We start from the raw sequence: 109702 nt of genomic DNA on the forward strand, positions 1-109702 counted from the left end.
AGAGCAAATTTGTCGACGGCAATTGCAAAGTTACCTGACGGAATTTTCAAACGCGGCAAACGTAGCCTTCTGGTTGTTGTGCTACCGCCGCGATGCCGCGCTATTTGCGTGCCGCGGCGCTCTGGTCGCGGATCGCCTTGAACTCGCTGCCCGCTTTCCAGTCGGGCCAGCGCGCCGAGCGCGCCAGCTCGTCGCCGATGGTGTAGAACAGCGAAATATCCTGCACCGCGCCGTCGAGGTTCCAGTCCGGGCTCCAGGCGTCGCACGCCTGATGATAGCATTTGCCGGTATAGGCATCGACCCACGCTTGCCCGGCGGGTTTGCCGCCGCTGACGAGGTCGGAGGCGCCGGCGATGCCCATCATGAGGAGGACGGGGACGCCGCGCTTGGCCATGCTGAAATGGTCGGCGCGATAGAAGAGGCCACGTTCGGGGAGGCTCTCCACCGAGACGGTGCGGCCTTGAGTCGCAGCAACGCGCGCTAGGTCGTCTTCGAGACTGCCCTGTCCCTTGCCGACGAGGACGACGTCCTTTGCCTTGCCCGCGGTTTGCAGGATGTCGAGGCCGAAGTTGGCGACGGTTTTTTCGACCGGAAAGATCGGGTTCGCGGCATAGGCTTCCGAACCGAGCAGCCCACGTTCCTCGGCGGTCCAGAAGGCAAAGACGATGCTGCGGTCGGGCGGCGGTGCGGCTTTGAAGCCGCGCGCAATTTCGAACAATCCCGCGACGCCGAGCGCATCGTCATTGGCACCGGCGCGATAGATACGGCCTGCGTCATCGGGCGCACCTTCGCCATAGGCGTCCCAATGGGCGCCATACATCACGACCTCGTCGGGGCGTTTCGCCCCGGAGATTTTCGCAAGGACGTTCTGGCTTTGCACGACCGCCTGCGTCACCGGGATCGCAGCGTTGAAGCCGGTGCCGAGGTCGAAGGGTTTGAAATCCTTGCGCCGCGCGGCGATGCGCAGCTTGGCGAGATCCTGTCCGGCGTCGGTGAACAATTTTGTCGCGGTTTCGCCCGAGATCCAGCCTTGCAGCGCGAGGCTCGTCACCTTTTCGGGCGGTACGACAAGGCCGTAATTTTCGCCGCCGGGGCTTTTGACGACGTTCCAGCCATAGCCGACGCCGTCGGTATCGTGGACAATCAGCGCCGCTATCGCGCCGCGCCGCGCTGCCTCTTCGAACTTGTAGGTCCAGCGGCCATAATAGGTCATGGTGCGCCCGCCGAACTTGCCGAAAGCATCCTCACCCTTGGCCGCGACGAAATCGGGATCGTTGATCAGAAAGACCGCGACCTTGCCCTTCAGATCCTGACCCTTGAAGTCGTCCCAGCCGCGTTCGGGTGCGGTGACGCCATAGCCGACGAAAACCAGCGGGGCGTTCGCAACAACCGCCTGATCCTTTGGCTGGAGCGTCGAGACATAGATGTCGGTGCCAAAGGTGAGCGGCGTAACCGCACCCTTGCGGTCAAACGCGAGCGTCGTCGCGGTGCCGAGGCGGGTGTGCAGCAACGGCACTGGCTGGGTCCAGCCGCCGTCCACGCCCGCGGGTTCGAGCCCGAGCGCCTGCAAACGCCCGATCAGATAGCCGATCGTGCGCTCTTCACCAATCGTCCCGGGCGCGCGGCCCTGAAACTGGTCGGAGGCGAGGGTGCGGACGGTTTCGGTGAGGTTGGCGGCGTCGATGGCGGGGGCGGGTTGCGCTGTCGCAGGGACTGAAGCGGCGGCGAGGAGTGCGGCGGCGGCGAGGCGAAAGGTCATGAGGTTGGGGTTTCCCGGTTGATGGACGGCAAGCGTAGGCGGTTTCGCGGTGACATTGAAGTGCGCAGACCCAAAACACCGAAGCCGCTGTTTGACCGCAAGAAACGGAGCGCGGGACGGGCGGCGGGGTGGCAGGTCGGCCGCATGACAGAGATGATCGACCCCGCCCCCGACGCGGCCCCCGACGCGGCCCCCGCCGCCGCCCCAGACGCCGCCATTGCCGCCCGCATCGCCGCGCTGGACTGGCCCGCCGTCGTCGCGTTGCTCGACGGCGCCGGGTGGGCGGTGCTGCCCAAGCTGCTGTCGGCCACCGAATGCGACGCCACTGCGGCGCTCTATCCTCAGGACGTGCTGTTTCGCAGCCACGTTCATATGGCGCGGCACGGGTTCGGGCGCGGCGAATATCGCTATTTCGCCTATCCGCTGCCGCGGCTGGTCGCGGACCTGCGCGGTGCGCTCTATCCGCGGCTCGCGCCGGTCGCCAATCGCTGGCACGAGCGGATGGGGCGCGAGGAACGCTTTCCCGCCGATCATGCCGACTATCTAGAGCGATGTCATGCGGCGGGGCAGGCGCGGCCCACGCCATTGTTGCTGCAATATGGGGCGGGCGATTATAATTGTCTGCACCGCGACCTTTATGGAGCGGAGGTTTTTCCGTTGCAAGTCGCGGTGTTGCTGTCGGCGCCCGGGACCGATTTTGACGGCGGCGAATTTGTGCTGGCCGAACAGCGGCCGCGGATGCAGTCGCGGGCTGCGGTGGTGCCGCTGGGCAAGGGCGATGCGGTGGTGTTCGCGGTGAACGAGCGACCGGTGGTCGGCAGCCGCGGCGATTACCGGGTAGCGATGCGCCATGGGGTCAGTGAAATCCGATCGGGACGGCGCCACACGCTGGGGGTCATCTTTCACGACGCTGCCTAATCCCGCCTGCTGGGTGGACATGGCGGCTGCGGCGGTTAAGCCGGTGCTTCTTCAACGGTATCAGCGAGGACAGCGGTGATGGATTTCTCCCGGCTTCAGGCAAGCAGCAAGATCGGCGACGACTGGGTCTATCCGCAGCCGCCGTGCCTGAATTTCGGTTGGCTGGAGGTCGACCTGGACCCCGCGCACCGCATCTATTGGGAGGAATATGGCAACCCCGACGGCGAGCCGGTGATGTTCCTGCACGGCGGGCCCGGCGGCGCGTGCGCCCCGGCAATGGCGCGCTTTTTCGATCCGCAGCGGTATCGCGTCATCCTGTTCGATCAGCGCGGGTGCGGCAAGAGCGAGCCGACGGTGGCGTCGGCGGGACCGGCGGTGGCGCTGGCCAAGAACACCACCGCCGACCTGATCGGCGACATCGAGAAACTGCGCGATCATCTGGCGATTGCCGGGCCGATGCATGTGTTCGGTGGCAGCTGGGGCAGCACGCTGGCGATGGCCTATGCGATCGCGCACCCTGCGCATTGCGCCAGCCTGATCCTGCGCGGCATCTTTCTCGGGTCTGCGGAGGATCTGGATTATCTGTATCAGGGCAATGCCACGACGTGGGAGGCCGACCCCTATGGCCTGACCGCGCCGGGGGCGTATATCAAATATCCCGATGAGTGGGCGGCGCTGCTGAATGTGCTGACCCCCGCCGAGCGGCGCGACGTGATGGCGTCGTACAAGGCGATTTTCGATATGGTGCCAACCACCGCGGCCCAGAAAGCGCGGCAGCTGGAGGCCGCGGTGACCTGGTCGCTGTGGGAGGGGGTAATTTCGAACATGATCCCCGAGGCGGCCGACACCGGCAAATTCGGCGAGGCCGACTTCGCACTGTGCTTCGCGCAGATCGAGGCACATTATTTCGCGAACAACCTGTTCCTGCCCGCGGGGCATTTTTTCGACCATATCGCCACGCTCGCCGCAATCCCCATCCATATCGTCCACGGCCGGTTCGACGAGGTATGCCCGCTGACCCAGGCATCGCGGCTGGTCGCGGCACTGCGCGCGGCGGGGGCGGAGCCGGTGAACTATGTCGTCACGAACGCCGGACACAGTGCGATGGAACGCCAAAATGCGCTGGCGCTGACCGCAGTGATGGACGGGCTGGCACCGATCGCGGACTGAGCCGAACGAGCGGATTCGAGCCGGACGCGCCCGAATATCGGCGCGGCCGCAGCTGAAGCGCGCGGTCAGGCGCGTGAGGGCGGTATGACCTCGTCATCCCCATCGAGCTGCTCGACCTGCTCGCGCCACCGCTGCTTCGCGCGCGAACGCTCGCGCTCGTGCCGCCGCCGCGGGCTGTTGTGGCGCAGATAGGCGATACCGACGGTGGCGGCCACGATCATCAAGGCGATGATGCCATAAGCAATGATGATCCTGGGTTCCATGCACTTCACTCCGCGAGGCGGCGGTGCCTCGTCGCCTAATTACCCCGCCCGGCGGGGATGGTTGCGCGCATGACCCCCATCGCGCCTCGGTTCGCCGCATTCCGCAATCGCTTAAATTGTGCCATATCGGTTAAAAATGATTGACATCGTCACGCTGATATGGCACAAGTATCCCATCATGAAGAATTGCGAGTCGGGCCGGCGTCCTTTCCATCTGGGGAAGGATGAACCGGCCTGACTGCGTTTGGGCGAGGCGATATGGACGAGCGGAACCTGATCAATGAAGCGGGCGAGGAGGGTGGCGGCGACGATGTCGGCGGGCGCCGCGAGCCGCAATTCAAGACGATTACCGATCATCAAATCGAGGTTTTTCTGGCGACGCTGGCCGATAGCTGTAATGTTCGCCGGGCCGCGGCGGTGGCCGGTTTTGCCTATTCGGCGGCCTACCAACGGCGGCGGCGCGACCCCGATTTTGCCGATGCGTGGCAGGCGGCGCTGGACAGCGGCTATGCCCGGCTGGAAATGGCGCTGGTCGAGCGGGCGATCCTGACGATCGAGACCGTCCGCGACGGCGATAGCGATGCCGATGCCATGGTTGTCCCGGTGGTGGGGGCGATGACGGTGGCGCAAGCGATCGACCTGATGGGCAAGCATCGCGCCAGCATCGAAGGCGGGCGGGCCAAGCGGGTTCGCCCGAACAGCCGCAAGCGGCCCACGGCGGACGAAACCGACGCCGAAATATTGCGGCGGATCGATATTATCGCGCGGCAGCGCGCAGGAGAGGGACGGGATGCGCCATGACCGCGCGGTGGATCGACGGGCTGGCGTTGGACGACGGCGAAACGATTCTGGACCGGTTGCTGTCGCTAACGCCCGCCGAACGGGAACGCCTGCTCCGCGAAATACCGCGCAAATATGTGCATGAGCTGGAGGAACGCTGGTATCAATGGGCGCATCACGGGCAGTGCGCGCCGCCCGGCGACTGGCCGGTGTGGCTGATCCGCGCCGGCCGCGGTTTCGGCAAGACGCGCGCCGGATCCGAATGGATCAGCGACATGGCGCGGCGCATGCCGGGCGCCCGCATCGCGTTGGTCGCCGCGAACGAGAAGGACGGGATGCGCGTGATGATCGAAGGGCCGAGCGGCCTGATCGCGGTCGCGCGCGCCGACGAAAAGCCGAAATGGCGACAGCAGCTGCGCGAACTATATTTCGACAGCGGCGCGGTGGCGACGCTGTTTTCGGCCGGGGCGCCCGAGAATCTGCGTGGCCCGGAACATCATGTTGCGTGGTGCGACGAACTGGCGAAATGGCCGCAGGGCGGCGCCGCGGCGTGGGACAATCTGATGCTCGGCATGCGGCTGGGCGATATGCCGCGCGTGCTGGTGACGACGACGCCGCGCCCGGTGCCGCTGATGACGACGGTCGTGGCGGTGCCGGGATGCATTACGACACTGGGCCGGACGGCCGAAAATCCGCACCTGCCGCGGAGTTTCGTGACCCATATGGTCGCGCAATATGGCGGCACCCGGCTGGGACGGCAGGAGTTGGACGGCGAATTGCTGGAGGATGTCGAAGGCGCGCTGTGGACGCGGGCGCTGATCGAGCGGTGCCGGGTCGATGCGGGTGCGCTGGGCAAGCCCGTGCGGGTGGTGATCGGGGTCGATCCGCCGGCGACGTCGCATGGCGATGCGTGCGGGATCGTCGTCGCCGCACTGCTGCGCGACGGTCGGCTGGCGGTGCTCGAGGATGCCAGCGTCGCGCGCGCCGCGCCGGGGATGTGGGCGCAGGCGGTGGCCGCCGCGGCGGCGCGGTGGGGTGCCGAGCGGGTGGTCGCGGAAAGCAATATGGGCGGCGAAATGGTGACCGAAGTGCTGGCGCAGGCCGACGCCGGGCTGCCGGTGCGCGCGGTCCACGCGAGCGTCGGCAAGGCGCGGCGGGCGGAGCCGGTGGCGCTGGCCTATGAACGCGGGCGGGTCGTCCATGCGGGGGCGTTCGCCGACCTGGAGGATCAACTGTGCGGGTTGCAGATCGGCGGGGGTTATGCGGGGCCGGGGCGCTCGCCGGATCGGGCGGATGCGTGTGTGTGGGCGCTGGCGGAATTGTTGGAGGGGGTGCAACGGGGGCGGGTTGTGGGGGTTAGGCGGGTTTGAGATTATCCTGACGGGATAATTTCACTTGCAGCTAACATCGGCGTATGCGAATCCGCATACACGGAACTTATTCCGTGGGGTGGCAGCCGCCCTACCGTTCACTCCGTCCTAGAAGTCGAACGAATACTGGCAAGGCCAGCGCCGAGTGTGAGCACGCACATGCTCCACTCGGCCAAGCCGCCAGCGCCTATAAGCACGTACAAATACGCGACCCATAAGCCACCGCCTTTCTGAATGCGGGGGCAAGCCCGCGCTCCGGAAGGCCCACGCCTCCGCCGCTATCAGAGACGACGGTTCCGGTCAGAAAGCCGAATAGGACGGCTGCCGAAAACAGGCATAATCGAGTGAGAACAAATAGCCAACCATGAACAGCGGCCATTTCCACCCGTTGGTCTCTTGGCTTGGGGATAAGTGCGGATAACTCGGGTTCGCTAGCTCACGCGAATCCATGTCGAAATCGGAGAACATCATGAACTGGTTTGGCCGGAAGGCTGCGCAGAGTGCTGCGCGGCCTGCTTTGTCGCGGGTGTATGGGACGTATGGGATGATGGGCTCGGCGCCTGCGCCCTTGTCTTTTGAGGCGCAGTTGCGTGCGGGGTATCTGAGCAATGCGATTGTTCAGCGCAGCGTGCGGTTGGTGGCGGAGGCCGCGGGCAGCGCGCCGGTGGTGGCGAGCGATCCGGGGTTGGCGGCGCTGGTTGCGGCGAATTCGGGCGGGCAGGGGCTCGTTGAGACGCTCGCCTCGCAATTGCTGCTGCACGGCAATGGTTATGTGCAGATTTTGACCGACGGGGCAGGGGCGCCGGCGGAGCTGTTTGCGCTGCGGCCCGAGCGGGTGACGGTCGAAGCCGATGCGCGCGGGTGGCCGGTGGCCTATCGGTACAAGGCGGGCGGTTCGGTGGTGGTGCTGCCCGCCGAGGATGGCGCGGGGCGGACCGCGGTGGTGCATGTGAAGGCGCTGCATCCGCTGGACGATCATTATGGTGCGGGGTGCCTGGGCGCCGCGAGCGCGGCGATCGCGGCGCATAATGCTGCGGCGGTGTGGAACCGCGCGTTGCTGGACAATGCGGCGCGGCCGTCGGGGGCGCTGGTCCATGATCCGGGCGACAAGGGGATGCCCTTGTCGGCGGAACAAGTGGACCGGCTGCGCGAGGAACTGGCGGAGAGTTTCGCGGGCGGGGCGAACGCGGGGCGGCCGCTGCTGCTGGAGGGCGGCCTCAGGTGGCAGGCGCTGTCGCTGTCGCCCGCCGAGATGGATTTTCTGGCGCTGAAAGATAGCAGCGCGCGCGAGATTGCGATGGCGTTCGGGGTGCCGCCGATGCTGCTGGGGCTGCCGGGAGATGCGACCTATGCCAATTATCGCGAGGCGAACCGGGCGCTGTGGCGGCTGACCGTGCTGCCGCTGGTCGGGAAGATTTTGGGGGCGGTCGCGCAGGGGCTGAGCGGGTGGTTCGAGGGCGCCGAGCTGTGGGTCGATCTGGATAAGGTGCCGGCGCTGGCCGAGGACCGGATGGCGCTGTGGCACGAGGTGTCGGCGGCGGACTGGCTGAGCGCGGACGAAAAGAAGGCGTTGTTGGGGGTGACCTGACTCGCACCGTCACCCCGGCTTTTGAGCCGGGGGGCATGACGCCGGCGCTGCGGTGGATCCCGGATCAAGTCCGGGATGACGAATTGGAGATTATGACATGGACGAGGATGAGGCGCTGGCGCGGTTGATCGCGCTGGCGGGGACAAGTGCGGCCGGAGCTTCCGGTGCGCCCGACGCGGCGTTGCTGCGCGCGGTGGTCGAGGAGGCGAGCGAGCTGGGGGCGCGGCGGGCGTTGGCGCGGCTGGGGCTGGCCGACGAAGCGGCGCGCGAGGATGTCGGTGATCTGCGCCAACTGCTGAGCGCGTGGCGCGATGCCAAGACGAGCGCGTGGAAGGCGGCGGTCGATTGGGCGGTGCGCGGGATGCTGGCGGCGCTGGTGGTGGGCCTGGCGGTGAAGCTGGGGTTGCCGGGATTGTTGCGGTGAGCGCGGCTGGTGCCACTGCCCACCCCCAACCCCTCCCGCAAGCGGGAGGGGGGATCAGGTTCGCGGGCTATGCGGCGGTGTTCGATCGCGTCGATCGGGGCGGGGATGTTGTGCGGGCCGGTGCTTTTGCCGCGAGTTTGCGCGAGCGGCGCGCGGTGCCTTTGCTGTGGCAGCACCGGCCGGGGGCCGTCGTCGGGGTGATCGAGAGATTGGCGGAGGATGAGCGCGGCCTACGCGTCGTGGCGCGGGTGACGCATCCGACCGCGGCGGGGCTGGTGGCGCGCGGGGCGCTCACGGGATTGAGCTTTGGGTATCGGGTGACGGCGGCGCGCGGTGGCAACCCGCGCGAGTTGCTGGCGCTCGACCTGGCCGAAGTGAGTTTGGTGGCGGTGCCGATGCAGGCGCTGGCACGGGTGATTGCGGTGGTGAAGGAGTGAAAAGCATGGACGATATGGAAGTGAAAGCTGACGCGCTGGATGGCGCGTTCGATGCGGTGCTGGCGGCCGAAGCCGTCGATGATCTGAAGGCGTCGGTGGCGGCGTTGAAGGCGCAGGTCGATGCGCAGACGGTGGCGTCATCGCGGTTGCCTCTGGACGGCGCGAAGGCGGCCGATCCGGCGCGCGATGCGTTTGTTGAGCGCTATTTGCGGCGCGGGATCGATGCCGGGGTCGAGATGAAAAGTCTGTCGGGGGCGTCGGGCGGCGACGGCGGCTTTGCGGTGCCGCGCGAGATCGACGGGGCGATCGCGGCGACACTGAAATCGCTGTCGCCGATCCGGTCGATCGCGACGGTCGTCCAGACGGGGACGAGCGGGTATCGCAAGCTGGTCGCAACGGGATCGATGGGCGCGGGCTGGGTCGGCGAGACCGCAGCGCGGCCCGAGACGGCGACGCGCAGCTTTGCGGAAATTGCGCCGCCCTCGGGTGAGCTTTATGCCAATCCGGCGGCGAGCCAGGCGATGCTGGACGATGCGATGTTCAACGTCGAGGACTGGCTGGCCGATCAGATCGCGCGGGAGTTTGCGATCGCCGAGGGCGGGGCGTTCGTGACCGGCAACGGCACCAACCGGCCTAAGGGTTTCCTGACCTATGCCACCACCAACGAGAGTGACGCGGTGCGCGCGTTCGGCACGGTGCAGCATCTGGCGACGGGGACCGCGGGGGCGTTTCCGGCATCGAACCCTCACGACAAGCTGGTCGAGCTGATCCATTCGCTGCGCGCGCCCTATCGCCAGGGCGCGGCGTGGGTGATGAATTCGGACACGCTGGCACGCATCCGCAAGTTCAAGACGACCGACGGGGCGTTCATCTGGCAGCCGGGCATGGTCGAGGGACAATCGGCGACGCTGCTGGGGTATCCGGTGGTCGAGGCCGAGGACATGCCCGACATCGCCGCAAACAGCCTATCGATCGCATTCGGCAATTTCCGCGCCGGCTATCTGGTCGCCGACCGCGGCGAGACGCGGATCCTGCGCGATCCGTTCAGCAACAAGCCGTTCGTGCATTTTTATGCAACCAAAAGGGTCGGCGGTGCGATCATCGATTCGCAGGCGATCAAGGTGATGAAATTCGCCGCCAGCTGATCTGACGCTGGCGCGATCGGCGCCCGGCCCGTGCTTCCTCAACCCCTTTCGGGGCCGGGCCGGGCGCCATTTTTTTTCGGATATCATCAACGAAAGGATGGGCTTGCCATGCCGACCCCCTTTTTCGCCGACCTGGTGCGCGAGCTGTGCCAGGACGGCGGCACCGGCCCGCTGACGCCGACCGGCGCGGTGCCCGGCCATCGCCGCTTTGCCGATGTCGTTCCGGTGGACCTGCAATTTCACTATGCCATCGCCGGCATTGCCCAGCCTGGACAATGGGAGGTCGGGCGGGGCCGGATCGACGGCAGCGGGCGACTGGTGCGCGAGCTGGTCGCGAGCTCTTCAAACAATGGCGCGCTGGTGGATTTTGCGGCGGGACTCAAGACGATCGCGCTGACCGTTGGCGCCGCGTGGTTCGCCGCCCAGGACGGCGCCATGGCCGCGCTGACCGATGCGGTCGGCAGCAAGCAGCCGCTATCGACGACGCATACCGCCGCGGCGACCGGGCTGGCCGACGATCAGGTGACGGTGCGCCGCGCCGGGAGCTGGGTCAACGTGCCGCTGTCGGCGCTGGCATATCGCGATGCCGACGGACGGTTTGCGCTGACCGGTGCCTTGGGGGTGCCCAATGGCACTGCGGCGGCGCCCACCCTGACGTTTTCGGGTGACACCGACAGCGGCATGTTCCGGGCCGCGAGCGATACCATCGCCGTGGTGACGGGTGGCGCCGAACGGCTGCGGGTGACGGCGAACGGGCGGATAACGGTGGGTGGCGGCGCCGCCAACTATCGGTTCAACATTGCCGAAGCCAATCCGGGGCGAGGCATCCTGACGGACTTTGGCAACATCGACGGCGCGCCCAACGGCGCCTTGATCAGCTTTACCCAGAACGGCATTGCCAATTGGTGCATCGGGCAGGTGCCGGCGACGTCGGCGCTGGCCATTTATCGCGACCGCAACGGCGGCAATGATGGCGCCGAACTGTGGCGGTGGGAAGCGAGCGGGGCGGGGCGTCCCGGCGCCGACAATGCCTATTCGCTGGGCACCGCAGCGTATCGCGTGGCGACGGTTTTTGCCGGGACGGGAACGATCAACACGTCCGATAGCCGCGACAAGGCGTGGCGCAGCGCGATGGACGCGGCGGAGCGGCGCGCGGCCATTCGGATCGCCGCCGAGCTGGGGTTTTACCAGTGGCATGACGCGATTGCCGAAAAGGGGGCGTACGGGGCGCGCCAGCATTTCGGGATCCGCGCGCAGCAGGTGTGGGCGATCATGGCGGATGAAGGGCTGGTCGACCCGCTGGACGATGACGGCCGACCGGGGCGCACGCCCTATGCCTTTCTATGTTGGGACGAATGGCAGACCGCAGGCGGCGCAGCGCACACCCGCTTCGGCATCAGGTCCGACCAGCTGGCGCTGTTCATCATGGCCGCGCTGGCGCAGCGGCTGGCGGCGCTGGAGGCGGCGGCATGATGGGCGGCAGCGCCCTGGCATCGCGCGCCATTGGCGATGCGGCGCGGCGCGACCTGGCCAGCGAATGGGGTGGGCCTGAGCCCGCTGCGGCGCAGGCTGCGGTGCCGCCGATCCGTGAGGCCAGCCGCCGCGTGATCATCCGCAAACCATAAGGTCAGAATCCCAAACAAAGGAATGGCGATGACGATGATCGTGAAGGATCCGGACAGCCGGATCGATTTCGAATTCGACTGGGCGGCGGCCTATCCCGGCGGCCAGGCGGTGCTGGCGAGCGTGTGGGCGATCGTCCCGGCCGAGGCCGACGGCGTCGCGGTGGCGGCGGCCGCGCACGACCTGATGCAATCGACGGCGACATTGACGGGCGGGGTTGCCGGCCATGTCTATCGGGTCACCAACCGGGTGACGCTGAGCGACGGGCAAATCGACGAGCGGTCGATGACCGTCCGCGTGGAGGACCGGTGATGACGGCTGGTCTGTTACCGGGCGATGCCCCGGTGAGCCTGAACGAAGCGCGTGGCTGGTTGCGGCTGGGCTCGACGATCGACGATGCCGTAGTTGCCGGACTGGTCCGCGCCGCGACCAATATTTGCGAGGCGTTTATCAGCCATTGGCTGGTCATCCGCGCGACCGAGGAGGTGCTGCCGCTACGCGCCGGGCAGGTGCGGTTGACCGCGCGGCCGGTTGCTATGGTCGAGACCGCGGTGCTGCTGAGCCCGGCTGGCGATGAGACGGTGCTGGAGGCGGGCGGATACCGGCTGCGCCACGGGCGCGATGGCAGCGGGCAGCTGATGATCGCGCAGCCTGGCGATGCCGAGCGGGTGCGGGTAACCTACCGCGCCGGGATCGCCGAAAATCCCAACGGGATTCCCGAAGCCATCCGTCAGGGTATCGTGCGCATGGTTCAGCATCTGCACGATGCCCGCGATACCGCGCCGGTCGCGCCGCCCGCAGCCATTGCGGCGCTGTGGCAACCGTGGCGGCGGATGACGCTGGGCAGCGGACAATGAGCGGCGCAGAGCAGGCGGTGCGCGCCAGGGCGCTGGCGTTGCTGGCGGGCGACGCCGAACTGGCGGGGTTGGTGCATGGCGTTTTCGATGGCACGCCGCAGCGGGCCAGCGCGCCCTATGTTTCGGTTGGCGGCGCGGAGGGGACCGACTGGGGCACCAAGGACTGGGCTGGGCGCGAGGTGCGGTTGACGCTGGTGCTGGTCGGGGTGGGCGCCGCGGTCGACGATGCGGCGACCGGACGGATCGATGCGGTGGTGGCTGCGATGCGCGGGGTGGCGGGCGGGTGGTCGATCGTTGGCGCGCGGGTGGTGCGGACGCGGTTCGGTTTCTTGCGCGAGGGCGGCTGGCGGCACGAGGTGGTCGTGCGGTGCCGGTGTTTGGCGGGGTGAGCGGGCCCCCGCGAGAGAGCGGGGATCGTCTGATGCAGACGAATAGGCGAAATTCCGCATCCCTTCAGGTCGTCATCCCCGCGAAAGCGGGGACCCAGAGCGTGCGTCAGCGGGCCTGTCCCTGGGTTCCCGCTTTCGCGGGAATGACGAGGGTGGGGGATGGCCGTTTTCTACCCCAAAAGCTGACGCCCGCTTCAGGTACGCAAACTATATTGAGGATCAATCGCCGGGCAGCGAGTTGTTCGCTTTGTAATCCTTGAACTTGTCGGTGAAATTGGCGTGGTAATCTTCGACCTGCATGTCGGCGTCTTCGGTCGCGACGGCCGCCGAGTCGCCGCCTGAGCGGCCAAGCGCGATCACCGCCTTGCGGAACGCATCGCGTTCGGTGCTGCAATTGGCTTTCAGCGCCATTTCATATTCGACCTCTTCGACCTTGGCCTCGAGCGCCTTTTTCATGTCGTCGCGCAGGCATTTGGTGAAGGCCGCGCGCGTCGTGTCGACGGTCGGCGACTGGACCATGGCGGCCAAAAGCAATGTCGTGATCAGCATCCTGTGACTCCCCGGTTTCGGATGGTTTTATGATGAGGAGATTAGACGATGGCAATTGAAAATGGGAGCACTTTTCTGCTGAAGGTCGGCAATGGCGCGGCGCCGCCGACCTATCAGACCGTGGCGGGATTACGGACGACGCAGCTGTCGGTGAACGGCGAGGCGGTGAACGTCACGACCAAGGATTCGGGCGGCTGGCGCGCGCTGTTGTCGGGCGCCGGGGTGCGATCGGTTTCGGTGAGCGCAGCAGGGATTTTTACCGGTTCGGCGGCGGAAGTACGGGTGCGCGGTCATGCGCTGGCGGGGACGATCGACGATTATGAGCTGAGTTTCGAAAGCGGCGAGCGGCTGCGCGGGCGGTTCCTGGTGACGCGGCTGGACTATGCCGGCGATTATAACGGCGAGCGCAATTACACACTGAACCTGGAATCGAGCGGCGCGGTGGTGAGCCTGTGAGCGCGGCGGCGAATGCGCTGCGCGGCGAGGCGGAATTGCGGGTTGGCGCCGAGGTGTTTGTGTTGCGCCCGAGCTTTGCCGCGCTGGTCGCGGCGGAGGGCGAGCTGGGGCCGCTGTTCGCGCTGATCGAGCGCGCGGCGGACGGACGGCTGGGACTGGGCGAGCTGGCGGTGCTGTTCTGGCACTGTGTGCGGGATCGGCCCGAGGGGCTGAGCCGTGAGGCGGTAGGTGAGGCGGTTGTCGCGCAGGGGCTGGCGGCGGTGACCCCGGCGCTGCGCGTGTTGCTGGGGCAGATATTGTCGGGGCGGTGAATGGTGTCGAATGATCGAGTGGGTCTGGCCGCGGTCACGCTGGCGGGTGTGATGGCGCGCGTTGCGGGATGGCGGCCGGATGATTTCTGGGCGGCGACGCCTGCCGATGTTCGCGCGGTGCTGGCCGGCTGGGTCGAGGCAGAAGCGGTAGCGACATTCGACGGCGGCGCGCTGGCCGCACTGATGGAGAAATTTCCCGATGGATGAGATCGACGAGATGGTGGTGGCGGTGCGCGCCGACACCAGCGCGTTCCGGCGCGACATTGCGGCGCTGCGTGGTGAGCTGGAGGGGTCGCTGGGGTCTGGCGCCGATGCGGCAGGGCGGGCGATCGAACGCGCGCTGAGCCGCGCGATCGTGGCGGGCAAGCTGGGGTTCGAGGATCTGAAGCGGCTGGCGCTGGCGGTGATGGCCGACATTGCACGCGCCGCGATTTCGAACGGGATCGGGGCGCTGGGCGGCGGCGGATCAGGCGCGAGTCAGGGCGGCGGTGGTCTGCTGGCGCTGGCGCTGTCGCTGTTCGGGGCGCCGGGACGCGCAACGGGCGGCCCGGTGAGCGCCGGGCGCGCCTATCGGGTCGGCGAGCGCGGACCCGAGCTGTTCGTGCCGACCGCGAGCGGGCGGATCGAGGCGGCAGGCGGCGGCGCGCGCAATATCGCGATCACGGTGAATGTGCAGGGGCAGACGGACAGCGAGCCACAACGGCTGGCGCAGACCGGGCGGCAGCTGGCGCGCGCGGTGCGTCGAGCGGTGGCTAGTGGGGAAGATTGAGCCACACTTCTTTGTAGGCCTGACCCCGTCCGCGATTGTCCATTGCAGAAGAAGGATTTGTGCCCCGGCGAACGCCGGGGAACAGCCGGTTGTTGGGCGCTGTGCTGCTCGCCCACCCCACTTCACTGGCGAGCAAGCTCGCGAGTTTCGTTGCCCCTCCCCTGAAGGGGAAGGGATGGTGATGTCACCTGGAAAGGCTGTCGTGATGGGCTGGGCATTGGTGGCGGCGGCCGAGCCGCATCATCGCAAGGGTTGGGTGAAGCGGTTCGATCCGCGCTTTTGGACGGTCGATTTCGCGCGGCCGATGATGGCGAGCGTGAGTGATCCGGCACCGCGAACGCTGCGCGTCGAGGCGGTGTTTTACCGCAAGCAGGATCTGGCGGGGTTGATTTGGGAAAGCGAGGATCGCTGGGATCATCCGCTGCTGGCGTATGAGACGAAGCGCGATTTCCGGCGCACGCAGCTGAGCTTTCGGTGGCGGTCGGGCGGGGTCAAGCCGCTCGATGCGCTGCACGGGCCGACGCTGACCATCGAGGGACGCGATGCGGCGGGGAGCCCGCGTGCCTGGTATGTGCGGTCGTGGAATTATGCGGTCGGGACGGCGGAAGATGCGGTCGTCACGCTGGATTTCGATGCGCTGGACGGCGGGTTCCTGCTGCCCGGCGAGGCCGATCCGGTGTGGGCGGGGGACGTGGACCGGATGTTCATCTCGCTGGTGCCGCCGACCTATGATGGCGCCGATGGGGTGCTGGCGGCGTCGGTCGAGGGCTGGGCCGAGATGAGCGCGATCGCCTGTTCGGGATCGGGATCGGTGCTGGCGATCGGCGATGCGGTGCTGCCCGAAACCGCGCTGGGCATGACCAACGGCTATGACGATTGCTATCACCTGACCCCGGCGCGGGTGGTGCGGCAGATCGCGCAATTGGGCTATCGCGGCGATGTCGTCCATTATGTCGGGATGAGCCATTATATGCGGCTCGAACCCGGCGGCGACGGGTTTTGTGTCAGCCTGGCGGGCGGGGCGCTGAACCGGCCCGCGCGCGAATGGCACCGGGCGCTGGCGGCGGGGTGCGCGGCGGCGGGGCTGGGGCTGATCTGGTCGCTGTCCTATGAGGTGTTCGACGCCTATTGCCCGGCGAGCTGGAAACAGCGCGATGCCGACGGCGCCCCGGCGCTGACCGGGTGGGTGCCGCCATCGACCCTGTTGTCGCCCGCCAATGCGGCGGCGATGGGATATTTGCAGCTGGTCGCGCGGGCGTTTGTCGCGATCGGTCGTGATGCGGGGCTGGCGCCGAAATTCCAGGTCGGCGAGCCGTGGTGGTGGGTCAATCCGGGCGGCAAGATCTGTGGTTATGATGGTGCGACGGGTGCGGCACTGGGCGAGGCGAGCGTCGCGATTGCCGACGTGCGCGGGACGCTGAGCGCGCCGCAGCGGGCGATGCTGGACGCTTTGGGGGCGTTGCTCGCGACATCGACGGCGGCGCTGGTCGCGGCGGCGCGGCATGAGGCGGGGGCGGCAGGGCTTCAGTCCTTTCTGTTGGTGTTTTTGCCGACTGTGCTCGACCCGGCGGCGCCCGAGGTGCGGCGGGCCAATGTGCCGCTGGCGTGGGCGAAGCCGGCTTTCGATGTGTTGCAGCTGGAGGATTATGATTGGGTGACCGCAGGGCGCGGCGCCGAGACCGCGGGGGCGCGGGCGGCGATGGTAGTGCGACTGGGCTATCCGGCTGACGAGCAGCAATATTTTTCGGGCTTTGTGCTGGACGCGGAGGATCGCGGGCAGTGGCGGGCGATCGCCGACGCCGCCGACGCGGCGCGGCGGGCGGGGGTGGCGCGGACGTTCGTGTGGGCGCTGCCGCAAGTGGCGCGCGACGGGTTCGTGGCTTTCGACGGGGAGGATGAGGTGCAGGCTTTTGATGCGGTGGATTTCCCGCTGGCGATCGGGCGCGAGGCGATGGTGGCGACCGAATTTTCGACCCAAATCGTGAGCTCGCCATCGGGGCATGAACAGCGGGCGAGCGAATGGGCCGAGGCGCGGATGGCTTATGATGCTGGGCCGGGGATAAGGTCCGAGGCCGATGTGCGGGTGCTGGCGGATTTTTTCCGCGCGCGGCGCGGGGCGGCGCGGGGGTTCCGCTTTCGCGATCCGTTCGATGCGAGTTCGGCGGCCGATGGCGGATTGCCGACGGCAAGCGACCAGATGCTGGGGGTCGGCGACGGGGTGCGGCGGCAGTTTGCGCTGGTGAAACTTTATGGTGCGGGGGACGCCGAGCAGGTGCGCGCGATCCGGCTGCCGGTGGCGGGGAGCGTGCGGGTGTCGGTCGATGGGATCGAGACGGCGGGGTTTTCGGTGACGGGCGCGGGTGAGGTGCTGCTGGATGTGGCGCCCGCTGCAGGGATCGCGGTGCGCGCCGGATTTCTGTTCGATGTGCCGGTGCGCTTTGCCGAGGATCGGCTGGAGGCGAGCCGCGCGACCTTTCTGGCGGGCGAGATTGCGCGCGTGCCGCTGGTCGAGGTGCGGGCGCCATGGTGATGCTGGCCGCGCCCGACTGGCTGCGCGCCGAAGTCGTGACGCTGGCGTGGTGCTGGCGGCTGGCGCGGCGCGACGGGGTGGTGATCGGGCTGACCTCGCACGACCGCGACCTGCTGGTCGGCGGACTGGTCTATCGCGCCGCGCCGGGGATGAAGCCGTCGGCGCTGGAGACGAGCGACAGCCTGGAGGCGGCGACGATGGACCTCGAGGGCGCAATCGCGAGCGATGCGATTGCGGCGCGCGATCTGGATGCGGGGCGCTGGGACGGCGCCGAACTGGAATTGTTCGTGACCGACTGGACCGAATCGGAAGCGGCGCCGGTGACGGTGGCGCGCGGATCGCTGGGAGCGATCGAGCGGCGCGGGGCGGCGTTCGCGGCGGAGTTGCAGGGGGTGACGCGGTTGCTCGACCGGCCGGTGTGCCCGGCGACGTCGCCGTCGTGCCGCGCGATGCTGGGCGACTGGGCGTGCCGGGTCGATCTGGCGCCGCTGTCTCATGTCCGGCGCGTGGTGGCGGTCGCCGGGCGGGCGGTCACACTGGACAGCGCGGTGGCGGGACTGGCGTTCGGCGAATTGCGGTGGATCGAGGGCGCCAATTGCGGCTTGTCCAGCCCGGTGATCGCGGCCGACGGCGCGGTGTTGCAACTGGCCGAAGGACCGGCGTTTTCGGTGGCGGGCGCGGTGCGGGTGCGGCTGATCGAAGGATGCGACAAGCAGCTGGCGACGTGCCGCGACCGCTTTGCCAATGCGATCAATTTTCGCGGTGAGGCCCATCTGCCGGGCAATGATCTGCTCACCCGTTATCCCGGTGGCTGACGGCGCCAGCCGCGCCTTTGCAGCGGCACAGACGATGGTCGGCGCGCGGTTTCGCCCGCAGGGCCGCGACCCGGCGACGGGCGTCGATTGCGTCGGGCTGGTCTGGGCCGCCTATAGGGCGGTCGGCGAGCGACTGGTAGCGCCATCAAACTATCCGTTGCGCGGCTGGTCGCGGGCACAGGTCGAGGCGGGGTTGACGGCGGCGGGGTTCTCCCCGGTCGAGGACGCCGCACGCGTTGGCGATGTGGCGCTGATTGGATGCCCGGCGAGGCAGTTCCATCTGGGGCTGATCGGGGTGACAACATTTGTCCATGCCCACGCCGGTTTGCGGTGCGTGGTTGAGACGCCGATTGATGCGCTGGCACCCGACGCGGTGCGGTGGCGATTTATAGAGACAGGGGATGACGATGGCGACGTTGGTGCTGACGGTGGTCGGCGGGATCGTTGGGGGACCGGTGGGCGCTGCGATCGGCGCGGCGCTGGGGCAACAGGTCGATGCCCAGATCTTTAAGCCGAAAGGGCGCGAGGGGCCGCGGCTCGCCGATCTGAAGGTCCAGGCATCAACCTATGGCCAGCAAATCCCACAGCTGTTCGGGACGATGCGCGTCGCGGGCAGCGTGGTCTGGGCGACCGACCTGATCGAACGGCGGAGCAAACGCGGCGGCGGCAAGGGGCGGCCGTCGACGACCGAATATAGCTATGCGGTGTCGTTGGCGGTCGCGCTGTCGTCGCGTCCGATCCGCGCGATCCGGCGCATCTGGGCCGACGGCAACCTACTGCGCGGCACCAGCGGGACGTTTCAGGAGCGCTGCACGTTTCGCTGGCATGACGGCGGCGAGGACCAGGCCGTCGACCCGTTGATTGCTTCGGCGACCGGAATGACGTCGGCGAGCGCTTTTCGCGGGCTGGCCTATGCGGTGTTCGAGGGGCTTGAACTGGGCGCCTTTGGCAACCGGATTCCCTCGCTGACCTTTGAAGTAGAGGCCGACACGGGAACGGTCGATGCCGGGATGATCGGCGATCGCCTGTTGGGCGAGACCGGGCGATGTTTCGGGGCGTGGCCGTTCACCGGCTATGCCGCGTCGGGCGACCGGGCGCGCGACGCGCTGGCGCCGTTGTTCGATGTCGATGGTGTGCGGGTGGCGACCGGTTCGGAGCAGTGGCGGCTGGCCCCTGCAGAGTTGACCGGCGCGCCGCTGATGCTGAGCGGTTTTTGCGAGGCGCTGCGGATGGAAATCGAGCACGATGCAATCGAGCGCCAACGCGCGCCATTGTCGTCGTTGCCGGGGTCGATCCGGCTGCGCCACTATGAACCTGAACGCGATTATCAGCTGGGGCAGCAGGCAAGCCAGGTCGCGGGGGGCGGCGTGCGCGAGGAGCGGATCGACCTGCCCGCAGTGTTGCCGGCGCCGTCGGCACGGGCGCTGGCGCAGCGCCTGGCTGCGGCGGCGGCGGATGGGCGCGAGACATTGATCTGGCAGGCCGATCTGGCGGCGCTGGCACTGCCGGTCGGGCATGTCGTGACGCTGGCTGATGGCAGCGCATGGCGCCTCGCGGCGCGGACGGTGCGCGCGAACGAGATATTGATCGAATTGAAGCGGCACCAACCAGTGCCCGCCGCCGACCTGCCCGCCGCGCCGGGGATCCCGGTGCGCGCGCCCGACTGGCCCGATGCGGTCGGGACGGTGCAGCTGTTCGATCTGCCGAATCTGGGAAGCCCGGGCGCCGTGTCGGCGCGGGTTCTGATCGCTGCTGCGGGCAGCAATGATGGCTGGCGCGGTGCCGATTGCTGGTTCGTGCCGGTCGCCGGGGCCGAGCCCATCGCGCTGGGAACGGTGCGGCCGGCGGCGGCGCTGGGGCAGTTGTCAGCGCCGCTGGCGACGGGAAGCGAAATGCTGTTCGACCGCGCCGCGACCCTGATGGTGACGCTGGTCAACCCGGCGATGACGCTGGAATCGGTCGGCGACGCGGCGCTGCTGGGCGGTGCCAATCGGGCGATGGTGGGCAACGAGTTGGTGCAGTTCGGTGTCGCCGAGGCGGTGGGAGCGGGCGCGTGGCGCCTGTCGCATTTGCTGCGTGGCCGCGCCGGGACGGCGCAGGCGTTGGGGCATCCGGCGGGTGCGCCTTTTGTTCTGATCGATGATGGCGCACCGATGCTGTTGCCCGAAACGCTCGCCACGGCGGCGGAAAGCGGCGGCGCACTGCTGCAATGGACACCGCGCGGCGCGACGGCGATGACCGAGATGGCGGTTCCCGCGGCGACCAGCGCGCTGCGGCCGCTGGCGCCGGTGCATGGCCGGGTGGTGCCCGATGGGGCGGGCGGTGTCGTCATTGGCTGGCGCCGCCGCAGCCGCGTCGATACCGGCTGGCGCGACCATACAGACCTGCCGCTGGGCGAAGGACGCGAGGCGTGGCGTATCGCGTTGTCGCCGCCCGTGCCCGGGCGGGCGCCGTGGGAGCGCGACGCACCGACGCTGCATCTTGCGGCGGCGGACCTGGCTGGATTGCCTACCGGCACCGCGATCCTGATTCGCCAGGTCGGCGATTTTGCGCTGTCGCCGCCGCTGTCTTTGCCGCTGACCTGAAGAGGATGATGCCATGACCGACATACCGCTGACCCCGCGCTTTGCCTTGCCATTGCTGGCGTTGGCGCAGGCGCAAAAGGAAATGACGCACAATGAGGCGCTGACCCTGATCGACGCGCTGGTTCATGCCGCGGTTATGGCGGGGCCGCTGAACGACCCGCCGTCGGCGCCGGTGCCGGGGCAATGCTGGCTGGTCGGCGCGGCAGCGACGGGTGCCTGGGCCGGGCAGGCGACCGCCATCGCGCTGTGGACGGTCGGGGGATGGCGTTTTGCCGCCGCGTCGCCGGCGATGCAGGTGACGCGCCTGACCGACGGGGCGCGGCTGCGATTCGAGGCGGGGGAATGGGTGGCGCCGGTGGCGATCAGTGCTCCTTCGGGCGGCTCGACAGCGGACACCGAAGCGCGTAGCACGCTGACCACGCTCATCGCCGCGCTTGAGGCGCAGGGTCTTCTGATCTCAGGCTGAATTTCTGAGCATTGGTTTTTAAAGTGCGACTTTTTGGCAACAGATTGACGATTTGTTCGCTTGCACGGAACCAAAGCGGCGAGTAGGACGTCTGCCGAGACGTATATCTCAATTTGAAAGGGGAATTACTATGAGGAAGCTTGCCGTCGCTATGGCATTGGCCTCCACCGCCCTGGCTTCGCCTGCTCTGGCGCGCGACGACTCCTGGTACGTGGGTGTTGGTGCTGGTGCTATGCTGGTCGAAGACCTTGATCTCGATATTGGCACGTTCAACAATGCCGGTTCGGTCGATCATCGTGCGGGTTATGACTTCGAAGGTACCGTCGGTTATGATTTCGGCGGTTTCCGCGCTGAAGTCGAAGTCGGCTATCGTGAAGCCGACATCAAGTCGGGCCGCTTCACCAACCCCGGGATCCCGAACAGCGCCAATGGCGCTGGCACGTTCACCGGTTCGACCGCGCTGAACGGCGACACCAATGCGCTGAGCTTCATGGTCAACGGCATGCTCGACTTCGGCGACGACGACGGCCTTCAGGGCTTTGTCGGCGGTGGTGCCGGTGTTGCCCGCGTGTCGGTTGAACCCGTGTTCGCCGGCCCGTTCATCGATGACTCGGATACGGGCTTTGCCTGGCAGGCCATCGCCGGCGTTCGCGCGCCGCTGAGCACCAACTGGGATGTTGGCCTGAAGTATCGCTTCTTCAACGCCGACAACATCGACCTGGTCGATCAGGCTGGCCGCGACGTTTCGACGCGCTTCCGTTCGCACTCGATCCTCGGTACGCTGACGTACAACTTCGGTGGTGCACCGGAGCCGGTTGTGGCCCCGCCGCCGCCGCCGCCGCCGCCGCCTCCCCCGCCGCCCCCGCCCCCGCCGCCGCCGCCGGTCGTGCAGTGTGAGCCTGGGCCGTACATCGTGTACTTCGACTGGGATCAGTCGAACATCACGCCGGAAGCCGCTTCGACGCTCGACAACGCGATCAGCGCCTATAACCGTGGTTGCACGGGTACGCAGGTCATGCTCGCCGGTCACGCTGACCGTTCGGGTTCGGCCACCTACAACGTCGGTCTGTCGGAACGCCGCAACACCGCGGTTCGCAGCTACCTGACCGCTCGCGGTATCTCGGATGGCTCGATCAGCGCGCAGGGCTTCGGCGAAAGCCGCCCGGCCGTTGCCACCGCCGATGGCGTCCGCAACGACCAGAACCGTCGCGTGGAAATCACTTACGGTCCGAACTCGGGCATGTAAGATCGGTTTCCGCTCCCGACTGGGACTGGAACGAAAAGAGGGGCGGTGCCGCAAGGCGCCGCCCTTTCTTCATGGGTGCGATGCGCGGCACCCGACTTTGCCGCGCGGTACGCGGTGATGGCGGAGCGATGCCGTTGGCAAATTCCGCTTGCCCCGATCAATTTATGATATACCATCACAATTTGGGCGCGAGACGGTCTTGGGCCCTTGATGATGGGCGAGCGCCCGGCAATCACGGTGCGATCGACCCCGACCGGGAGAGAGACGATGCGCCAACGCCGCAGCCAGTTTCATCGCAGCATTTTTCGCGCCGACCCCAATGGCGATCCCGCCATCAATACGACGCCGCTGATCGACGTCATGCTGGTGATGCTGGTAATGTTCATCATCACCATCCCGCCGCCGACGCATAGCGTCGATGTGACCTTGCCTGCGGACGGCATCGGGATTCCGATTGCCGACGAAAACCGGGTGACCATCGATACCGCCGACGTGATCCGCTGGAATGATGAAGCGGTCGATCTGGCCCAACTGGGCATGCTGGTCAAACAGGCGGCCGACCGCCCCGAGCCCGCGGCAATCCTGCTCGAACCCGATGCGCGGGCGCGCTACCTGCGCGTCGACGAGGCGATCGGCGCGATCCGGCGCAACGGCGGGTCGAAACTCGCCTTTCCGGGGATTCGCGAATATGCCGGGCTGATCTGAACCGATCGCTTCCGCCGTAGTCAGGCGGCGGGCGCGGTGCCGGGGCGCAGATACGCCATCATATAACCGACATAATCGGTCTTGCCGAGCGGTACGCCCATGTGGCGCAGGATCGAATAGGCGGCGACCGCGTGGAAGTAAAACTGCGGTTGTGCCCAATCGCGGACGTAGGTGCGGGCGGTCATGTCGAAGGCCATGCCGTTCGGCAGATCGAAAGCGATCGGGCGATCGGGGGCAGTGTCGAGCGTGGCGGCATCGATCGTATCGAGCCACGCTAGCGTCGTCGCGATCTGCGTCTGGAGGCCTGCGAAGTCGGTTGCGTCATCGGTCAGAGCGGGGGCGCCGACTGCACCAAGGCGGGTCGGCGGCTGGACCGCTTGCGAACAGGTGAACCGCACTTGGGCGGCCAGCGGGAACATGTCGGGCGCGAGGCGCGCGACGATGAATTGCAGTTCGCCGACGCCATTCTGCTCACCCCAGGCGAGTGCCTTGTCGAGCTGGGCGGACAGTGCGTTGAGGCCGTTCCGGTAGGCCGGCACGGTCATGTCGTAAAGCATCGTCATATCCTTCGAAGGGTCATGGGGTCAGGCGGGGGCAAGATTGTCCTGAAATTGCAGGCGCGCGAGGCGGGCATAGAGACCGTCGGCGGCAACGAGCGCGTCATGTTTGCCCTCCTCCACGATCCGGCCGTTGTCCATCACGATGATCCGATCGGCGGCGCGGACGGTAGCGAGCCGGTGCGCGATGACGATCGTTGTCCGATCGTGCATCAATGTTTCCAGCGCGTCCTGCACCAGCTTTTCGGATTCGGCATCGAGCGCCGAGGTCGCCTCGTCGAGCAGCAGCAGCGGCGCGCGGCGGAGCAGGGCCCGGGCGATCGCGACGCGCTGGCGCTGCCCGCCCGACAGCCGGGCTCCACCTTCGCCCATGAAGGTGTCGAGTCCTTGCGGCAGCTTGCGGAGGAATTCTTCGGCATTGGCGGCGCGCGCGGCGTCCCACAATTGTTCGTCGGTCGCGTCCCAATTGCCGTAGCGCAGATTGTCGCGCGCCGAAGCGGCGAAGATGACGGTTTCCTGCGGCACCATCGCGATGCGGGCGCGAATGTCGGCGGGGTCGGCCTCGGTCAGCGGGACGCCGTCGAGCAGGATTTGCCCGCCCTGCGGGTCGTAGAACCGCTCGGCGAGCTGGAACAGGGTTGATTTGCCGGCGCCCGAGGGACCGACGATCGCCACCGTCTCGCGCGGCTGGATCGCGAGGTTGAAATCATGGAGCGCCGGAGCGTCGGGGCGGGTCGGATAATGGAATTCGACCTGCGCGAATTCGAGCGTGCCGAGCGATGGTTCGGGGAAGGCGCGCGGCTGCGCGGGCGGGGCGATGCTGGCTTCCGCGTTGAGCAGTTCGCTCAGCCGTTCGGCGGCCCCCGCGGCGCGCAGAAGATCGCCATAGACTTCTGTCAGTGCGCCGAAAGCGCCCGCGACCAGCCCGCCGGTGAGAACGAATGCGGCGATGGTGCCGCCGGTGATGGTCCCCGCGGCGACCCCTTCGGCGCCGTACCACAGCAGGGTGGTAATCGCGCCGAACAGCAGGCCGATGACGATCGCGGTCATGATCGCACGGAGGCGGATGCGGCGCTTGGCGGTGGCGAAGGTCGCTTCGACCGCGCTGGCGAAGCGCGCGGCTTCGCGATCTTCCTGGCCGAACGCCTGGACGATCTTCATCGCGCCCAATTGTTCGGAGGTGGTGGCGCCGATGTCTGCGACGCGGTCCTGGCTCGACCGCGACACATTCTGCAGGCGGCGGCCAAGCAGGACGATCGGCATGATAATGACCGGGATGCCGAGCAGGATACCGCCGGTGAGCTTTGGCGACAGGGTGAACAGATAGGCGATGCCGCCGATTCCCATCACCATGTTCCGGAGCGCCACCGAGACGGTGGTGCCGACGACTTGTTCGATGATCGTGGTGTCCGATGTCATCCGCGAGGCGATTTCGGACGGACGGTTTTCCTCGAAGAACCCCGGTGCGAGGCGGAGCAGGTTGCGCTGAACCGCCTGGCGGATGTCGGCAACGGTGCGTTCCCCAAGCCAACTGACGAAATAGAAGCGCAGCGCCGTGGCGAGAGCGAGGGTCAGAACGATGCCGTAGAACAGGCGGAAATGCGGCGCGACGTCGCCGCCGCCGGCGACAAAGCCGCTGTCGATCATTTCCTTGAACTGCCAGGGGATCGCCAGCGTCGCGAGCGCCGCGATCCCGAGCGCGACCGCGGCGATCGCCAGTTGCAGCGGATAGGCGCTGGCATAATGCCAAATCATCCTGAGGCTGCCGAGCTTGCGGCGCGGCTGCGCGGGGGTTTTTGCGGCGGAGGGGTCGGGGGTGCTGGCCATCGCATTGGCCCTAGCAGTGGCGCTGGCCGCGCTCAACGGCGCAGAATGACCCTCTGCTTCAAGCGCTTTGAAGCGGTGCTGCACGCCGAAGGATGCAGAAACAGAGCAAAGTTCCGCGTCAAAACCGATTATGATGCATTGCACAATGAGACGGAAGCCCTAGACTGGTGCCGACAAACGGTCGCCCGAAGAGCGCCGGGGCTGCCAAGGAACCATCGCATATGTTGTATCACGCCTTTGAAATGCAGAAAAGCTGGCTGGCGGGCGCAAGTGCGCTGGCGACCGCGGGGGCGCAGGTGATGCAACATCCGGCGAACCCGCTCGGCTATTTCGGCGGCAGTCCGCAGTTCGCCTCGGCGCTGGAAGTGTTCGCGCATGCTGCGGCGCCGCGCGGCAAGCCGGGGTTCGAGCTGTACGAAACCGAGGTCGATGGCGAAACAGTTCGCGTGACCGAAGCGATCGAGGCGCGCAAGCCGTTCGGTCAGCTCAAGCATTTCAAGCATAAGGGCACGACGGACGCGCCGAAGTTGTTGATCGTCGCCCCGATGTCGGGCCATTATGCGACGTTGCTGCGCGGCACGGTCGAAAGGATGCTGCCCGGGCATGACGTGTGGATCACCGACTGGCGTGACGCGCGCAACGTGCCGCTGGAAGCGGGCAAGTTCGACCTCGACGACTATATTGATTATCTGATCGGCTGGATGGAGCATATCGGCCCCGGCGCGCATATGCTGGCGGTGTGCCAGCCGTCGGTCCCGGCGCTGGCCGCCGCCGCGATCATGGCGGCGGACAAGAACAAGTGCCGCCCTGCGACGCTGACGATGATGGGCGGACCGATCGACACGCGCAAGGCGCCGACGGCGGTCAACCAGCATGCGATGACGCGGCCGCATGCGTGGTTTCAGGAAAATGTCATCGCCACGGTCCCCGCTTATTATCCGGGCGCCGGACGCCGCGTTTATCCAGGCTTTTTGCAGCTGGCCGGCTTCATGTCGATGAACCTGGGCAATCACATGATGAGCCACTGGTCGATGTTCAAACATCTGGTCGACGGTGACGGCGAAGAGGCCGACAAGACCAAGGAATTCTATGACGAATATCGCTCGGTGTGCGACATGACCGCCGAATTCTATCTGCAGACCGTCGATGTGGTGTTCCAGCGCCACGCGCTGCCCAAGGGCGAGATGCTGCACCGTGGCCAGCCGGTCGATCTGAATGCGATCGAGGATATTGCGATCCTGGCGATCGAGGGCGAGCGCGACGATATTTCAGGAATCGGTCAGACCAAGGCGGCGCTGACGCTGGCGAAATCGCTGCCGACCGAGAAGAAGAAATACCTGATGGCGAAGACGGTCGGCCATTATGGCATCTTCAACGGCCGCAAATGGCGCGAGGATATTGCGCCGGTGGTCGAAGGGTGGATCCGCAGCAACGGCGGGTGAGGTCGGGTTGCGACCGGTTGCGGACGTTCCGCATTTCTTGACTTCGTCATCCCCGCGAAAGCGGGGACCCAAAGCGTGCGTCGGCGGGCCTGTCCCTGGGTTCCCGCTTTCGCGGGAATGACGAGGGTGGGGTATGGCAGCTCTCCACCCCAAAGCCGACCAGCGCACCACCGGGTTCGCCTCTTTCAATGCATGGGCGACGTCCGCACCGCCCAATAGACCAGATAGAGCAATCCCGCCCATAACAGCAGGATGAACGCCAGGCCGCTACGGCTCGACGGGCGTTCGCTCGCGGCTTCGGCGGCGGCATGGAGTTCCTGCCACAGCGGGGCGGGGATCAGGCGGCGCACCGCCCATAATCCCAGCGGCACAATGAACAGGTCGTCGAGCCACCCCAACACCGGAATGAAATCGGGGATCAGGTCGATTGGCGACAGCGCATAAGCGGCGACGGCGACCGCCAGGAAACGCGCGAGCATCGGCACTCGCGAATCGCGAGCGGCGAACCAGGCGGCGTGCGCCTCGACCGCTAGGCGGTGGCCGAGGTCGCCGATGCGTTCGGAAAGGGATTTGCCGGTCATTGCGATCTACATTAGCCTTCCTGCATGGCTATCCAACTGAAAAGCGCGCGGGTCGAACGTTGGGCGGTTGCGGGATCATTCGTGATCGCGCGCGGCGCCAGCACATTCGTCGATGTCGTCGTCGCTGAGGTCGAGTGTGGCGGCGCGGTCGGACGCGGCGAGGGCACCCCGATCACTTATCTGGGCGAGGATGCGGCAGGGTGCCGCGACCAGTTGCTGCATGTCGCGCCGCATATCGCCGCGCTAGGCGCTGCCGATGCGCGCGCCGCAGTGCAGGAGCTGATGGCGCCCGGCGCCGCGCGCAACGCGCTCGATTGTGCGCTGTGGGATGTGGAGGCGAAGCAGCGCGGACTGCGTCTGTGGCAGCTTGTGGGCTGTGACGGGGCGCCGACCGCGCGAGTCACCGCCTTCACGATCTCGCTAGGGTCGCCGGGGGCGATGGCCGAACAGGCTGCGACTGCCGCCGCTGATGGCTATCGCCTGTTCAAGCTCAAGCTGACCGGCGAGGATGACCGGCTGCGCGTCGCCGCGGTCCGCAAAGGCGCACCCGAAGCGCGGCTGATCGTCGATGCCAACGAAAGCTGGGGCGGGATCGACCTGTTGAGCGAGGCCGAGGCGCTGGCCGACATGGCGGTTGAAATGATCGAGCAGCCGGTGCCGGTCGGAGCCGACGCTTTGCTCGATCCGATTTACGCGCCGATACCCTTTGTTGCCGACGAAAGCTGTCAGACTGCGGCCGATATCGCGCGGATCGGTGCATTTTACGACGGGGTCAATATCAAGCTGGACAAGGCGGGCGGGCTGACCGAGGCGCTGCGGATCGCCGATGCCGCCGACGCGGCGGGGCTGTCGATCATGGTCGGGTGCATGCTATCGACCAGCTTGGCGATCGCGCCTGCGTTCGTGCTGGCGCAGCGCGCGAAATGGGTAGATCTCGACGGTCCCGCGCTGCTGGAGCGCGACCGCGAGGGCGGCTTCGAGTTTCGCGAGGGGCGGATCGGGCCGCGGGTGGGCTAAGCCGTCGCCCGCGCGAAGGCGGGGGCCGCCATCGTTCTACCCTTATAGGGCAGCTTAAGACCGACAGCGGTCCCGGCTTTCGCGGGAACGACGGATAGTTACAGCGCCACTTCGGCGTGTTGGCCCAGTTCGCCTTCCTTCATCGTCATGCCGGTCATCAGTTTGAAGATGCCCTTGATGCCGGGGTCGGCGGTCCAGATTTCGGCGTTGGCCAAGTCGAAGCGGAGCAGGACCAGCTTGGGGTCATCCTTGCCGCCCTCGTACCAGGCCGCGATGCCGTTGTTCCACAGCCGGTCGAGCACCGCGCGGTCGCTCTCGTGAACCAGAGTTCCCGAAATGCACGCGAACAGGTCGTGGCCTTTCGAAGCGAACTGCGCCATGGCTGGACCACCGCCCGCCAAGCGGTTGTCGGTCGAAGTAAAAAACCAGAAAGCACTATTGGCGTCCTTGTCGAGCTGGGCGTTCATCGGAATATGATGCTCACGCCCGCCGGTCGCGCCGATCATGACATAGGGGCTGTCGGCCAGCGCCTTCCAGAATTGTTTCTTGATGTCGTCGCTCATGATCGGGCTCCTTTTCATTTCAGCATGACATCTAAACGCGACAACCGTTCGTATGTTGCTCGGCTGAGCGTGGTTTTTTGCTCGGCGTAACTGACGACTTCATATTCGATGCCGTCGGGATCGAAGAAATAGAAGCGGCGGCCGGGTTCGTAATCGCCGTGCTCGAACGGGACGAGGCCGACGGCCTTTACCCGGCCTTCGATGACGTCGAGATCATCGACTTGCACGCCGATATGGTTGAGCGGGGCGCCCTTTGAATATTGGGCGCCGGCATGTTGGCCGTCGCGGCCGGTATAAAGCGCGACATAGGCGGCTTCGCTGCCGAGGTGGATGGTGCGCCCGCCATCGCGCGCCGGACCCCGCCAGCGTTCGTGCCAACCAAAGATCGCTGAGAGAATGGCGGCAGTGCGATCGGGGTCGCTGACCGTCAGATTGACATGCTCGATGAAGGGACGCGTCACGTGATTGCTCCTGATTCGGGTTGACGTTGCGGATTTTGCAAGTTCAAGTGAGGTTTAGATCAAGGCTATTCGTCATTGCGAGCGAGGCGACGCAATCCAGGGCGTCTTCCGCGACTCTGGATTGCCGCGTCGCCTGCGGCTCCTCGCAATGACGAGACGGAGAATGAGATGCACCGCACCGACCTTATTGCCATCGGCGAACTTTCGGCGCGCACCGGGGTCGCGGTGTCGGCGATCCGCTTTTACGAGGCGAAGGGGCTGGTCGAAGCGCTCCGCACCGGCGGCGGCCAGCGGCGCTTCCTGCGCGCCGACATTCGCCGCGTGTCGTTCATCTTGATCGCGCAGCAACTGGGGCTGAGTCTGGGGGAGATTGCGGCCGAGCTTGGCAGGCTGCCCGCCGGGCGGACGCCGAACGGGGCTGACTGGACGCGGATCAGCACCGCGCTGCGCGCGCGGATCGACGGCCAGATCGCGGCGCTGGAGCGGACGCGCGCACTGCTCGGCAATTGCATCGGTTGCGGGTGCTTGAGCCTGAAAAAATGCGGGCTGTATAACCCACAGGACAAGGCGGCGCAGCGCGGCGCGGGGCCGCGTTATGTGATGGGCGACCGGGCAGGGGAGATTGCGGAGGTCGGGTGAGCGTGCTGGAAAATGCGGCTTTGGGGTGAGGGCGGACATTCCCCACTCTCGTCATTCCCGCGAAAGCAGGAACCCAGGGACAGGCCCGCCGACGCACGCTTTGGGTCCCCGCTTTCGCGGGAACGACGAAGTCAAGAAATGCGGAACGTCCGCAATCGGTCGAAAGCGGCCGTTTCCGGCTTTATACCGCGCTCAGCTTCTCGATCTCGGGCGCCCCGGCCATGCAGGGGCCCAGCTTGGCGCCGAGGGTGCGGAAATGGTCCGACGCGCGGTGCGCTTCGACCGCGGCCTCGTCGTCATAACATTCCAGGACTTTGTACACGCCCGCATCGTCCGTGCGGAACAGCTTGTAATAGCCGTTGCCGGGCTCGTCTGCCGCGACTGCGGCGGCGAGTTCGGCGAAGACGCCCTCGAATTCGGCTTCCTTGCCGGACTGGACGCGCAAGGTCGCGATGATACCGATACCGCTCATGTCATTCTCCTTGGGTTCAGGCTTTCAGATCGGGGTCGACGTCCCAGCCGTCCTCGACCTGCACGCCAAAGCTGTTCAAGATCATCGAAACCTGCGTGTACTGGCCGGCGGTCATCACCAAATCCATTCGGCCCTTGTCGCCGAGCGGCGCCAGCGCGGCCCAAGTCGCGTCGGTGACGAAATGATCGCCGGTCAGCTCGTCGGTCGCGCACAGCATCGCGCGATCGAGTTCGCTCCAGCCGTCCGCATCCGGCCCTGCCTTGATGCGCGCGATCTCGTCTTCGGTCAGCCCGCAATCGAGCCCGATGCGCTTGTGCTGGGTCCATTCATAGCCCGAGCGGCAGTTGTAGCCGGTGCGCAGGATGACGAGTTCGCGGTCCCGCGGGCTCAGCGCATTGCGCTTTGAGAGGATATAATTGCCCCACGTAAGAAACGCGGTGAGCGCCTTGGGCGCATGGGCAAGGGTGCGGAAGATGTTGAGGATCTTGCCGCCGCCGACCTTGCCCCCATCGGAAGCCAGGAAGGGTGTGAGCGCAGCGCGCTGGTCGGCATCGAGCCGGTCCAAATCGACCGGCTCGATACGCGGAGCGTTCAGGCGCAAATCAGAAGACCTCGAACAGGCCCGCTGCGCCCTGGCCGCCGCCGATGCACATGGTGACGACGGCATATTTGACGCCGCGGCGCTTGCCTTCGAGCAGCGCGTGGCCGACGCAGCGCGCGCCGGTCATGCCGAAAGGGTGGCCGATCGAGATCGAGCCGCCATTGACGTTGAGCAGCTCGTTCGGAATGCCGAGCTTGTCGCGGCAATAGAGCACCTGCACCGCGAACGCCTCATTGAGTTCCCACAGGCCAATGTCGTCCATCTTCAGCTCGAAGCGTTCGAGCAGCTTGGGGATGGCAAACACCGGGCCGATACCCATTTCGTCGGGTTCGGTGCCCGCGACGGCCATGCCGACATAGCGGCCCAGCGGTTGGAGGCCGCGCTTTTCGGCGACCTTGGCTTCCATCACGACGCACGCCGACGAACCGTCGGCGAGCTGGCTGGCGTTGCCCGCAGTGATCGTGTGGCCTTCGCCCATCACCGGCTTCAGGCTGGCGAGGCCTTCCAGCGTGGTGTCGGCGCGGTTGCATTCGTCCTTGTCGGCGACGACGTCGTGGAAGCTGACTTCCTTGGTTTCCTTGTTCATTACCGCCATCGTCGCGTTGCACGCGACGATCTCGTCGGCATAAAGGCCCGCGGCCTGCGCCGCGGCGGTGCGCTGCTGCGACTGGAGCGAATATTCGTCCTGCGCTTCGCGGCTGATGTTGTAACGCTTGGCGACGACCTCGGCGGTGCCGATCATCGGCATATAGGTGTCCTTGTGCATCGCGATCAGCTCGGCGTCGGTTTCGACGAACACCTTGCCGCTGCCGCTGACCTTCGAGATGCTTTCGATGCCGCCGGCGACACAGATGTCCTGGCGGTCGACGATGATCTGCTTCGCTGCGGTGGCGATCGTCATCAGACCCGACGAGCATTGGCGGTCGATGGACATGCCGGGGACGGTGACGGGCAGCCCGGCGCGCAGCGCGATCAGCCGCGCGACGTTCATCGTCTGCGACCCCTGCTGCATCGCGGCGCCGAACACTACGTCGTCGATCTCGCCGCCTTCGAGGCCCGCGCGCTCGACGGCGGCTTTGACCGAAAAGGCGCCCAGCGTCGGCGACAGCGTGTTGTTGAACGAACCGCGGCCCGCTTTGGTCAGCGGGGTGCGGGCGGTGGAAACGATGACGGCGTCACGCATGATTTTTCTCCTTAGGCCCTCCCCTTCAGGGGAGGGTTTGGGTGGGGCATGTCAGTGGGGATGCAGGGCCGACAGACCCTCCCCCGACCCCTCCCGCAAGCGGGAGGGGGGAATTAGCTCAAACGAAAAACTGGCTGATCCATTCGGCGATCAGCGCGGGCTTTTCCTCGCCCTCGATCTCGACCGACACTTCATTGGTCTGTTGCCACTGGCCGGGGCGCTTTTCTTCGAGCTCAAGCAGCTTGATATGGCTGCGCACGCGCTTGCCCGAACGAACCGGGGCCAGGAAGCGCACTTTGTTGCAGCCGTAATTGACCCCCATCTTGACGCCGCCGACCTTGGGACCATCGGTGCTCTGGCCCAGCATCGGCATCAGCGACAGGGTAAGGAAACCGTGCGCGATCGTGCCGCCGAACGGCGTCAGCTTGGCCTTTTCCTCGTCGATATGGATGAATTGGTGGTCGCCGGTGGCGTCGGCGAATTTGTTGATCATGTCCTGATCGACCAGCACCCAATCCGACGTGCCGAGATGCTCACCGACCTTTGTCTGCAATTCCTGCGGCGTGATTGTGGCCATCGCTCATCCCCTCGATCATTGGTTCGGGGCGCGTTCTAGGCCTGTCTTGCCGCGTTGCACAAGGGCCAAGCGGTCATGCCAAGGCGCCGTAGCGTCAGCCGGGCTTGGCCGCCTTCGCCGCGGTCGCCTTGGGTTTCGGGGACTCGGCAAAGGGCATGATCATCGTGCCGTCGGGGGCGGCGGTGAAGGTCGTCTGGGTCGGATAGGCAAATTCATATCCGGCCTTGGCCATCGCCTCGAACACGCGGATGCCGACATCGGTGCGCGCCGCGGCGACGACGTCGAATTCGTCGCTGAACACGTCGAACAACAATTCGAAATCGAGACTGGAGGGGCCGAAGGTGAGGAAGCTCGACCGGATAAATTCCTGTCCCGCAGCGACCACCTGCTCCTCGAGCAACGCAGGCAGGTCGCGCAGCATAGTCGGGGTCGTCTGATAGATGACCCCGATGGTGAAGGTGATGCGGCGGCGGTGGAGATGCGCAAAGTTGGTGATCTCCTTGCCCAGCAAATTGGTATTCGAAATCACCAGCAATTCGCCGTTGAGCGAGCGCAGGCGGGTGCTTTTGAGGCCAATACGCTCGACCGTCGCGGTGCTGGTGTCATATTTGATCGTCTCGCCGACGCGGAACGGCCGGTCGAAAATGATCGACAGCGATGCGAACAGGTCCGAAAAAATCCCCTGCGCGGCGAGGCCGATGGCGATGCCGCCGATGCCCAGACCGGCGACCAGCCCGGTGACATTGACCCCCATATTGTCGAGGATGACGATCGCCGCGATGGCGAACAGCGCGACGCTGATCAACAGGCGGATGATCCCCATCGCGTTCGACAGCGTTTCATTGTGCCCGTCGGACGCGCGGCGCTGGATCAGGCCCAGAATGATTTCGCGCGCCCAGATCGCGACCTGCAACACCACCGCGACGGTGAAGATCAGCTGAATGATCTGCAGGATCACCGCGGGCGGCTGGGCATAGCCGGCGACCATGCGGATCGCGATGATCGCCAGCACGAAAGACTTGGTCTTGTGGATCACCCGCCCGACGATGTGGGTCAGGGTGAATTCACCCGGCGTCGCCTGCGCGCGTTTCAGCGCAAAGCCGCGGATCATCGACAGCAGGAAATAGATTGTCAGACCCGCAGCGATCGCGATGCCGATCTGCAGCCAATGGCTGTTCACCCACGCGACGCTGCTGTCCCACCAGGCGCGGATGTCGGCGAGCGGGTCGCTGGTCGCAGGCGCCGCGGTGGCAGTCTTGGTGGCCGCAGTCTGCGCCGCGGCAAGGATAGAGAAGGTCAAGTCGGTCCTCGTGAAGCTGGATCAGGCAGAGCGGAGCAACGCCGCGGCGCCCGGCGCGCGCTCCAGATAGGTCAAAAATCCGCGTTCGTAACGCGAAAGATATTTTGCCGCGCGCGGCAATGCCCCGGCGGCTGCGGCGAAATCGCTGCGGTCCTGCGCCGCGGCGATCATCGCCGGATGGACATAGGCCTTGCGCGCGATCGCGGGGGTGTTGCCGAGATGGCCCGCGACATGCTCGAGCATCACTTTGAGCGTCGGCCGTTCGGGCGCGTCGTACAGGAAAGCAAAGGCCTCGACGCTGGCCGACCAGGTGCGGAAATGCTTGGCGCTGAATTCGTCGCCCATTGCTTCGCGGATATAGGCGTTGACGTCTTCGGACGCGACCGCGCAGACGCCGCTATAGTCTTCATATTGAAACAGCTTCTGTCCCGGCAGATCCTGCAGGCGGCGCACCAACGTCGTCAGGCTGCGGTCGCTAATCGCGACCTCTCTTTGGGCGCCGCCCTTGGCGCGGTAGCTGAGGCGCAGCGTCTGGCCGGTGAGCCTGGCGTGGCGCTGGCGCAGCGTCGTCGCCCCGAAACTCTTGTTCGCCGCGACATATTGTTCGTTGCCGACGCGCAGCGCGGCAAGGTCGAGCAGCCGGACGACCGCGCCGACGACGCGCTCCTGACACAGGTTGCGCCGCGCCAAATCGCTCTCCAGCCGCGCACGGAGGAGCGGCAGCGCATGGCCGAAGGCGGCGCAGCGGTCATATTTGTCGGCCTCGCGCGCCAGCCGGAAATCGGGGTGATAGCGATATTGCTTGCGGCCGCGTGCGTCATAACCGGTCGCCAGTATATGGCCGTTGGCGGCGGGGCAATACCAGGCGTCCTCATAGGCCGGGGGCAGCGCGATGGCATTGAGCCGCGCGATTTCGTCGCGGTCGCGAATGATCTTGCCCTTGGGATCGCGGTATTGCCAACCGTCGCCGACGCGTTCGCGCGCGATACCGGGCAGGCCGTCGTCGACGTGGATCAGGCGCGGGGAGGGCATGGGGCATTAGCGCGCCGCCCCGCCGATTGGTTCCGCCTCAGCCGACGCCGGGCACCCGATGCCGCGCCGGCACCTGCGCCGGGCGCGCCGTCAGCGGGCGCCAGCCAGCCTCCTGTTCGCGGCGGCGACAATAGGTCGATAGCCCCATTTCGAGCGCCAGCATCATATAAATGAACGGCTGGAACGCGATGCCGACGAACAGCGACCCGACCATATAGACGATATGGCCATGCTGGAGCGCGGTTGCCAGCGGCGCGATCCATTGTTCCTCGCCGCGCCGGGTTTTCAGGTAGCGACGGCGCAGCCGCTCCATCTGGACGATGCCGACGATGTGGAGCAGCAGCCATAGCGCGAGGCCCGGATAGCCCTGTTCGCCCAGCATCTCGAAATAGCTGGAATGATAGGCGCGCGATTTTTCGTCATGGACCGTCGCATCGGCATTTTGCGGTTGGTCGGGATCATAATCCGACCCGCTGGTTTCGACGCGCAGCCGGTTCTGGATATAGGCCTCGAACCCGCCGCCAAACGGGTTTTCCTTGGCATAATCCCACGTCCACGCCCACACCGCGACGCGTGTCGATGCCGACTGGTCGGACTTATAGCCCTGGATCGTTTCCATCCGCTCGGTGAAACTCTGCGGCAGGAACGGCACCGCGGCGATCGCGAGCAGCCCGGCGCCGGCGATGTACAAAAAGCGGTGCTTGACCGCGCGCAGCGATAGCACGGCGAGCACCGCCAGGCAGACCAGCCCGGTCCGCGCCTGCGTCCCGATCGGCAGCAACATGCAGGCAAAGCACAGCGCGAAGCAGAACAGCGAGACGCGCCAGTCGGGGGGGAAGATCGTGCCGTGGCGGCGATACCACAGGATCAGCGGGATGATCGCGATGCCGACGGTCGACATGATCGAACCCTCATAAAGCCCGTAATTTTCGTTGAGCAGCAATTGCAGCGAGCCGTAACCGCCGCCACCCGCCGCGGTCTTGATCCCCCCCGCGATCGCGATCGATGCTGCCGACAGCAGCATGATCAGCGTCAGCGATTCGATCCGCAGCTTGGTCCGCAAGGTCAGTGGCAGGAAAATCGCCCACACCAGCGCCTTCCACACCCAGCTCCATTTGTCGGCGGCCTCGACCGGAAAATCGGCCTGCGACGTTGTCAGCCCGCAATAGACGAGCAGCGCGATCAGCAGAAATTGCCGCCCCGACCAGCGCATGTCGCGCTTGTCGTCGGCGGCGAGCCAGCCGACGATCGCCAGCCCAAAGACGATCAGCGAGATCGGGATCGAATTGATCAGAAAATAGCTCAGCCGCTGCGGCGCGACGATGTCGATGTAGCAAAAGCACAGCACAAACAGGAACGGCCGCCGGAACCCGACCCCGATAAAGGCAAACAGAAAGGCGACGAAAGCCAGATCACGCATTGTCGCGGCCGTTTCGTTCGGCGTCGCGGTCTTGCTGCCACTGCGTGCGCGGGCTGACCTCATGGTCCAGATCGCTGCGATACAGCAGGCGCCATAGTGCAAGCGCCATCAAGACGTGCGTCAGCCCAATGGAAAAATTATCGACCATGTCCGCTCCCGCTACGCGATCGGGGTTGACGCTGCGTTAAGGCTAGTATGTCAAAGCGCTAGCCCATGACCCGTATCCTCCACGTCCTAGATCATAGCCTGCCCGCGCACAGCGGCTATACCTTTCGCACCCGCGCGCTGATGAAAGCGCAGGTGGCAAAGGGCTGGGAGGTTGCCGGCGTCACCGGGGTGCGCCACCCCGAGCCCGGGCCGGACGGTGAAACTGTCGACGGCCTGACCTTCTACCGCACCCCGCCAATCGCGCCGGCGATGCCCGTCATTAACGAATGGCGCGAAATCGGCGCGCTGGCGACGCGGGTCGAGGCGCTGGCGCGCGACTGGCAGCCCGATGTGCTGCATGCCCATTCGCCGGTGCTGGACGGCCTTGCCGCGCTGCGCGTCGGCAAAAAACTGGGCATCCCGGTGATCTATGAAATCCGCGCCTTTTGGGAGGATGCGTCGGTCGGTAACGGCACCGGGCGCGAGGGCAGCTTGCGTTATCGCCTGACCAAGATGCTCGAAACGCACGCGGTGAAATCGGCCGACGCGGTCGCGGTCATCTGTGAGGGGCTGCGCGGCGACCTGATCGGGCGCGGCATCGACCCCGGCAAAATCACCGTCTCGCCCAACGGCGTCGACCTCGACCTGTTCGGCGATCCGCTATCGCGCGACGATGCGTTGGCGGGCACGCTGGGCATCGCAGCCGACGATGCGGTGATCGGCTATATCGGCAGCTTTTACGATTATGAGGGGATCGACGATCTGATCGCCGCGATGCCTGCGCTCGTCGCGGCGCAGCCCAAGGCGCGGCTGCTACTGGTCGGCGGCGGGCCGATGGAGGCGGCGCTGAAGGCACAGGCCGCGGCGTCACCCGCGGCGGCGTTTATCCATTTCGTCGGACGGGTGCCGCATCACCAGGTCGAGCGTTATTATTCGCTGATCGACATCCTCGCCTATCCGCGCAAGCAGATGCGGCTGACCGATCTGGTCACGCCACTCAAGCCGCTCGAAGCCATGGCGCAGGGCAAATTGGTTGCCGCATCCAATGTCGGTGGGCATCGCGAACTGATCGAGGATGGTCAAACGGGGACGTTGTTTGCGCCCGACAGCCCCGCGGCAATCGCCGATGCGCTGGCGCAGCTGCTTGAAAATCGGGGGCTCTGGGCCGAACGACGGCGCACCGCACGTATTTTTGTCGAAAACCATCGTAACTGGTCATCAAACATTTTACGTTACGAGCCGGTTTACCAGCGATTGCTGCGCGGCGCGTCCTGATCGCGGCGCCCGGACACGACGATATTTGGCCCCAAGGGCCGCACGGAATTGGACGATATGGACGACAGCAGCGACAACCCGGGCCAGGCCGCATCGAGCGCGCTGCTGCGCGCGCTCCGCCCTGCGATGCCGGCGGTAATCGGCGCTGCGGCGCTGACCTTTCTTTTCGCCGCCGTGATGCCGATGTCCTGGGTCGCCGGGATCGGCTGGAACCTCTATCTTGATCGCCTGTCGGATTATTTCGTCCCGCCGGTCGGCAATGCGGCGCGGCTGTTGCTCGCGCTCGGCATGGCCGCGATCGCTTCGATGATTGCCGGGCTGGTGGCGCTGTTGATTGCGCAGCCCGATGCGGCCGGGCTGTCGGCGCTGCGGGACCGCTTCCGGCGCGCGCGCGATGCCGACGCCGCCGAGGATGCCGGTCGCGAGACCGATTTTTCGGCGCGCCGCCGCCGCGTCGATCTGCATCCCGACGATCCGCCGCGGCCCCCGATCCGCGCCGGCCGCGACCTGCCCGCGGGCGGGCTGGGACCGCTGACCCCCGCAACGGCCGAGCCTGGCGCGGACTTGGTCGCCGAACCCGCCGCCGCACAAAGCGCCGACGCCGATCTGTGGCTCGGCGAATTTGCCGAACAAAATGCCGACGAGCTGGTACTTGCCGATCTTGCGCCCGCGGATGCGGCGCCGACCGGCGACGAGCCTTGGCTGCAACCGGCCGAGATGACGGCGCCGCCGTTGCCCGCCGCGATCGACAATTCGCTCGGCGCGATGGTCGCGCGGCTCGAAGCCGGCCTGGCGCGCCGCCGCGAAACGCCCGGCGACACGGCTGCGACCGCTACGGTCCTCGCGCCCGATGGCAGCGACGTCACCGCAGCAGAGCCCGAGGTCGACCTTGCGCTCGAAGCCGCGCTCAGCACGTTGCAAAGGATGACGCGCCAGTCGGTCGGTTAATCTTCGACGGTCAGGATTTCGATCTGCAGCGCCCCGCGCTCGCCCCCGTATTCCACCACGACATCGGCGACGATATGGCCGGGCAATGTCCATTCGGTCGCGGTCAGTTCGGCTTGCAGCGCGGCGGCCACCGCCGGGGCATCGCCGGCCGCGAGCACGGCGGGGAAGATGTGGCGGGCGCCGACGAAATTAGCGCTCGCCCATGGTCGGAACGTCGAAGCGCCGAGTGTCAGGCCGAGCGGCAACGTGCGCGTGAGCAGGTGAAGCAGGCGACGGTGCGGACAGCCGGGGCGCGGCGGCAGAGCGGGCGACCAGCGCATCATGCCGGGGCTCCGCCGAGCGATCGACGCACAAGGCGCGCGCGCCGGTCGCCGATCGGTTTGACCCGGCCTGCGTGGCGATCGGCTCGCCAATTGTTCATGAAATGTTCCAAACGGCAGATCATTTGGCCGCCCGGTTCGCGGCCGCCACGCAGGTCGCTCACCAGCCGCGGGTCACGCACTGCGGCGCGCCCGAAGACGCTGGGCGGCATCGCCGATTCCTTCAGGAAAGCCTCGATCCGTTGCAACAGGCTGCGCTCCATATTGTCCTCCCTGACCGCATGATAACCGGGCGACTCACCCGATAGGATAAATCCTATCTGCTGATCATTTTCCTACTTGTCTAGGAAAAATCCGCTTGCTAGGAACGAAATAGGAAGGGCTAGTTCACCAATATCATGAGCGACCATGTTTCCGATCCGCGCGCCGCGCTTGACCGACTCTTGACCGATAAGGGCATCGATTATGCGCGTCTGTCGCAGGTGATCGGGCGCAATCCCGCCTATATTCAGCAATATATCAAGCGCGGTTCGCCGCGGCGGCTGGCCGAACAGGACCGGGCGCGGATCGCCGCCTATCTGGGGGTGTCGGAGGCGCTGCTCGGCGGGCCGGTCCAGCGCATCGCGACTCCGGCGCGGTCACGCGGGCCAGGGATGGTCCTCGTCCCGAAGCTGGCGATCGGCGCGTCGGCGGGCGCCGGGGCCAGCGTCGATGGCGAGCCGGTCGAGGGCGAGGTCGCGTTTGATCCCAAGTGGCTGCGCGATCTGGGTGCTGATCCGCGCGCGCTGACCATCATTCGGGTCGAGGGCGATTCGATGGCGCCGACCTTGAACGACGGCGACGATATCCTCGTCGATGGCGGCGACGCCGCGGCGCGGCTGCGCGATGGCATTTACGTGCTACGGATGGACGATGTGCTGATGGTGAAGCGCGTGGCGCGCGCGCCGGGGCCGGGCCGGATTTCGGTGATCAGCGACAATCCGCATTACCGCAGCTGGGACGATCTGCCGATGGCGTCGGTCCAGCTGGTCGGGCGGGTGGTGTGGACGGGACGGCGGGTACGTTGATACTCTTCGCCTGCCGGCGAAGGCCTCACCAGCCCGCTCCCCCACCCGGCCTCCCACAGAGTATCCTGAAATGGGAGGCCGGGTGGGGGAGCGGGCTGGTGCCGCAACTCTTAACGCGGCGCCGCCATCACCGCTTCGATTTCATGTTCCAGAACTTCGGCGCGTTCGCATTGGTCGGCGTTCCCGTTGCGGCATTTTTCGGTGGCCTTGTCACGCTGGCGCGACAGCTTGCCGAGTTGTTCCTCGCGCTTCCGCATTTCGCGGCCGCGGTTGCGATCGGATTCATCCTGGCTGGTGGTTGTCCAGTCGGCGACCTGCCCGACCGCCTTGACCGGCGCCGTGACCACGGTTTTGACCGCGCTGATGCAGCCGGTCAGCAGCGGGGCTGCGGCAAGGGCGATGATGATGGCACGCATAATTGTCTCCTCGCCCGCCATCCCAGCGGTCCGGCGCCTCATCGCATAGCCGCCGCGGTCTGAACAGAATATTGCGATGGATCGCCCGCGCGCCACGACCCTGTGTCACAGCACTGAAACAAATGGTTAAAGCGGTGTTTACCACCCGTGATTAGGTCAGGGCGCCAACAAGGGATCGCAGCACAAAGAAAGATCGGGCCGTCATGGACCATGTTATTTCGCCATCATCGGGTCATGCGGCGGCGATCGCGGCCGACGCGCAAATGGCCGCGGTCATCGACCTGTTTCGCGGCGACCCGGAACTGCGTGCGCTGGCGGTGCTCGATCCGGGCGGGCGGCCGATCGGCGTCATCCGCGAGCAGCGGGTGCGCGAATTGCTGTTCTGTCCATTCTGGTTCTCGCTGATGCAGAACCCGACGATCGGCGGATCGATCGCCGCAATGGTCGAACCCTGTCCGACCGCCGACGTCGCCCGATCGACTACCGACTTGCTACGCATCGCGGCGGGGTCGCCGGGGGCGGGCGAGCTGATTCTGGTCGATCGCGGCCGGTTCGTTGAAACGCTGGACAGCGGCCAACTCGCCAGGCTGGCGATGCTGCGCGACGTCGAACTGGCGCAGGAACGCGCCGCGCGCGGGGCCAAGGTCGATCAGGCCGGGCGCCGGTTCCAGCAAGATATTACTGCGCTGACCGCGGTGCTGTCCGACATGGCGCATCAGGTCGAAACCTTTTCCGCCAGCCTGTCCGATCGGGCGCGCCAGACCGGACGCGACGCCGTGACGGTGGCGGGCGCCACGGCGCAGACGCTGGCCGGACTCCACGACCTCGGCGATCGCGGCCATGCGCTGGCGGCGACGATGGCCAAAATCGTCGACGACGGATCGCGCGCGCGCGCGGTGCGCGGCGAGGCGCATCGCAAGGTTCAGCAGGCGGGTGAAAAGGCCAGCGCGCTCAAGGCGGCGAGCCAGTCGATCGAGCAGATGCTGGCGCTGATCATCGATATGGCGGGCCGCACCAATATGCTCGCGCTCAACGCCGGAATCGAAGCGGCGCGCGCGGGCGATGCGGGGCGCGGCTTTGCGGTTGTCGCGTCGGAGGTCAAGGCACTGGCCAGCCAGACGCGCACCGCGGCGGGCGACATTACCCAATATGTCGACCGTATCCGTGACATCGTCGGTCAGGTCACCTCGGGTTTCGATGAGGTCGAGCGCGCCATCAACGCCAATAATGGCTTTTCCGACGCGATCGACAATGCGGTCGACGGGCAAAGCGCGACGACGCTGATGATCGCGAGCTATGTCGAGCAAGCCGTCGCGGCGGGGCGCGAAATCGACCTCCGCGTACAGGACATCGGCCACGGCGCGACGGCGGTCGGTGACGGCGCGCAAGCGCTGGGCGAATTGTCGGCGGGATTGTCGGAAGCGGCTCGCTCGCTCGACCAGCGCGCGCGCCATTTCGTCGAAGCGGTTGCCGTCGCCTGAAATTCGGTGGCGCCGCAAAGACTTGCTCGCCCGCCCCGCGATGATAGGATGGTCCGGCGCCGGAGGCGACCAGGACCACCGGTGGGGAGGAGGGTCACATGACAAATATGCAAAAGGGCTTGGCCGAGTTGATCGGCACGTTCTGGCTGGTCTTCGGCGGCTGTGGCAGCGCGGTACTGGCGGCGGCGTTTCCCGATGTCGGCATCGGGTTGCTTGGGGTGTCGCTCGCGTTTGGTTTGACGGTCATCACCATGGCCTATGCGATCGGCCATATCTCGGGCTGCCATCTCAACCCCGCGGTCACCGTCGGGCTGTGGGCGGGCGGCCGGTTCGAGGCGCGCGACATTCCGCTCTATGTCGGCGCGCAAGTCGTCGGCGCGGTCATCGCGGCGTTCCTGCTGTTCTACATCGCCAGCGGCAATCCCGCTTATGATCTCGCGACCAACGGGCTCGCGGCCAACGGCTTCGACGCCGGATCACCGGGCGGTTACGACATCTGGTCGGCGTTCATCATCGAAATCGTGCTCACCGCCTTTTTCTTGTGGATCATCATGGGATCGACCGACGGGCGCGCGCCCGCGGGCTTCGCGCCTCTCGCCATCGGCTTGGCGCTGACCCTGATCCATCTGATCTCGATTCCGGTCACCAACACCTCGGTCAACCCGGCGCGCAGCACCGGCCCGGCGCTCGTCGTCGGCGGCCTCGCGATCCAGCAGCTGTGGCTGTTCTGGATCGCGCCGCTGATTGGCGGCGCGCTCGGTGGCCTGCTCTACAAGACGCTGGGCGCCGACACATTCCCGAAACCGAATATCGAAGGCGAATAAGCGCCGATCCGGCGGGGGCAGGGCGCCTCCGCCGGTCTTACTTCAGCAGATCGATGGCAAAGGCGCGAACCTCGGCGGCGATGTCGGGGCGTTCGAGCGCCACCGCCAGATTGGCTTGGATGTATCCGGCCTTCGATCCGCAGTCGTATCGCGCGCCGTCGAATGTGACCGCGTGGAACGGTTGGGTACCGATCATCGTCGCCATTGCGTCGGTTAGCTGAATTTCGCCGCCCGCGCCCTTTTCCTGCCGCTCCAGCACCCGCATCACTTCGGGCTGGAGGATATAACGGCCCGAGATGATCAGGTTCGATGGCGCGTCGGCAATCGCAGGCTTTTCGACCAGCCCGGTGACTTCGGTCAGCGCCCCGTCGCGCCCGCCCGGCGCGATCACGCCATAGCTCGATACCTGCTCGCGCGGCACTTCCAGCACCGAAATCATATTGCCGCCGACCCGGTGGTAGGCATCGACCATCTGTTTCATGCAGCCTGGCGCTCCGTGCATGAATTCGTCGGGCAGGAAGATCGCAAAGGGCTCGTCGCCGACGATGTCGCGCGCGCACCAGATCGCGTGGCCGAGCCCCAGCGGCTCCTGCTGGCGCACATAGGCGCAGTTCCCGGGCCCAAGCCGCGTCGGCTCCAGCACCGACAAATCCTTGCCGCGTTCGGACATTGTCTTTTCCAGCTCGAACGCGATGTCGAAATGGTCCTCGATCGCGCTCTTGCCGCGGCCGGTGACAAAGATCATCTGCTCGATCCCCGCCTCGCGCGCCTCGTCGACCGCATATTGAATCAGCGGGCGATCGACGATCGGCAGCATCTCTTTGGGGATCGCCTTGGTCGCGGGCAGAAAGCGGGTGCCGAGACCGGCAACGGGAAAGACGGCTTTGCGGATCGGTTTCATGGGCAGGGGCTTAGCCGCGAAAGATTGACAAGAAAAGTCGAACCGGCCGTTGCCTGGCCGATCTATTGCGGCGTCACGATCACCACGACGCGGCGGTTATCCTGGCGCCCTTCGTCGGTTTCGTTGCTCGACATCGGCACCGTTTCGCCGCGGCCGACGACCTGGCCGGCGCTGAATGTCATCCCGCCGGCCTGCATCGGCGCCGCAACCGCCGCGGCCCGGGCCTGCGACAGCGTCAGATTATAGGCGGCGGTGCCGACCGAATCGGTGTGACCCTCGACCCGCGCAGTCGTGATGCCGACCGCGACGAGTTTGGCCGCGATGTCGGCGATCTTGGCCTGCTGATCGGCCGGGACACTGCTTTCGTTGGTCGAGAACAGCAGCCGTTCGGGCATGCTCAGCGCCCAGCCGGTGCCGTCTTCGACAAAGCCTTCGGTTTTGAGCACCGCGATCTGGGCGGGCGTGAAACCGGTGGGCGGCGGCATGCTCTGGCAGGCCGCGAGCAGCGCGGCACAGGCGAGCATGAACAAGGCTCTTATGGGTCGGGCGATAGTCTGGGTCACGGCGATACTCCGCTGGTCATGCGTTGGAACGGTGGCTTAATTTGTCGGCATACATGGCCGCATCGGCGGCGGTCAGCAGCGCCGTCGCGTCGCTACCGTCGTCGGGATAGACGGCGGCGCCGACACTGACCGACGCGCGGTATGTCGCGCCGCCGGGCAGCGCCACGGGCTGGGCGACGCAGGTCCGGATGTGATCGGTCAGCTGCTGGGTCACGGCGTCGGTATCGAGCGGATCGACAAGGACGATAAATTCGTCGCCGCCAATGCGCGCTGCAAAATCGCCGTTGCGCAGCGTGTCCTTGATGCACGCCGCCAAAGCCACCAGCACCGCATCGCCCGCCGCGTGACCGAAACTGTCGTTCGCCGCCTTGAAATTATCGGCGTCGATGAACAGCAATGCAAAGCGGTCACCACGCGTTTCGGCGGTCGCAATGCGCTGTGCCAGCTGTTCGTCAAAAGCATGACGGTTCGGCATCGCGGTCAGTGTGTCGTGCGACGCGCGATGGGCGAGCACGGCGCGCTCGCTTTCCATATGCCCTTGCCAACCCTGCAATTCGTCGAGCAGCGCGTTGATGTCGCCGCCCAGCCGGTCGAGTTCGGCAATCCCCAGCGGTTTGACGCGCTTGTCAAAGCGGCGGTGCAGACGCACATCGTGCGCGACGGTGGCGATCTCGTTGAGCGGCTTGACCAGCTCATATTCGAACCGCCGGGCGAGAAAGATGGTGCCGAGCGCGGTTACAAGCAGACAGCAGAGGCCAGCGAGCAGGCCGATGCGAACATAGTCGATCAGCGTCGAGCTATCACCCCAGACCTCGATCGTGCCGATCGCCGAGCCGTTGCGCTCGACGCTGACCGCGAACGGGCGGGGAAAGAACATCCGGGTCAGCAGCGGTGCCGGGTCGGCGACGGGTGACGCCCATTGGGTCAATGGCTGGCCGCGGTCATTCAGTACGCGCAGGCGTGCAATGCCCGGAATACGGGTCAGCGGTTCGAGTCCCTCGCGCGCCGCCTGGGGATCGTTGAAAACCAGCGCCGGTTCGACGCCGTAAGCGCCAAGCTGCGCCGCCAGTTCCATGTTGCGATCGGCATAGCCGCGCAGCGCCGTCACCCCGGCCAGCAAGATGGTGAGCCCGGACAGCGCCACCGCGAACAGGGTGATCCCGAAGTGAAAGCGTGACAGCAGCTTTTGCAACGTCGTGCGCGCGCCGATCCGCTCGGGGGCTTTGCCGGTCATGGCGCGCCTCCGTCGCTGCGGCCGATATTCAGCACCCGCGGGTCGATCCGCAGCGGACCACGTCCGATGGCGTCCAGATTGACCGAAAAGCTGAGGCTGGCGGCGCGGCTGCTCAGGCAGAACATCGCGCCATAGATGCATGCGGCATCGTCGTCGGTGATCGTCAGGATCGGGCGGCCGCGGACCCAGGCGATCAATTGCCGACGATCGGCGATTGGCAGGCGACCGAGAAACAGGATGTCGCAGTCGCTGCGGCTGGTCACCGCGGCGACGGTCATCCGCTGCACCAGCACCGATCCGGCGCCGGGCACGTCGGGTGCCATGCGATTGGTCAGCCGCGGGGAGCCGACCAAACACATCACGCGCGCCGAACTCGCCGATCCGTCGGGCCAGCGCGCATAGCTGACGATACCGCCGATCATCCGGTTGACCGCGCGTGCCACGCCGTCGTCGCTGCCCTCGACGATCGTCTGGCTTGCGGCCTGAACCGACATCTGTGGCGTCGTCAACGACGCGCCGATCAGAAACAGCGATGCCAGCACTTTGCAGAGACCCCCACCTGCGCCGGGACCTGGTCTGTCCGAGCGAGGGGGCGTCCGCTAGCCAAACTGATTGGAAAGTCAAGGAAAAGTGACGTCATACCACCATGTTGTGACAGGCGGGCCGCGTCCTTGGTGTGGCTATTCGGGTCGCAGCCGGTCGGCGAACCCCTTGCGCAGCTTGGCGAGTTTTGGCGGGATAACTGCCATGCAGTAAGGATTGCGCTGGCCCTCGCCGTCCCAATAGGCCTGATGATAATCCTCGGCAGAATACCATTCGGACGCCGCCTCGATCGTGGTAACGATCGGCGCCCGCCAGTCGGACGCCGCGCGGTCGATCGCCGCGCGCGCCGAGTCGCCCTGCGCCGCATCGAGCGGAAACAACGCGCTGCGATATTGGGTGCCGACGTCATTGCCTTGGCGATTGAGCGTCGTCGGGTCGTGGGTCGCAAAATGCACGTCGAGCAGGTCGTCATAAGAGATGACCGCAGGATCGAAGGTGATGCGGATCGCCTCGGCATGGCCGGTGTCACCGCCGCACACCTGTTTGTAGGTCGGGTTTGCGACCTGGCCGCCGATATAGCCGCTTTCGACGGCCTCGACTCCGGCCAGCGACTGGAACACCGCCTCGGTGCACCAGAAGCAGCCTCCGGCGAAAATGGCGGTTTCATGCGTCATGGCGTCGATCCTTGGTCGAGGGAGGGGGAGGCTTGCAGATAGGAAGCGGCGCCCACTATTCCAAGGGCGGCGGCGCATCGATCAGCGGTGGGCGCAGCGGCTGACCGTTGGCGCGCGCGGCGGCGATCGCGGCGACCTCGGCCTCGATCGAAGCAACGCGGTCGCGCCAGCGCGGATGGGTGCCAGCCTGAAACAACGGCCGTCCCTGACGCTGACCGAATTTCTCCCAGAATCGCGCGGCGGCGGCGGGGTCGTAACCGGCGCCCGCCAACAGCCAGGCCGACAGCCGGTCGGCCTCGACCTCGGTCTGTTTGAACAGCCGGGCGCTGCGGCCGAATTGCTTGCCGAGCCCGCGGTCAACGCCTGCGGCGTCGAGCCGGGCGCGATGGCGCAGGATATTGTGTGCGATTTCGTGGGCGATCGCTGCGGCGAGCTCCGCATCGTCGCGCGCGAATTTGGCCAACCCCTGGTTGACCAGCACCATGCGGCCGTCGGCAACGGCACCGGGCTTGTCGCTGGCCTCGACGCGAAAATCGCTGACGCACCCGGCAACCGGCGTGACACGCAGGGGGGCGGCAGCGCCCGTATCGAGCGCGAGCGACGCGGCCGATGGCAACGCCGCAAGCTGCTTTTCGATCGCCGTGATCCGGGCAAAGGGATGTGCGTCCTGACCGTTAGGAACCAGCGCGTCCTGAAGCCCGAGCACCGCCATGCCGACGCGCATCCCGCTCGCCGCCGCGGGCGAGGCCGGAGCGATCGCGGCCATGAACGGCGCGTCGCGATCCGCCGCGCCATAGGCAGCGAGCGCCGCGGGCCGACGATCCGGGTCATAGAGGCGCGGATCGCCCCAGATCCAGCCGAATTGCGGTTGTTGCAGTGGGCACCATGCGGCATTGGCGGTGGTCAGGCGAAAACCGATCGCAGCGACGCGCGCTTCCAGTGCCGCCAAAGACGCATAGGGCGACGCATCGGCACGCGCCGCGGCATGGACCGGCGCAGCGGCCAACAGCGAAAGGGCGGCAAGGATCGAAGGCGCGTGACGCAGCATAGCGTTCGCTTATCAAGCCGCGCCTGTCGCGGCCATGAATTTCCCCATGTCTGCGTCGGCCCACCTCTTGCCTATCGACGACCGAGCGCCGATAGGGCGGGGCGATGACGAACGCCGCCACCCTGTCTTCGACCGCCACCCGCCAACCCCGCCCCGCCGCGCTTGCGCGCTGGCTGTGGGCCGTCGCGCTGCTGGTGGTCATCGTGGTCGGGGTCGGCGGCATCACCCGCCTGACCGAATCGGGGCTGTCGATCACCGAATGGCGGCCGGTGTCGGGAGTGCTGCCGCCGCTGAACGAGACCGACTGGATTAAGGAATTCGAGAAATACAAACAGATCCCCGAATATCGGGAGATCAACCTCGGCATGACGCTGGCCGGGTTCAAGGCGATTTTTTTCTGGGAATGGCTGCACCGCATCCTGGGCCGGCTGGTCGGCATGGCGATGATCGTGCCGCTGGCCTGGTATGCGTGGCGGCGCGCCATTCCGGCGGGCTATGGCGCGCGCTTGCTGGCGCTGACCTCTCTGGTCGGGCTGCAAGGCGCGCTCGGTTGGTGGATGGTCGCATCGGGGCTGGAATATCGCACCGACGTCAGCCATTTTCGCTTGGCCGCGCACCTGCTGACCGCGCTGTTCCTGCTCGCGGGGCTCGTCTGGACCGCGCGCGACCTCGACACGCTGGCGCGCGACCCCGCGGCGCTGCCTGCGCGGCTGACCGGCGGCGCCATCGCCGTCATCGCGATCCTGTTCGTGCAGTTGTTGCTCGGCGCGTGGGTGGCCGGGCTTAATGCTGGCTTTGTCGCCAGCAGCTGGCCGCTGATGAACGATCAATTCGTGCCAGCGGGCATCGATTGGGCGCGCGGCGTCTGGGCGGCGTTGACCAACGATCCGTTCCTGATCCATTTCCTGCATCGCTGGTGGTCGTGGATCGCGGCGCTGGCGCTGTTGCTGCTGGCCCGCGCTTTGGCGCGGCGCAGCGCACCAGGCGAGGCGCGGCTGGTTGTTGCGGTGGTGGCGGTGCAGATGCTGCTGGGGATATGGACCGTCATGTCGGGCGTGTCGATGTGGGTCGCGGTGGCGCATCAGGTGGTGGGCGCGGTCCTCGTCGCCATTACTTCCGCGGCGTTGCACCGGCTGGGGCGCCGCGCCGCATGACGCTGCTCGGCGGTTTCGGCAGCGCGCTGCTGCTGATCGCGCAGCCGCTGGCGGCTTCCGGCGATGCGGCGGTCGCGGCGACCGCGCAGGTCCAGTTTGCACCCCCTGTCGGCCGCGCGATGACCTATCGCGTCACGACGCGCCGCGTCGGACGCAACGGGGCGCTGATCAACTTTTCGCTGGTCTATGCCCTGCAATGGCAACGGATCGGGCGTGGCTATCAGTTAAACGCCGTGCTGCAACCGATCGATTCGGACGCGCCGCAAGCCGTTACCCGGGCCTTGACGGTGATGCTCCAGCCTTTGGTGGGCGAGGAAGTCGCCTATCTGGTGGCCCCCGACGGCAATCGCATCGACTTGGTCGATCCCACCGGCCTGTGGGAGCGGGTGACGGCACGGATGCAGGCGACGGGCGCGGAGGCTGGGCGCCCCGAAGCCAAGCAACTGGCGGAGCTGATTGCGGCGCTGCCGGCCGCCGAGCGCGACCGGCTGGCGACTGCCGACATCCGAGCGATGGTGGCGCCCGCGAACGCCGCCATTCCGGTCGCCCCGATCGGCGAGGGCGCGGGTGTATCGACGACCCAGAACGGCCGGCTGCGGACGATCGCGAAGGTCGAGCGCGGCACGATTGCCCCGACGGGTGCGGCGCAAGTTTTGGATACCGACCATGTGTGGACGATCGACACCGCAACAGGGCTGGTCATTCGCGAGCGGCGGCAGAGCTGGATCGCCGGAGAGAATGGCAGCGAACGGACGCTGGTCGAGGAGCGCGAGCGCGCACTGGAATTCGTATCTTGAACCACGCGGTATCATAGTACCTGTCAGCAAAGCCGCGCGATACTTGACTTTCTGCACGCTTGGCGTCATTGGCCCCCTCCGAAGCGCCGCTGCGTCCCTTGGGGATCAAGCGGCGCGGTTTGTTTCGGGCGGCAGTATCGCTGCTCGTCCTCGTCCATATCTGTCAAGGAGGTCGCCATGATGAAGGCGCTGACCAAGACGACCGCTTCGGCAAATGCTGGTACGGTCGAAAAGAAATGGGTGCTGATCGACGCCGAGGGTCTCGTTGTGGGCCGCGTGGCATCGATTATCGCCAATATCCTGCGCGGCAAGCACAAGCCGTCGTTCACCCCCCACGTCGATTGCGGTGACAATGTCATCGTCATCAACGCGGAAAAGGTGGCGTTCACCGGCAAGAAGCTGGCCGACAAGCGTTACTACAAGCACACCGGCTATGCCGGCGGCATCAAGGAAACCAGCCCCCAGAAGATTCTGGAAGGCCGTTTCCCCGAGCGCGTGCTGGAAAAGGCCATCGAACGCATGATCCCGCGTGGCCCGCTGGGCCGCCAGCAGATGCGCAACCTGCGCGTCTTTGCTGGATCGGAACATCCGCATGAAGGGCAGAGCCCCGAAGTGATCGACGTCGCGTCGATGAACCGTAAGAACAAGGTGGGTGCATAATGGCTGACGAACAGACCATGACCGATCTCAAGGACCTTGGTGGCGCCGTCGAAGGCACCGCCGCTCCGGTTTCGACCGCGCCGCTGCGCGAAAAGATCGTCGATAAGCAGGGCCGCGCTTATGCGACCGGCCGCCGCAAGGACGCCGTTGCCCGCGTGTGGCTGAAGCCCGGCACGGGCAAGATTACGATCAACGGCCGCGACCAGGAAGTCTATTTCGCGCGTCCGACGCTGCGTCTCGTGATCAACCAGCCTTTCGGTCTGACCGATCGCGTTGGCAGCTATGACATTGTCGCCACCGTCAAGGGCGGTGGTCTGTCGGGCCAGGCAGGCGCTGTGCTGCATGGCATCGCGCAGGCGCTGACCCGTTTCGAACCCGCCCTGCGCGGCGCGGTCAAGACCGCCGGGTTCCTGACCCGCGACAGCCGCGCCGTCGAGCGTAAGAAGTATGGCAAGGCCAAGGCTCGCCGCAGCTTCCAGTTCTCGAAGCGCTAACAGCTTTTTCACCGACGGGTGGAAAGGGAAGGGCGGTCCGGCAACGGGCCGCCCTTTTTCATGCGCGCGACGCGCACGAGAAACCGCGTTAAATATCTATAAATAGGCCATTGTCTAATTGCGCGGCGTGGTTAAGCTATCCCAATGCGCCGACTCCTGACCCGGATGAGGTGTTCTCTAATACTACGGGGGTAGTTTATGAATTTACGTGTTGATTCGCGGCGTGCGCGCCGCGGAGGTTTGTTGGCGTCCGCTTGCATCGCAGGTCTTTTTCAAATTTCGCCCGCGCTGGCGCAGGTTGACGCGAGCGTCGCGCCGACCAGCGGCGAAGGATATATTGCCGCAACCCAGCCCGAACCACAGGCTGACCTGGTGTCGATCACCGCCGCGCCGACGATCGAGCCGATCGCCCCCGAACCCGAAATCCTGATCGCCAATCCCGGCACGCCAACCACGGCACGCGATCCGGTGAACATCACCGGGATCAGCCAGATGATCATCGACAATGGCGGCGGTTCGGTCGGTCTGTGCACCGGCACCCTGATCAATCCGCGCACCGTGCTGTTCGCGGCGCACTGCGTCAACAGCCGCGCCGCGACCGCCTATGGCGCCAATTCGGGCGGCACCGCGATCGGCTTCGGCTTTGAAACCAACACCCGGGCCAACGCCGCCGGCCAGACCGATGAACTGGTGCGCTGGCTGCTCGGCGGGGCCGGCGGTGCGGGCAAATACCAGACCAACATCGCGCAAGCGTTCTACAACGCGAACTGGGTCAATTATAATCCCCTGTCGCTCGAACCCGCGGCGCGCAGTTTCCTGTATGGCGACGTCGCGATCGCCGCGCTCGACACGCCGGCCGCGAATATCCCGACCTGGGCGCTGATGTTCTCACCGCTGACCAACACCGGCACGATTGGCGCGTCGGGCACGGGCTACAACGTCGGAATCGCCGGCTATGGCAACAATGGTAACGGCACGTCGGGTCCGGGCGTCGGTAACAACAACAATATCGACTTCCGCCGCCGCGCGGCCGAAAATATCCTTGGCGCACTGACCGATTTGCAGACGTTCGAGGGATTCCTGTTCGGCGGGGCGCCCAACGGCCTGACCCAGAATCTCTATTTCATCGATTTCGATGATCCGCGTCGCGGCATGACCGGCGCAAGCCCGTTTGATTTCAACGCGTTTCGCGACAATGCCCGGACCAACCCGAACGGCAATTCGCTGGAAGGCATCACGTCGGGCGGCGATTCGGGCGGTCCGCTGATCCTGCAAAACACGTTCGCGCGCCAGGTTGTCCTTGGCGTCCTGTCGGGCGGCTACACCCGCTTTTTCGGCGGCCAGCCGGCCAACGGCTACGGCACCGTCGCCTTCTATCAGCCGCTCTATCTCTATTGGGACTGGATCGCGGCGAACAATCCCTATCATTATGTGTCGGCCAAGGCGGGCAACGGGTCGTGGACCGATCCCAACCATTGGGTGTCGACGATCGACCCGTCGTACATGATCCAGTCGGGCGGCCAGTTGGTCAACGGCATCCCGACGCTGACCGGTGAGCAAAAAGACGGCACCATCGGCGATTTCGGCCAAATCTGTTTCCAGAGCGGCGGCACCAGCGATTGCCTCGATACCCGGACGGGCGTCGAAGTCGTCGAGGCTCGGCCGATCGGGACGTCGGATGACAATGCCGGGTCGACGTCGGTCGCGGACATCGCGGCGACAGGTGTCGCGACCCGCGATGGCCTGATCCCCGGCGCGCAGCCCGAGGCGCAAGCCGCGGCAACCCCGCTGCCCGTCGCGACGCTGGCCAACGGCCTGCCCGGCGCGACGAATTTCGTGCCGAACAACGTCGATCCGGTCCGCACTGCGGGCACCGCGCCGCGCTATTTTGACGTGACGCTCAGCGCCACCGGGCTCACGACGCTGTCGGGCGCCAATGTGACGGTCGACCGCCTGACTATCGGCACGGCGGGCGCCGCGCTGCAGATCGATTCCGGGGCATCGCTGTCGTCGCTGATCAACGTCAACCAGCTGGCGGGCATGGTCACGGTCAACGGGACGCTCAGCTCGGTCGGCGACTACAGCCTGTTCGGCGGCGGCCTGATGGGGTCGGGGCGGATCAACGCGCCGTTCCTGACCAGCGTGCTTGGCCAGATCGCGCCGGGCACCCCGACGACGATCGGGACGCTGACGGTCGGCGGCAATCTTGTGCTGTCGTCGGGCAGCAACCTGTTCATCAACTTCGGTCCCAACGGCACTTCCGACGTGCTGGCGGTGGTGGCCAGCGGCACGTCGGCCGGTGCGGCTGCGCTGGGCGGCGCGGTCAGCTTTTCGCCGGTGGCGGGGACGCAGGTCGCGGCGGGCAACCGCTATACCTTCCTGACCGCGGCGGGCGGCGTGACCGGCACCTTCGGATCGGCCAATTCGCTGTCGGCGATCCTGACCCCGCGGCTGACCTATGGTCCGAACAGCGTATCGGTCGAGATCCAGGCGGGTCGCTACAGCGACGTCGTTGCCGCGACCGCGGTGCAGAGCGCCTACGCCCAATTGCTTGACCAGTCGCGCGGCACCGCGGGGCTGGCCAGCGTCTATGGCCCGCTTGACCAGCAGAACGCGGCAACGATCCGCGCCACGCTCGAAAGCTGGGCGCCGCGGACTGAAACGCTGCGCGGTTCGCTCGCGACGGTGGCGGTCGACAACATGTCGCGCTTCACTCGCGATCGCCTGCTTCAGCTCGATGACGGCGACATGGGCGGCACCCTGTCGATGATCGGCCGCCCGGTGCAGTTGGCGCAGCTCAACATGACCGCGGTCGGCGCCGATACGATGGCGGTGCGGTCGGACAGCGATGCGGTGACGGTGCAGCAGGGCCGCTTGCCCGACGACACGAGCGCCTTTTTGGCCGGCGGCTATCTCGACGGTGACAGCCGTCCGATGGCGAGCGCGCTGCCGGGCGGGGGCCGCGACCAGTTCGACGGCTTCTACTTGGCCGGCGGCATCGAAAAGGCCCTCGACGAGGGCAGCGTGATCGGCTTCGCGCTCAGCTATACCGATGTCGATGGCACCACCCCGATCGCGGGCCAAACGGCCAGCGGCAGCCTGTATCAGGGCACGCTGTACGGCAAGTCGGCGCTGGGCGGCGGCATCGAGCTGGCGACGCAGGTCAGCGCCGGTGCATTCGATTCGCGCACGACGCGGGTCGCCGACCTGATCGGCACGCCATTCACGCTGACCGGTGACGACACCGCGTTGATCTTCACCGGCGAAGTCAGCCTGGGCAAGAATTTCGACCTCGGTTCGGTCGAGTTCGGGCCGCGGGTTGCGGCGCGGGCCAGCCATATCGGCTTTTCCGACATCAAGGAAAATGGCGGCGGTCCGGCATTGCGGCTCGACCGGTCGAGCTTCAACAGCCTGCAGGCGCGCGCCGGTCTGGCGCTGTCGGGCAAGAAGGGCAGTAGTTTCCAGCCGCACCTCAGCGCCGATTTCGTCCATGAGTTTGAAGACGCCCCGGCATCGTTCGGCGCCACTTTTGTGGGCGGCCCCGGACCCAATGCGATCTTCGGCCTGGCCGGCACCGACCAAGACTGGTTCGAAGTCGGCGGCGGCGTGACGATCACGACCGGCAATATTGACCTGTCGATCGGCGCTGACACGACGATCGGCCGCAAGGACGTGTCGAACCAGAGCTACCGCGGTTCGGTGACCTTCCACTTCTGATCGAAACCCGGCCAAAAAAGGGGGAGGGCGGTCCGGCGACGGGCCGCCCTTTTTCGTGTCGGCATCGGGGTTGGGGAGCTGCCATTGCCGTCTTCGGTGATCCCGGGCCGGGGCCGCGATCCGGTCGGCGCATGGACCGGCTATCATGCCAAAGTTCAGGAAAGTTCAGCCTAGTGCAGCGCCGCATTTGTCGCGCTCGGCGGGCAGAGGGCGGCCGGGTCCTGGCCGCATCCGAAATCCGGGCAGCGACCGCCTTTGCCTGTAAATTGAAAGAGCTGAGATGAAGGCTGGCACAGTGGAACAATGTAGGACAGCGCTTTTTTTTGATCGGCGGATGGCCGCTTTGGGGTGGGAAGCTGCAATTCCCCAAATTCGTCATCCCCGCGAAAGCGGGGACCCAGAGCGTGCGTAGGCTAACCCCACCCTGGGTTCCCGCTTTCGCGGGAATGACGAAGTTGTAAGGTCCGGAACGTCTACTTCCGGCCGAATCCGGTCACCTCGCCTTGCAGCTACAACCGATCGAGGCTTCCCAGCGCGAGCGCCTGCCGCGCCGGGCGTTCGGCCATCACCGCGAACATTTCGTCGCCGCGATCGGTGCGTTCGACATTCATCGAGGCAAAGACGGCCATGAAATAGCCGCTGAGGGCGCCGACTCGGTAGTCGTCCCACAGCGTTGCTGGGTCGGGGACAATGCCGTGGCCGACCAGCGCGGCGATCCAGTGATCGAACGCCGGACGGTCGGCGGCGGCGCGCTCGAACGGGTCGGCGATGCTGGTGCCGATCAGATAGGCGAGGTCGGTCGCCCCGCTGCCGCGCCCCAGCGTCTGCCAGTCGACGAGCCAGCAGGTGGCGCCGTCGGGGGCGAACAGGATATTGTCGATGCGAAGGTCGCCATGGACCAGCGTCCGTGCGGCGGGTTCGCGGGTCAGGTAAGCGTCGAGTTTGGCGACGATGCCCGCGCCGACGTCCAAGATTTCGGGCGCCAGGCGCGCCGCATACCGCTCGCGAAAGCCCAGATAGAGCTGCGGAAACAGGGCGCGGACCAGATCGCCATTGTCGCGTGCGAGCCATGGTAGCTGCGCCAGCCGCGGGTCGTTCCACAGAAGGGCGTGGAGGCGGGCCGCGGCGTCGATGCATGGCACAAGGCCCGCAAGGCCCAGTCCCGCAAGTTGGTCGCCTTGCCGTGCCGGGGCGAGATCGGACAGGATGAGGACGAAGTCGACCTCGTCGTCGGCGATCGCATGAAAGTGGCAGCGCGGCGCGGGCACCCCGCTGGCGGCGGCGAGTTCGTAATACCAGCTGACTTCCTTGACATAGGTGCCGGTGAGTTTGGCGATGTTGCGGCTGGCCTCGTCGTGGCTCGGGCATTTGGCGATGACGGTTGCGGGGGCGTCGGTTCCCGCCTGCCAGTCGCCATCCTCCCAATCGAGCGTCAGGCGGTAGCTGTCGCACATCTGCCCGGTGCCGACCTTGGCAGCGGTAAAGCCTTTCAGCTTTCCGGGCTGGCCTAGTACGGCACCGAGCCAGTCGGCCGTCATCGCGCCCGGCGACGTCGGAAAACTCATGCGGCGGGGTCCATCAACCCGGACAGGCCGGTCGGCGCGTGCGGGCCGACGAACAGTTGTTCGAGTACGCCGATGCCGACATCCGTGCGATCACAGTCGTTCAGCTCGGCGTGGACCAGCGCCTGAACGTGCATCGCCAGCGGATTGCCCCACGCCCGCTCGGCTGCGGACAGGCTGTCGTGCGCGACGTCCAATCCGCCATGGTCGCAGCCGTGGCCCCAGACGGGATGTGTATAACCCAGCCCGCTCATCGCGAACAGCGGCCCGCTCGGGGTGAGGGTCAGCCGCGTGCTGGCATCGAAATCGGCGGTCAGGCTGGTCAGGCGCCGCGTCCCCGGCTGCCAGTCGGCAGCGAAGACCGGATCGGCATAATGACGTTCATTGCCATGGCTGCCGACCACTACGGCGCGGCGGTTCCACGCGCTGCCTTCGCCATCGTCGTTGCTGTGAAAAAACAGCGAGCGATCAGCGAAATTGCACGGCGTCCACAGCCAGAAAAATTGGTGAAAATTACCCTGCGGCGGCGGTTGCGGTTCCGAAGCGCCGACCGGGCGAATGCCCCAGCTGCGATCGCGCGTCCCGGCGCAGTCGGCGCCGATGTCGATCCGCTGTCCATCGACCGTCAGCCAGCCCGACCAATGGCCGTTCTGGGTCATGCGGGTGTAATCCATGAACAGGCGGGTGCCATTGCGGCGGGTGAAGCGCGGTTCCTCGATCGGGAAATGGCGCGCGGCGAAATGCAGTTCGCCGGCGAGCGGGCCATCGTTCGCGGCGATCGTCAGCGTCAGCCGCTCCAGCGGTGCGTCGATGGTGATCGCGATCGGCCCGACGGCCAGGTCGAGCCGCTCGCCCGCCGAGCGGCGGCTGGCGCGCAGATTATGCTGCACGCCGCCCGCCAGCACGCAAAAGGCGGCATCGACGATACCGAGCTGCGGATAAAAGCCCATCGCGGCGGCGAAGAAAACGGACCCGTCAGCTGAATAGCCGTTGAAGAAATAGCGATCGTAAAAATTGCGGTCGGTGCCCGCGAACGCGATCGGCTCGGCGCTCTGGTGCAGCGGGAAATCGTCGCCCTTGGTCAGCATCGCTTGTCCTCATCCCGTTTTTTCTTGCAACCTAACGGGATCGGACGCGGCGTCAATGCACTGGCGGATCGACCGGTGGAACGGCGTGGATCGGCGCGACGGGCTCGCCCGGTTCGCGCGGAGGCAGCGCGTCGGGCGGGACGTCGTCGATCAGCATGTCGAGCGTCGGCACCGCGTCGATATTGCGGACGCGGACCGTGACTTCGCCGTCCCTGATCCTGAGTTCGTTGAAGCTGGGCGGGGTCGAGCGGATGCGCTGCGACAAGGTGCCCGCACCGATCATCCGGACGGGGCCGGCGGTGGTCGGCGCGATCAGGTCGAACGCGTCATGGACATGGCCGGTCAGCACCGCCGTGACGCCGCGTGATGCCAATGCTTCGAGGGCGCGCGCGCCGCCGCGGGTCAGCGCGCGGCCCTTGGTGCCTGCCTCGACGAGCGGATGATGCGCGGTGACCAGCGCGGTGGTCCCGCCGGGCAGCGCGTCGATGGCGGCCAGCGTCTTGGCGAGAGCGTCCTGCGTCACCCAGCCTTTCGACCAGTCGAGCCGCCACTGGGCGCGTGCCGTGGTCTTGAGCGGCACGACGGCCACCCCCGCGAGATTCAACTCGCGCTCGACCAGCCGCTCTATCCGCCGGATGCGGCGATACGGCCAGAAAAAGCGCGCGAACGGGTTGAAATAGGGCAGGTCGTGATTGCCGACCTCGACCGTGACCGGCACGTCGAGCGCCTCGATCCAGTCGCACGCTGCGGCGAATTCATGGGTTCGCGCGCGCATCGTCAGGTCGCCGGTGATTAGCACCGCGTCGGGTTGCTCGCGGCGCACGCAATCGCGAAACCAGTCGAGCGCGGCGCGATCCTCCAGCCCGAAATGCAGGTCGCTGATGTGGAACAGCCGGGTCATGCCGTCGCGATGAAATCGACCGCGCTGGTGTCGAGCGAAAATGTTGCGGGCGAAGCCACCTCGTCCAGCTCGCCATCGAACTCCAGGCTGATCTGCTTATCGCTTTCCAGCACGATGGTTGTACCGGTCGCGATCGGCTCGCTCGGCCCGTCGCGAAAATCGCCGCCCAGCCACGCTAAACCGTGGCGCAGCACATCGCCGGTGCCTTCGGTCAAGATGCCGTCGGCGCGGATGCCCGCGGCAGTCGGGGTCAGGATCACCGCCGGATAGGCCCTGCCGTCGGTGCCGATGCGGACGCCCGGGGCGTTCATCATCTCGTCGAGGGCGTCAGGCGCGGCACGCGTCGCCTCGATCAACCCGTCCTGTCGCATCGTCTCGCGCACCTCAGCCCAGCGCGTTGCCGGACCGGCGACGACGGTGATGAAGGCGGTGCCGGTGTCAGATACGACCGTTGGAATCGGGCGGCGCCGCCCCTTGCCGGATAGCGCGTCGGCGACGATCTCGGTCGCCGGGCGATCGCCGTGCAGCGCCTTTGACAACAGGTTGAGCGTGCCGCCGGGCAACGGCAGGATCGCGCCGTCCCAGCCAGCCGCCCGCATCGCCGCAGCGTTGATCGTGCCGTCGCCGGTCCAAACCAGCAGCAGGTCGATGCGTTGCTGTTTCAACGCGGCGGCATCGGGAATCTCGCCGTCGGGCAGCGCGAAGGTCGCGACCAACGGGGCGCTGTGGGCGCGGCAAATCTCGACAATCTCCTCGCGCACGGCGGCGTCATGGCTGCCGCTCTGGGTATTGCAGATCAGGGCGGGGCGGGTGAAGGAACTGGTCATCGTGCTGTCCTACGCATGAGCGTGCAAAAGGTGGCCGAATTGCCTTCCTGCTTTTCGTCATCCCGGATCCTTCGACAGGCTTAGGACAGGCTTGATCCGGGATCCATCGGTCCTTTCCGGCATGCCCTTGCACAGAATTCATCGACTCCGGATCAAGTCCGGAGTGACGAAGTGAGGTTTCGGTCATGTCCGCCGCTTGTTCCCCGCGCCACCGCGCGGTAGGACGCTGGCCATGACAGCACGGGTTTCCAAAGGACGGCGATTGATCAAATTTCTGGTGTTCGCCGTGCTGCTCGTGCTGTTATTCGGCGGCGCGGCGTGGATGATCGTCGCGGGCGGCGCGAAATCGCTGAACCTCGGGGACCGGTTGCTGGGTGATAGCGATGGCGCGACGTTGCAGGTCGCGGGGCAGCCCTACGGCACCGGGACACGCAATAAGCTGAACATCTGGGTGCCGACGGGAACGGCAAAGACTGACAAACTGCCGGTGCTGGTCTGGCTTTACGGCGGCGGCTGGTACAGCGGCCAGCGCGACGATTATGGCTTCGCGGGCCGCGCTTTTGCCAAACAGGGGTTCATTGTCGTCATCCCCGATTATCGCCTGGTGCCCGAGGGGCATTGGCCCGACTTCCTGCAAGACAGCGCGGCAGCGGTCGCGTGGACCCAGAAAAATATCGAAAATTATGGCGGCGATCCGGGGCGGGTGGCGCTGGCGGGGCATTCGGCGGGGGCCTATAATTCGCTGATGCTGGCGCTTGATCCGCAGTGGCTGAAGGCGGCGGGCAGCGATGTGTCGGTGATCCGCGGGGTCGTCTCGCTCGCCGGACCGACCGACTTTTACCCGTTCGAAAAGGGCGGCCGCGCCGATGTCGCGATGGGCGACATCCGCCCGGTCGAACAGACACAGCCGATCGCTTTCGTGCGCGCCGATGCGCCGCCGCTGTGGCTCGGCCATGGCACCGCTGACACCGTAGTGCGCGTGCGCAACAGCCAGCGACTAGCGGCGGCGATGCAAAAGGTCGGCGGCTCGGCGGCGCTGCGCGAATATGACGGGCTGAGCCACAATGACCTGGTGATGGCCCTCACCAAACCCCTCGCATACAAAGGCCCGATCCTGCCCGAGATGACCGATTTCCTGCGCGGTGTCACCGCGCGCCCGGTTGCGCCTGCACCCATCGCCGAATGATTCCGGCGATCATCCTCGCGGGTAGTCGTCCCGGCCCCGACCCGCTGCTGACCGGCAGCGGGGTATCGACCAAGGCGTTGCTGCCCATCGCGGGACAGCCGATGTTGGTCCATGTCGTGCGCGCGCTGCGCGCCGCACCAGAGGTCGGCCCGATCACGATCCTCGCGCAGAACAGCGCCGAACTTGCCGTCCAGCCGGAGCTGGCGGATTTCGCCGACCTGCATTTCGTCGATTCGGGACAAGGGATCAGCAGCTCGCTCGCGGCGGCGCTGCCTACGGGCGACGATCCGCTGCTCGTGACCACCGCCGACCATGTCCTGCTCACCCCGACGATGCTCGCCGAATTCCTGCGCGGCGCCGCGGATAGCGATGTTGCAGTGGCGATGGTTGAGCGCGCCGTGCTGTTCGAACGCTATCCAGAATCCAGACGCACCTGGCTCAAATTCCGCGGCGGCGGGTGGTCGGGCGCGAACCTGTTCTACCTGCGCGGGCGGCGCGTGCTGCCGCTGCTCGACTTCTGGGGGCGGATCGAACGCGACCGCAAAAAGGGACTGAAGATCATTGCGGCGTTCGGCCCATGGCTGCTGATCGGCGCGCTGCTCCGCCTGTTCACGATCCAGCAGGGGGTGGCGCGCGCCGGGCTGCGCTTCGGACTGAAGGCGACGATCGTACCGATGTCCGAGGCCGAGGCGTGCATCGACGCCGACAAGCCTTCCGATATCGAGCTGATCGAGCGGATATTTGCCGCACGGGGCCAAGCCGCTATAGGGCCAATCCTATGACCATCGAAAAAGCCATCATCTTGTCGGCGGGGCAGGGTTCGCGCCTGCTGCCGCTGACCCGCGACATCCCCAAATGCCTGATCGACCTGAACGGCCGCACGCTGATCGGCTGGCAGGTCGCGGCGCTCGCCGCCAACGGCATCAAGGACATCGTCGTTGTCACGGGGTTCCGCACCGAACGGGTCGAGGATCATGCCCTGCAACTGTACCGCGACACCGGGGTGCGGATCCGCACCCTCTTTAATCCCTTTTTTCAGGTCGCCGACAATCTGGGCACTTGCTGGATCGCGCGCGAGGAGATGGACCGTGATTTCATCATCCTCAACGGCGATACCATCATTTCGGAAGAGATCGTCGCCAAGCTGATCGCCGGGGCGAACGAACCGATCACCGTCACCGTCGACGTCAAACCCGACTATGACGACGACGATATGAAGGTGAATCGCGACGCCGCGGGGCGACTGCATCATATCGGCAAGCGGCTGCTGCCCCCCGACACCAACGCCGAATCGATCGGGATGCTGGCCTTTGTCGGCGATGGCCCGTCAATCTTTCGCAACCAAATCGATCAGATGATGCGCACCCCCGAAGGGGTCGAGCGCTGGTATCTGCGCGCGATCGACGTCATCGCCAAGGGCAATCGCGTCGGCACCGTATCGATCGAAGGTCTGGAGTGGCAGGAGGTCGACTTCCCGCAGGATGTCGAAGCCGCCGATGCGCTTACCGCGAAATGGGCGGCAGAAGGCCGTTACGCGAAATAGGACTTCAGCCAGTCGGTGAGCGCCGCGATCTGTGCATCGCCGAGCTTCACCGCCTGCGCCAGATCGGGCGGCCCCGGCCAACCGGTATCGGTGACCGCCAGGCCTGCGCCCATCCGTTCGCCGTCATAGCGCGGCAGGACGTGGAAATGAACGTGCGGATCGACCATCATCAGCATCAGATAATTGATCCGCGTATAGCCGATCGCGTGACCCAGCGCGGCCTCGATCGCCGCCGTGACGATCTTGAGCTCGGCATGCGCTGCCGCGGGCAGATCGCCGAACGCCGTCGCGTCGGATTTCGCCGCCAGCACCAGCGCGCCGAGTGTCGGCTGCGCCGGACGCAGCAACACGACCCAATGCTCATATTCGGCGATCATCGTCGCGGGATGGCCGAATTTGGCGATGGTGTCGTTCATGCTTCCTCCATCCAGCTGACAATCGGGCGCCCGGCGCGCCGCTGGGCATAGGCCTGCACCAGCTGCACCGCATGGACGACCAGCGAGATGATCGTCCACCATGCGACCGCGATCAGCCCGATGTCGGGGCGACCCGCGAGCGTCGCGAAGAACAGGATCGCGATGTTGGGATTACGGCGCGCGGTGATCAGCCGGAACTGGCTATCGAACCGGCGCCAGACGTGGACGTCCATGCCGAAATCCTTGATGAACATCCCCTCGATCACGCGCTGGAGCACATAACCTGCAACGACCGCGATCATCACCAGCAGGAAGGTCTGGTCCGACAGCGCCAGCCCCCAGCTGCCCAGCCCGACGCCCCAGAAATACCACCAGAAGGGGGGGTGGACCAGATCGACGCCATGGTCGGCGACGTTGCCCCATTTTGACGAGGTGATCGTGCAGCGCGCCAGTTTTCCATCGACGGTGTCGAGCACCATGAAGGTGAAGGCGGCGAGCATCCCGGTCCAGTAATGGCCGTAGGCGAACAGGTAGGTGGCATAGATGCACAGCGCCGCGCCGATCGCAGTGACCATATTGGGGGTCATGCCGATGCTGGCGGCGAAGCGTGTCAGCCACAAGGCAAGCTCGGGCCACAGATATTTGGTTAGCGCATCGGTGACGCCCTTGTAGGCACCAAAATAGCTTTTGCGCTCGATCGCCCGCCGCGTGTCCGGGGTCAGCCGCTGGACAAACGGACACTCCAGCTTGCGCAGCTGGCGATTATAGATTTGCGGATTGTCGCGGTAATCGATGATCGTCAGCGCGTCGCCGTGCGCCGCGATGTCATCGGGGGTCATGCCGCCGGTCAGATGCGCCATCACCAGCGCGTCGCCATCCACCAGCACCGTGCCGGGTAGCGTCAGGATATGGCGCAGCCACACCGGATCGAACACATAGTCGAGATTGACGGTAAGCTGCGCGTGCGATGCCGGAACGCTCTCGGGCATGCCCTCGGCGCGCGCCATGCGGCGCAGCCGTTCGGCATTGGTCATTCCCCACAGCAGGGTCGGGTTGTCGCCGATCAGCGCCAGGGTGGGCAGGGTCTTTGGTTCGCTCATCCGCCGCTCTTATCCTGCGTGGCGTCCTTTGCAAGGAAGCCCGCAGCAAGGAAGCGCGCGATCGCCTCGGCACCGCGCCGCGCCGCGCCCGCGGGATCGCCGCCGATCGATTCGGCCAGTCGCTCGCGCTGGGCATCGCCGTAGTCTGGATGGCGCACTGGCGCCTGTTCCAGCGCTGCCGGTAAGCTGGTGAGATCGCCGACTACGTCGCCCAGGGTCCAGAATAGATAATCGGGATCGCCGACCCATTGAACGCCATGTGCGTTCAAAAACAGGCAGGGGCGCGGGGTAGCGAGAAATTCGTACACCTGGCTGCTGACATCACCCAGATAGATGTCGGCGCCGCTGGTATAGCTCATGTCGAACAGCCGGTCGGACCCGAGGTCGATCAGGATCTTGCCGGGCACCGCCAGGCCTGCAACCGCGGCTCGCTCGGTATCGCTTGCCTCGGCGAACAGTCGGATGTGCGGGGCGACAACAAGGTTGTAGCGGTCCTGCGCTGCAAACCAGGCGATGATGTCGCGCCCGAACCGGTCCCACGACGACAGGTCGCGGCGAAAATGGGGCGCGTAAAGCACGATGGGCCGGTCGTTGTCGAACAGGCGCGCGCGCGTTTTGCCCAGCCGGGCCATCAAATCGAGCTTCACATAACCATTGACCGCATAATGCCCCGGACGAATGGTTCCGGCGTCGAGCATCCGCTGCTCGCTCTTTTCGCCTGCCACGAGGGCGAAATGGAAATGGCGGTCGCGGGCGTCAAAGGTGATCGCCCGATCCCCCGCGCCGTGCGGGGTAAAGATCAGCCGGGTCCGGCGCGGCAGGAAGTGCCGGATCATGGTCGTGGTCCGCTCGGGAACCACAATCGCATCAAACTGACGCAGAAAGTTAAGCGCGCCGAGCAGGATCGGCAGTCGGGGATGGCGAATGACGGCGCGCTCGCGCAGCCAGCGACCGATTCCGCGCTGGCCCAGCAGCGTGATGCGCGGGGCAAAGCCCGGATAGACTGCCGCCACCTGTTCGACCACCGGCAGATGCCCGGCGCTGGCGACCGCGACCTCGACGTCACCGCCTGCCGCCGCCATTTCGGCGGCAATCGGCAGCGCGTGGAAAATCTGGTGCGGTTCGCCAATGAACAGGAACAGGGTCCGCATTATCGCGCCCCGACCGCCGCGGCTGCCATGGCATCGTCAAAATCGGCCGCGAGCCATCCATGATCGTTGGCTTGCCGGGCAATTTTGCTGCCGCGCCCGACCAGCCAGGCTTCGTCAGCCAAGGCAAAGGTCGGCGCATCGCTGACATGATCCGAATAGGCGCGGATATGCGCCGCGCCATCGGGTGCATGAATGTCGAGCCACTCCGATACCCGCCGCGCCTTTTCGGCGCCGTAGCAATTGGGGCCATCGAGCGCAGGCAGCCAGTTGCCCTCGGCATCCCGCAGGTGGCGCGACGCAACGATGGCATCGAACTCGAGCGCGTCGGCAATCGCCGTGGCGTAAAATTCGGGTGCTGCGGTGGCCATCAGCAGCTGGTAGCCAGCGGCTCGATCGCGCGCGATGCACGCGCTGGCACCAGGCGGCACATCGCGCGCGACGCGCCAAGCGGCAAATTTTGCGGCGAGATCGGCGGCGCGCGGCGGGGTCAGATGCCGTCCCAGCATCAGCCGGATTGCGGCGGGCTTGAACCGATCGCGGCCGTAAAGGCGCAGCGCATAGCCGATCATCAGCGCGGCCAGCGCGGGGAGCAGCAACAGGCGCCACGGCGCCTCGCGCGCCGCCGCCCACAGCAGGAACAGCGTGAAGGTCGGTTTGCGCAACACGGTGCGGTCGAGGTCGTATATCGCGACGCGGGTGATGCCGTCGGTCATCGCGCTTCGCTCCCGATCAGGCGCAGCCTGCGCCCCGCTTTGCCGAGCGAGGCGCGGTCGGCATAGGGCAGGGCAAAGCGGATCGCCGCCCAGATCGACGCCAGCGCGATGATCACGATCAGCGGCAGCGCGATCGGATCGGGCAATCGGTCGGCCAGCAGCGCGGCGGCACCCGCGACCACCGTCAGCGCCATCCCGCGCATTGCGACCACCGGGAACTGGTGGTCGAACGGATGCAATTTCTCGTTCATCGCCAGTTGCAGCGTCGGGATCGCCGCCATCACGACCAAACCGGTCGATGTCGCGAGGGTCACCCCGGTCAGCACGTCCATATGCCCGACGACCAGCCAACCGACGCCGACCGCGATGCCGACACCAAAGATACTGGCGGTGAGTTGATGGCGAAAAGCAGACACGACCTGCAGGACAGGCGCTGAAATGCCGAGCACCGCTTCCGCCGCCCGCGCGAACAGCAGGATGATCAGGGCTGCCTGCGCCGTCTGCGCCTGCGCCCCGAACAGGCTGAGCAGCGACGCGCTGCCCGCCGCCAGCACCGCGGCCAGCGGCAGCGCGATCGCCGAGATCAGCCGCGTCGCATAAGCATAAATGTCGGCGACTTGGCGCCGGTCCTCGCGCTCGGCGCTGGCGGCCAAGGGCGCCATGACATAGACGAACGCGATACGAACGAGCTGGACGACGCTCGACAGCTTGCGCGCGATGGTGAACAGCCCCGCCGCCGCGGCGCCCGCGGCGCCGGGCAGCAGCAGGTTGAGGATCAGCGCCGGGGCGTCGCCGAACAATCGCGCGATGATGTTCGAGGGCAGGATCGACAGCCCGGCCCAAAAGGTGTTGCGCGTCGTCAAGGTCACCCACGGACCGCGCCACAGGTCGGCAAAGCTGTAATGCTGGGCCAGCAGGCGCACGCACAGGATTGCGGTGATTGCGAGCGAGCAGAGATGCGCGATGAACAGCCCTTTGAGCCCGAGACCGCCGGCAAAGAACAGCCCTGCGAACACCAGCCGTAGCACCTGTTCCCAGACGATCCGCAACCGGATTTCGGCGCCGAACACCATGCGCGCGCGCAGCGCTGAGGTCGCAATCTCGACAAAGGCCCAGAGCGGCAGCGCCCATACGAAAAGCCGGATCGCCGGGGTGACGAGATCGCGGTCCCGCGCTGCGACATTGAGCAGCGGGCCAAGGTCGGCGGCGAAGGCGGCGATCAATCCCGCGACCACGATACACGGCCCGACGCCAAAGATCATCGCGGTGCGGAGCGCCGCGGCCGCATCCGCGTCGCTTGCCGATTGCGGCACGGTGCGCTGCATCGCGCTGGTCATGCCCATGTCGAAGATATTTTCGAGCAGGTTGATCGCCGCCCACAGCACCGCATACAGGCCATAGCCCGCGAGCCCGAACATCAGCACGTACAGCGGCTGCGCGACGATTTCGACGACGGCGCCAAGCCGCGCAAGCACCGTCGTGCCCAACCCGCGCGCGACGCTGCGGCTGGTGACGGCGGGGTGGGCGGCGCTTTCGCTCATCGCTGCCGCCCTAGCGCCTTGCCAGCGCCCCTGCCAGCGGCTTTCGCGCTTTCCTCTTATCGATTCTGACCCTTGTCGTCCCTGCCAATCGGGTCTAGTCAGCCCGCAATTGCCCAAGGGAGCCCGCGACATGGCCGAATTCCGCCTGCCCAAGAACAGCCGTCCGCAAAAGACCGGCAAGACGCACAAAGCCGAGGGCGCGGCCGCGATCAAGACGTTCAAGGTCTATCGCTACGATCCCGACAGCGGCCAGAATCCGCGCTTCGATACGTTCGAGATCGACACCGAAAAATGCGGACCGATGGTGCTCGACGCGCTGATCAAGATGAAAAGCGAGCAGGATAGCTCGCTGACCTTCCGCCGCTCGTGCCGCGAGGGGATTTGCGGCAGCTGTTCGATGAACATGAACGGCAAGAACGGCCTGGCCTGCACCACCGCGATCGAGGATCTGAAGGGCGCGATCACGATCACCCCGCTGCCCGCGATGGACGTGATCAAGGATCTGGTCCCCGACTTCACCCATTTCTACGCGCAATATGCGTCGATCGAACCCTGGCTGAAGACCAAGACGACGACGCCGAGCGGCAAGGAACGTCTCCAGTCGCCCGCCGAGCGTGAAAAACTCGACGGGCTTTACGAGTGCATCCTGTGCGCCTGCTGTTCGACCAGCTGCCCCAGCTATTGGTGGAACAGCGACAAGTTCCTTGGCCCCGCGATCCTGCTCCAGGCGTATCGCTGGCTCGCCGACAGCCGCGACGAGATGACCGGCGAGCGCCTTGACGAGCTGGAGGATCCCTTCCGCCTCTATCGCTGCCACACGATCATGAATTGCTCGAACGCCTGCCCCAAGGGGCTGAGCCCGGCGCGCGCGATCGCCGAGATCAAGAAGCTCGAGGCCGAGCGGCAGGTGTGAACGACGGAATCGAGGAGCCCCGTCGCTACAGCTTTAGCGCCGAGGACGAGGGTGAAGGCTGGCTGAGCTGGAACCTCAAGGACGACAGCCGCTTCAACGCTTTCATCGAGCCGCTGTCGGTGCGGGTCGAACCCGATACCGCCGACGGCCGCCCGCGGGCGCGGGTCCGTATGATCCCTGGACGCAAGCACAGCAATCTGGGCGACAATGTCCATGGCGCGGTGACGCTGGCGCTGGTCGACATCGCGCTGTTTGCGGCGTCGCATCAGTTCGGCTCGCTCAATGCGGGGCATTCGGTGACGCTCGACCTGTCGACCCAGTTCGTCGGCGCGGGCCGGTTGGGTGAACCGTTGGATGCGGTGGTCGAGCTCGTCCGCGAGACCGGTCGCCTGATCTTTCTGCGCGGTCTGGTGGTGCAAGGTGAGGGCGACAGTCACATCGTGCTGAGCTTCGCGGGCACCATTCGCAAGGCGAGCAAGGGTCGCGGTTGATGTCAGTTCTCGCGGCTTATGATGCGCTGGTTGCTGGCGGCGAATTGCAGCCCGATCCCGAACAGCGGGCCGCTGCCGAACGGCTGAACATATTGCAGGTCGAGCTGGAGGCGGTGCCGCCACGCGGCAGCCTGCTGTGGCGACTGACGGGGCGCAAGCCCGAGAGTCCTCGCGGCGTCTATCTGTGGGGCGCGGTCGGGCGCGGCAAATCGATGCTGATGGACCTGTTCTATGACCAGCTCCACATCCAGCGCAAACGGCGCGTCCATTTCCACGCCTTCATGCTCGACGTCCATGCGCGGATGCGCGAGGTGCGCAAAAGCGAAGCGGGTGATCCGATTCCGCTGGTCGCCGATGCGCTGGTCGAAAATATCCGCTGTCTCGCCTTCGACGAGATGGTGGTGAACAACAGCGCCGACGCGATGATCCTCTCGCGCCTGTTCACCGCGCTGATCGATCGCGGGGTGACGGTGGTCGCGACGTCGAACCGGCCGCCGTCCGACCTCTATAAGGACGGGCTCAACCGCGAGCATTTCCTGCCCTTCATCGCGCTGATCGAGGCGAAGCTCGACGTGATGGGGTTGAACGGCCCGACCGACTATCGCCGCGACCGGTTGGGCGACGGCGCGCGCTGGTTCGTCCCCGCCGATGAGGTTGCGAGCGTGGCGCTGTCGGCCGCCTTCTTTCGCCTGACCGATTATCCGCCGGAGGATCGTGCCCATGTTCCGACGCTTGATCTTGATCTGGGCGGCGGGCGGTTGTTGCATGTGCCCAAGGCGCTGAAAGGGGTTGCAGTCTTTTCGTTCAAGCGGCTGTGCGCCGAAGCGCGCGGAGCATCGGATTATCTGGCCGTCGCGCGCCACTTCCATACCGTCATCATCGTCGGCATCCCGCGCATGGGGCCGGAAAACCGCAACGAGGCGGCGCGCTTCGTCACCCTGATCGACGCGCTGTATGAGTATAAGGTCAAGCTGCTCGCGAGCGCCGCGGCGATGCCCGATGCGCTATACGTCGCTGGCGACGGCGCGTTCGAATTCGAACGGACGGCGAGCCGCCTGTCTGAAATGCAGTCGGATGACTATCTGGCATTAGGCCATGGACCTGCCGAGGGCGCCATGGCTTAGGCCATGGATATGCCGAGGCGCGATGGCTCAGGCCATGGCGAGCAGGACGCCGCTGGCAATTTTTCCCCAGCGTGACGAATTGATCGTCACCGCGATGACGTCGCGGACATAGCGCACCTCGTGGGCGAGATGGCCCAGCCCCTGCTGGATCACGCGGCGCAATGTGCGCAGCGGGCGCGGTGCGGGCATATGGATCCGCGCCGGACGTGCGGGCGGCGCGGGCAGGGTGGCCAGGCCGCCGCTGGTAATGCGCGGATCGTCGGCAACGGCCCGGCACAGCGCCTCCATTCGCGATATGGCTAGCCGGTTGGCGACTTCGCGATCGCGGCTGAGCAGTTCGAAGCTGTGGCTGAACGCCGAAAACTGGATCGCGCCACTCGCCGCGGCATGGTCGAGCGCGTCGCGCATCTCCTCCTCCGACATCGCGCACAGCTGGGCGGGGCGGAAGCGGCTGGCGCGGTCCATCAGCCCGCTGACCGGCACTTCGACAACGCCGTGGTGCTCGCGCATCCCCAGATTGCCAGCATCGAGTGAGATCGCGCAGCCGTGACCCAGATAAGCACCGTTGAAGCTGCTGTCGAAGCGGAAGCCCAGCGCGGCCAGCGCGCGCAGCGTATCGTCGTTGGCGCCGAAATTGCCGGCCCGAAAGGCGGTCGGTTTGGGCGCGCCCGCCCCGACCAAAATGTCGCGGGCAAGCGCGATCAGCTTCTTCTGCGCCGCCAGCGGAAAATCGCCGATGTTGCGTCCGGTCAACCGCCCCACCGGGTTGAAGCGCGCAAAGGCCAGCCATTCGGTGTGGATATGCACCTGCACCTCGTGCCCGCGAGCGACAATCGGGCGGACGATGGCGTCGATCACGCCGGGGCCGTAAACCAGCGCGGGCATCGGATCGATGAAGAATACCCCGGTCAGCCCGTGGCGTTCGAGCATATCCATCTGGAAAAGGATGCCGAAATCGCCGTCGCGGCAACGCCCCAGGATCGAGCTTTCGAAATTGGCGCGCGCGTCGGCGCCGCGCTGATACAGCCCGGCCGACAATTCGGTATCGAAACTGATGATTGCCCGCGTCATCCGCTCGCGCCTATCACCCCAGCAATAAAGGAGCGTTAATCCGCGCCCGCGCTGTCGCTCCAACCCAAAAGCTGTCACGGCCTTGCCACTTTGTCCACCCATTCCCATGTGAAGATAGCAGCGCTTTCCGCTTTATTGTTATTGCGAACTATTTGCATAAAAAGGCGGATTTTCGGCCTTTTCGCGGTTGTTTCGTTAAGGGAATCGGCGTAGGGGCGACGCCAGTCTTGGGATCGACATGGCACTTTAGCCCGTGTGCCGCCGGTCTGTGAAGCATTGCCGGGCTTGCCAGGAAGGGAGTGCCGCGCGCCATGGGACGCAAGAAGATCGCATTGATCGGAGCCGGGAATATCGGCGGAACGCTGGCGCTGCTCGCCGCGCAAAAGGAACTCGGCGACGTCGTCCTGTTCGATGTCGTTGAAGGCGTGCCGCAGGGCAAGGCGCTCGACCTGTCGCAGGTTGGCCCGATCGCGGGCTTTGACGCGAAGATCACCGGCTCGAACGATTATGCCGATATTGCGGGCGCCGATGTGATCATCGTCACTGCGGGTGTCGCCCGCAAGCCGGGGATGAGCCGCGACGACCTGCTCGGTATCAACCTGAAGGTCATGAAGGCCGTCGGCGAAGGCATCAAGGCCAACGCCCCCGACGCTTTCGTCATCTGCATCACCAATCCGCTCGACGCCATGGTGTGGGCGCTGCGCGAATTTTCGGGTCTGCCGCACAACAAGGTCGTCGGCATGGCCGGTGTCCTCGATTCGGCGCGCTTCAGCCACTTCATCGCCGACGAATTCGAGGTGTCGGTGAAGGATGTGAACACCTTCGTGCTCGGCGGCCATGGCGACACGATGGTCCCCGTCGTCCGCTATTCGACCGTCAACGGCATCCCCGTTCCCGACCTCGTGAAGATGGGCCTGTCGAGCCAGGAAAAGATCGACGCGATCGTCAAGCGCACCCGCGGCGGTGGCGGCGAGATCGTCGCGCTGCTCGGCACCGGTTCGGCCTTCTACGCACCCGCAGCCAGCGGCATCGCGATGGCCGAGGCCTATCTGGGTGACCAGAAGCGCATCCTGCCGTGCGCGGCCTATGTCGATGGCCAGTACGGCCTCGACGGCCTGTATGTCGGCGTGCCGGTGATGATCGGTGCGGGCGGGGTCGAGAAGATCGTCGAGATCGAACTCGACGCCGAAGACAAGGCGGGCCTGCAGGTGTCGGTCGACGCGGTCAAGGAACTGCTCGACGCGTGCAAGGCGCTGGATCCCAGCCTCGGCTGATGCGCGTCGCTTCGATCTTGCTCGCGGCCGGATTCGGCATCGCTGCCGCGATGCCGGTGCTCGCCCAGAACGGCGCAATGTGGCTCGACGACCGAGGGCGGACGACCACGCTGCAATTCGGTGGACCGACTGCGGCGGCGCCCGCAGCGACGGACACGGCGCCCGCGGACATGGTCGAACTGTTCGGCTCTGTCTGTCTGCCTGATACGGGGAGGCCTCAGGACGCGGTCGCTGGACTGGCTGCAGCAAAGGGCCTCGAGGCTAAGCCCTTCACCGTTGCCGGGACGAAGAAGGATCCGCCGATCGAGCTTGCCATCTGGCACGGGGTGGGCTTGGTCGTGTCGATCACCGACGGATTTTTCGTTGCGCCGCAAGCGCAGTGTAGCGCCGTTTTCTATGTTAACAATCTGCCCGACCGGGACGCGCTGATTGCCGCGATGGAGGTCAAATTTGGCGCTCCGGCGAATGCGGCTGATGCCTTCGACAAAAAGGGCAAGCCCAGAAGATATTTCACGCCCGAATGGTCGGCCACTTTGGACGGAAAGCCGTTCATCGTCAGCGCGGCCAGCATGGCTTCAAGCGATTATACCCCTGGTAACCGCGTCCACTTGGCCGCCCGACTGACTGGAAACATTAAATGAGCATCCTCATCGACAAGAATACCAAGGTCATCACGCAAGGAATGACCGGCGCCACCGGCACTTTCCACACCGAACAGGCGCTGGCCTATGGCACGCAGATGGTCGGCGGCGTGACGCCGGGCAAGGGCGGCACGACCCATATCGGACTGCCGAACTTCAACACGGTCGAGGAAGCGAAGGCCGCGACCGGCGCGACCGCGAGCTGCATCTATGTGCCGCCGCCGTTCGCCGCCGACTCGATCCTCGAGGCGATCGACGCCGAGATGGAGCTGATCGTCTGCATCACCGAGGGCATTCCGGTGCTCGACATGGTCAAGGTGAAGCGCGCGCTGTCGGGCTCGAAATCGCGCCTGATCGGTCCGAATTGCCCCGGCGTGCTGACCCCCGGCGAATGCAAGATCGGCATCATGCCCGGCAGCATCTTTTCAAAGGGCAGCGTCGGCGTCGTCTCGCGCTCGGGCACGCTCACCTATGAAGCGGTTTTCCAGACGACCAATGCGGGTCTGGGTCAGACGACCGCGGTCGGCATCGGCGGCGACCCCGTCAACGGCACCAATTTCATCGACGTCCTCGAACTCTTTCTCGCCGACGAGGCGACCAAGTCGATCATCATGATCGGCGAAATCGGCGGCGACGCCGAGGAACAGGCGGCGCAGTTCCTGATCGACGAAGCGAAGCGCGGCCGCAAAAAGCCGATGGCCGGCTTCATCGCGGGCCGCACCGCGCCCCCGGGCCGCCGCATGGGCCATGCCGGTGCGATCGTGTCGGGCGGCAAGGGCGACGCCGAAAGCAAGATCGCGGCAATGGAAGCCGCGGGCATCACCATGTCGGCTAGCCCGTCCGAACTCGGTTCGACGCTGGCCGAAGTGCTGAAAGAACGCGTTTGAGGTCCGCGCCGCTCTCTCATGCCTGTGCCCCTGCGAAGGCAGGGGCCCATCACCCATCGCGGTGAGTCATGAAGGGCGGCGCGGTCTATATGATGGCGAATCGCAAAAACGGCGCCATCTATACGGGATCGACCGCGATTTTGGTGCAGCGTGTCTTTCAACACCGCGAGATGTTGATCGAAGGATTTACGAAGTCCCACGGCTGTACGTTATTGGTTTGGTTTGAAGTGCATGAGGATTTGCAGGAAGCGCGCAAGCGTGAATGGCAGATCAAGAAATGGAAACGCAGTTGGAAGGTCCGCATGATCGAGGACATGAATCCTGAATGGCGGGATTTATGGTTCGAGATCCAATGGTGATGAAGGTCACCAGCGCGGGTGCAATCATTCAACGGCCGGTGATGGGCCCCTGCCTTCGCAGGGGCACGAAGGGTTTGGAATTATGAACCTCGAACGACAGAGCTTTGACATCGACGAGCCGCAGGCTGGTCCCAGCTGGGCGCCGAAGAACTGGCCCCAGATCGACAGCGACGACCTGACCGCGGGCCTTGATCCGCAGCAGATGCAGGTCGCGGTCAAGGCCGCCGCTGCGAAGGGCGGCGCGCCGCTGTCGAACGCCGAAGTCGAACGCGCCGCGAATGATTCGATCCGCGCGATGATGCTGATCCGGACCTATCGGGTGCGCGGGCATCTGGCCGCCAATCTCGATCCGCTGGGGCTCAGCACCCGCGAATTGCCCGCCGACCTGACCCCCGAATATCATGGCTTTGTCGGCGCTGATCAGGACCGCCCGGTCTATATCGGGGGGACACTGGGGCTGGAGAAAGCAACGATCCGCGAGATCGTCGCGATCCTGCGCGCCAATTATTGCGGCAATGTCGGCCTGGAATATATGCACATCGCCGACCTGAAAGAACGGCAGTTCCTGCAGGAACGGATGGAAGGCGCCGACAAGATCATCGAATTTTCGGTCGAGGGCAAACGTGCCATCCTGAACAAGGTGATCGAGGCCGAGGAGTGGGAGAAATTCCTCGCCAAAAAATATGTCGGGACCAAGCGTTTCGGCCTCGACGGCGGCGAGAGCATGATCCCTGCGATGGAAGCCATCATCAAATATGGCGGCCAATATGGCGTGCGCGAAATTGTGTACGGCATGGCGCACCGCGGGCGGCTCAACATGCTCGCGAACGTCATGGCGAAGCCGTACAAGATCATCTTCCACGAATTTGCGGGCGGCAGCGCCAACCCCGACGACATCGGCGGGTCGGGCGATGTCAAATATCACCTCGGCACCTCGACCGACCGCGAGTTCGGCGGCGCGTCGGTGCATATGTCGCTGGTCCCCAATCCGTCGCATCTCGAAGCAGTCGATCCGGTCGTGCTGGGCAAGGTGCGCGCGCAGCAGGTGGTGCGCGATGACCTCACCAAGCATGAACAGGTGCTGCCGGTGCTGATCCACGGTGACGCGGCGTTCGCGGGCCAGGGGATCGTGTGGGAATGCCTCGGCTTCTCGGGCATCCGCGGTTACAACACCGGCGGCTGTATCCACTTCATCGTCAACAACCAGATCGGCTTTACCACCAGCCCGCAATATGCGCGCTCGTCGCCCTATCCGTCGGACGTGGCGAAGGGCGTGATGGCGCCGATCCTGCACGTCAATGGCGACGATCCCGAAGCGGTCACCTTTGCCTGCAAGCTCGCGATCGATTTCCGCCAGCAGTTCAAGCGCGACGTCGTCATCGACATGTGGTGCTATCGCCGCTTCGGCCATAACGAGGGCGACGAACCATCATTCACCCAGCCGCTCATGTACGACCGCATTCGCAAGCATCCTCCGGTGTCGCAGCTGTGCGCCGCCAAGCTGGAAAGCGAAGGCGTGATCGACGCGGGCTGGGCCGATGCCCGCCGCGCCGAGTTCATCGCGCGGCTGGAAGATGATTTCGAGGGCGCCAAGAGCTACAAGCCGAACAAGGCCGACTGGTTCGCCGGGCGTTGGTCGGGCCTGCACGCCCCCGCCGATCCCGAAAACGCCCGCCGCAACATCTCGACCGGGGTTTCGGACAAATTGTTCGATTCGATCGGCCGGATCATGACGACGGTCCCCGACGATCTCGATGTCCACAAGACACTCCGCCGGGTGATCGACGCGCGCGGCGCGATGTTCGCCGACAAGAGCGACAAGGAAGTGTTCGACTGGTCGACCGCCGAACAGCTCGCGTTCGGCACCCTGCTCAGCGAAGGCTATCAGGTCCGCCTGTCGGGACAGGATTCGGGGCGCGGCACCTTCAGCCAGCGCCATGCCGTTTGGGTCGATCAGAAGGACGAGCGCAAATATGTGCCGCTGACCACCGTGCCGCATGGCCGGTTCGAGGTGCTCGACAGCCCGCTGTCCGAATATGGCGTGCTCGGGTTCGAATATGGCTATGCGATGGCCGATCCGAAGAGCCTGGTGCTGTGGGAAGCGCAGTTCGGGGATTTCGCCAACGGCGCGCAGATCATGATCGACCAGTTCATTGCGTCGGGCGAGGCCAAGTGGCTGCGCGCCAACGGGCTCGTGATGCTGCTGCCGCACGGGTACGAAGGGCAGGGGCCGGAGCATAGCTCGGCGCGCCTCGAACGCTTCCTGCAACTGTGCGCCGGCGACAATATCCAGGTGTGCAATATTTCGACCCCGTCGAACTATTTCCACGTCCTGCGCCGCCAGATGCTGCGCCCGTTCCGCAAGCCGCTGATCATCATGACCCCCAAATCGCTGCTCCGTCACAAGCTGGCAGTGTCGCAGCGCAGCGACTTCATCGGCGACGCGCATTTCCGCCGCATCATGTCCGACCGCACCCCGCCCGCCGACGCCGACACCAAGCGCGTCGTGCTGTGTTCGGGCAAGGTCGGTTACGATTTGATGGAAGCGCGCGACGCCGCGGGGCTGACCGACACCACGGTGATCCGCATCGAACAGCTTTATCCGTTCCCCGGCGACCCGCTCGCGGTGCGGCTGAAGCGGATGCCGAAGCTGGAAGACGTCGTCTGGGCGCAGGAAGAGCCGCGCAACAATGGCGGCTGGTCGTTCGTCGAGCCGTTCATCGAGGACGCGCTGACCGCCGCGGGTAAAAAGGGCATGCGGCCGCGCTACGCCGGCCGCACCGCCGCGGCATCGCCCGCCACGGGCCTGATGAGCCGCCACCAGACCGAGCAGGCGGCGCTGGTCGCCGATGCGCTCGGCCTGAGCGTCCGCGCCGAAATCCGCCGCAGCAAGAACAAAGCCTGATCCGAGCTGAAGCCTCCCAAGGAAATGCATCCATGAGCACCGAAGTCAAAGTTCCCACGCTGGGCGAAAGCGTCACCGAAGCGACGATCGGCGAATGGCTGAAACAGCCGGGCGAAGCCGTCGCGATCGACGAGCCGATCGCCAGCCTTGAAACCGACAAGGTTGCGGTCGAAGTGCCGTCGCCGGTGGCTGGGGTGATGGGCCAGCAGGTCGTCGCGGTCGGCGATACCGTCAACGTCGGCGCGGTCATCGCGACGATCGAAGCAGGCGGCGCTGCGGCTGCCCCGGCACCTGCTGCGGCTCCGGTAGCCGCCCTCGCAGCCAAGGCCGAAGCTGCTGCCCCTGCGCCCGCCACCGCCAGCGAAGATTCGGTGACGACGCTGTCGCCTGCGGTACGCCGCCTGGTGCTCGAACATGGCCTTGACCCCAGCAAGATCAAGGGCACCGGCAAGGACGGCCGCCTGACCAAGGAAGACGTGCTCGCCGCCGCCAATGCGGCGCCCGAAGCGGCGCCGCCTGCTGCGCCCGCCGTGGCGGCCGCTCCTGCCGCATCGGGTGTGCCGGGCCGTCGCGAGGAACGCGTCAAGATGACGCGGATGCGCCAGACGATCGCCAAGCGGTTGAAAGCGGCGCAGGACACCGCCGCGATGCTGACGACGTTCAACGACGTCGATATGTCAGCGGTGATGGCGACGCGCGACAAATATCGCGAGACTTTCGAGAAAAAGCACGGCGTGCGCCTTGGCTTCATGAGCTTTTTCACCAAGGCGGTCGCGCTCGCCGCGCATGATATTCCGGCGGTCAACGCGCGCATCGACGGCGACGAGATCGTCTATCACGACTATCTCGACGTCTCGGTCGCGGTCAGCGCCCCCAATGGCCTGGTCGTCCCGGTCGTGCGCAACGCCGACGCGATGAGCTTTGCCGAGATCGAAAAGGCGATCGCCGACCTCGGCAAGCGCGCCAAGGACGGCACGCTGACCATGGACGACATGACCGGCGGCACCTTTACCATTTCGAACGGCGGCGTATTCGGCGGCCTGATGTCGACCCCAATCATCAACCCGCCGCAGTCGGCTGTGCTCGGCCTCCACCGTATCGAGGATCGCCCGGTCGTCCGCGATGGTCAGATCGTGATCCGCCCGATGATGTATATCGCGATGAGCTATGACCACCGCCTGATCGACGGCCGCGAGGCGGTCACCTTCCTCAAGACGATCAAGGAAGCGATCGAGGATCCGACGCGGTTGCTGATCGATTTGTAAGGCGGTGTGAACCGGAGATAGTTTAGCTGTTCTCCTGCGAATGCAGGAGTCCAGGGTAGGATGAAATGACGGTGCAATCTGACCCTGGGTTCCTGCGTGCGCAGGAACACGAAGGTACGGAATGACGCGGCGAGGCTATCTCTATCTGATGGCCAGTGCCCGAAACGGCACGTTATATCTGGGCGTTACCAGCGACTTGCTGGCCCGAGTGTGGCAGCATCGCAACGGGGTGGTGGAAAGTTTCACCAAGAAATATGGTTGCCACACGTTGGTCTGGTACGAAGCATTTGATGACATTCAGCAGGCTCGGCATCGCGAGCTGCAAATGAAGAAATGGAAGCGGGCGTGGAAGGTTGAACTGATCGAACGGGACAATCCACAATGGCTGGATTTGTTCGACAGGCTTTCGCTTTGACGCCCTGGGTTCCTGCGTTCGCAGGAACGCAAACGGAGTGAGTTATGGCTGATTACGACTACGACGTCCTTGTCATCGGTGCCGGTCCCGGCGGTTATGTCGCGGCGATCCGCGCGGCGCAGCTCGGCCTCAAGACTGCCTGCGCCGATGGCCGCGCGACGCTGGGTGGCACCTGCCTCAACGTCGGCTGCATCCCGTCGAAGGCGATGCTTCACGCGTCGGAATATTATGACGCCGCGGCGAACGGAGCGATGGCGAAGATGGGGATCGACGTGACCCCGAAGCTCAACCTGCCCGCGATGCACGCGCAGCGTGTCGACGCGGTCAAGGGGCTGACGGCGGGGATCGAATTCCTGTTCAAAAAGAACAAGGTCGACTGGCTGAAAGGCTATGCGGCGTTCACCGGCAAGGACAGCGTCGAGGTTGCAGGCAAGACCTATCGCGCCAAGAACATTATCATCGCGACCGGTTCGTCGGTCACCCCGCTGCCCGGCGTCGAGGTCGATAACGACAAGCAGGTCATCGTCGATTCGACCGGCGCGCTCGAACTGGCCAAGGTGCCGGGCCATATGGTCGTCATCGGCGGCGGCGTGATCGGGCTGGAACTTGGCAGCGTGTGGCGCCGTCTGGGCGCCAGCGTTACTTGCGTCGAATTTCTCGACCAGATCCTGCCCGGCATGGACGCCGATATCCGCAAGGATGCCAACCGCATCTTCAAAAAACAGGGCATCGAATTCAAGCTGAAGACCAAGGTCACCGGCGCGGCGGTGAAGGGCAAGAAGGCCGTGTTGACGCTTGAACCCGCCGCGGGCGGCGCGGCGGAGACGCTGGAGGCCGATGTCGTGCTGGTGTCGATCGGGCGGCGCCCGAACACTGACGGCCTCGCGCTCGACAAGGCGGGGCTGGCGGTCAATGCGCGCGGCCAGATCGAAACCGACCATGATTTCTCGACGCAGGTGCCGGGCATCTGGGCGATCGGCGACGTCATCCCCGGCCCAATGCTCGCGCACAAGGCCGAGGACGAGGGCATCGCCTGCGCCGAGAATATCGCGGGCCAGACCGGCATTGTGAACCATGATGTGATTCCTTCGGTCGTCTATACCTGGCCCGAAATCGCCGGGGTTGGCCTGACCGAGGAGCAAGCGAAGGAAAAGTGTGAGGTCAAGGTCGGCAAGTTTCCGATGGCAGGCAACAGCCGCGCCAAGACCAACCATGAGCCCGACGGTTTTGTAAAGATCATCGCCGACGCCAAGACCGACCGCGTGCTGGGCGTGTGGTGCATCGCCAGCGTTGCCGGCACGATGATCGCGCAGGCGGCGCAGGCGATGGAATTTGGCGCGACGTCCGAAGACATCGCCTACACCTGCCACGCGCACCCGACGCACAGCGAGGCGATCAAGGAAGCCGCGATGGCGGTGACGGGCAAGCCGATCCACGTCTGAGGCAATAAGGGGGAGAGAGATTATGGCGAAGCATTGGCTCTGGGCAGCGGCTTCGCTGACCCTCTCCCTCACCGCCACCAGCGCGCAGGCGGCGCCCGACCTGAATGCCGCCAACGCGCGGCTGACCGCGCTGCTCGATAAGAATTACCCGGCGCTCGATGCGCTCTACCGCGATTTGCACCAGAACCCCGAACTCGGAATGCAGGAGGTTCGCACCGCGGGGATCCTCGCTCAGCACCTCCGCAAAGCGGGCTTTACCGTGACCGAAAAGGTCGGCGGGACCGGCGTCGTCGGCGTACTCAAAAATGGCGAAGGTCCGACCATCCTGATTCGCGCCGACATGGACGCGCTGCCGATGGAGGAAAAGACCGGGCTCGCGTGGGCGAGCAAGGCGCGCGCGAATTATGAGGGCAAGGATGTGCCGGTCATGCACGCCTGCGGCCATGACACCCATGTCGCCTATCTGGTCGGGGTCGCGCAGGCGCTGAGCACAATGCGCGACAGCTGGTCGGGCACCGTGGTGCTGATCGGCCAGCCCGCCGAGGAGATTTTGAAGGGCGCGAAAGCGATGCTCGACGACGGGCTGCTGACGCGCTTTCCCAAACCCGATTATGGCTTTGCCGCGCATGTGCTGAACGGCCCGACCGGCACGGTGGGGATCAAGGCGGGGACGGCTTTCTCGGCCTCTGACAGCTATTCGATCACCTTTCATGGCCGCGGCGGTCATGGCTCGATGCCGTCGGCGACGCTCGACCCGATCCCGATCGCGGCGCGCTTCGTCACCGATGTGCAAACGGTGATCAGCCGCGAAAAGGATCCCTATGCGTTCGGCGTGCTGACCATCGGCGCGATCAACGCGGGCAGCGCCCCGAACATCATCCCCGACAGCGCCGAGGTGAAGGTCAATATCCGCTCGCTGACCCCCGAGGTGCGCCAGTTGCTGCGCTCGGGCGCCGAGCGGTCGGCCAAGGCGGCGGCGATGATGGGCAATGCGCCCGAACCGACGATCACCTATCTGACCGGCACCGCCAGTCTGGTGAACGACGAGTCGATGGCGGCCAATGGCTTTGAAATCCTGAAACCGGTATTCGGCGACAAATTGCTGTTCGCGCCCGCCAGCGCCGCGCCGGTTTCGGCGAGCGAGGATTATTCGGAGTTTGTCGATGCCGGCATCCCGTCGCTCTATTTTGCGATCGGCGGCTATGATCCCGCGGTGCTCGCCGATCTGAAGGCCAAGGGCCAGCCGATCCCGACCAACCATTCGCCCTTCTTTGCCCCCCAGGCCGAGCCGGTGATCCGCGGCGCGGTGTCGGCCATCGTCCTGTCGGTGATCGGCGGAGTGCGGCCGGGCGCGAAGTAAGCGCCCATGTTCGATTTCGACAATGCGCTGATCGTCCGCCTGCTCGACCTGGCGGGGATCGGCGTGTTTGCCTTGTCGGGCGCGTTGATGGCGGTGCGGCTGCGCCAGACATTGGTCACCGCCGCCTTTTTCGCGCTGGTCACCGGGGTCGGCGGCGGCAGCGTGCGCGACCTGCTGATCGGTGCGCCGGTGTTCTGGGTGCAGGACGGCGCGATTTCGGCGGTGTGCATCGCGATCGCGCTGATCGTGTGGATCACCCCCGAACGCTGGTGGCAGGGGCAATTGCTCGAATGGGCCGATGCCGTCGGGCTGGCGGCCTACGCCGTGTTCGGCACTGCCAAGGCGCTGGCTTGGGGGGTGCCGCCTGCCCCGGCGCTGTTGATGGGGGTCATCACCGGCTGCGTCGGCGGCACCATCCGCGACATCTTGGCGGGGGTGCCATCGATTATCGTGCGCCCCGAAATCTATGTCACTGCGGCGGCGCTGGCGTCGGGATTGTTCCTGCTGCTCTTGTGGCTGGGGACGGGGACGCCGGTGGCGGCGGTGGTCGGTGCGGTCGCCGGGTTCATCCTGCGCGGAGCGGCGATCCGCTGGTCGCTGGCGCTGCCCGCCTATCGCGATCCCAAGACAGGGGATTAGGGCAAGTGCGCTAAATCTGACCACCTTCCGTTCGTGTCGAGCGAAGTCGAGACACGCGAAGGCGGGCACGAACTCAGCGTGTCTCGACTTTGCTCGACACAAACGGACGATGAGGATGCTGATCCAAACCATGATGCTCAGCGACCCGGCTTGACGTTCGCGTCAACTGCGCCATGCTAAGGAAAACCGGCCAAAGGATTTCTGCAGCATGACCATCGCGCAAACGACCGCCAACGGCATCCATATCACTTATGAGGACAAGGGACCGCGCGACGCGCCGGTCATCCTGCTGGTGATGGGCCTGGGCGGGCAGCTGACTTTGTGGCCCGACGAGTTTGTCGATGCGCTGAACGCGCATGGCTTTCGCACCATCCGCTACGACAATCGCGACGTCGGCCTGTCGACGCGCTTCGACGCCGCGGGGGTGCCGAACCTGAAATGGATGTTCGTGAAGGCGGCGATCGGATTGCCGGTGCGGCCCGCCTATACGCTCGCCGATATGGCCGCCGACGGCATCGCTTTGCTCGATCATCTGGCGATCGACCGCGCGCATATCGTCGGGGCATCGATGGGCGGCATGATTTCGCAGCATATCGCGGCGCGCTACCCCGATCGCACGCTGTCGCTGACTTCGATCATGTCGAGCACCGGCAACCGCCGCCTGCCGCGGGCGCGCAAGGAAGCAATGCAGGCGCTGGCGAACCGCCCGATGAGCGGCGATCCCGAAGCGCTAATCGCCTATTCGGTCCGCACCGCGCGGGTGATCGGCAGCCCGGCCTATCCCGCCGCCGAGGAACGGCTGCAACGCCGCGTCCGCGCCGATTTCGAACGCGGCTGGTATCCGCAAGGCGTCGCGCGGCAGATGGCGGCGATCGTCGCCGATGGTGACCGCCGCGACCTGCTGAAATCGATCACCGCGCCGACCTTGGTCGTGCATGGCGAGGATGATCCGCTGGTGCCGCTCGCCGCGGGGCGCGATACGGCAGAGAATATCGCGGGGGCGCGGTTGATGACGATCCCGGGGATGGGGCATGACCTGCCGCTGGCACTGGTCGACACGCTGGCGGATGCCATCGCCGAGCATGCGAAGGGCGTTGGGGTGGCGGCGTAAGGGCCAGCGGTATTCCTCAATTTCGTCATTGCGAGCGAAGCGAAGCAATCCAGGGCGGTTTACACGCACTCTGGATTGCCGCGTCGCTTCGCTCCTCGCAATGACGAGAGGTTATTTCAATAGCATCGCTACCGTCGCCAGGAACCCCTTCGCCTCGGCCGCGCCCGCCCGTGGCACCGCGGGCAGATAGCCGCGGCAGTCGAGGCATGCGGCCTGCACCGAACCCGTCTGGGTCAGCAGCGCCATATCCTGCATCAGTCGCCGTTCGGTCAGCTGGCGGTTCATCGCCGCGATGCCGAACCAGCCGCGCGGGGCGGCGGCGGTTTCTTCTTCGCTCTTGCCCCAATTGGCGAGCATCTTGGCAAATTCGCTTGGCTCTTCCTCATAATATTTGGCGTGGAAGTCGCCCTCTACCTTGGCGAGTTTCGCCGCTGCCGCCAGCGCCGCGGGCAGGCCGCCGAATTGATCGACCAGGCCCAGCTGGCGCGCGGTGCCGCCCGCCCAGACGCGGCCTTCGGCGATTGCCTGAACCTTGTCGAGCGGCTGCTTACGGCTTTTCGCGACCAGCCCGGTAAAGCGCACATAGATGTCCTCGACGCTCGCCTGCGCCAGCGCGTTGAATTCTTCGTTCACGCCGCCAAACACGTCGGGCTGGCCCGACAGCGGCGTCGTCGCGATGCCGTCGGCGGTGACCCCGATCTTGGCGAGCGCCTGTTCGAAACTGGGCAGGATGCCGAACACCCCAATCGACCCGGTGATCGTCTCGGGCTCGGCAAAGATGCGGTCGGCGGGGGTCGAGATCCAATAGCCGCCCGATGCCGCGACATTGGCCATCGACACGACGACCGGCAATTTCTTGGCCTTGGCGGCGAGCAGCGCCTGACGAATTTCCTCCGACGCCAGCACCGATCCGCCGGGCGAATCGACGCGCAGCACGATCGCCTTGGTGCTGCTGTCTGCCGCCGCGTCGAGGATATGCTGGGCGATGGTGGCACCGCCCGCGGTGCCGGTCGGTGCCTCGCCATCGATGATTTCGCCGACCACGGGAACGACCGCGATCGCGCTGCCCTTTTGTTCAGGCGGGTTGGCGGCGACCCAGTTTTCCAGCGGGATCGCATTATATTCCCACGGCTTGCTGTCGTCATAGGCGCCGCTGATTTCGGCGACGCGGGTGTTGAACGCCATGCGGCTGCCGAGCTTGTCGATCAGCCCGGCGTCGAGCGACGCCTTTGACATGTCATTGCCCGCAGCGCGCACCGCGCCCGCGGTGTCGGCGATATAGGCGTCGATCTTGGCCTTTGGACGCGCCTTTTTGACGTCGCTCAGCCAATTGTCCCACAGCACGCTGGCATAGGCGAGATTGGCCTCCTTCGCCTCGGGCGACTGGTCGCCGCGCAGGAAGGGTTCGACCGCGCTCTTGAAGGTGCCGACGCGATAGATGTTCGCGGTGATGCCAAGGCGGTCCATCAACCCTTTGTAATAGAGGCGCGATCCGCCGGGACCGGCGATGGCGACGCCGCCGACGCTGTCGGCCCAGATTTCGCTGGCGTGCGATGCGATCTGGTAGCTGTCGGTGGTGTAGGCGGTGGCAAAGGCCAGCACCGGTTTCTTCTTGGCGCGGACCTTGTCGATCGCGGTGCCGATTTCGGCGAGCGAGACTTGCCCGCCACCAAGGAAGCGGTCGAGATCGAGCACCACCGAGGTGACGCGCTTGTCGTCGGCGGCGCTTTCCAGCGCGTGGACGACGTCGCGGACGCGGATTTCCTGCAGCTGGTTGCCGCCCGACAGCGCGGTGACGGTATCGACCTCGGCGGGTTGTTCGCTGACCACGCCGTCGAGTTCGATCAGCAGCGCACCTTCGCTGACCGGCAGCCCGGCATTGGGGCGTCCGGCAAGCAGGCCGAACAGAACGACGAAGAACAGCAGCAGAAAGATGAGCGCGAGCGCGTCCTTGATCGCGACCAGCAGTTTCCAAACCTTGCGCGGAAAACTCGTCGTCGATTTGGGCTTGTCGTCGCCGGGCAGCGGGCGGCGCACGGGAATAGCCCAGGGGCCGGCGGGATCGTTCGGGGTGGTGGTGGCGGTGTCGGTCATACGTGCAAACCTAGGGATGCGCTCCGCCCTTGGCAATGCACGCTTCGACCGGCGGGCAACCCAGCCCTATCGGCGACGTCAGAGCCAGCCTTCGCGGCGATACCAGCGCACCGTTTCGGCGAGCGCGTCGTCGGTGTCGCGCTCGGGCCGCCATAGCGCGGCGGGGGGCTGTGCGCCGGTGGTCGCGACCCAGTCGGGGTGGGCGATGTAGCGCGCGCGGTCGGGGGTCAGCTTGGCGCGGCTGCGGCGCACCAGCTTGTCGATCCGCCCGCCCGCCTTCAGCACCGCCGCGGGTACCGCGAGCGCTGCGACATGACTGCGCCCGACCGCGCGGCCGATCGCGCGGGCGAAGCCGCGGTGGGTCCAGCCATCGACTTCGCCATCGTCGGGCTCATAGGTTGCGTGGATGCTGGGGCCATGATCGCCCGCCAGCGCGACGAGCAAGCGTGCCAGATCGTCGACGTAAATCGCCGACATGCGGCCGCTGGGCGGCAACAGCGCGATGCCGCGCCGCGCCATGCGGAACAGGTCGAGCATTTCGGCGTCGCCGGGGCCGAACACCGCCGGCGGGCGGACGATCGTCCAGTCGAGACCGCTGCCCTGGACGATGATCTCAGCGCGCTCCTTCGACCAGCCATAATCGGAGAGGTCGGGCTCGCGCGCCGCGAGCGAGGAGACATGGACGAAGCGCGTGACGCCTGCGCTGTGCGCCGCGTCGATGACATGGCCCGTCGCGGTCGCATTGCCTGCTTCGAAAGCGGCGCGAGTCGGCACGTTGACCACCCCGGCGATATGCATCACGACGTCGCTGCCCGCGACCATTTCGGCAAGGCTGTCGGGCTTGTCGAGCGCCCCCGCGATCCACGTCACGCCCTCTTGTTCGGCCTGCGGACGGCGGGCGAGGGCGCGGACGTGCCACCCCGCGTCGATCGCCTGCCGCATCGTTGCGCCGCCGACAAAGCCGGTCGCGCCGGTCATCGCCAGCACGGGCTGGGTCACAACAGCACCATATGATCGCGGTGGACCATCGCACTTCTTGGCGCATAGCCGAGCGCCGCTTCCTGCGCGTCGCGGCCAAGGCCGGTGATCGCGGCGGCATCGGCGGCGGGATATTCGGACAATCCGCGTGCGATAACCGCCCCGTCGGGGCCGACGATGTCCAGCACGTCGCCGCGGGCAAAGCTGCCCGTCACCTCGGTGACTCCAGCGGCGAGCAGGCTCGCACCGCCACGCAATGCGCGCGCCGCGCCGGCATCGATCGTCAGCCGTCCCTTGGCGGTCAGCCCGCCTGCGAGCCACGCCTTGCGCGCGCTCGCGCCTTTTTCGGCGACGAACAGGCTGTGCCGCGCGGCGGTCGACAGCGGCCGGTCGATCCGCCCCGACACGATTGCCAGATGCACGCCCGCGGCGTTGGCGATGCGCGCTGCGGCGATTTTCGACACCATGCCGCCCGACCCCATGCCCGACGCCGATCCGGTATCGGCCATTGCCTCGATGCGCGCGTCGATGTGTTCGATCCGCGCGATATGACTGGCGCCGGGCTGGGCTGGATTGCGGTCGTAAAGCCCGTCGATGTCGGACAGCAGCACGACGCCGCCTGCGGCAGCGGCTTGAGCAACGCGCGCGGCAAGGCGATCATTGTCGCCAAAACGGATTTCCTCGGTCGCGACGCTGTCATTCTCGTTGATGATCGGCACTACGTTCAGGCTGAGCAGGCGGTCGAGCGTCGCGGCGGCGTTGAGATAGCGGCGGCGGTCCTCCAGATCGTCGAGGGTCACCAGCATCTGCGCCGCGGTCAGCCCTTCGGCGCCCAGCACTTCGGCCCACACTTGCGACAAAGCGATCTGGCCAGTTGCGGCGGCGGCCTGGGCATCTTCGAGCGTCCCGCGCCCGCCCTTGGCAAGGCCCAGCCGCCGCGCGCCAAGCGCGATCGCCCCCGACGACACCACCGCCACCTGCTGCCCCGCGCGCGTCCGTTCGGCGATGTCGGCGGCGATGCCGACGAGCCAGTCGCGCCGCACCGTCCCGTCGGGATCGACGAGCAACGCCGAACCGATCTTGACGATCAGACGCGAACAGGCGGAGGGCGCGAACAACATGACGCCGCCGATAGCGCGCGGCGCCGTCCGCGCCAATGCTATTACGTCAGCGTGAGCCGCCGAAGGTGTAGCTGAGCGCGACGCCGACCGACGGCTGGCTGCGGCTGCCCAGTTGGCGCGTGATCGGCGAATCCGCCGCGTCGCCCATCAAGCGGTCGTAACGGCCATAGACCGCAACGCCCCAATTGCGTCCCAGCATCCGGTGATAACCTGCCGTCATCCCGACCGAATAGATGCCGCCGCCCGGATCATAGGCGGCAAGGCCAGAGGTCGCGGCGGCGACCGGAGACACCCCGAAATAGGCGTTGGTGAATTTGGCATCGCCCAGGGTGACGCGCGGGCCGATCGAAAATAGCCAGTCGTCGCCGTCGCGCGCGATGTAATCGGCGCTGACTTCACCGACCCACCCCTTGTGGCCGCTCAGCGCCTTGCGGCCTTCGGCGCGCACTCGCAGCGAGGGGGTCAGATGGACCTGCGCGAACCCGCCAGCTTCGATCGTGAAACCGACCTTGGGCAAATCAGCGCCAATGTCAGCAGCGGTGCGTTTGCCGATGAAGCCCAGCGACGGTCCGAATGCGAAGTTTCCGGATTGCAGGAGCGGCCCGCCAAAGCTCTCGTCGGCGGCTTCGAAGGTGAATTCGGTGCCTTCGCGTTCGCGCGAGACATCGACATAGGGGCCGATCGACAGATCTTTCGACCCCGGCCATGACGGCGATAGCTGCGGCCCGAGGATGACGCGGGTGCGCTTTTCGGAGCCAGTGGCGGTGTCCTGCGCATGGGCGGGGAATGACGCAACGCCGAGAATGGGCGAAGCGCAGAGCAGAAACTTGATCGCACGACGGTGAGAGAACATCCGGAATTCCTTGTTGTTTATGCTACAAGGCGCCCCGCCCCAATTCGTTCCTAAACCGGCGACCAGTTGGACGTTTCTTCGCCGTCTTCATTGCGGACGACCGGGCGTTTTTCCGGGCCGATGATTTCGAGCAGCTTGTCGAGGATCGCGGGAACGCCTGCGCCGCTCGCGCCTGACAGCGCCATAACGGGATGGCCGCTCTCTTCGGCCAGCTCGGCCGAGAGCGCCGCGACCAGTTCGTCGTCAAGCGTGTCGATCTTGTTCAAGGCGACGATCACCGGCTTGTCGACCAGATCGGCGCCATAGGCCTCTAGCTCGTCGCGGACGATGCGATAGCTGGTCGCGACATCCTCGTCATTGGCGTCGACCAGATGGAGCAGCACACGGCAGCGTTCGATATGGCCGAGGAAGCGGTCGCCGACCCCGGCGCCGTCGGCGGCACCCTCGATCAGGCCGGGGATGTCGGCGACGACAAATTCGTTGCCCTTGTGGCTGACCACGCCCAGCTGCGGACGCAGGGTGGTAAAGGCATAGGCGCCGACCTTGGCTTGCGCGTTGGTCACGCCATTGATGAAGGTCGATTTGCCGGCGTTGGGAAGTCCGACGAGGCCGGCGTCGGCGAGCAGCTTGAGCCGCAGCCACACCCATTTTTCCTCGCCCGGCCAACCGGGGCCGTGCTGACGCGGGGCGCGGTTGGTGCTGGTTTTGTAACTGGCATTGCCGCGTCCGCCGTCGCCGCCGCGCAGGAAGGCGATAGTCTCGCCTTCCTTGGTCAGGTCGGCGAGCACGCTGCGGTCCTCGTCATCGTCGAGAATCTGGGTGCCGATCGGCACCTGGATGACCAGGTCGGGGCCACCCGCGCCGGTGCGGTCGCGCCCCGAACCGGGGGTGCCGCGCTTCGCCTTGAAATGCTGGGTGTAGCGAAAGTCGATCAACGTGTTAAGTCCCGCGACCGCTTCGAAAATGATGTCGCCGCCTTTGCCGCCATTGCCGCCGTCGGGACCGCCATATTCGACATATTTCTCGCGCCGGAACGACACGGCGCCGGGGCCGCCGTCGCCGGATTTGATGTAGATTTTTGCTTGGTCGAGGAAATGCATGGGAAGCCTTCGGAGCGGAAAACATTGCGTTCGCGTCGCGGGAAGCGGCGTCGGCGATGGTCCTTGTTCATGTGGCGGCGTCACCTTTGGCGACGTCGCTCGGCACGAACTATGTGGTTGGGTTGCGCACCCCTTAGTCGCAGCACGCCGAAATGACCAGTTTTGTGATGCATCCGTCGGCAGTTCGACGAAATGCGCTGCGTCAGCGCCAGGCCGACGCAACTTTACGGGTTCGCGCTCGTTGGGTGGCTAAGGCATCGCATGATGCTTGCCCCGAAATTTTCCCGAAAGGATTTCAAATGTTTGACAACAAGAATGTCAGCACGCTCAATTCGCTGATCGCCACCACGCTGGACAGCGTCGATGGTTATCGCAAGGCCGCCGAAGAGGCGAATGCAGCGCAATTTCGCGAAATGTTTCTGAACCGCGCCAACGAGCGTCAGGCGATCGTCGCCGCGTTTCAGGCGAAGGTCCGCGAACTGGGCGGCAATCCCGAGGATGACGGCACGGTGCTGGCATCGGCGCATCGCGCGTTTCTGGGCCTTCGCGACGCGCTGACGGGTGACCCGGACGATTCGGCTGTCGTTGCCGAGGTGGAGCGCGGCGAGGATCATATCAAGGCGAAGTTCGAAAGCGCGCTGAAGGACGGCGATCTCGATCCGGCCGTGCAGCAGCTGATCCAGAGCAGCTTTGCCTCGGTGCGCGATGGCCATGATCAGATGTCGGCGCTCAAGCATCAGCTGAACGCCAGCTAAGACCTTCTCCACCCCTCCCGGAGAAGCATGGAAGCGGCGGTCCCGATAGTCGGGGCCGCCGTTTCTATTTGGCGTTTTGCGCCGCCCAGAAGTTCGCGATGCGCCCGGTGATGAGCTCGCACGCCAGCGCGCGTGCGGTGTCGCGGGGCAGGCCGAGTGCTTCGGCCATGGCACCGCCAAGCTGCGCGTCGCCGAGCGCCATCAGCACCAGCGCCAGGGTATCTTCGTGCATCAGGCGTTTTTCGTGCGCGTCGGGCGCCATGCCGTCGATCAGCTTGTGAATGGCCTCGACGATCGGATCGAGCGCATCTTCATTGCCCGTTGCCGCCATCCACGTCGCCAGCGCGCCCGCGCCGCCGCTGTCGAACGCATCGAAGGCCAGATCGACAATCTCGCGCACATTGCGTTCGCCCGGCGCCGATTCGGCCATTTTCTCGCCGATCGTCGCGCACACCGTTTCGGCGAGATAGGCGGCGAGCGCCTTTTGCAGGCCCGCCGCGCTGCCGAAATGATGGAGCAGATTGGCGTGGGTGCGGTCGATGCGGGCCGCGACGGCTTTCAACGTCACCGCTGCCGGGCCGGTTTCGATCAATATTTCGCGCGCGGCCTGAAGGGCGACGAACCGGCTCTCCTCGGGACTCAGGCGCTTCTTCACTATTGACATGGTTGTAAGTAAACCCTATTCATTTCCCCATCGCCCCTTTTCGACGGTATGACCCATATGTCCAGCCTTTCCCTTTCCCCGACCCCCGCCGACCTGTCGATCACCCCGCGCGACATGCGCTTTGGCCGCGACGACGCACAGGGTCGCTGGTGGTTGAACGGCGACCCGATCGCCTCGGCGTTCCACACCGCGCTGTCGGTGACTTTTCCGCGCGGCGAGGCGATGTTCATCGAGGCAGTGAAGGCGCACCGCGACGGCGTGCCCGACAAGCTGGCGCGCGAAATCCGGGCCTTTACGCAGCAGGAAGTAATCCACAGCCGCGAGCATGTGGTGTTCAACAAGAAAGCGGCCGAAGCGGGTTACGACCTCAGCGAGTTGGAGGCCGACGTCAATCAGGTGCTCGACCTGATCAAGACGCGGCCGCAGATCGTCAACCTGATGGCGACGATCGCGCTCGAACATTATACCGCGATGATGGCATCGGTGATGCTGCGCGACGAGACCATGTATGCGGGCGCCGAACCCGAATGGGCGGCCTTGTGGAAATGGCACGCGATCGAAGAGATCGAGCATAAGGGCGTTGCTTATGACACCTGGCTGCACGCGACGAAGGACTGGAGCCGGTTCAAGCGCTGGCGCGCCAAGTCGATCATGATGCTGCTTGTCACCAGCCGCTTCTGGCCGAAGCGGATCAAGGGCATGAAGAATTTGCTCAAGCAGGACGGGCTGACCGGCTGGCGCGTCACCGCGCGCATCTGGTGGTATATGCTCGGGTCGCCGGGGGTGCTGCGCAAAAGCTTCCTGCCGTGGCTCAGCTATTTCCTGCCCGGTTTCCACCCGTGGAATCACGACGATCGCGCGCTGATCGAGCTGTATGAGAGCGATTATGCCGATGCGGTGATGCCGGCCCACGCGTCGACGCCACGTGAGGAGCTGGCCGCCGCATAACACATCTCTCCCGCGAACTCGCGGATCCAGAGCGGCTCTCCTCTCCCCGTCTCTGGGTCTCCGTGTTCGCAGGGGCGAAGCTGGCCGCCACCGTGACGCCGGACTGGACGCCGCGTCCCGCGTCCCATATCCCCCTTCCGGTGGAGGGGACCATGCAACCACAGATGACGCCTGCCGAAGTCACGCAGCTGGAGCTGCAACTGGCGGGGCTATCGTCGCTGCTCGAATTCGGCTGCGGCGGCAGTACGCTGGTCGCGGCGCGGCAGCTGCGGCGGATCGTCAGCGTCGACAGCGACCCCGCCTGGCTGGCCAAGGTGCAGGCCGACATTGCGGGCGAGGCGGTCGAATTCACGCCTTACCATGCCGACATCGGCCCGGTCGGCGACTGGGGCTATCCGACCGACGAAAGCCGCCTGCGCGACTGGCCGCGCTATCATACCCAGATCTGGCGCGGCATGGGGGGCAGCCCCGATGCGGTGCTGATCGACGGGCGCTTTCGCGTCGCGTGCCTGTTGCAGGCGATCATCCACTGCAAGCCCGACTGCATCTTGCTGTTTCACGATTTCGCCAATCGGCCGCATTATCATAGCGTACTGAAGCACGTCGATGTGCTGACGCGCGTCGACACGCTGGCGGTGATGCGCGCCAAGGCGCAGGTCGATGGCAAGGCCGTGCTGCACGATCTGTTCGACCATTATCTGATCCCTGATTGACCCGCCCGGCGGGCTTCGGCACACCCGCGCCCATGGTCACTATCGCTCCCGTCATCGAAACCGATCGCCTGCGCCTGCGCCCCGGACGCCTGTCCGACAAGGACATCCATATCGCGATGTGGGCCGACGAACGCGTCACCCGCTTCATCGGCGGCGAACCGCGCGCACCCGACGTCAGCTGGGGCAAGTTTCTGAGTTCCGCGGGGCTGTGGCCGGTGATGGGGTTCGGCTATTGGGTGTTCGCCGACCGAGCCACCGATGCGCTGATCGGCATGGGCGGCTTCAGCTATTTCGGCCGCGGCATCCCCGAACTGGAAGGCGTGCCCGAGGTGGGCTGGGCGTTCGACGCCGATCATTGGGGGGCGGGCTTTGCGACCGAAGCGATGCGCGCGGCGCTGGGGTGGGCGGATGCGAACCTCGATGCCGCCGAGGTGCGCTGCATCATCGATCCGGGCAACGATGCGTCGGAGCGGGTGGCGGCGAAGCTGGGGTTCCGGCGGATCGGCGACAGCGATGCGCTTGGGCATGTCGTGGTGATTTATGCGCGGCGGCGCGGGGGATAAAATCCTCCCCGGAACGGGGAGGGGGACCGCGAAGCGGTGGAGGGGGCTATCGGCATTGAGCGGCGGTTGAAGGACGCGACCCCCCTCCGTCAGCGCTGCGCGCTGCCACCTCCCCACAAGTGGGGAGGATCGTTTTTTCACACCGCCTCGACCACCAGCACTCCGCCGTCGGCGCTGACCACCCGGACCCGCGTGCCTTCGGCCGCATCCGGCCCGCGCACCGGCCATTCGCCGTCACCGACCCGCGCCCGCCCGCGGCCATTCTCGATCGCGGTGACCAGCGTCAGCACTTCGCCGATCAGTCGCCCGCCGCGCTGATTCAGCAACGGGTCGGTCGATTCAATCGGATTGGCCTTGAGCCAGCGGCGCGCGCCATAGAGCGCGATGAACGCCAGCACCGCAAAGATACCGAGCTGCATCGGCACTGCGATCGGCAGCAGAAAGGTCAGGACGCCGGTCGCGATCGCCGCAACCCCCAACCAGACGAGGAAGAAGCCGGGCGCGATGATTTCCGCGGCGCACAGCAGCACCCCGATGGTCAGCCACGCCCAATGCGGTTCCATGTTGGTCAGCCATTCAGGCATGTCATGCTCCCGTCTTGCGTTCGATCGCGTCGCGCGCGAGTTCGCCGATGCCGCCGAGCGTGCCGATCAGCTGCGTCGCCTCGACCGGGAACAGGATCGTCTTGCTGTTCGGGCTGGTGGCAAACTGGCTGACCGCTTCGACATATTTCTGCGCGATGAAGTAGTTGATCGCTTGGGCATTACCGCCCGCGATCGCGTCGGACACCATCATCGTCGCCTTGGCTTCGGCTTCGGCTTCGCGTTCGCGCGCTTCGGCGTCGCGGAAGGCGGCCTCGCGGCGGCCCTCGGCCTGCAGGATCTGGCCCTGCTTCTCCCCCTCGGCGCGCAGGATTTCGGACGCCCGCATGCCTTCGGCCTCGAGGATGTTGGCGCGCTTTTCGCGCTCGGCCTTCATCTGCCGCGCCATCGCGTTCGAAATATCGGCGGGCGGGCGGATGTCCTTGATCTCGACGCGGGTGATCTTGACCCCCCAGGGCGTCGTCGCCTCGTCAACCACGACGAGCAGCCGGGCGTTGATATGATCGCGTTTCGACAGCGTTTCGTCGAGGTCCATCGACCCCATGACCGTTCGCAGGTTGGTCGTCGTCAGGTTCATGATCGCCAGATACAGGTCGCTGACTTCATAGGCTGCCTTGGCGGCGTCCAGCACCTGAAAGAACACGACGCCGTCGACCGCGACCATCGCATTGTCCTTGGTGATGATTTCCTGGCCGGGAATGTCGAGCACCTGCTCCATCATGTTGACCTTGCGGCCGACGCGATCAAAGATCGGCATGATGAAGTTCAGCCCCGGCTGCGCGGTGTGGGTGTAGCGACCAAAGCGTTCGATCGTGTAGCTGAAACCCTGTCGAACCGGGGTCAGCGCCCACAGCAGGAACACCGCCGCCAGCACGACGAGTGCGATCGGAAACCAATAATCCATCGAAAATCCCCTCTGCGAACCTGGCCGTCAGGCCTCACTCCTTTATTGCGAGAACCGCCGCATTGCGCCAGACAAAAGCGCATGACCGCCACCAGTTTCGCACCCCGCTCGCTGCTTTACGTCCCCGGTTCGAACGCCCGCGCGCTCGAAAAGGCGGGCGGGCTGGCCGCCGACATGCTGATCATCGATCTGGAGGATGCGGTCCCCGCCGATCGCAAGAACGACGCGCGCGCCGCGATGCGCGCGGCTGTGGCGGCGGGGTTTCCGGGCAAACGCGTGGCGGTGCGGATCAATGCGACGGGGACGGCCGAGCAGGCCGCGGACCTCGACGCGCTCGCCGACCTGAAACTCGACGCCCTTGTGCTGCCCAAGGTCGATGCGCCTGCCGATCTGGGGCCGGTGCGCGGTCTGGGCCTGCCGGTGCTGGCGATGATTGAAACCCCGGCGGCGATCTATGCGGCGCGCGACATCGCCGCCGACCCGGCCGTCGCCGGGCTGATTGCGGGACTGAACGATCTGGCGTATGAATTAAAACTGCCGGACGGCATGGATCGCGGCGCGATGAGCCATGCGATCCAGGCGATCGTGCTGGCGGCGCGCGCCGCGGGGGTGTGGGGCTTCGACGGGGTTTACAACGCGATCGACGACGCCGCAGGCTTCGCCGCCGAGGCCGCCGAGGGGCGGCGGCTGGGGTTCGACGGCAAAACGCTGATCCACCCGTCGCAGGTCGATCCGTGCAACACCGCCTTCGCCCCATCGGCGCGCGAGATCGCCGCCGCCGAAGCGCTGGTCGCCGCGGCCACTGGCGGGGCGCAGCGGCATGACGGTCGGATGATCGAAGATATGCATGTTGCAGCGGCGCGGGCGTTGTTGGGGCGCGCGGGGCGTTGATGAGACGGCGACGGGTGCTGCTTCCTCGCTAAGCAAGCGGCTGTTCCCCGGCGAAAGCCGGGGCCTAGGGCGCCAGAAAACTTCGTCCGGCTGCGAACGCCCTGGGCCCCGGCTTTCGCCGGGGAACATACATGTCAAAGGGGAAAATCGCCTGCCATTCGTCGTTCGACGAACGCGCCTTGCTTGCCTGCGGTGATCATGCCATGCGGCGCCCCCATGCAAGCAATTAAGTTTCGCGCCGCGATTGCGGCTGTCGCCCTGATCGCCACGTCCGCCCCGGCCATTGCCGCTTCTGCGAAGGCCGACGCGCCGGTCACTGAGGCCCAGCTCGCCGACCATATCAAAATCCTGGCCGGCGACGCGTTTGAAGGGCGCGCGCCGGGCAGCGACGGCGAGGATCGCACGATCGCCTATATCGTCGGTGAATGGGCCAGAGCTGGGTTGGAAGCGGTGCCGGGCAGCTCGACCCCCTGGTTGCAGCCGGTGCCGTTCGTTGAGAGCAAGGCGATCAGCGGCAGCGCGAAATTCAAGGTTCATGGCCGCGATTTTGCGCTGGAGGACGATGGCATCATCCTGACCGGGCGCGACGCTTCGGCCGCGCTGGCCAATGTTCCCGCGGTCTTTGTCGGTTATGGCGTCGATGGCGCGGGCCAGGTCAACGCCGACGTCACCGGCAAGCTGGCAATCATGTTGTTCGATAATGCCCCGTTCGGCGACAAGCTGCCGCGTTACCGCGAGCGGCGCCAGCTGCTCGCCGACGCGGGCGCCGCCGCGGTGCTGGTGATCGCAACCGATGCGGTGCCATGGGGGCAGCTGCGTGACAGCGCGGGCAGCACCGCGGTGCGACTGGCCGACGCCAAGCCGGGCGCGCCGGTGAGCGGCTTCCTGTCGCTTGAAGCCGCCGATGCTTTGCTCAAGAAAGCGGGACAGGATGGCGCGGCGGTGCGCGAAGCCGCAAAGTTACCCGATTACAAGGGGGTTGTGCTGCCGGTGACCGCCGATCTGGCCACCCAATCCGCGATCCGGCCCTTTGCCAGCAACAATGTCATCGCCAAGCTGCCGGGCGCCAAGCCCGACGGCAAGGCGGTGCTGTTCTTGGGCCATTGGGACCATCTGGGCATCTGCGGCAAGGAAAGCGACGCCGACCGCATCTGCAACGGCGCGGTTGATAATGCGAGCGGGATCGCGGTGCTGATCGAGGTCGCCAAACGACTGGCGACGGGTCCGCGCCCCGACCGCGACATCTATTTCCTCGCGACGACGGCGGAAGAAAAGGGCCTGCTTGGCGCGCGCTATTTCGCCGATTACCCGGTGGTGCCGTTGACCGATATCACCGTTGCGCTGAACGTCGACACGATCGCGATTTCGCCGCGTGGCACTCCGGTCGCGACGATCGGCCGCGGCAAACCAGCTTATGACGCGGTGGTGCGCGCGGCGGCGACCAAATTGGGCCGCAAGCTCGATGAAGATGGCGAGGCCGATGCCTTCATCCAGCGCCAGGACGGCTGGGCGCTCGGTGCCAAGGGCGTCACGTCGCTGATGGTCGGCGGCAGTTTTTCTGACATGCCGCTGCTCGAAGCGTTTCTGGGCGGCGACTATCACGGCCCGGACGACAATTTTTCGGACAAGATTCCATTGGGTGGCGCCGCCGAGGATGCCGACCTGCACGTCGCGTTGGGCCGGGCGTTTGGCGATGTAAAAGTGTGGCCGGGGAAATAGAACGTCGCCCCCGCGCAGGCGGGGGCCGTCGTCGGCCTTGCAACCCGTTGCTGCGTAAACCGCTAGCGGCCCCCGCCTTCGCGGGGGCGACGGAATAATCAGGCCGCCTGCTTCGCCCGCTCGGTCATTTCCTGATTGAGCATCTCGGCCAGCAGGAACGCCAATTCGAGCGACTGCCCGGCGTTGAGCCGCGGATCGCAGTGCGTGTGATAGCGGTCGGCCAGATCCATCTGGGTCACGTCCATCGCGCCGCCGGTGCATTCGGTGACATTCTGGCCGGTCATCTCGATATGGATGCCGCCGCCATGCGTCCCCTCGGCGCGGTGGACGGCAAAGAAGCCGCGCACTTCGGCCAGGATACGCTCGAACGGCCGCGTCTTGTAGCCGTTGGGGGTCTTGATGACATTGCCGTGCATCGGGTCGCACGACCAGACGACGGGATGCCCCGATTCCTTCACCGCGCGCACCAGCTTGGGCAGATGCGCCTCGATCTTGTCGTGGCCATAGCGCGTGATCAGCGTCATCCGCCCCGACACATGGTTCGGGTTCAGCGTGTCGAGCAGGCGCAGCAGAGCGTCGGCCTCCAGGCTCGGTCCGCATTTCATACCGACCGGATTGCCGATGCCGCGCAGGAACTCGATATGCGCCGATCCCTCGAAACGGGTGCGGTCGCCGACCCAAAGGAAGTGGCCCGACGTGTCGTACCAGCCGCCGGTCAGGCTGTCCTGCCGGGTAAGCGCCTGCTCATAGGGCAGCAGCAAAGCCTCGTGGCTGGTGTAGAAGCTGGTGCCCTTGATCTGCGGCACTGTTTCGGGGGTCACCCCGCACGCTTCCATGAAGGCGAGCGCTTCGGAAATCCGGCCTGCGGTTTCCTGATATTTCTTGGCCCACGGGCTGCGGTCCATGAAGTCATGCGTCCAGGCGTTGACCTGATGCAAATTGGCATAGCCGCCGTTCGCAAAGGCGCGCAGGAGATTCAGCGTCGCCGCCGACTGGTTGTAGGCCTTGACCATGCGCTGCGGATCGGGCTCGCGGCCCGCTTCCTCGAACGCGATGTCGTTGATGATGTCGCCGCGATAGCTGGGCAGCGACACGCCATCGACATCTTCCATGTCCGCCGAGCGTGGCTTGGCGAACTGGCCCGCCATGCGGCCGAGCTTCACCACCGGCATCTTCGACGCAAAGGTCAGCACCACCGCCATCTGGAGCAGGACGCGGAAGGTGTCGCGGATGTTGTTCGGATGAAATTCGGCGAAGCTCTCGGCGCAGTCGCCGCCCTGGAGCAGGAACGCCTTGCCTTCGGCTACCCGGCCGAGATCGGCGGTCAGGTCGCGCGCCTCGCCGGCAAAGACCAGCGGCGGGTAATTGCTGAGCTCGCGCTCCGCCGCCGCGAGCGCATCGGCGTCGCGATAGGTCGGGAGTTGGCGGGCGTCGTGCGAGCGCCAGCTGTGCGGTTGCCAATTTTTCGTCATCTGCCTGTTCTTTTCGTATGCGAATCCGGGCGCCGCCATGGCGCGATTGCCGATCCGGCGCAATGCGCGCCATTCCCGCAAACGCGAAAATTAGCATTATCGTGACATTTACGCACCTATGCTTTTCTTGCGCGCCCAAAACTGTTAGTTTGTTACGGCTTTTTGGAATGCAACCGGCGCATTCAAGGCATTTGGCTATCGGCAACGTTATACCCCAGTGACCTGATTTTGGGTCTGCACGCGAAGCGATCGGCTATGGCGAGTTTCGAGTCTGCATGGTTTGTCTATGGGGCGTTGGTGCTCCTGCTTGCGACCAGCTTCGTCGTGCGCATCGATTATGTCCGGATCGGGTTGGCCGCCGCGGCGCTGGTCGCGGTGCCGCTTGTGCTCTTTCGTGAACCCGATGTGGGCTATGGCATGCTCGTGCTGGCGATCCTGGTGGTCAATATCGGCATCCTGACCCGATTGTGGTTACGTGAAAGAAAGGTCAGTTTTTCTGCCGAGGAAGAGGCGCTGCGGCGTGAGCATTTCAGCGGGCTCAACCCGGTAGCGGCGCGCAGTCTGATCGATCAGGGGCACTGGATTTCGGCGAAGCGCGGCGAGATTTTGATCCGCGAGAACCAGGCCGCACCCAGCCTGTTCTATCTGGCCGAGGGGCAGGCCGCGATCCACCGCGAGGGGGTCGAGGTCGGGAAATTGTCCGACGGCGCGCTGATCGGCGAAGCGACAGTGCTAGACGGCACCCATGCCACCGGGACGGTGTTGCTGGGCAGCAATGCACGGCTATGGTTCGTCCCGGCAGCGGCGCTGCGCGCCTATCTGGCGGCGAATCCGAGCATCGCGAGCGCGCTGCATGAGGGGTTCGCGCGGGCGCTGCGCGGCAAATTGGCCAGCGCCAACACCCGCCTGGCCGACCGGCCGCCGATCGGTTGAGCGCTGCGGCACGATGGCGCCTCGAATATGTAACCGCCACCTGCTAACCCAAATGCATGACTTTGATTCTCTATGGCATCCCGAACTGCGACACGGTGAAAAAGGCGCGGCGCTGGCTCGACGAGAAGGGCGTGGCCTACCGCTTTCACGATCTTCGCAAGGACGGGCTCGACGCCGCGCAGCTGCAAAGCTGGATCGATGCGCTGGGCTGGGACAAGCTGCTCAACAGGGCGGGCACCACCTTTCGCAAGCTCCGCGATGCACAAAAGGATGGTCTTGATGCGGGATCGGCCAAGGCGTTGATGCTCGACCAGCCCGCGATGATCCGCCGCCCCATTGTCGAAAGCCCCGCAGGCATCAGCGTCGGCTTTTCGGCCGCCGACTGGCAGGCGCGTTTTGCGGCATGATCCGGTGGATGGCGGCCGCACTAGCCCTGACCTTGCTCGCCGGCTGTTCGGCTGACGTGGTGACCGCGCACCCCACCCTCGACGGCCAGCCGCCGATTGTCATCGCGCACCGCGGCGCGTCGGGCGAACGGCCCGAGCATACGATCGCGGCCTACCGACTCGCGATCGAGCAGGGCGCTGACTTTATCGAACCCGATCTGGTGCTGACCAAGGACGGCGTGCTGGTCGCGCGGCACGAGAACGAGATTTCGGAGACGACCGACGTCGCCGATCGTCCAGAGTTTGCCGAGCGCAAAATGACCAAGACGATCGACGGCAGCCAGGTGACCGGTTGGTTCACCGAAGACTTCACGCTTGCCGAACTCAAGACACTGGGCGCCCGTGAGCGGCTGCCGAAACTGCGCTCGACCGATTATGACGGCCAGTTCGACATTCCGACCTTCGAAGAAATATTGGCGCTGCTGGCCGAGGTCAACCGGGGCCGCGAGCAACCCGTTGGCGTCTATCCCGAGACCAAGCACCCCAGCCATTTCATCGCGATCGGCCTGCCGCATGACGCGCCGCTGCTCGCGCTGCTGGGCCGCTTCGGCTATCGTGGCCGCAAGGCGCCGGTGTATATCCAGAGCTTCGAGGTGCGGAACCTGATCGACCTGCGCGCCAAGAGCGACCTGCCGCTGATTCAGTTGATGGACGGCGAAGGCGGTCCGCCCGATATGCCCGGCACCAGCTATGCGTCGATGGCGACGCCGATGGGGCTGAAGGCGATCGCGGCCTATGCCGATGGGATCGGGCCGAACAAGGCGATGGTCATCCCGCGCGGCGCTCTGGGGTCACTTGGCGATCCGACCAGCCTGGTGCGCGACGCCCATGCCGCGGGACTGAAGGTGCATCCGTGGACCTTTCGCCGCGAGAATTATTTCCTGCCGCTGGGCGACAAGGGCGGCGTGAACCCCGCCGGGCATGGCGATCTGGGCGCCGAGATCGCAGCGTATTTGCGGACCGGCATCGACGGACTGTTCAGCGACAACCCGCGCGAGGCGGTGGCGACGATGAAATCGCGCCCGGCGAAGTAACGACCAAGGCCCGACCCGACGCCTCCGGGGAGAGGCGTGGGCCGGGCCGGCGCGGCCGCGCTGTGTCAATCCTTCCCACTCTCCCACTGGAATACCGCTTCGAGCGGCTTGTCAAAGACGCGGGCGATGCGGAATGCGACCTCCAGCGATGGCGAATATTTTCCCTGTTCGATCGCCGCGATCGTCTGGCGCGTGACGCCGACATGATCGCCCAAGTCGCCTTGGGTCATTTCGCCCGCCAGAAACCGCAGCGTCCTAATGTCGTTGGTGAAGGGGAGCCGGGTCATCGCTCAATACCCGCGACGATAGAAATAGAGCTGCGATCCGACGCGAACGAGTTCGGCGACCACAACCGTTGCGATCAGCAGATTGAGATGCACCGCCGCGCTCAACTGATAGAAGATCGCGAACAGATTGGCCCAAACCCCGAGGACCAAAGGGTAATAGGCGAGGTGCGTCCCCCGCATATGGATCGTGCGTTCGCGTTCATCGTCTTTCAGATGGGCTTCTTTGGGCGCGCGAATCGCAAAGAAAGCGGCGGTCAGCGACATCGCGCCGATGATGATGATGGTGACCGGCAACAGCATATCCGCCGCCGCAGCCACCCCGGCACGGCTGCCAACGATTTGCCAGGGGTAGGAAAGGAAATACCAGCCAAAGGCGCTGACAATGGCCACGAACGCAGCCCAGTGGATTTTCTCGTTGAACGACATCTGCAATCTCCGGTGTTAATCGTTATGCACTCAATGTCGAATATTTCTAACATAGTGTCAAATGAATTTTGCATCGAGCTGCTTGGCGCTTTTGCCGACGCGGTTTAGCCGCTAAGCCCGCGCCCCATGTCCACCCTGCCCAAAACGCTCACCTTCGACACCTCGACCAGCCGCGCGAACCCGACGCCGCAGCCGATGAAGCGCCTGACGGTGCCGCGCATCCGCCAGCGCAAGGGCGGCGAACCGATCGTCATGCTGACCGCCTACACCGTCCGCATGGCGCAGCTGCTCGACCCGCATTGCGACATGCTGCTGGTCGGCGATTCGTTGGGGCAGGTGATTTACGGCCTACCGCACACGGTCGGGGTGACGATGGAAATGATGGCGCTGCACGGCGCCGCGGTGGTGCGCGGCAGTTATCATGCCGCGGTCATCGTCGATATGCCGTTCGGCAGCTATGAAGCGAGCCCCGAGCAGGCGTTCACCAACGCCGCCCGGCTGCTCAAGGAAACCGGCGCCGCGGCGGTGAAGCTGGAGGGCGGCCGTGCGCTGGCCCCGACGATCGAGTTCCTGACCCAGCGGGGCATCCCGGTGATGGGGCATGTCGGGCTGACGCCGCAGGCGGTGAATATTCTGGGCGGCTATGGGGTGCGCGGCAAAAGCGACGAGGAAGCGCGGTCGATCGTCGAAGATTCGGTGGCGGTGTCGCAGGCCGGGGCGTTTTCGCTGGTCATCGAAGGCGTGCTCGAATCGATCGCGATCGAGGTGACGAACAAGGTTGCCTGTCCGACCATCGGCATCGGCGCATCGGCGCAGTGCGACGGCCAGGTGCTGGTGACCGAAGATATGCTGGGCATGTTCGAACGTGTCCCCAAATTCGTGAAACGCTATCAGGATATGGCTGGCGTCGTCGACGGCGCGGTGCGGGAATATGCCGATCAGGTCAGGTCCCGTTCATTCCCGACCGAGGATCAGATCTACGCGGGCTGAGACGGCGTGCGGCACGGACCCTAGTGCAAGTGAATCGCTTGGCCTTTTTCCGCACCGTCGCTAAGGAAGCCGCGGCCCCCGAGCCATGAATGACAAATGGAGGTTTGATTGGCCCTGAGCCCGACCAACGATGCCGCGCTGTTGCAAGAGGTTGACGAAGCCGTTCGCAAGGACCGGCTCGACACGATCATGCAACGCTATGGCCGCTGGATCATCGGCGGGGTGCTCGCCGCTTTGCTGGCGTTCGGCGGCTATCTGTACTGGAACCACCGCCAGGATGTCGCGCGCGGGCAGCAGGCCGAGGAACTGATCGCGGCGTTCGAAAAATTGGGCGCCAACCAGCCCCGCGCCGCCGCCACCGAACTCGAAAAGCTGGCGGCCGGGGGCGATCCAGCCTATCGCGCCGTCGCCGTGATGCAGCAGGCGAATATCAAGGCGCAGGGCGGCGACCTGAAGGCCGCTGCGGCGCTGATGGCGACGGTTGCTGCTGACACCAAACTGGACCAGGCGCTGCGCGATCTTGCGCTGATCCGCCAGACCGCGTTTGAATATGACAGCCTGAAACCCGCAACGGTGATCGCGCGGATGAAGCCGCTGGTTGATGCCAAGGATCCGGCGTCGAGCTGGTTCGCCAGCGCCGCCGAACTGTCGGCGACCGCCCATTATCAACAGGGTCAATATGACCAGGCCGGGGCGCTCTACGGCCGTATCGCCAAGCTGCCCGGCGTGACCAAATCGCTGCAATCCCGGTCGGTCCAGATGGCCGGTATGCTGGGCGTCGATGCGGTTGCCGATCGCGCCGCCGACAGCGCCGCAAAAGACCAGAATGGCAATGCCGCGCCTCAGGCAGCGGCAGCCGCCCCAGTTGAGGAAGCGAAATAATATGCGCAAAACGCATTTCGGAATTTTTGTTGCGCTGATGGCGCTGCCGCTTGCGGGCTGCGGAGTTTTCAAGGGCGACGGCGGCCCCAAGACGCCGACGATCGGCGACCGAGTATCGATCCTGTCGAACGACAACAGCATCAAGGTCGATCCGGCCACCGCGGCGATCGCGGTCGTCCTGCCCGAGCCCGCGATTAACGCCGCCTGGGCGCAGTCGGGCGGCAATGCATCGAAATCCATGGGTCACCCGGCGCTTGGCGCGACGCGCAGCAAGCTGTGGCAGGCCAATATCGCCGGCAGCACGAACAAGCAGCGGCTCGCCGCGTCGCCGGTGATCGCCGACAACCGCCTGTTCGCCGTCGATACCGAGGCGGTGGTCACGGCGCTCGCCGCCGATACCGGAGCGCCGTTGTGGCGTACCGCGATCGGCAGCACCGGCAAGGATTTCAAGGATTCGCTGTTCGGAGGCGGCGCCGGGGTCGATGGCAATGTCGTCTATGCGACCAGCGGCGCGGGCGATGTCGCGGCGCTGAATGTCGCCGACGGATCGGTGATCTGGAAGGTGAAGCCCGCGGGTCCGCTGCGCGGCGCGCCGACAATCGCCTTTGGCGGCGTCTATGTGATCAGCCAGGACAACCAGATTATCGCACTCAACGCTGCCAATGGCGCGGTGTTGTGGCAGGCGACGGCGTCGCTCGAACCCGGCAGCGTGTTTGGCGCGGCGTCGCCCGCGGCGGGGCAGGGGACGATCGTCGCCGGTTTCTCGTCGGGCGAGGTTCAGGCCTATCGCTATGAAAACGGCCGCGACCTGTGGGAAGATGCGCTGGCGCGCACGTCGATGGCGCTGTCGGTATCCACGCTGACCGACGTCGATGCCGATCCGGTCGTCGACAATGGCCGCGTTTTTGCGCTGGGCCAGGGCGGCCGCATGGCGAGCTACGAACTGCTCACCGGGCAGCGCAGCTGGGAAATCTCGATCGCCGGTATTTCGACCCCCTATGTTGTCGGCGAGTGGGTTTATGCGATGACCGACGACGGCAAATTGCTGTGTGTCGCGCGCACGTCGGGCAAGGTGCGCTGGCTGCAACAGCTCGCGCGTTTCCGGGTCGAAACCGAAAAGAAGAAAAAGGATCCGATCCGCTGGACCGGGCCGATTCTGGCCGGGGGCCGTCTGATCGCGGTCAACAGCGAGGGGGTCATGGCGGAATATTCGCCGGCCGACGGCTCGCTGCTCGGTTCGACCGAATTCAAATCGCCGCTGTCGCAGGCGCCGGTGGTGGCGAACAATATTCTGTATATTTTGGCGGACGACGGGCAGATCACGGCCTGGCGTTAAAATTCCCAGCTTACCCCGTTCGTCCTGAGGAGGGACTGAGCTTGTCGAAGACCCGTCTCGAAGGATCCGTGCCAAGCCTGCAGTCCTTCGAGACACCATTTCGACAAGCGCAATGGCTCCTCAGGACAAACGGATTTGTGTAGGCTTGGCGCGTAGAAAATAAGGAAAAACCAATGTCGCGATTCGCGACGATAGCCATTGTCGGGCGCCCGAATGTGGGCAAATCGACGCTGTTCAACCGGCTGGTCGGCAAGCGGCTGGCGCTGGTCGACGACCAGCCCGGGGTGACGCGCGACCGCCGCGAGGGCGACGCCCATCTGCTCGGGCTGGAGTTTCGCATCGTCGATACCGCGGGTTTCGAGGATCAGGACGCCGCGACGCTGCCCGGTCGGATGCGGGTGCAGACCGAAAAGGCGGTGCGCGAGGCCGATGCCGCGCTGTTCATGATCGACGGCCGTGCCGGGGTCGTGCCGCTCGACGAGGAAATCGCCCGCTGGCTGCGCAGCGAGGACACGCCGATCATCCTGGTGGTGAACAAGGCGGAAGGCAAACAGGGCGAAAACGGCCTGATGGAATCCTATTCGCTCGGCTTTGACAATCCGGTCGCGCTTAGCGCCGAACATGGCGACGGGATGGTCGATCTGTTCGATCTGCTGCGCCCGATCGTCGAGCCGTTTGACGAAATCGAAAAGGAAGTCGCCGCCGCCTCCGATGACGAGGATGCGCCGCTCGGCCCGATGAAGCTGGCGATCGTCGGGCGTCCGAACGCGGGTAAATCGACGCTGATCAACCGGATGATCGGCGAGGATCGCCTGATCACCGGGCCGGAGGCAGGGATCACCCGCGATTCGATCCGCGTCGACTGGCAATGGGAAGACGACGGCGAGGTCCACGAAATTCAACTGTTCGACACCGCCGGAATGCGCAAGCGCGCCAAAGTGGTCGAGAAGCTGGAAAAATTGTCGGTGATGGACGCGCTGCACGCGGTCGATTTCGCCGAGGTCGTCGTGCTGCTGCTCGATGCGACCAAGGGGCTGGAGGCGCAGGATCTGCACATCGCCGACCGGGTGCTGCAAGAGGGGCGTGCGTTGATCGTCGCGCTCAACAAATGGGATGTCGCCGAAGATCCCTCGTCGCTGTTCAACGGTGTCCGCGGCGCGCTCGAGGACGGGCTGAGCCAGGTCAAGGGCGTCCCGGTGCTGACGATTTCGGGCGCGACCGGCAAAGGGATCGACACGCTGGTGCGCGTTGCGTTCGAACAGCGGGCGATCTGGACCAACCGCGTTTCGACCGCCAAGCTCAACCGCTGGTTCGAGAGTGCGGTGGAGAATAATCCGCCGCCCGCGCCGGGCGGCAAACGCATCAAACTGCGCTATATCACCCAGGCGCGCACCCGGCCGCCGACCTTTGTCGTGTTCGGCACCCGCACCGACAGCCTGCCGGGAAGCTACACCCGCTATCTGGTCAACGGGATGCGCAAGGAATTGGGGTTCCAGGGGGTGCCGGTGCGGCTCAATTTCCGCAACTCGCGCAACCCCTATGACGAATGACCCAAGCTGACGGCACGGCGGCGCTGGTCGTCGATGCCCGGGGGATGCGCTGCCCCTGGCCCGCACTGCGGCTGGCGCGCGCGATGCGCGAAGCCGCCGATGTGGTGCTGATCGCTGACGATCCGCAGGCGGGGCGCGAGGTTGCGGCACTGGCCGACGAGCGTGGCTGGCTGGTCGAGGCTGAAGCCGTGGGGCATGACGCGGGGCGCTGGCGGGTGCGTCGCCGCTGACCCAAATTGGGGCGGCTTTTCTTGTCGGCCGATCGCATCGTAACGGCTTTTTTACCGAAGTTGGGCATGTGTCGGGCGGGACCACCGACCGAATTTGCATACCAAGGGACAAAGCATTGGACGAAATCCTGGTCGATTGGGATGAATTCCGCGCCACGCGCACCCAGTTGGGCGCCGCGTTTGTGCGGATTCTGGGCTATTTCCGCGAAGATGGCACCAAGTCCGTCGCCGCGATCGAAGAGGCGATGCGCGCCCGCGACGCGCGCGGTCTCGTCATGCCCGCGCACACGCTGAAAAGCGAAGCGCGCCAGTTTGGCGGCGAAAAGCTCGGCGCGGTTGCCGAAGACATTGAAATGTTCGCGCGCCATTGCGTCGAAAGCCAGACCAGCCCGGAAGAATATCTGCCGCGCGTCGTCGACCTGCGGCGATTGTTCGAAGAAACGCTGAGCGCGCTCGAACGCGAAGCCAATCCGCTCGTCCAGCGCCGCCCGGCCGGATTCGGCCGCGCGGTCGGTTACTGAGCGGTCGGCGGTTTCCGCATCGGTTGAACCGCGCCGCGCGCCAAACTCCGCCACAACCATTCGAGCGGTCCATAGCGAAAGCGGTCGAGCCAGGGCTTTGACCACAGCAGCATCAGCGCCCACATGCCGACGCAGACCAGATACAGCGTCCAGCGGCCGACGTCGCCGAACAGCCCGAATCCATAGCCGTAAAAGACCGTCGTCATCACGATGCTGGTCCCCAGATAGTTGGAAAAGGCCGCGCGCCCCGTCGCCGCGACGCGTGCGATCAGCGCGCTGCCTGTGGCGGCGCGGATCACCAGCACGAGCAGCGCGGCATAGGCGATCGTCATCATTAACCGCCCCGGCGCCGCCCAAGCGATAAAGGCGTTGACCGCGACGATATAGTCGAAATCGGCTCGCCATTGCAGCCAGCCGACCACCATGGTCAACGCCAGCCCCGGCGGCAGCCAGCGCAGCGCGGTCCGCCGATAATCATCGGTGCTCCATGTCCCGGTCAGGAAGCCATTGCGGAACAGCGCCATGCCGAGCAGCATCAGCGGCAGCGTTTCGAGGAACGACATCAGCACCATGATCAGCGGGTTGGCGGCGTTGTCCAGCCGTTCGCCCAGGATCGGCAGATAAGGCCCGCGGAACAGCGTCAGTTCGGCGGTGACCTCACCGTCGATCTTGGCATATTCGTCGCGCACGCCTTGACCGGCCTCGGCCATCGGCGATGCGGGATCATCGGCGGCGCTGGCGACTGCCAGCTGGGCGCCAAAGAACAGCGATGTCAGGACGACGCCGAGCGTGAACAGGCCGAGCGCCCATTTGATCAGCCGCCGCGCCTCCCATGTGCGGAAACGAAAGGCGACGCAGCCAACCGCCGCATAGAGGAACAGGATGTCGCCCCACCAGATGAAGAAATAATGGCAGAGCCCAAACACCGCGAGCCACGCCATGCGGCGATAATGGACCGATCGCGGATTTTGTCCGGTCGCCTCGGCGCGGTCGGTGATCAAGACCATGCTTGCCCCGAACAGGATCGAGAACAGGCCGCGCATCTTGCCGTCGAACAGCAGAAAGCCAAGCCCCCAGGCAGCAAGGTCGGACGCGGTTTCGCCGCCATAGGCGCGCGGCGACACATAGGCCATTTCGGGCATGGCAAAGGCGACGATGTTCATCGCCAATATGCCCATCACGGCAAAGCCGCGCATCGCATCAAGGGTGATGAGCCGTTCGGTGCGGTCGCCGCTGTCGTTGTTCATACGCCCTCCACTGTATTATAATGCTATAACAGTCGAGCAGGACATCGGTCCAGCGATTAACTTACTATTGACATCTATGTCAGTAGTGCTATCTGATCGTTATCAGCAGATTCGCACGAGACCAGCCATGACCCCGACCATCTTTTCCCACCCCGACCGCAAGCTGCCGACGTTTCGCCCGTTCAAGGCGTTCGCGCATTTCCGCAAGCTGATCAAGGACAAGGAAGACACCGAACAGGTGTTCCACATCTTTGAAAGCCTGCCGCGCAAGGGATTCATGGACGATGCGCGCGCTTTCGTCGAAAGCGACAAGGGTCGCCAACTGATGGCGAGCGAACCCTATCTGCCCGACCTGCTCGACGATCACGCCTGGATCGACGCGCTGCCCGAGGGGAGTGTCGGCCATGCCTATGTCACCTTCATGCGCCGCGAGGGGCTTTCGGCCGCGGGCCTTGTTGCCGAAGCCGACAAGATGGGCCGCCCGAAGTTCGACGATCAGGTGCAATGGTACGCCAACCGCCTGCGCGACACGCACGACCTGTTCCACATCCTGACCGGCTATGGCCGCGACGCGTTGGGCGAACAATGCGTCCTTGGCTTCACCTATGGCCAGACCGGTAATTACGGCAATTTTTTCATCGCCTATGCGGGCGGCTATGAAGTGAAGCGCGGCGTCAAAGCCGACGCCCCGGTGTTCGGCGCGATCCGCCAAGGTCAGCGCCACGGCAAAGCGGCGAAGGCGATCATCGAACAGGACATCCGCGCGCTGCTCGCCGAACCGCTCGACGCGGCGCGCGCGCGGCTGGGGATTGGCGAGCCGACGCTGTATCAGGAAGCGCACCGTGCATACCGCAGCCGCGGGATCGATCCGTATAACTTCCTGGCGTCGCAGCAGGCGATGGCGGCCTGAGCTAAACCGTCACCCCGGCGAAGGCCGGGGTCTCGCCGTTACATTGCCGAGCACCGTTGAGATCCCGGCCTTCGCCGGGACGACGACTTGGGCTAGCTCAGCTTGGCGATCAGGGCCTGCGCCGCTGCCGGGTTGCGCACCTTGGCGCCGGCGATGAAGAACAGATAGACGTCGCGGTCGCCTTGCGCCCAATCGTGGGCTTGCGCCGCCCACCGGTCGAGCGCCTTGTCGTCATAGCCGGTTTCAACCTCTTCGACCGAACGCTGCAACCGAGCATAGGTGAAGTCGGCGGTCTGCTCGTCGATACACGGGAAATCATCGCTGTCGGCGTAAACCACCGCCATGTTCCGCGCGCGCAGCATGTCGATGAACGCCTGATCGCAGAAACTTTCGTGGCGCACCTCGATCGCATGGCGCAGCGGCAAGCCGTCCTGCGTATCTGGCAACAAATCGAGGAAGCCCGCGAAATCGTCGCGGTCGAATTTCTTGGTCGCCATGAATTGCCAGTGGATCGGGCC

At 65.6% G+C, this 109702-nt stretch carries 119 protein-coding genes (2 of these 119 running past the window's edge); 71 read left to right on the forward strand and 48 right to left on the reverse strand.

The window, feature by feature from the left end:
• Positions 1 to 38 carry the end of a hypothetical protein gene (locus J2X44_RS05435; protein ID WP_310088451.1) on the forward strand. 787 nt of this gene lie to the left of the window's left edge, so the window shows 38 of its 825 coding nt (coding positions 788–825); its start codon lies beyond the left edge, outside the window; its stop codon occupies positions 36 to 38.
• Between the two features lie 62 nt (positions 39 to 100).
• On the opposite strand, the gene J2X44_RS05440 is transcribed toward J2X44_RS05435, so the two are convergent.
• Positions 101 to 1759, reverse strand: a complete 1659-nt coding sequence (locus tag J2X44_RS05440) for a M20/M25/M40 family metallo-hydrolase (protein WP_310088453.1) — start codon at positions 1757 to 1759, stop codon at positions 101 to 103.
• Between the two features lie 153 nt (positions 1760 to 1912).
• Here J2X44_RS05440 and J2X44_RS05445 point away from each other — a divergent pair, with 153 nt between their 5' ends.
• Entirely contained in the window at positions 1913 to 2677 is a 765-nt protein-coding gene (locus J2X44_RS05445; RefSeq protein WP_310089318.1) for a 2OG-Fe(II) oxygenase, read from the forward strand.
• Between the two features lie 78 nt (positions 2678 to 2755).
• On the forward strand, positions 2756 to 3847 hold the full coding sequence (gene pip / locus J2X44_RS05450) for a prolyl aminopeptidase (RefSeq protein WP_310088455.1): 1092 nt from the start codon (positions 2756 to 2758) through the stop codon (positions 3845 to 3847).
• A 65-nt stretch (positions 3848 to 3912) separates the two neighbouring features.
• On the opposite strand, the gene J2X44_RS05455 is transcribed toward pip, so the two are convergent.
• On the reverse strand, positions 3913 to 4110 hold the full coding sequence (locus tag J2X44_RS05455; RefSeq protein ID WP_310088457.1) for a hypothetical protein: 198 nt from the start codon (positions 4108 to 4110) through the stop codon (positions 3913 to 3915).
• A gap of 258 nt (positions 4111 to 4368) precedes the next feature.
• Between J2X44_RS05455 and J2X44_RS05460 the strand changes: the two genes are divergently transcribed.
• The 11 genes from J2X44_RS05460 (at position 4369) to J2X44_RS05510 (ending at position 12723) form a co-directional block, all read left to right on the forward strand.
• The gene (locus J2X44_RS05460) at positions 4369 to 4911 is read left to right on the forward strand and encodes a hypothetical protein (RefSeq protein ID WP_310088459.1); all 543 of its coding nucleotides are present in this window, start codon (positions 4369 to 4371) and stop codon (positions 4909 to 4911) included.
• Positions 4908 to 6260: a terminase large subunit domain-containing protein gene (locus J2X44_RS05465; RefSeq protein WP_310088461.1), complete on the forward strand. Its 1353-nt coding sequence runs from the start codon at positions 4908 to 4910 to the stop codon at positions 6258 to 6260. The genes J2X44_RS05460 and J2X44_RS05465 overlap by 4 nt, the downstream gene beginning before the upstream one ends.
• A 469-nt stretch (positions 6261 to 6729) precedes the next feature.
• Positions 6730 to 7848, forward strand: coding sequence for a phage portal protein (locus tag J2X44_RS05470; protein WP_310088463.1), 1119 nt, complete (start codon positions 6730 to 6732; stop codon positions 7846 to 7848).
• Positions 7849 to 7945: 97 nt separating this feature from the next.
• Positions 7946 to 8272: a DUF6127 family protein gene (locus tag J2X44_RS05475; protein WP_310088465.1), complete on the forward strand. Its 327-nt coding sequence runs from the start codon at positions 7946 to 7948 to the stop codon at positions 8270 to 8272.
• 53 nt (positions 8273 to 8325) lie between these two features.
• The gene (locus J2X44_RS05480; protein WP_405053391.1) at positions 8326 to 8709 is read left to right on the forward strand and encodes an HK97 family phage prohead protease; all 384 of its coding nucleotides are present in this window, start codon (positions 8326 to 8328) and stop codon (positions 8707 to 8709) included.
• Between the two features lie 5 nt (positions 8710 to 8714).
• Positions 8715 to 9854: a phage major capsid protein gene (locus J2X44_RS05485; protein ID WP_310088469.1), complete on the forward strand. Its 1140-nt coding sequence runs from the start codon at positions 8715 to 8717 to the stop codon at positions 9852 to 9854.
• 108 nt (positions 9855 to 9962) lie between these two features.
• A complete protein-coding gene (locus J2X44_RS05490; protein ID WP_310088471.1) occupies positions 9963 to 11327 on the forward strand; it encodes a tail fiber domain-containing protein in 1365 nt (454 codons plus the stop codon).
• Positions 11324 to 11479: a hypothetical protein gene (locus J2X44_RS05495; RefSeq protein WP_310088473.1), complete on the forward strand. Its 156-nt coding sequence runs from the start codon at positions 11324 to 11326 to the stop codon at positions 11477 to 11479. Before J2X44_RS05490 ends, J2X44_RS05495 begins: the two co-directional genes overlap by 4 nt.
• 28 nt (positions 11480 to 11507) lie before the next feature.
• Positions 11508 to 11789, forward strand: coding sequence for a hypothetical protein (locus J2X44_RS05500; protein WP_310088475.1), 282 nt, complete (start codon positions 11508 to 11510; stop codon positions 11787 to 11789).
• Entirely contained in the window at positions 11789 to 12334 is a 546-nt protein-coding gene (locus J2X44_RS05505; RefSeq protein ID WP_310088477.1) for a hypothetical protein, read from the forward strand. Before J2X44_RS05500 ends, J2X44_RS05505 begins: the two co-directional genes overlap by 1 nt.
• Entirely contained in the window at positions 12331 to 12723 is a 393-nt protein-coding gene (locus J2X44_RS05510) for a DUF3168 domain-containing protein (RefSeq protein ID WP_310088480.1), read from the forward strand. The genes J2X44_RS05505 and J2X44_RS05510 overlap by 4 nt, the downstream gene beginning before the upstream one ends.
• Positions 12724 to 12942: 219 nt before the next feature.
• Here the strand turns inward: J2X44_RS05510 and J2X44_RS05515 are convergent, their stop codons facing one another.
• The gene (locus J2X44_RS05515) at positions 12943 to 13272 is read right to left on the reverse strand and encodes a hypothetical protein (RefSeq protein WP_310088482.1); all 330 of its coding nucleotides are present in this window, start codon (positions 13270 to 13272) and stop codon (positions 12943 to 12945) included.
• A gap of 48 nt (positions 13273 to 13320) precedes the next feature.
• Here J2X44_RS05515 and J2X44_RS05520 point away from each other — a divergent pair, with 48 nt between their 5' ends.
• From J2X44_RS05520 to J2X44_RS05570, 11 genes are all read left to right on the forward strand, one after another.
• Positions 13321 to 13728 (forward strand): phage major tail protein, TP901-1 family, encoded by a 408-nt coding sequence (locus J2X44_RS05520; protein WP_310088483.1) that lies wholly within the window; start codon positions 13321 to 13323, stop codon positions 13726 to 13728.
• Entirely contained in the window at positions 13725 to 14039 is a 315-nt protein-coding gene (locus J2X44_RS05525; RefSeq protein ID WP_310088485.1) for a gene transfer agent family protein, read from the forward strand. Before J2X44_RS05520 ends, J2X44_RS05525 begins: the two co-directional genes overlap by 4 nt.
• The gene (locus J2X44_RS05530) at positions 14040 to 14246 is read left to right on the forward strand and encodes a phage tail assembly chaperone (protein ID WP_310088487.1); all 207 of its coding nucleotides are present in this window, start codon (positions 14040 to 14042) and stop codon (positions 14244 to 14246) included.
• Positions 14239 to 14808 carry a tail tape measure protein gene (locus J2X44_RS05535; protein WP_310088489.1) on the forward strand — a complete coding sequence of 190 codons (570 nt, stop codon included), beginning with the start codon at positions 14239 to 14241 and terminating at the stop codon, positions 14806 to 14808. The genes J2X44_RS05530 and J2X44_RS05535 overlap by 8 nt, the downstream gene beginning before the upstream one ends.
• A 205-nt stretch (positions 14809 to 15013) precedes the next feature.
• Positions 15014 to 17338 carry a DUF2460 domain-containing protein gene (locus J2X44_RS05540; RefSeq protein ID WP_310249369.1) on the forward strand — a complete coding sequence of 775 codons (2325 nt, stop codon included), beginning with the start codon at positions 15014 to 15016 and terminating at the stop codon, positions 17336 to 17338.
• On the forward strand, positions 17332 to 18153 hold the full coding sequence (locus tag J2X44_RS05545; RefSeq protein ID WP_310088490.1) for a DUF2163 domain-containing protein: 822 nt from the start codon (positions 17332 to 17334) through the stop codon (positions 18151 to 18153). The genes J2X44_RS05540 and J2X44_RS05545 overlap by 7 nt, the downstream gene beginning before the upstream one ends.
• Entirely contained in the window at positions 18146 to 18664 is a 519-nt protein-coding gene (locus tag J2X44_RS05550; protein WP_310088491.1) for a peptidoglycan endopeptidase, read from the forward strand. Before J2X44_RS05545 ends, J2X44_RS05550 begins: the two co-directional genes overlap by 8 nt.
• Positions 18561 to 20738, forward strand: a complete 2178-nt coding sequence (locus tag J2X44_RS05555) for a phage tail protein (RefSeq protein WP_310088493.1) — start codon at positions 18561 to 18563, stop codon at positions 20736 to 20738. The genes J2X44_RS05550 and J2X44_RS05555 overlap by 104 nt, the downstream gene beginning before the upstream one ends.
• 13 nt (positions 20739 to 20751) lie before the next feature.
• Positions 20752 to 21204, forward strand: a complete 453-nt coding sequence (locus J2X44_RS05560; RefSeq protein WP_310088495.1) for a DUF2793 domain-containing protein — start codon at positions 20752 to 20754, stop codon at positions 21202 to 21204.
• Positions 21205 to 21334: 130 nt separating this feature from the next.
• Positions 21335 to 22450 (forward strand): OmpA family protein, encoded by a 1116-nt coding sequence (locus J2X44_RS05565; RefSeq protein WP_310088497.1) that lies wholly within the window; start codon positions 21335 to 21337, stop codon positions 22448 to 22450.
• A 267-nt stretch (positions 22451 to 22717) separates the two neighbouring features.
• Positions 22718 to 23155: a biopolymer transporter ExbD gene (locus J2X44_RS05570; RefSeq protein WP_310088500.1), complete on the forward strand. Its 438-nt coding sequence runs from the start codon at positions 22718 to 22720 to the stop codon at positions 23153 to 23155.
• Between the two features lie 20 nt (positions 23156 to 23175).
• Here the strand turns inward: J2X44_RS05570 and J2X44_RS05575 are convergent, their stop codons facing one another.
• Together J2X44_RS05575 and J2X44_RS05580 are read right to left on the reverse strand one after the other, a co-directional pair.
• Positions 23176 to 23718, reverse strand: a complete 543-nt coding sequence (locus tag J2X44_RS05575; RefSeq protein WP_310088502.1) for a DUF1993 domain-containing protein — start codon at positions 23716 to 23718, stop codon at positions 23176 to 23178.
• A gap of 21 nt (positions 23719 to 23739) precedes the next feature.
• Positions 23740 to 25539 carry an ABC transporter transmembrane domain-containing protein gene (locus J2X44_RS05580; protein WP_310088504.1) on the reverse strand — a complete coding sequence of 600 codons (1800 nt, stop codon included), beginning with the start codon at positions 25537 to 25539 and terminating at the stop codon, positions 23740 to 23742.
• Between the two features lie 221 nt (positions 25540 to 25760).
• On the opposite strand from J2X44_RS05580, the gene J2X44_RS05585 reads away from it, so the two are divergent.
• Positions 25761 to 26981, forward strand: coding sequence for a polyhydroxyalkanoate depolymerase (locus tag J2X44_RS05585; RefSeq protein ID WP_310088506.1), 1221 nt, complete (start codon positions 25761 to 25763; stop codon positions 26979 to 26981).
• A 185-nt stretch (positions 26982 to 27166) separates the two neighbouring features.
• On the opposite strand, the gene J2X44_RS05590 is transcribed toward J2X44_RS05585, so the two are convergent.
• Positions 27167 to 27562: a DUF1232 domain-containing protein gene (locus J2X44_RS05590; protein WP_310088508.1), complete on the reverse strand. Its 396-nt coding sequence runs from the start codon at positions 27560 to 27562 to the stop codon at positions 27167 to 27169.
• Positions 27563 to 27586: 24 nt separating this feature from the next.
• On the opposite strand from J2X44_RS05590, the gene J2X44_RS05595 reads away from it, so the two are divergent.
• Positions 27587 to 28579: a dipeptide epimerase gene (locus J2X44_RS05595; protein WP_310088510.1), complete on the forward strand. Its 993-nt coding sequence runs from the start codon at positions 27587 to 27589 to the stop codon at positions 28577 to 28579.
• A 98-nt stretch (positions 28580 to 28677) separates the two neighbouring features.
• Here J2X44_RS05595 and J2X44_RS05600 read toward each other — a convergent pair whose 3' ends face one another.
• Positions 28678 to 29142 (reverse strand): pyridoxamine 5'-phosphate oxidase family protein, encoded by a 465-nt coding sequence (locus J2X44_RS05600; RefSeq protein WP_310088512.1) that lies wholly within the window; start codon positions 29140 to 29142, stop codon positions 28678 to 28680.
• A 14-nt stretch (positions 29143 to 29156) separates the two neighbouring features.
• A complete protein-coding gene (locus J2X44_RS05605) occupies positions 29157 to 29603 on the reverse strand; it encodes a VOC family protein (RefSeq protein WP_310088514.1) in 447 nt (148 codons plus the stop codon).
• 168 nt (positions 29604 to 29771) lie between these two features.
• Between J2X44_RS05605 and soxR the strand changes: the two genes are divergently transcribed.
• Entirely contained in the window at positions 29772 to 30242 is a 471-nt protein-coding gene (gene soxR, locus J2X44_RS05610; RefSeq protein WP_310088515.1) for a redox-sensitive transcriptional activator SoxR, read from the forward strand.
• Positions 30243 to 30423: 181 nt separating this feature from the next.
• Here soxR and J2X44_RS05615 read toward each other — a convergent pair whose 3' ends face one another.
• The 8 genes from J2X44_RS05615 to J2X44_RS05650 form a co-directional block, all read right to left on the reverse strand.
• Positions 30424 to 30714, reverse strand: coding sequence for a putative quinol monooxygenase (locus tag J2X44_RS05615; protein WP_310088517.1), 291 nt, complete (start codon positions 30712 to 30714; stop codon positions 30424 to 30426).
• 16 nt (positions 30715 to 30730) lie between these two features.
• Positions 30731 to 31315 (reverse strand): carboxymuconolactone decarboxylase family protein, encoded by a 585-nt coding sequence (locus J2X44_RS05620; protein ID WP_310088519.1) that lies wholly within the window; start codon positions 31313 to 31315, stop codon positions 30731 to 30733.
• A gap of 1 nt (position 31316) precedes the next feature.
• A complete protein-coding gene (locus J2X44_RS05625) occupies positions 31317 to 32498 on the reverse strand; it encodes an acetyl-CoA C-acyltransferase (protein ID WP_310088521.1) in 1182 nt (393 codons plus the stop codon).
• 118 nt (positions 32499 to 32616) lie between these two features.
• Positions 32617 to 33075, reverse strand: a complete 459-nt coding sequence (locus tag J2X44_RS05630; protein ID WP_310088523.1) for a MaoC family dehydratase — start codon at positions 33073 to 33075, stop codon at positions 32617 to 32619.
• A gap of 94 nt (positions 33076 to 33169) precedes the next feature.
• The gene (locus J2X44_RS05635) at positions 33170 to 34375 is read right to left on the reverse strand and encodes a mechanosensitive ion channel domain-containing protein (protein ID WP_310088525.1); all 1206 of its coding nucleotides are present in this window, start codon (positions 34373 to 34375) and stop codon (positions 33170 to 33172) included.
• A gap of 21 nt (positions 34376 to 34396) precedes the next feature.
• Positions 34397 to 35407: a DNA topoisomerase IB gene (locus J2X44_RS05640; protein ID WP_310088527.1), complete on the reverse strand. Its 1011-nt coding sequence runs from the start codon at positions 35405 to 35407 to the stop codon at positions 34397 to 34399.
• Between the two features lie 37 nt (positions 35408 to 35444).
• The gene (locus tag J2X44_RS05645) at positions 35445 to 36827 is read right to left on the reverse strand and encodes a putative O-glycosylation ligase, exosortase A system-associated (RefSeq protein WP_310088529.1); all 1383 of its coding nucleotides are present in this window, start codon (positions 36825 to 36827) and stop codon (positions 35445 to 35447) included.
• Positions 36820 to 36975: a hypothetical protein gene (locus J2X44_RS05650; protein ID WP_310088531.1), complete on the reverse strand. Its 156-nt coding sequence runs from the start codon at positions 36973 to 36975 to the stop codon at positions 36820 to 36822. Before J2X44_RS05650 ends, J2X44_RS05645 begins: the two co-directional genes overlap by 8 nt.
• 65 nt (positions 36976 to 37040) lie before the next feature.
• On the opposite strand from J2X44_RS05650, the gene J2X44_RS05655 reads away from it, so the two are divergent.
• Entirely contained in the window at positions 37041 to 38249 is a 1209-nt protein-coding gene (locus J2X44_RS05655; RefSeq protein ID WP_310088533.1) for a TIGR04063 family PEP-CTERM/XrtA system glycosyltransferase, read from the forward strand.
• 57 nt (positions 38250 to 38306) lie between these two features.
• On the forward strand, positions 38307 to 39197 hold the full coding sequence (locus J2X44_RS05660) for a hypothetical protein (protein ID WP_310088535.1): 891 nt from the start codon (positions 38307 to 38309) through the stop codon (positions 39195 to 39197).
• On the opposite strand, the gene J2X44_RS05665 is transcribed toward J2X44_RS05660, so the two are convergent.
• Together J2X44_RS05665 and J2X44_RS05670 are read right to left on the reverse strand one after the other, a co-directional pair.
• Positions 39194 to 39520 (reverse strand): hypothetical protein, encoded by a 327-nt coding sequence (locus J2X44_RS05665; RefSeq protein ID WP_310088537.1) that lies wholly within the window; start codon positions 39518 to 39520, stop codon positions 39194 to 39196. The two genes, J2X44_RS05660 and J2X44_RS05665, sit on opposite strands and share 4 nt — an antisense overlap.
• Positions 39517 to 39780, reverse strand: a complete 264-nt coding sequence (locus tag J2X44_RS05670; RefSeq protein WP_310088539.1) for a hypothetical protein — start codon at positions 39778 to 39780, stop codon at positions 39517 to 39519. The genes J2X44_RS05665 and J2X44_RS05670 overlap by 4 nt, the downstream gene beginning before the upstream one ends.
• A gap of 135 nt (positions 39781 to 39915) precedes the next feature.
• Here J2X44_RS05670 and J2X44_RS05675 point away from each other — a divergent pair, with 135 nt between their 5' ends.
• Positions 39916 to 40584, forward strand: a complete 669-nt coding sequence (locus tag J2X44_RS05675; RefSeq protein WP_310088541.1) for a S24 family peptidase — start codon at positions 39916 to 39918, stop codon at positions 40582 to 40584.
• Between the two features lie 110 nt (positions 40585 to 40694).
• Here J2X44_RS05675 and J2X44_RS05680 read toward each other — a convergent pair whose 3' ends face one another.
• A complete protein-coding gene (locus J2X44_RS05680; protein ID WP_310088543.1) occupies positions 40695 to 41000 on the reverse strand; it encodes a hypothetical protein in 306 nt (101 codons plus the stop codon).
• A 203-nt stretch (positions 41001 to 41203) separates the two neighbouring features.
• Here J2X44_RS05680 and J2X44_RS05685 point away from each other — a divergent pair, with 203 nt between their 5' ends.
• The gene (locus tag J2X44_RS05685) at positions 41204 to 42481 is read left to right on the forward strand and encodes a methyl-accepting chemotaxis protein (protein WP_310088545.1); all 1278 of its coding nucleotides are present in this window, start codon (positions 41204 to 41206) and stop codon (positions 42479 to 42481) included.
• A 98-nt stretch (positions 42482 to 42579) separates the two neighbouring features.
• Positions 42580 to 43305, forward strand: a complete 726-nt coding sequence (gene aqpZ, locus J2X44_RS05690) for an aquaporin Z (RefSeq protein ID WP_310088548.1) — start codon at positions 42580 to 42582, stop codon at positions 43303 to 43305.
• A gap of 37 nt (positions 43306 to 43342) precedes the next feature.
• On the opposite strand, the gene galU is transcribed toward aqpZ, so the two are convergent.
• The 6 genes from galU to J2X44_RS05720 all read right to left on the reverse strand — a co-directional run bounded on the left by galU (position 43343) and on the right by J2X44_RS05720 (position 48226).
• The gene (gene galU / locus J2X44_RS05695) at positions 43343 to 44212 is read right to left on the reverse strand and encodes a UTP--glucose-1-phosphate uridylyltransferase GalU (protein ID WP_310089322.1); all 870 of its coding nucleotides are present in this window, start codon (positions 44210 to 44212) and stop codon (positions 43343 to 43345) included.
• A 56-nt stretch (positions 44213 to 44268) separates the two neighbouring features.
• Positions 44269 to 44769 (reverse strand): OmpA family protein, encoded by a 501-nt coding sequence (locus tag J2X44_RS05700; protein WP_310088549.1) that lies wholly within the window; start codon positions 44767 to 44769, stop codon positions 44269 to 44271.
• A 16-nt stretch (positions 44770 to 44785) separates the two neighbouring features.
• The gene (locus tag J2X44_RS05705; protein ID WP_310088550.1) at positions 44786 to 46003 is read right to left on the reverse strand and encodes a diguanylate cyclase domain-containing protein; all 1218 of its coding nucleotides are present in this window, start codon (positions 46001 to 46003) and stop codon (positions 44786 to 44788) included.
• Positions 46000 to 46545, reverse strand: coding sequence for a YfiR family protein (locus tag J2X44_RS05710; RefSeq protein WP_310249216.1), 546 nt, complete (start codon positions 46543 to 46545; stop codon positions 46000 to 46002). Before J2X44_RS05710 ends, J2X44_RS05705 begins: the two co-directional genes overlap by 4 nt.
• Before the next feature lie 138 nt (positions 46546 to 46683).
• Positions 46684 to 47220, reverse strand: a complete 537-nt coding sequence (msrA, locus tag J2X44_RS05715; protein WP_310088552.1) for a peptide-methionine (S)-S-oxide reductase MsrA — start codon at positions 47218 to 47220, stop codon at positions 46684 to 46686.
• A 55-nt stretch (positions 47221 to 47275) separates the two neighbouring features.
• Positions 47276 to 48226, reverse strand: coding sequence for a M48 family metallopeptidase (locus tag J2X44_RS05720; protein ID WP_310088553.1), 951 nt, complete (start codon positions 48224 to 48226; stop codon positions 47276 to 47278).
• A 146-nt stretch (positions 48227 to 48372) separates the two neighbouring features.
• Here J2X44_RS05720 and J2X44_RS05725 point away from each other — a divergent pair, with 146 nt between their 5' ends.
• The 5 genes from J2X44_RS05725 to J2X44_RS05745 all read left to right on the forward strand — a co-directional run bounded on the left by J2X44_RS05725 (position 48373) and on the right by J2X44_RS05745 (position 55090).
• Entirely contained in the window at positions 48373 to 49422 is a 1050-nt protein-coding gene (locus tag J2X44_RS05725) for a COX15/CtaA family protein (protein ID WP_310088554.1), read from the forward strand.
• Positions 49419 to 50219, forward strand: a complete 801-nt coding sequence (locus J2X44_RS05730) for a hypothetical protein (protein WP_310088556.1) — start codon at positions 49419 to 49421, stop codon at positions 50217 to 50219. The genes J2X44_RS05725 and J2X44_RS05730 overlap by 4 nt, the downstream gene beginning before the upstream one ends.
• A 180-nt stretch (positions 50220 to 50399) precedes the next feature.
• A complete protein-coding gene (gene rplM, locus J2X44_RS05735; protein ID WP_310089324.1) occupies positions 50400 to 50879 on the forward strand; it encodes a 50S ribosomal protein L13 in 480 nt (159 codons plus the stop codon).
• Positions 50879 to 51373, forward strand: a complete 495-nt coding sequence (gene rpsI / locus J2X44_RS05740; RefSeq protein ID WP_310088558.1) for a 30S ribosomal protein S9 — start codon at positions 50879 to 50881, stop codon at positions 51371 to 51373. The genes rplM and rpsI overlap by 1 nt, the downstream gene beginning before the upstream one ends.
• Positions 51374 to 51616: 243 nt before the next feature.
• Positions 51617 to 55090, forward strand: a complete 3474-nt coding sequence (locus J2X44_RS05745) for an autotransporter domain-containing protein (RefSeq protein ID WP_310088560.1) — start codon at positions 51617 to 51619, stop codon at positions 55088 to 55090.
• A 509-nt stretch (positions 55091 to 55599) separates the two neighbouring features.
• On the opposite strand, the gene J2X44_RS05750 is transcribed toward J2X44_RS05745, so the two are convergent.
• Genes J2X44_RS05750 through J2X44_RS05765 form a run of 4 tightly spaced genes read right to left on the reverse strand, consistent with a single transcriptional unit; the run spans position 55600 to position 59468 of the window.
• Entirely contained in the window at positions 55600 to 56655 is a 1056-nt protein-coding gene (locus J2X44_RS05750; protein ID WP_310088561.1) for a phosphotransferase, read from the reverse strand.
• Positions 56652 to 57740 (reverse strand): hypothetical protein, encoded by a 1089-nt coding sequence (locus J2X44_RS05755; protein ID WP_310088563.1) that lies wholly within the window; start codon positions 57738 to 57740, stop codon positions 56652 to 56654. Before J2X44_RS05755 ends, J2X44_RS05750 begins: the two co-directional genes overlap by 4 nt.
• A gap of 52 nt (positions 57741 to 57792) precedes the next feature.
• Positions 57793 to 58641 (reverse strand): metallophosphoesterase, encoded by an 849-nt coding sequence (locus tag J2X44_RS05760; protein WP_310088565.1) that lies wholly within the window; start codon positions 58639 to 58641, stop codon positions 57793 to 57795.
• Complete coding sequence (locus J2X44_RS05765; RefSeq protein ID WP_310088567.1) at positions 58638 to 59468, reverse strand: diacylglycerol kinase family protein; 831 nt, start codon at positions 59466 to 59468, stop codon at positions 58638 to 58640. The genes J2X44_RS05760 and J2X44_RS05765 overlap by 4 nt, the downstream gene beginning before the upstream one ends.
• 262 nt (positions 59469 to 59730) lie before the next feature.
• On the opposite strand from J2X44_RS05765, the gene J2X44_RS05770 reads away from it, so the two are divergent.
• The 3 genes from J2X44_RS05770 to J2X44_RS05780 are packed head-to-tail and all read left to right on the forward strand — an operon-like array spanning position 59731 to position 62197.
• Positions 59731 to 60654 (forward strand): alpha/beta hydrolase, encoded by a 924-nt coding sequence (locus J2X44_RS05770; RefSeq protein ID WP_310088569.1) that lies wholly within the window; start codon positions 59731 to 59733, stop codon positions 60652 to 60654.
• Positions 60651 to 61436 carry a nucleotidyltransferase family protein gene (locus J2X44_RS05775; protein WP_310088571.1) on the forward strand — a complete coding sequence of 262 codons (786 nt, stop codon included), beginning with the start codon at positions 60651 to 60653 and terminating at the stop codon, positions 61434 to 61436. Before J2X44_RS05770 ends, J2X44_RS05775 begins: the two co-directional genes overlap by 4 nt.
• Positions 61433 to 62197, forward strand: coding sequence for a phosphocholine cytidylyltransferase family protein (locus J2X44_RS05780; protein ID WP_310088572.1), 765 nt, complete (start codon positions 61433 to 61435; stop codon positions 62195 to 62197). The genes J2X44_RS05775 and J2X44_RS05780 overlap by 4 nt, the downstream gene beginning before the upstream one ends.
• Here J2X44_RS05780 and J2X44_RS05785 read toward each other — a convergent pair.
• From J2X44_RS05785 to J2X44_RS05805, 5 genes are read right to left on the reverse strand one after another with little or no spacing between them, the layout of a single operon-like run.
• A complete protein-coding gene (locus J2X44_RS05785) occupies positions 62185 to 62613 on the reverse strand; it encodes an HIT family protein (RefSeq protein ID WP_310088574.1) in 429 nt (142 codons plus the stop codon). The two genes, J2X44_RS05780 and J2X44_RS05785, sit on opposite strands and share 13 nt — an antisense overlap.
• A complete protein-coding gene (locus J2X44_RS05790; protein ID WP_310088576.1) occupies positions 62610 to 63713 on the reverse strand; it encodes a CDP-alcohol phosphatidyltransferase family protein in 1104 nt (367 codons plus the stop codon). The genes J2X44_RS05785 and J2X44_RS05790 overlap by 4 nt, the downstream gene beginning before the upstream one ends.
• Positions 63710 to 64864 carry a hypothetical protein gene (locus tag J2X44_RS05795; protein ID WP_310088578.1) on the reverse strand — a complete coding sequence of 385 codons (1155 nt, stop codon included), beginning with the start codon at positions 64862 to 64864 and terminating at the stop codon, positions 63710 to 63712. The genes J2X44_RS05790 and J2X44_RS05795 overlap by 4 nt, the downstream gene beginning before the upstream one ends.
• The gene (locus J2X44_RS05800; protein WP_310088580.1) at positions 64864 to 65577 is read right to left on the reverse strand and encodes an HAD-IB family phosphatase; all 714 of its coding nucleotides are present in this window, start codon (positions 65575 to 65577) and stop codon (positions 64864 to 64866) included. The genes J2X44_RS05795 and J2X44_RS05800 overlap by 1 nt, the downstream gene beginning before the upstream one ends.
• Positions 65574 to 67118: an oligosaccharide flippase family protein gene (locus J2X44_RS05805; protein WP_310088581.1), complete on the reverse strand. Its 1545-nt coding sequence runs from the start codon at positions 67116 to 67118 to the stop codon at positions 65574 to 65576. The genes J2X44_RS05800 and J2X44_RS05805 overlap by 4 nt, the downstream gene beginning before the upstream one ends.
• A 130-nt stretch (positions 67119 to 67248) precedes the next feature.
• On the opposite strand from J2X44_RS05805, the gene J2X44_RS05810 reads away from it, so the two are divergent.
• From J2X44_RS05810 to zapE, 3 genes are read left to right on the forward strand one after another with little or no spacing between them, the layout of a single operon-like run.
• Positions 67249 to 68031, forward strand: a complete 783-nt coding sequence (locus tag J2X44_RS05810) for a succinate dehydrogenase iron-sulfur subunit (protein ID WP_310088583.1) — start codon at positions 67249 to 67251, stop codon at positions 68029 to 68031.
• Positions 68028 to 68522, forward strand: coding sequence for a PaaI family thioesterase (locus J2X44_RS05815; protein WP_310088584.1), 495 nt, complete (start codon positions 68028 to 68030; stop codon positions 68520 to 68522). The genes J2X44_RS05810 and J2X44_RS05815 overlap by 4 nt, the downstream gene beginning before the upstream one ends.
• On the forward strand, positions 68519 to 69646 hold the full coding sequence (zapE, locus tag J2X44_RS05820) for a cell division protein ZapE (protein ID WP_310088585.1): 1128 nt from the start codon (positions 68519 to 68521) through the stop codon (positions 69644 to 69646). Before J2X44_RS05815 ends, zapE begins: the two co-directional genes overlap by 4 nt.
• A 27-nt stretch (positions 69647 to 69673) precedes the next feature.
• Here the strand turns inward: zapE and J2X44_RS05825 are convergent, their stop codons facing one another.
• Entirely contained in the window at positions 69674 to 70717 is a 1044-nt protein-coding gene (locus J2X44_RS05825; RefSeq protein ID WP_310088586.1) for a hypothetical protein, read from the reverse strand.
• Between the two features lie 311 nt (positions 70718 to 71028).
• Here J2X44_RS05825 and mdh point away from each other — a divergent pair, with 311 nt between their 5' ends.
• From mdh to J2X44_RS05880, 11 genes are all read left to right on the forward strand, one after another.
• On the forward strand, positions 71029 to 71991 hold the full coding sequence (gene mdh / locus J2X44_RS05830; protein WP_310088587.1) for a malate dehydrogenase: 963 nt from the start codon (positions 71029 to 71031) through the stop codon (positions 71989 to 71991).
• The gene (locus J2X44_RS05835) at positions 71991 to 72632 is read left to right on the forward strand and encodes a hypothetical protein (protein WP_310088588.1); all 642 of its coding nucleotides are present in this window, start codon (positions 71991 to 71993) and stop codon (positions 72630 to 72632) included. The genes mdh and J2X44_RS05835 overlap by 1 nt, the downstream gene beginning before the upstream one ends.
• Positions 72629 to 73519, forward strand: a complete 891-nt coding sequence (gene sucD, locus J2X44_RS05840) for a succinate--CoA ligase subunit alpha (protein ID WP_310088589.1) — start codon at positions 72629 to 72631, stop codon at positions 73517 to 73519. The genes J2X44_RS05835 and sucD overlap by 4 nt, the downstream gene beginning before the upstream one ends.
• Positions 73520 to 73587: 68 nt before the next feature.
• Positions 73588 to 73878: a GIY-YIG nuclease family protein gene (locus J2X44_RS05845; RefSeq protein WP_405053341.1), complete on the forward strand. Its 291-nt coding sequence runs from the start codon at positions 73588 to 73590 to the stop codon at positions 73876 to 73878.
• 82 nt (positions 73879 to 73960) lie between these two features.
• A complete protein-coding gene (locus tag J2X44_RS05850) occupies positions 73961 to 76783 on the forward strand; it encodes a 2-oxoglutarate dehydrogenase E1 component (RefSeq protein WP_310088590.1) in 2823 nt (940 codons plus the stop codon).
• 32 nt (positions 76784 to 76815) lie between these two features.
• A complete protein-coding gene (gene odhB, locus J2X44_RS05855) occupies positions 76816 to 78048 on the forward strand; it encodes a 2-oxoglutarate dehydrogenase complex dihydrolipoyllysine-residue succinyltransferase (protein WP_310088591.1) in 1233 nt (410 codons plus the stop codon).
• 121 nt (positions 78049 to 78169) lie between these two features.
• Positions 78170 to 78463 carry a GIY-YIG nuclease family protein gene (locus J2X44_RS05860; RefSeq protein ID WP_310088592.1) on the forward strand — a complete coding sequence of 98 codons (294 nt, stop codon included), beginning with the start codon at positions 78170 to 78172 and terminating at the stop codon, positions 78461 to 78463.
• Between the two features lie 44 nt (positions 78464 to 78507).
• A complete protein-coding gene (gene lpdA / locus J2X44_RS05865) occupies positions 78508 to 79905 on the forward strand; it encodes a dihydrolipoyl dehydrogenase (RefSeq protein ID WP_310088593.1) in 1398 nt (465 codons plus the stop codon).
• A gap of 22 nt (positions 79906 to 79927) precedes the next feature.
• The gene (locus J2X44_RS05870) at positions 79928 to 81265 is read left to right on the forward strand and encodes an amidohydrolase (RefSeq protein WP_310088595.1); all 1338 of its coding nucleotides are present in this window, start codon (positions 79928 to 79930) and stop codon (positions 81263 to 81265) included.
• A 6-nt stretch (positions 81266 to 81271) separates the two neighbouring features.
• Positions 81272 to 81904: a TRIC cation channel family protein gene (locus J2X44_RS05875; RefSeq protein WP_310088596.1), complete on the forward strand. Its 633-nt coding sequence runs from the start codon at positions 81272 to 81274 to the stop codon at positions 81902 to 81904.
• Between the two features lie 208 nt (positions 81905 to 82112).
• Positions 82113 to 83015 (forward strand): alpha/beta fold hydrolase, encoded by a 903-nt coding sequence (locus J2X44_RS05880; protein WP_310088597.1) that lies wholly within the window; start codon positions 82113 to 82115, stop codon positions 83013 to 83015.
• Between the two features lie 111 nt (positions 83016 to 83126).
• Here J2X44_RS05880 and sppA read toward each other — a convergent pair whose 3' ends face one another.
• The 5 genes from sppA to obgE form a co-directional block, all read right to left on the reverse strand.
• A complete protein-coding gene (gene sppA / locus J2X44_RS05885; protein ID WP_310088598.1) occupies positions 83127 to 85109 on the reverse strand; it encodes a signal peptide peptidase SppA in 1983 nt (660 codons plus the stop codon).
• 78 nt (positions 85110 to 85187) lie between these two features.
• Positions 85188 to 86087 carry an NAD(P)H-binding protein gene (locus tag J2X44_RS05890; protein WP_310089327.1) on the reverse strand — a complete coding sequence of 300 codons (900 nt, stop codon included), beginning with the start codon at positions 86085 to 86087 and terminating at the stop codon, positions 85188 to 85190.
• 17 nt (positions 86088 to 86104) lie between these two features.
• A complete protein-coding gene (proB, locus tag J2X44_RS05895; protein ID WP_310088599.1) occupies positions 86105 to 87208 on the reverse strand; it encodes a glutamate 5-kinase in 1104 nt (367 codons plus the stop codon).
• A gap of 46 nt (positions 87209 to 87254) precedes the next feature.
• Entirely contained in the window at positions 87255 to 88061 is an 807-nt protein-coding gene (locus J2X44_RS05900; RefSeq protein ID WP_310088600.1) for a MipA/OmpV family protein, read from the reverse strand.
• Positions 88062 to 88111: 50 nt separating this feature from the next.
• A complete protein-coding gene (gene obgE / locus J2X44_RS05905; RefSeq protein WP_310088601.1) occupies positions 88112 to 89161 on the reverse strand; it encodes a GTPase ObgE in 1050 nt (349 codons plus the stop codon).
• 299 nt (positions 89162 to 89460) lie between these two features.
• Here obgE and J2X44_RS05910 point away from each other — a divergent pair, with 299 nt between their 5' ends.
• Positions 89461 to 89916 carry a PA2169 family four-helix-bundle protein gene (locus J2X44_RS05910; RefSeq protein WP_310088602.1) on the forward strand — a complete coding sequence of 152 codons (456 nt, stop codon included), beginning with the start codon at positions 89461 to 89463 and terminating at the stop codon, positions 89914 to 89916.
• Positions 89917 to 89980: 64 nt separating this feature from the next.
• Here J2X44_RS05910 and J2X44_RS05915 read toward each other — a convergent pair whose 3' ends face one another.
• Complete coding sequence (locus J2X44_RS05915; RefSeq protein WP_310088603.1) at positions 89981 to 90580, reverse strand: TetR family transcriptional regulator; 600 nt, start codon at positions 90578 to 90580, stop codon at positions 89981 to 89983.
• 57 nt (positions 90581 to 90637) lie between these two features.
• Here J2X44_RS05915 and J2X44_RS05920 point away from each other — a divergent pair, with 57 nt between their 5' ends.
• The 3 genes from J2X44_RS05920 (at position 90638) to J2X44_RS05930 (ending at position 92804) form a co-directional block, all read left to right on the forward strand.
• Positions 90638 to 91528: a metal-dependent hydrolase gene (locus tag J2X44_RS05920; RefSeq protein WP_310088604.1), complete on the forward strand. Its 891-nt coding sequence runs from the start codon at positions 90638 to 90640 to the stop codon at positions 91526 to 91528.
• A gap of 152 nt (positions 91529 to 91680) precedes the next feature.
• The gene (locus J2X44_RS05925) at positions 91681 to 92241 is read left to right on the forward strand and encodes a hypothetical protein (protein ID WP_310088605.1); all 561 of its coding nucleotides are present in this window, start codon (positions 91681 to 91683) and stop codon (positions 92239 to 92241) included.
• Positions 92242 to 92273: 32 nt separating this feature from the next.
• Positions 92274 to 92804 carry a GNAT family N-acetyltransferase gene (locus J2X44_RS05930; protein WP_310088606.1) on the forward strand — a complete coding sequence of 177 codons (531 nt, stop codon included), beginning with the start codon at positions 92274 to 92276 and terminating at the stop codon, positions 92802 to 92804.
• 137 nt (positions 92805 to 92941) lie between these two features.
• Here J2X44_RS05930 and J2X44_RS05935 read toward each other — a convergent pair whose 3' ends face one another.
• Together J2X44_RS05935 and J2X44_RS05940 are read right to left on the reverse strand one after the other, a co-directional pair.
• Positions 92942 to 93388 (reverse strand): NfeD family protein, encoded by a 447-nt coding sequence (locus J2X44_RS05935; protein WP_310088607.1) that lies wholly within the window; start codon positions 93386 to 93388, stop codon positions 92942 to 92944.
• 1 nt (position 93389) lies between these two features.
• A complete protein-coding gene (locus tag J2X44_RS05940) occupies positions 93390 to 94310 on the reverse strand; it encodes an SPFH domain-containing protein (RefSeq protein WP_310088608.1) in 921 nt (306 codons plus the stop codon).
• An 81-nt stretch (positions 94311 to 94391) separates the two neighbouring features.
• Between J2X44_RS05940 and J2X44_RS05945 the strand changes: the two genes are divergently transcribed.
• Positions 94392 to 95201, forward strand: coding sequence for a CoA ester lyase (locus J2X44_RS05945; RefSeq protein WP_310088609.1), 810 nt, complete (start codon positions 94392 to 94394; stop codon positions 95199 to 95201).
• Positions 95202 to 95417: 216 nt separating this feature from the next.
• Entirely contained in the window at positions 95418 to 96920 is a 1503-nt protein-coding gene (locus J2X44_RS05950; protein WP_310088610.1) for a M28 family peptidase, read from the forward strand.
• A gap of 98 nt (positions 96921 to 97018) precedes the next feature.
• Here the strand turns inward: J2X44_RS05950 and J2X44_RS05955 are convergent, their stop codons facing one another.
• Complete coding sequence (locus J2X44_RS05955) at positions 97019 to 98392, reverse strand: class II 3-deoxy-7-phosphoheptulonate synthase (RefSeq protein ID WP_310088611.1); 1374 nt, start codon at positions 98390 to 98392, stop codon at positions 97019 to 97021.
• 297 nt (positions 98393 to 98689) lie between these two features.
• Between J2X44_RS05955 and J2X44_RS05960 the strand changes: the two genes are divergently transcribed.
• From J2X44_RS05960 to J2X44_RS05970, 3 genes are read left to right on the forward strand one after another with little or no spacing between them, the layout of a single operon-like run.
• Positions 98690 to 99325 (forward strand): cyclic nucleotide-binding domain-containing protein, encoded by a 636-nt coding sequence (locus J2X44_RS05960; RefSeq protein ID WP_310089329.1) that lies wholly within the window; start codon positions 98690 to 98692, stop codon positions 99323 to 99325.
• Positions 99326 to 99381: 56 nt separating this feature from the next.
• On the forward strand, positions 99382 to 99732 hold the full coding sequence (locus tag J2X44_RS05965) for an ArsC family reductase (RefSeq protein WP_310088612.1): 351 nt from the start codon (positions 99382 to 99384) through the stop codon (positions 99730 to 99732).
• Entirely contained in the window at positions 99729 to 100805 is a 1077-nt protein-coding gene (locus tag J2X44_RS05970) for a glycerophosphodiester phosphodiesterase (protein WP_310088613.1), read from the forward strand. Before J2X44_RS05965 ends, J2X44_RS05970 begins: the two co-directional genes overlap by 4 nt.
• Positions 100806 to 100870: 65 nt before the next feature.
• On the opposite strand, the gene J2X44_RS05975 is transcribed toward J2X44_RS05970, so the two are convergent.
• Positions 100871 to 101092, reverse strand: coding sequence for a helix-turn-helix transcriptional regulator (locus J2X44_RS05975; RefSeq protein ID WP_310088614.1), 222 nt, complete (start codon positions 101090 to 101092; stop codon positions 100871 to 100873).
• Between the two features lie 3 nt (positions 101093 to 101095).
• On the reverse strand, positions 101096 to 101518 hold the full coding sequence (locus J2X44_RS05980) for a hypothetical protein (RefSeq protein ID WP_310088615.1): 423 nt from the start codon (positions 101516 to 101518) through the stop codon (positions 101096 to 101098).
• Between the two features lie 126 nt (positions 101519 to 101644).
• On the opposite strand from J2X44_RS05980, the gene panB reads away from it, so the two are divergent.
• The 6 genes from panB to J2X44_RS06010 all read left to right on the forward strand — a co-directional run bounded on the left by panB (position 101645) and on the right by J2X44_RS06010 (position 107027).
• Complete coding sequence (panB, locus tag J2X44_RS05985; RefSeq protein ID WP_310088616.1) at positions 101645 to 102508, forward strand: 3-methyl-2-oxobutanoate hydroxymethyltransferase; 864 nt, start codon at positions 101645 to 101647, stop codon at positions 102506 to 102508.
• A 108-nt stretch (positions 102509 to 102616) separates the two neighbouring features.
• Positions 102617 to 103390, forward strand: a complete 774-nt coding sequence (locus tag J2X44_RS05990; RefSeq protein ID WP_310088617.1) for a tetratricopeptide repeat protein — start codon at positions 102617 to 102619, stop codon at positions 103388 to 103390.
• Between the two features lies 1 nt (position 103391).
• A complete protein-coding gene (locus J2X44_RS05995) occupies positions 103392 to 104726 on the forward strand; it encodes a PQQ-binding-like beta-propeller repeat protein (RefSeq protein ID WP_310088618.1) in 1335 nt (444 codons plus the stop codon).
• Between the two features lie 173 nt (positions 104727 to 104899).
• A complete protein-coding gene (gene der, locus J2X44_RS06000) occupies positions 104900 to 106276 on the forward strand; it encodes a ribosome biogenesis GTPase Der (protein ID WP_310088619.1) in 1377 nt (458 codons plus the stop codon).
• The gene (locus tag J2X44_RS06005; RefSeq protein ID WP_310088620.1) at positions 106273 to 106506 is read left to right on the forward strand and encodes a sulfurtransferase TusA family protein; all 234 of its coding nucleotides are present in this window, start codon (positions 106273 to 106275) and stop codon (positions 106504 to 106506) included. Before der ends, J2X44_RS06005 begins: the two co-directional genes overlap by 4 nt.
• Positions 106507 to 106622: 116 nt before the next feature.
• Entirely contained in the window at positions 106623 to 107027 is a 405-nt protein-coding gene (locus J2X44_RS06010) for an Hpt domain-containing protein (RefSeq protein ID WP_310088621.1), read from the forward strand.
• Here J2X44_RS06010 and J2X44_RS06015 read toward each other — a convergent pair.
• Positions 107021 to 108274, reverse strand: coding sequence for a DUF418 domain-containing protein (locus tag J2X44_RS06015; RefSeq protein WP_310088622.1), 1254 nt, complete (start codon positions 108272 to 108274; stop codon positions 107021 to 107023). The two genes, J2X44_RS06010 and J2X44_RS06015, sit on opposite strands and share 7 nt — an antisense overlap.
• Before the next feature lie 127 nt (positions 108275 to 108401).
• Between J2X44_RS06015 and J2X44_RS06020 the strand changes: the two genes are divergently transcribed.
• The gene (locus J2X44_RS06020; protein WP_310088623.1) at positions 108402 to 109184 is read left to right on the forward strand and encodes a Coq4 family protein; all 783 of its coding nucleotides are present in this window, start codon (positions 108402 to 108404) and stop codon (positions 109182 to 109184) included.
• Between the two features lie 92 nt (positions 109185 to 109276).
• On the opposite strand, the gene J2X44_RS06025 is transcribed toward J2X44_RS06020, so the two are convergent.
• Positions 109277 to 109702, reverse strand: the 3' portion of a protein-coding gene (locus J2X44_RS06025; RefSeq protein ID WP_310088624.1) for a DUF72 domain-containing protein. The gene runs 312 nt beyond the window's last position; the window shows 426 of its 738 coding nt (coding positions 313–738); the start codon falls outside the window, past its right edge; its stop codon occupies positions 109277 to 109279.

Origin of the sequence: Sphingopyxis sp. BE259 (assembly GCF_031457495.1) — a bacterium.
GTDB lineage: Bacteria > Pseudomonadota > Alphaproteobacteria > Sphingomonadales > Sphingomonadaceae > Sphingopyxis.

What these genes read in the sequence shown, in the direction of transcription:
- J2X44_RS06015 (WP_310088622.1), bottom strand. Translation starts at nt 108,274, where the DNA reads ATGAACAACGACAGCGGCGACCGCACCGAACGGCTCATCACCCTTGAT.
- J2X44_RS05495 (WP_310088473.1), top strand. Translation starts at nt 11,324, where the DNA reads ATGATGGGCGGCAGCGCCCTGGCATCGCGCGCCATTGGCGATGCGGCG.
- der (WP_310088619.1), top strand. Translation starts at nt 104,900, where the DNA reads ATGTCGCGATTCGCGACGATAGCCATTGTCGGGCGCCCGAATGTGGGC.
- soxR (WP_310088515.1), top strand. Translation starts at nt 29,772, where the DNA reads ATGCACCGCACCGACCTTATTGCCATCGGCGAACTTTCGGCGCGCACC.
- J2X44_RS05750 (WP_310088561.1), bottom strand. Translation starts at nt 56,655, where the DNA reads ATGAGTTTTCCGACGTCGCCGGGCGCGATGACGGCCGACTGGCTCGGT.
- J2X44_RS05835 (WP_310088588.1), top strand. Translation starts at nt 71,991, where the DNA reads ATGCGCGTCGCTTCGATCTTGCTCGCGGCCGGATTCGGCATCGCTGCC.
- J2X44_RS06020 (WP_310088623.1), top strand. Translation starts at nt 108,402, where the DNA reads ATGACCCCGACCATCTTTTCCCACCCCGACCGCAAGCTGCCGACGTTT.
- J2X44_RS05680 (WP_310088543.1), bottom strand. Translation starts at nt 41,000, where the DNA reads ATGCGTGCCATCATCATCGCCCTTGCCGCAGCCCCGCTGCTGACCGGC.
- J2X44_RS05880 (WP_310088597.1), top strand. Translation starts at nt 82,113, where the DNA reads ATGACCATCGCGCAAACGACCGCCAACGGCATCCATATCACTTATGAG.
- J2X44_RS05860 (WP_310088592.1), top strand. Translation starts at nt 78,170, where the DNA reads ATGACGCGGCGAGGCTATCTCTATCTGATGGCCAGTGCCCGAAACGGC.
- J2X44_RS05785 (WP_310088574.1), bottom strand. Translation starts at nt 62,613, where the DNA reads ATGAACGACACCATCGCCAAATTCGGCCATCCCGCGACGATGATCGCC.
- J2X44_RS05580 (WP_310088504.1), bottom strand. Translation starts at nt 25,539, where the DNA reads ATGGCCAGCACCCCCGACCCCTCCGCCGCAAAAACCCCCGCGCAGCCG.
- J2X44_RS05545 (WP_310088490.1), top strand. Translation starts at nt 17,332, where the DNA reads ATGGTGATGCTGGCCGCGCCCGACTGGCTGCGCGCCGAAGTCGTGACG.
- J2X44_RS05520 (WP_310088483.1), top strand. Translation starts at nt 13,321, where the DNA reads ATGGCAATTGAAAATGGGAGCACTTTTCTGCTGAAGGTCGGCAATGGC.
- J2X44_RS05870 (WP_310088595.1), top strand. Translation starts at nt 79,928, where the DNA reads ATGGCGAAGCATTGGCTCTGGGCAGCGGCTTCGCTGACCCTCTCCCTC.
- J2X44_RS05535 (WP_310088489.1), top strand. Translation starts at nt 14,239, where the DNA reads ATGGATGAGATCGACGAGATGGTGGTGGCGGTGCGCGCCGACACCAGC.
- J2X44_RS05995 (WP_310088618.1), top strand. Translation starts at nt 103,392, where the DNA reads ATGCGCAAAACGCATTTCGGAATTTTTGTTGCGCTGATGGCGCTGCCG.
- J2X44_RS05640 (WP_310088527.1), bottom strand. Translation starts at nt 35,407, where the DNA reads ATGCCCTCCCCGCGCCTGATCCACGTCGACGACGGCCTGCCCGGTATC.
- panB (WP_310088616.1), top strand. Translation starts at nt 101,645, where the DNA reads ATGTCCACCCTGCCCAAAACGCTCACCTTCGACACCTCGACCAGCCGC.
- lpdA (WP_310088593.1), top strand. Translation starts at nt 78,508, where the DNA reads ATGGCTGATTACGACTACGACGTCCTTGTCATCGGTGCCGGTCCCGGC.
- J2X44_RS05970 (WP_310088613.1), top strand. Translation starts at nt 99,729, where the DNA reads ATGATCCGGTGGATGGCGGCCGCACTAGCCCTGACCTTGCTCGCCGGC.
- J2X44_RS05470 (WP_310088463.1), top strand. Translation starts at nt 6,730, where the DNA reads ATGAACTGGTTTGGCCGGAAGGCTGCGCAGAGTGCTGCGCGGCCTGCT.
- sucD (WP_310088589.1), top strand. Translation starts at nt 72,629, where the DNA reads ATGAGCATCCTCATCGACAAGAATACCAAGGTCATCACGCAAGGAATG.
- J2X44_RS05445 (WP_310089318.1), top strand. Translation starts at nt 1,913, where the DNA reads ATGATCGACCCCGCCCCCGACGCGGCCCCCGACGCGGCCCCCGCCGCC.
- J2X44_RS05485 (WP_310088469.1), top strand. Translation starts at nt 8,715, where the DNA reads ATGGACGATATGGAAGTGAAAGCTGACGCGCTGGATGGCGCGTTCGAT.
- J2X44_RS05890 (WP_310089327.1), bottom strand. Translation starts at nt 86,087, where the DNA reads ATGACCGGCGCGACCGGCTTTGTCGGCGGCGCAACGATGCGGCAGGCG.
- J2X44_RS05950 (WP_310088610.1), top strand. Translation starts at nt 95,418, where the DNA reads ATGCAAGCAATTAAGTTTCGCGCCGCGATTGCGGCTGTCGCCCTGATC.
- J2X44_RS05505 (WP_310088477.1), top strand. Translation starts at nt 11,789, where the DNA reads ATGACGGCTGGTCTGTTACCGGGCGATGCCCCGGTGAGCCTGAACGAA.
- J2X44_RS05500 (WP_310088475.1), top strand. Translation starts at nt 11,508, where the DNA reads ATGACGATGATCGTGAAGGATCCGGACAGCCGGATCGATTTCGAATTC.
- J2X44_RS05940 (WP_310088608.1), bottom strand. Translation starts at nt 94,310, where the DNA reads ATGGATTATTGGTTTCCGATCGCACTCGTCGTGCTGGCGGCGGTGTTC.
- J2X44_RS05730 (WP_310088556.1), top strand. Translation starts at nt 49,419, where the DNA reads ATGACGCTGCTCGGCGGTTTCGGCAGCGCGCTGCTGCTGATCGCGCAG.
- J2X44_RS05825 (WP_310088586.1), bottom strand. Translation starts at nt 70,717, where the DNA reads ATGACGCGGGCAATCATCAGTTTCGATACCGAATTGTCGGCCGGGCTG.
- J2X44_RS05945 (WP_310088609.1), top strand. Translation starts at nt 94,392, where the DNA reads ATGACCGCCACCAGTTTCGCACCCCGCTCGCTGCTTTACGTCCCCGGT.
- J2X44_RS05455 (WP_310088457.1), bottom strand. Translation starts at nt 4,110, where the DNA reads ATGGAACCCAGGATCATCATTGCTTATGGCATCATCGCCTTGATGATC.
- mdh (WP_310088587.1), top strand. Translation starts at nt 71,029, where the DNA reads ATGGGACGCAAGAAGATCGCATTGATCGGAGCCGGGAATATCGGCGGA.
- J2X44_RS05655 (WP_310088533.1), top strand. Translation starts at nt 37,041, where the DNA reads ATGACCCGTATCCTCCACGTCCTAGATCATAGCCTGCCCGCGCACAGC.
- J2X44_RS05570 (WP_310088500.1), top strand. Translation starts at nt 22,718, where the DNA reads ATGCGCCAACGCCGCAGCCAGTTTCATCGCAGCATTTTTCGCGCCGAC.
- J2X44_RS05685 (WP_310088545.1), top strand. Translation starts at nt 41,204, where the DNA reads ATGGACCATGTTATTTCGCCATCATCGGGTCATGCGGCGGCGATCGCG.
- J2X44_RS05920 (WP_310088604.1), top strand. Translation starts at nt 90,638, where the DNA reads ATGTCCAGCCTTTCCCTTTCCCCGACCCCCGCCGACCTGTCGATCACC.
- msrA (WP_310088552.1), bottom strand. Translation starts at nt 47,220, where the DNA reads ATGACGCATGAAACCGCCATTTTCGCCGGAGGCTGCTTCTGGTGCACC.
- J2X44_RS05980 (WP_310088615.1), bottom strand. Translation starts at nt 101,518, where the DNA reads ATGTCGTTCAACGAGAAAATCCACTGGGCTGCGTTCGTGGCCATTGTC.
- J2X44_RS05510 (WP_310088480.1), top strand. Translation starts at nt 12,331, where the DNA reads ATGAGCGGCGCAGAGCAGGCGGTGCGCGCCAGGGCGCTGGCGTTGCTG.
- obgE (WP_310088601.1), bottom strand. Translation starts at nt 89,161, where the DNA reads ATGCATTTCCTCGACCAAGCAAAAATCTACATCAAATCCGGCGACGGC.
- J2X44_RS05490 (WP_310088471.1), top strand. Translation starts at nt 9,963, where the DNA reads ATGCCGACCCCCTTTTTCGCCGACCTGGTGCGCGAGCTGTGCCAGGAC.
- J2X44_RS05915 (WP_310088603.1), bottom strand. Translation starts at nt 90,580, where the DNA reads ATGTCAATAGTGAAGAAGCGCCTGAGTCCCGAGGAGAGCCGGTTCGTC.
- odhB (WP_310088591.1), top strand. Translation starts at nt 76,816, where the DNA reads ATGAGCACCGAAGTCAAAGTTCCCACGCTGGGCGAAAGCGTCACCGAA.
- J2X44_RS05560 (WP_310088495.1), top strand. Translation starts at nt 20,752, where the DNA reads ATGACCGACATACCGCTGACCCCGCGCTTTGCCTTGCCATTGCTGGCG.
- J2X44_RS05590 (WP_310088508.1), bottom strand. Translation starts at nt 27,562, where the DNA reads ATGACCGGCAAATCCCTTTCCGAACGCATCGGCGACCTCGGCCACCGC.
- J2X44_RS05765 (WP_310088567.1), bottom strand. Translation starts at nt 59,468, where the DNA reads ATGACCAGTTCCTTCACCCGCCCCGCCCTGATCTGCAATACCCAGAGC.
- J2X44_RS05965 (WP_310088612.1), top strand. Translation starts at nt 99,382, where the DNA reads ATGACTTTGATTCTCTATGGCATCCCGAACTGCGACACGGTGAAAAAG.
- J2X44_RS05845 (WP_405053341.1), top strand. Translation starts at nt 73,588, where the DNA reads ATGAAGGGCGGCGCGGTCTATATGATGGCGAATCGCAAAAACGGCGCC.
- J2X44_RS05585 (WP_310088506.1), top strand. Translation starts at nt 25,761, where the DNA reads ATGTTGTATCACGCCTTTGAAATGCAGAAAAGCTGGCTGGCGGGCGCA.
- pip (WP_310088455.1), top strand. Translation starts at nt 2,756, where the DNA reads ATGGATTTCTCCCGGCTTCAGGCAAGCAGCAAGATCGGCGACGACTGG.
- J2X44_RS05755 (WP_310088563.1), bottom strand. Translation starts at nt 57,740, where the DNA reads ATGCTGACCAAGGGCGACGATTTCCCGCTGCACCAGAGCGCCGAGCCG.
- J2X44_RS05675 (WP_310088541.1), top strand. Translation starts at nt 39,916, where the DNA reads ATGAGCGACCATGTTTCCGATCCGCGCGCCGCGCTTGACCGACTCTTG.
- J2X44_RS05555 (WP_310088493.1), top strand. Translation starts at nt 18,561, where the DNA reads ATGGCGACGTTGGTGCTGACGGTGGTCGGCGGGATCGTTGGGGGACCG.
- J2X44_RS05625 (WP_310088521.1), bottom strand. Translation starts at nt 32,498, where the DNA reads ATGCGTGACGCCGTCATCGTTTCCACCGCCCGCACCCCGCTGACCAAA.
- J2X44_RS05795 (WP_310088578.1), bottom strand. Translation starts at nt 64,864, where the DNA reads ATGCGGACCCTGTTCCTGTTCATTGGCGAACCGCACCAGATTTTCCAC.
- J2X44_RS05530 (WP_310088487.1), top strand. Translation starts at nt 14,040, where the DNA reads ATGGTGTCGAATGATCGAGTGGGTCTGGCCGCGGTCACGCTGGCGGGT.
- J2X44_RS05810 (WP_310088583.1), top strand. Translation starts at nt 67,249, where the DNA reads ATGGCCGAATTCCGCCTGCCCAAGAACAGCCGTCCGCAAAAGACCGGC.
- J2X44_RS05775 (WP_310088571.1), top strand. Translation starts at nt 60,651, where the DNA reads ATGATTCCGGCGATCATCCTCGCGGGTAGTCGTCCCGGCCCCGACCCG.
- J2X44_RS05910 (WP_310088602.1), top strand. Translation starts at nt 89,461, where the DNA reads ATGTTTGACAACAAGAATGTCAGCACGCTCAATTCGCTGATCGCCACC.
- J2X44_RS05800 (WP_310088580.1), bottom strand. Translation starts at nt 65,577, where the DNA reads ATGACCGACGGCATCACCCGCGTCGCGATATACGACCTCGACCGCACC.
- J2X44_RS05565 (WP_310088497.1), top strand. Translation starts at nt 21,335, where the DNA reads ATGAGGAAGCTTGCCGTCGCTATGGCATTGGCCTCCACCGCCCTGGCT.
- J2X44_RS05660 (WP_310088535.1), top strand. Translation starts at nt 38,307, where the DNA reads ATGGACGACAGCAGCGACAACCCGGGCCAGGCCGCATCGAGCGCGCTG.
- J2X44_RS06005 (WP_310088620.1), top strand. Translation starts at nt 106,273, where the DNA reads ATGACCCAAGCTGACGGCACGGCGGCGCTGGTCGTCGATGCCCGGGGG.
- J2X44_RS05650 (WP_310088531.1), bottom strand. Translation starts at nt 36,975, where the DNA reads ATGGTCGATAATTTTTCCATTGGGCTGACGCACGTCTTGATGGCGCTT.
- J2X44_RS05465 (WP_310088461.1), top strand. Translation starts at nt 4,908, where the DNA reads ATGACCGCGCGGTGGATCGACGGGCTGGCGTTGGACGACGGCGAAACG.
- J2X44_RS05955 (WP_310088611.1), bottom strand. Translation starts at nt 98,392, where the DNA reads ATGACGAAAAATTGGCAACCGCACAGCTGGCGCTCGCACGACGCCCGC.
- J2X44_RS05805 (WP_310088581.1), bottom strand. Translation starts at nt 67,118, where the DNA reads ATGAGCGAAAGCGCCGCCCACCCCGCCGTCACCAGCCGCAGCGTCGCG.
- J2X44_RS05790 (WP_310088576.1), bottom strand. Translation starts at nt 63,713, where the DNA reads ATGAGCGAACCAAAGACCCTGCCCACCCTGGCGCTGATCGGCGACAAC.
- J2X44_RS05935 (WP_310088607.1), bottom strand. Translation starts at nt 93,388, where the DNA reads ATGCCTGAATGGCTGACCAACATGGAACCGCATTGGGCGTGGCTGACC.
- J2X44_RS05705 (WP_310088550.1), bottom strand. Translation starts at nt 46,003, where the DNA reads ATGACCGGCAAAGCCCCCGAGCGGATCGGCGCGCGCACGACGTTGCAA.
- J2X44_RS05900 (WP_310088600.1), bottom strand. Translation starts at nt 88,061, where the DNA reads ATGTTCTCTCACCGTCGTGCGATCAAGTTTCTGCTCTGCGCTTCGCCC.
- aqpZ (WP_310088548.1), top strand. Translation starts at nt 42,580, where the DNA reads ATGACAAATATGCAAAAGGGCTTGGCCGAGTTGATCGGCACGTTCTGG.
- J2X44_RS05615 (WP_310088517.1), bottom strand. Translation starts at nt 30,714, where the DNA reads ATGAGCGGTATCGGTATCATCGCGACCTTGCGCGTCCAGTCCGGCAAG.
- J2X44_RS05440 (WP_310088453.1), bottom strand. Translation starts at nt 1,759, where the DNA reads ATGACCTTTCGCCTCGCCGCCGCCGCACTCCTCGCCGCCGCTTCAGTC.
- J2X44_RS05575 (WP_310088502.1), bottom strand. Translation starts at nt 23,718, where the DNA reads ATGACGATGCTTTACGACATGACCGTGCCGGCCTACCGGAACGGCCTC.
- J2X44_RS05925 (WP_310088605.1), top strand. Translation starts at nt 91,681, where the DNA reads ATGCAACCACAGATGACGCCTGCCGAAGTCACGCAGCTGGAGCTGCAA.
- J2X44_RS05760 (WP_310088565.1), bottom strand. Translation starts at nt 58,641, where the DNA reads ATGACCCGGCTGTTCCACATCAGCGACCTGCATTTCGGGCTGGAGGAT.
- J2X44_RS05630 (WP_310088523.1), bottom strand. Translation starts at nt 33,075, where the DNA reads ATGGCCACAATCACGCCGCAGGAATTGCAGACAAAGGTCGGTGAGCAT.
- J2X44_RS05515 (WP_310088482.1), bottom strand. Translation starts at nt 13,272, where the DNA reads ATGCTGATCACGACATTGCTTTTGGCCGCCATGGTCCAGTCGCCGACC.
- J2X44_RS05475 (WP_310088465.1), top strand. Translation starts at nt 7,946, where the DNA reads ATGGACGAGGATGAGGCGCTGGCGCGGTTGATCGCGCTGGCGGGGACA.
- J2X44_RS05850 (WP_310088590.1), top strand. Translation starts at nt 73,961, where the DNA reads ATGAACCTCGAACGACAGAGCTTTGACATCGACGAGCCGCAGGCTGGT.
- J2X44_RS05875 (WP_310088596.1), top strand. Translation starts at nt 81,272, where the DNA reads ATGTTCGATTTCGACAATGCGCTGATCGTCCGCCTGCTCGACCTGGCG.
- J2X44_RS05725 (WP_310088554.1), top strand. Translation starts at nt 48,373, where the DNA reads ATGACGAACGCCGCCACCCTGTCTTCGACCGCCACCCGCCAACCCCGC.
- sppA (WP_310088598.1), bottom strand. Translation starts at nt 85,109, where the DNA reads ATGACCGACACCGCCACCACCACCCCGAACGATCCCGCCGGCCCCTGG.
- J2X44_RS05595 (WP_310088510.1), top strand. Translation starts at nt 27,587, where the DNA reads ATGGCTATCCAACTGAAAAGCGCGCGGGTCGAACGTTGGGCGGTTGCG.
- J2X44_RS05670 (WP_310088539.1), bottom strand. Translation starts at nt 39,780, where the DNA reads ATGGAGCGCAGCCTGTTGCAACGGATCGAGGCTTTCCTGAAGGAATCG.
- J2X44_RS05540 (WP_310249369.1), top strand. Translation starts at nt 15,014, where the DNA reads ATGGGCTGGGCATTGGTGGCGGCGGCCGAGCCGCATCATCGCAAGGGT.
- rpsI (WP_310088558.1), top strand. Translation starts at nt 50,879, where the DNA reads ATGGCTGACGAACAGACCATGACCGATCTCAAGGACCTTGGTGGCGCC.
- proB (WP_310088599.1), bottom strand. Translation starts at nt 87,208, where the DNA reads ATGTTGTTCGCGCCCTCCGCCTGTTCGCGTCTGATCGTCAAGATCGGT.
- J2X44_RS05930 (WP_310088606.1), top strand. Translation starts at nt 92,274, where the DNA reads ATGGTCACTATCGCTCCCGTCATCGAAACCGATCGCCTGCGCCTGCGC.
- J2X44_RS05780 (WP_310088572.1), top strand. Translation starts at nt 61,433, where the DNA reads ATGACCATCGAAAAAGCCATCATCTTGTCGGCGGGGCAGGGTTCGCGC.
- J2X44_RS05460 (WP_310088459.1), top strand. Translation starts at nt 4,369, where the DNA reads ATGGACGAGCGGAACCTGATCAATGAAGCGGGCGAGGAGGGTGGCGGC.
- J2X44_RS05975 (WP_310088614.1), bottom strand. Translation starts at nt 101,092, where the DNA reads ATGACCCGGCTCCCCTTCACCAACGACATTAGGACGCTGCGGTTTCTG.
- J2X44_RS05600 (WP_310088512.1), bottom strand. Translation starts at nt 29,142, where the DNA reads ATGAGCGACGACATCAAGAAACAATTCTGGAAGGCGCTGGCCGACAGC.
- J2X44_RS05645 (WP_310088529.1), bottom strand. Translation starts at nt 36,827, where the DNA reads ATGCGTGATCTGGCTTTCGTCGCCTTTCTGTTTGCCTTTATCGGGGTC.
- J2X44_RS05665 (WP_310088537.1), bottom strand. Translation starts at nt 39,520, where the DNA reads ATGATGCGCTGGTCGCCCGCTCTGCCGCCGCGCCCCGGCTGTCCGCAC.
- rplM (WP_310089324.1), top strand. Translation starts at nt 50,400, where the DNA reads ATGAAGGCGCTGACCAAGACGACCGCTTCGGCAAATGCTGGTACGGTC.